We start from the raw sequence: 115343 nt of genomic DNA, 5'->3' as shown, positions 1-115343 counted from the left end.
CCATGGCGTTGCTCACGAATCCGATCGGTAATTCGCATCATAAAGCGACGTGTTAGGGTCATGAGGTAAGCTTCGGGTGCTTTTTCCTTAATTTCTTCCTGAATTTCCGTAAAGGGAACTTCAATAAACTGGATATTACCGCCGAACTTTGTCAGTTTACGTGTCAAATCATGAGCTTTTTTAAGGGCGCCCGGACTGGTGTAAGGAGGACTGGCAAAATGAACCGCTTCAATATCTACTCCTCGCTTGAGAGACAAATAACCCGCTACAGGTGAATCAATACCACCTGAGAGCATGAGCATTCCCTTACCAGCTGTGCCAACTGGCAGACCCCCAGCTCCCTTGATTTCTTCGTGAGAGATATAAGCCGCTTCATCACGGATTTCTACCTTGAGGGTAATATCAGGCTTTTTCATCTGGGCCTCTATAGCAGGGAGGACATCAAAGACAGCTCCACCAAGATCTTGATTGAGCTCACGACTGTCCAAGGCAAACTTGTGATCACTGCGTTTGCTGGCAACCTTGAAGGTCAGGCCCTCATGGTAGAGGTCAGTCATAATATCTTGAACAGCCTTCCGCAGGGTTGGCATATCCTTTTCTAACTTATAAACTGGCGAAAAAGCCTGGATCCCAAAAATTTGCCTGAGACTTTCTGCAACGGGATAGTAGTCAGTCCCATTGAGGAAAACGTGACCACGGTCGCGGTCAGCTGTTACCTTGACATCAGGATAGATCGCAAGGACATCCTCAATATTGCGCTTGAGTTTATTGATGAAACGCATGCGATTTTTCCCTTTAGTCGAAAGCTCACCGTAGCGAATCATAATTTCAGAATACTGCATATAATCTTTCAAAAGTCCGACGATCAACTGCCGGACACCCTTTCTTCTTACTAATCCTTAACGGACTTTTTTTGTTTTTGCATAAACCTGTTTGAAAATGGTTAGGAATTGCTCGACCTGACTCATATCATTATCATCATCTAGACTGACGCGAACGGCTGTCTGAGCTTCTTTACTTGGTACTCCCATCGAAATCAGTGTACCAGCAGGTTTACCAGCCTTAGAGGAACAAGCGCTGGTCGTGGAGATATAAATTTGACGCTCTTCAAAGGCATGCACCACTACTTCTCCCCTTACCCCCTTGATACCAAAGGTTAAAATATTGGGCACAAAATCATCACTGATATCCGAGAAAACAGTAATATCGTCATAATTTGTTAATTCATCATAGATGATCTTCTTCATTTTGGCAAGACGAGAAAGCGCCTCCGCCTCTTTATCTAAAGTCAGGCGCAAGGCCTTAGCCATAGCTGCAATGCCAGCTAAGTTTTCAGTAGTTGATCGTAGGTCTTTTTCTTGACCGCCGCCCGTCAAAAGAGGATTGATACGCTTGCCAATCTTCTTATAGAGAAAGCCGACACCACGGACGGCATGAAACTTGTGTCCTGAAAAGGAAGCAAAGTCAACTCGGTCAGTCAGATAGCTGGCAATTGGTATCTTTCCAATAGCCTGAACAGCATCCACATGGAAAGAGACGGTCGGCCGATCAGCTAAAATGTCTGAAATAGCATGGATAGGTTGAATCGATCCGATTTCGTTATTAACGGCCATGACTGAGACCAAGATGGTATCCGGTCGCAGGAGGCCAGCCAACTGTTCTACATCTACAAAGCCGCGGCTATCAACAGGGGCATAAGAAACCTCAAATCCTTGGGTAGACAACCACTTAGCCGACTCCTTGACAGCAGGGTGCTCGATATCTGAAACAATAATATGCTTACCATAAGGAGCTTTTTCAAAAGCCAATCCTTTGAGCGCCCAGTTATCGCTCTCAGTCCCGCCAGAGGTGAAAAAAATTTCCTCAGCTGACTTGCCTAATAGTTGAGCAATCTGCTTGCGAGAAGCCTCAAGCAAGCGGGTCGCCTGCTCACCAAGGCCATGAAGGCTGGAAGGATTACCGAAAATCTTAGTGGCCACCTCTTGATAACTGCGAAGAACTTCGGGATAGGGCAGGGTTGTTGCTGAATTATCAAAATAAATCATAGTCGTTCCTTTAATCGTCAATTAGCATTATTATAGCATAATTTAGTAAGCAAGAGGCAGGCAGAAAACCGATTCGAGGCTCAGACAGAAAGAGGAAAGCATGTACTACTTTATATAAGAAATTTTCTCCAGATTTTGGTAAACTAATAGCTAGAAAACTTTTTAAGGAGAAAATTCGCCATGTCTCAATATTCACGTTCACAACGCAGCAAGAAAGAAAATACAGAACTTAGCCACACTCCAATCCGCCGAGAAGCCAAAAAATCTATCCCTAAGGCGAGAGCCACTAAGAAAATTGCCCGAGGTGCCAAGAAAGGACTCTCTGCTCTCCAAAAGCTCATTGCGACTGTTGCAGCCATCTTATCAATCATTGTCGCTTCGTTTACAATTTATGCTTTGACGCATAAGAATCAAAGCAAAAATAACAGCGACAACACCCCTTCAAGCTCTGCTGTTAAAAGTAGCGACAACATTAGTCAATCTAGCTCTGATAATCAAGATGATTCCAGTACTGACGTTAACAATGATCAAACACCAGATGGTCAGCAAACAGGGGACCAAAGTCAAGGACAGGATCAAAACGGAGGGACAGCAGAATCTGCAAGCGACCAAGGACAAACTGGTGGAGACGCTGGTAACACGGCTGACCAAGGGCAAACTGGCGGAGATGCTGGCCAAACACCTCAACAATAACACCAATGCTAACCTATCAAGAAACCTTACAGGCTATCCACAGCCACAAGGCTTATGGACGCCGGCCTGATATCAGGCGATTAAGTTGGATATTAGATAAACTGGGAAGGCCCCAAACAGGCTTTCCCAGTCTTCATATTGTCGGAACTAATGGCAAGGGCTCAACTACTGCCCTACTCCAAGCTGTCTTTAGCCAGGCAGGCTACAAGACGGGAACCTTTACCTCGCCCTTTATCACTCGCTTTAATGAAAGAATAGCTGTTGACGGTCAGCCTATCGGCGACCAGGATCTAGTAAAAACTTTTGATTTAGTCCGCCCCTGGTTAGAGAAACTTACTGAGACAGAACTGGGAACTTTGACAGAATTTGAATTAGTCACTGTTCTTGCTTTTCTGTATTTTGAGCGTATACAGCCAGTTGATATGGCCATCCTCGAAGCCGGTGTCGGCGGGCGTTTTGATTCAACTAATATCATCACCCCTTTAGCAACCATCTGCACTTCTATTGGCTATGATCATTTGGATACTTTGGGCAATTGTCTGGAAGACATCGCCTGGCATAAGGCAGGAGCCATCAAATCTGGACGGCCGATAATTCTTGGACCAGTCCCTCAGCAAGCTCAGATCGTTTTTGAAAATGAAGCCAAGCAGTTACAAGCTCCCTTCCATCAAGCTGGTCGGGACTTTCTGATTGAAGATACCAGCAATGGCTTTGATTTCAAAGGTCCGTTGGGCAGTTTGCAACATTTAAGCCTGAGTCTTCTCGGGTCTCACCAGCAAAATAATGCAGCCTTGGCCATTGAGGCCAGTCTCCTTCTTCAAAAAAATTTCCCTAAGATTGATGAGGATGCAATCAGGACTGGTTTACGTTCTGCTTTCTGGCCCGGTCGCGGCGAACTAATCAAACCTAACATTCTGCTGGACGGAGCCCATAATCCTCAAGGAATTGCTGCCCTGATTAACCTTTTAAAAACAGATTTTTCAAGCTACTCTAAACAGCTGCTTTTTGCAGGTTTGAAGCGAAAAAATCTTTCTGAAATGTTAGCGCTGCTGGAGGGTCTGGAGCTCAGTGTCACTACTTTTGCTTTCCCAGAGGCAGCTGATTTAGCAGACTATCCTGAAACCTACTCAAAGGTTGCTGATTTTCGCGAATGGCTGGATAGAGCCAAGGATTCAGATGATCTTTTTGTCGTGACAGGCTCCCTCTATTTTATTTCAGAAGTCCGCCGTTATCTCTTGGATTAAAAGAACTAGCTAAAATCCCAAATCATGAATTGATCTGGGATTTTTCGTCTTTTATCTTTGGGCTATTTAGTGCAGATTTCTTAGCTTTACCGCATGGTCACAAATTCTTCCGCACCTGTCGGGTGGATGGCAACTGTACTATCAAGATCAGCTTTGGTAGCTCCCATCTTGATCGCAACCGCGAAGCCTTGAATCATTTCGTCAACACCGTAGCCGATACCGTGGAGGCCGACAACCTTTTCATCTTCACCTTGAACAACTAATTTCATGCGAGCCACTTGGCGATTGTCAGCCAAGGCTGTATACATAGAAGTAAAGGATGAGGTATAGACTTTGATTTGATCTTTCCCATACTGCTTAATGGCTTGTTCTTCCGTCAAGCCGACCTTGCCCATAGCTGGATGACTAAAGACCACTGTCGGGACATTAGTGTAGTCCATCTTAGCTACCTTTTGACCATTGAAAAGGCGCTCTGACAGTTGGCGGCCAGCCTTGATAGCAACCGGCGTCAGCTCGATCTTACCATTGACATCACCGATGGCATAGACACCTGAAACATTGGTGTTTTCATACTCATCAGCTTGAATAAATCCTTTGTCATTGAGAAGCACGCCTGTATTTTCAAGGCCGTAGCCTTTAGTGTTTGCAACGCGGCCAATAGCCCAAATAATGATGTCAGTCGTATGCTCCTCACCATTTTCAAAGCTGAGCGTTAAAGAGCCATCTTCATTTTTCACTACTGCCTTTGGCACGCTGTGCTTATGAAGAGTAGGCCCGTCTTTCTCCATCTCTTCCATGAGGGCATCAGTCAGATAGTTGTCCCAATTGCGAAGCGGCCGATCCTTGCGAACAAAAAGATGGGCATCACTGCCTAGGATATGAAGGATACCAGCAATCTCAACACCGATATAGCCAGCTCCTACAATAGCCACGCGCTTAGGGACTTCATCCAACTCAAAAAAGCCATCGGAAGTAATACCATACTCAGCTCCTGGAATTTCAGGAATAAGGGCATGACCGCCAGTTGCAATGAGGACATGTGGTGCTGTATAGGTTTCACCATTAGCTTCCAGCGTGTGGGCATCGATAAAGGTAGCATAGGCATTAAGAACCTCAACGCCATTGGCGGCAAAGCCGCGCTCATAAGAGCCGTGAATCCGATCGATATAGGCTTCTCGATTATTTTTAAGGGTCATGAAGTCAAAGTCAACATTTCCAACAGTAAAGCCATACTCACCAGCATATTTGTGGATACTCTCAGCTACCTGCGCCCCGTACCACATGACTTTTTTGGGCACACAGCCGCGGTTGACACAGGTTCCGCCAGTTTCCGCAGCTTCGATTAAAAGAACCTTAGCGCCGCGAATGGCTGCGCGGTTTGCTGAGGCGATTCCACCAGAACCGCCGCCGAGGACAATATAATCATATTCTTTTACCATAAGAATCCCTCTCTATCGTTTCAGTAGACTTAGAGTATCATAAATAGAAAGACCAGGCAATTTTCTGATACGGTATTAAAGGTACAGATAATAATGATTAGCGAAATGTTCTGAGCTGGTTAACAAACGAAGCTAGGACAAAGCCTAACTTCCTTGTTAGTGGTTATTGTTCAACCTTATACCCTTCTCCTTCTAAAACTTGCATCGCTTTGCCAAAGTCGACAGTCTTAGTCAGGATATAGTCCGTATTGTAGGTAGAGACGGCGAAGATGCCGATTTGACTATCAGCTAGGATGGCTGAGAGTTTTGAGAGAATGCCGATGAGAGAAAAATCTAGCACGCCTTCAATGCGAAAGGCTGACCAGCCATTATCTACCTCAATAGCATTGTCAGGGACATCCTGACAAGGGCAAACCAAAGAGTTTTCCTGATCAGTCCTACTCAAGAAGATATAGGGACTATCCCAGTTGACCTGAGAATAATCTCTTACTTGACAGATAGAAAAACTTTGTTTCAGTGGCTTGAGAGTCAGCATATAACATCCTTTCTATTTCTTAGTAACTGCTTCTTTGACCAGTGTTTCCTTAACTGCCTCTGCCACATTCCTCGGTATGCCACAGTTGACGATGTCATCGATATCTGCTTCTTGAATCTTAGTCAGGCTCTTGTAATGTTTGAGCAGGAGCTGCTTGCGTTTCGGTCCAAGACCAGAAATGCCGTCCAATTTTGAGCTGAAGCTGTTCTTGCTGCGAACCTGACGGTGAAAGGTGATGGCAAAGCGGTGGACCTCATCTTGCACGCGCTGAAGGAGAAAGAATTCCTCAGAGTTCCGTGGCAGATCAACAACTTCCAGAGGCTCACCGAAGAGCAATTCATGGGTCTGGTGCTTGTCGTTCTTTTGCAGACCAGCAATGGGAATATCCAGCCCCAAACGGCTCTGGATGACCTCTTTAGCGATATTAACCTGTCCCTGTCCCCCATCAATAACAATCAAATCTGGCGGCGTTAGACCGTCGCGCATGACCCGACTGTAACGGCGATAGATGACTTCACGCATGCTGGCATAATCATCGGGCCCGACAACGGTCTTGATTTTGAACTTACGGTAGTCCTTCTTGCTAGGTTTGCCATCGACAAAGACAACCATGGCAGCAACTGGGCTGGTTCCTTGGATATTGGAATTATCAAAAGCTTCAATACGGCGGGGAGCTGGAATATTGAGCAGTTCGCCAAGGTTTTCAATAGCCCCCTTGGTCTTTTTGATATCTTTTTCAAGTAAGTCAAACTTTTGCTGGAGGCTGACACGCGCATTCTTAGTCGCTAGATTAACCAGCTGCTTCTTCTCGCCGCGCTGGGGCTTAGCGACCTTAGTTCCTACGACTGCCTTAACCAAGTCAGCATCAATATCCTGCGGAATAAAAACTTCCTTAGGTAAAAAGTGCTTGCTCTCACTGTAGAATTGTCCCACATAGGTGAGGAAATCTTCTTCAGGCTCATTGTAGTAGGGAAACATATTGACATCGCGCTGGATGAGCTTGCCTTGACGGACGAAAAAGACCTGTACACACATCCAGCCTTTGTCAACGTAGTAACCAAAAATATCACGGTCAATCATATCTTGATTCATAATCCGCTGCTTCGTGCGTAAGGTACTGATCGCTTCCAAAAGATCACGGTACTCAGCAGCTCGCTCAAACTCCATCAGCTCTGAAGCTTTGAGCATTTTATCGCGGATTTGATCGACAATCTTATTATCCTTGCCGTTGAGAAAATGTTTGACATCCTCTTTGAGCCCATCCCAGTAAGCCTGATCAGTGTGGCAAATGGTATGAGCATTGCACTGTCCTAAATGATAGTAAAAGCAAACCTTATTCGCTGGATTGGTACATTTCTTGAAGGGAAAAATCCGATCCAGCAGGCGTTTGATCTCGGTCGCCGCTCCCGAATCAGGATAGGGACCGAAATATATCCCATCATTCTTGCGAACCTGACGCGTGATCATAAGACGTGGATAGAGCTCATTGGTAATCTTAATGTAGGGATAAGATTTGTCATCCTTGAGGCGAATATTATATTTGGGCATATTCTTTTGGATAAGGTTAATTTCCAAGAGTAAGGCTTCTGTGTTAGAACCTGTCACGATATACTCAAAATCTGCAATTTCAGATACCAGCATCTCAGTTTTAGTATCGTGGCTACCACGAAAATAGGAACGCACCCGGTTCTTGAGATTTTTTGCCTTCCCAACATAGATAATCGTGCCGTTTTTATCCTTGTGAATATAACAGCCCGGACTGTCCGGCAACAGTTCCAGTTTATGTTTTATCAGTTCATTCATAGGTTTATTATAACAAAAACTAGAAGCGATTTTTGCATTTGAACAATTATGGCCCCTACCTGGCAAATTGCTAGGAGAAACCAAGCAAAGTATATCCTCTTGTCTAGCTTATTTGCTGCTTCTCCTAGTGACTAAGCCGCTAGAGATAGCATCATTACAGTTATTCCTTGACACTTCCTTATCTTTTTATGAAATAACCAAAAAGAAGCTGAATTTAAACTCAGCTTCTTTTTAAATTGAAGGCTAAGACGCTGTCTAGATACTCGGCCTATTTATTGGCAACGGATGATTATAAATCCATCCCAGTTACCACTTATTTTTCAACCCTTGGCCTCAAATCCAATTCATTAGTTGTTTGGCACAAAAACCAGATGTTCATTAACAAAGGCGTCAAAACCAAGCTCACTGAGTTCACGACCATAGCCAGAATTCTTAATACCACCGAATGGCAGCTCTGGATGGGAGGTCCAACCAGAATTGATAAAGCTCATGCCAGTCTCAATTTGAGCAGCAACGGCTTTGGCATGGTCAAGATTTTTACTAAAGACAGTGCCACCTAGACCGTAGCTAGAATCATTAGCCAACGCTATAGCTTCTTCCTCTGAATCAACCTTGTAAATAGAAGCGACAGGTCCGAAGATTTCCTGATTATAAATAGGGTTGTCCTTGGTAATATCAGTTAACACAGTTGGCTGGACAAAGTATCCAGGATGATCAATCTCTTCATTACCGTAAGCGACAGTTGCCCCGTTGTCAACGGCTAATTTTATCTGTCCGAGTACCTCTTCTTTAGCTCCAGCAGAAGACAAAGGTGCCAGAGTAGTCTCTGGATCCATTGGATCGCCCCATTTGGCAGATTTGAAGGCTTCAACTACCATATCCACAAATTTGTCATAATGATCCCCAACAACAATAAACCGTTTGGATGAGGTGCAGACTTGTCCTGCATTGTAGAGACGAGCAAAGAAAATGGTTTCTTTCAGAAGATCAAAATCAGCATCTTCCAGAATGATAAAGGCATCATTACCACCTAGCTCCATTGAAGATTTCTTCAAATTTGCTCCCGCTTCACTTGCAATAGAAGCACCGCCACGTTCAGAACCTGTCAGACAGACGCCGACAATACGTGGATCAGCAATAGCTTTGGAGACTTGATCATAACTTAGGAACAGATTCTTAAAAGAACCTGCTGGTGCACCCGCTTCAGCTACTAAATCTTCAAAGGCTTGAGCAGAGGCTGGGCAAATAGAAGCATGCTTAAGGATCATGGGGTTTCCTACCATAAAATTAGGAGCAAACACCCTCATCACCTGATAGAAAGGAAAATTCCAAGGTTCTACTGCCAACAAGACACCCGTGGCTTGCTTAATATAGTAGCCTTCGCCATTGATCTTTTCAAGAGGCTTAGGCTGTAAGAAAGCTTCAGCTTTATCTGCAAAATAATCAGCGATTTCTGCGCAGAGCTCTACTTCTCCTTGCGCCTCAGTAAAAAGCTTTCCCATATCTTTTGTCATGACTTCAGCATATTTGTCACGATCGCGACGCAATAACTCAGCCACTTTGTGCAGCTGTTCCTTGCGTTCTTGCAAATCAGCTTTTGCCCGCCATTCCTTGTAAAGCGCATGCCCATTGGCTAGAGCTTGTTCTAAATCTGCATCAGTTGCATTATCAAAAGAGTTCAGCACCTCATTCGTGTAAGGATAAGTTGTCTTATAAGCCATAATTATTCCTCCTTATATTTAAGACACGGCAGAGACTTCTTGTCTAAGCGCTCGCTCTTGATAACAAACGAGATTGAGAGACAAAAAGACCTGTTTAAGGAAATTAAGCCTGCACTCAACGACTAAGAATCAAGAGGACCTGCGTAAGTACCACCTGCGCCTACAGGTTTATTATAGCACTACAGAAAACGTTTTCAAGCATTTGAATTCCCTTCCTTAATTTTTTAAATCCACCCTATGATGCCTGATCCCTGAGCAAGGCAGATTCCATAAAAAATAAAATTTTTGTTGATATCAGTGGATTAACTGCGGTCTTTTTTGTTCTTCCCGGCACTGTCGTCAGTCTATGGCGAATAATAAAGGGAAGTAAGGCTGGCCCTAGATTTTTATCAGGAACAGAGGGGGCCTTTTTCATACTAGAGAAACTGAATCCTTGTAGCTAATTGGCTTGGGACTGCTCCTGCATGTAATAAGGAAAACATAGCTTCTGAACAGATTTATCCTCAATACTCATAAACTCTTGGATTTTTGTCTTCTCAGTGATTAATGCAATCAAGATCCACTGACCAGATAATGATAATTCCTTCTAATATTTTCTGAAAAGCAGAAAATGTATGGTGGAAGGTTTCTGCCTATTCTTACATGACATTTGTCATTGCAAGAGATGACTAGCGTGAGTTGTAAAGCGCTTACATTAAAAATATAATTTGTTTATAAAATTTAAAAATGAGGTGATGTGTTATGAAGAAAGTCTATTCGCAAGAGACGAAACCCCAGCATTGGTACATGCATAAGCGTGGTAAACAATGGGTTTACGGCTGTGCTTTAGTAACCATTATAGGCGGTTTAGCTCTCTGCACTCCAGTCTTAGCTGATCAGGCAGTATCAGGGGATAGTGCTGTAAATCTAGTGTCTAATGAATCCATAAAGGATGGCACAAGCTTGGAACAACCGACAACAGAAGAAACAGTCACTCCTGCTGATTCACAAACTGTTGTTGAAGCTCCACAAGCAGCCTCTTCTTTCGCTCACTCTGAGGCATCGGTCAATAGTCAGCAAGAAGGAGACAAGGCGACAGCAGAAGATACAAAAGGTGATAGCAAAAGCCAAGTTACAAACCCAGCTGAAGCTGCCGTAGAAAAGCCAGCATCTACTCCTGCCATTCAAGATACTGGTTATCATACAAATTTGACCAATTTCACGGCAGCTAATGGTACTTGGGAAGAGCGCGACGAAGGGCTCTATAGCAATGCACTTGATCAAGGAGACAGCTGGTATTTATCTGACGTTAAAGCCAGTGACTTTGTCTACTCGACAGATGTTAGGTTTTTAAAAGACCAAGGTGCTGCAACCTTAATCTTTAGGAGTGTGGATCCTAACAATGTTCAAAATAGTTATGCCTTAAATATCGACGGCGGCAATAAAAAGAGTAAGTTCTGGCGTTGGGACAAGGGGCAGGATCAGCAATTAATTGACGAGCGCTCTGTTGAACCTACTGCAGATGCTACTTACCATTTAACAGTTGTGTCTATTAACAATTGGATTTCCTGCTATATTAATGGCCATCTAGTCGCTTCTACTGGCGATTATACTATTCAAAAAGAGGACAAGGGTCAAAATACTGTTATTAAAGAGGGTTATTTGGGTCTGCTTAACTGGAATGGCGAGATGATCTTCCAAAACACTTACTACAGTCCTATTTCTGAGAGCTTCACACCTGAGATTAACGATATTAGCGTGACCTCAGACAAGGGTCAGGTAGAAGCTAAAGGACAATTTTTACCCAATGCACCGATTCATATTCAATATGTTGATAACGCTGCTGCAACTGTCAAATTAGCCATTAGCCCTAAGAGCGATAAGTCTCAAATCACGATTACAGATAGCTCAGGTAAAGAGTACCAAGTCAGCGATGATATCCCTGTCGCTGTGGGGGCCAATTATTTGACTGTGACAAGTACTGTTACTGATAAGGCTGGCAATCAGGCAACCTTAACCTACCGTATCAATGTTCACCGGCGTCAAGCTAAGGAAGTTTATTACAATGAACTCTTTCGAGATCAGTACCACTACTCTGTCAAGGACGGTTGGGGCAACGATCCGAACGGTTTGGTTTACTATAAGGGGAAATACCACCTTTTCTACCAGTTTTATGATGATCAAGTTTGGGGACCGATGCATTGGGCTCATGCAACCAGCACTGACCTAATTCATTGGGAAGAACAACCGATGGCTCTCTATCCTGATGCCAATGGAACCATGTTTTCTGGCTGTATCGTTGTTGATGAACACAATACCTCTGGATTCTTTAAGGAGGGACAAGGAGGATTAGTTGCCTTAGTAACAGCTGATGGTAATGGCCAACGTATCAAATTAGCTTATAGTTCTGATGAAGGACGAACTTGGACTAAGGTTGATCAAGTCGCTGCTGATTGGTCCAATGATCCGCTGCAAACGAAAGACTTCCGCGATCCCAAAGTCTTCCATTGGAACAACAAATGGTTTATGGTACTAGCTGGCGGTCCGCTTCGCATCTACTCTTCAGATAACTTAAGAGATTGGAGAGTTGAGTCTACTTATCCTGATCTCCACACTGAGTGTCCTGATCTCTACCCTATCCAAACAGATGACGGAACTGTAAAATGGGTATTATCCCGCGGTGGCCGTTATTATAAAGTTGGTGATTTCAAGCCTGTTGACGGTAAATGGACTTTTGTCGCTGATGAAGCCTATAAAAATTCCGATGGCATCATGAATTTTGGGAAAGATTCCTATGCTGCTATGACTTATTATGTTCAGGACTTTGGAACTGATGACCACCCAACGATTCCCAAACTGACTGAGCTAAACTGGATGAATACTTGGGATTACTGCAATCTAATCGCTAAGACTGTAGACCAGGATTTCAATGGTACCTATAATCTAAACCTTCAACTTGGACTGACAAAGGAAAACGGAACCTACTACCTGACGCAAACACCAATTGAAGCTTATGAAAGCCTGCGTGATACGGACAAGGCGATTATCTACAAGGATGTTGCAGTAACATCCCAAAACGATCTGCTCAAAAATGTGCAGTCGGATACTTATGAAATCGTATCGACCTTTAGGCCTAGCGCTGCGACTACAAAACTTGGCTTTAAACTTCGTCAATCGCAGGATGAAGAGACTGTTGTTACTTATGACTTGACCACTCAGGAACTTTCTATTGATCGGACAAAATCTGGTGTTATTATCAATGATAAGTTTGCTGATATCAATAAGCAAACAGTCACAACCAATGCAGATGGTAGTATTTCCCTACATATTTTTGTTGATCGAGCAAGTGTTGAAGTTTTTACCAAGGGAGATACAGTCACTGGAGCTAATCAAATTTTCCCATCTCCTAATAGCTTAGGTGCAAGTGTCTTTGCAGAAGGCGGCGATACCAAAGCCGATATTGCCTTTTACCCACTCAAATCCATCTGGAATGATAAAGTTCAAACAGATGCTCCATTTAAATTATCAGGTATTGGTCAAGCAGAAACACGTTTAAATGTCGGTCAAGTGACTACATTTAACGCTCTACTGGCACCGGGAACTGCTCGGCAAGAAGTCACTTGGACAGTGGATCATCCAGAAGTACTCAATATCGCACAAGACGGTTCTAAATTAACTGCCAGAGCGATTAAGGCTGGAACAGCAACGGTTACAGCGACGGCGAAAGAAAATCCGAGTCTGACTAAATCCTTTACTATTTCTGTTTTTGAAGATAACTTCAAAACAAACCTCAACAATCTTAAAGCTATTTCAGGTCAATGGGTGATTGATGATAAGGAATTACTGGATAGTAATTCTAGCGCCAATGATGCCTTTATGACAGCGGAGCAGGTACCTTATTCTGAATACACCTTAGAAGCCGATGTTAAATATCAAAAAGGACTGGTAAATATTTTCTTCGCTTCTCCTGCGGCCGACCCTGCTAATGCCTACGCCTTCCAACTCGGTGAGGGGGCTAGTGTTAGACTCTATTATTTCCAAGGAGATACGATAGCTGAGGCACCTCTGACCAAGACCCTAAATGACAATCAATATCATCACCTTCTTATTTCTAAAACCCAAAATGCCGTCTCACTGAGCATTGACGGTCAAGTGGTCATGACGCATCAATTTGACGATGCCAAGGAGTACTTCAATAAAGCTCACGTAGGAGTTGGGCTCTGGGACGGTGCCGTGGCCTTCCAAAATCTTTACCTTAAACCTCTCACTCAAGAAGGGCCACAAGCGGGCTGGTTTGAAACTGATAATCATTGGTTTTACAGAAAAGCTGATGGAGAGCTGGCAAGGGGCTTAACGCAAATTGACGGCTACACCCACTACTTTAACGCTGACGGTTCCCAAGTCAAAGGAGACTTCGCATCACCTGACGGCGGACAAACTTGGTACTATCTCGATAAAGACAGTGGGCGTGTCTTGACTGGTGAGCAAATCATCAGTGGCAAGCGCTACACTTTTGATGAAACTGGTAAGCAAATTAAGGGGCGCTTTGTTACTCCTGATGCTGGTAAAACTTGGTATTATCTCGATAAAGATAATGGTTTACGAGTTACCGGCCTTCAAACCATTGATGGCAAAACCTATCTTTTCGACAACGATGGCCGACAAATAAAAGGGGAAACTTGGATTATTGATCCTAATACTGGAGAAATAAGAAAGTAGTATTTCCAATCTGACACCATTTTTCTTCATTAGAGTAGGCCAAGCTACACAAAACAGCTGCGTCTAGTAAGGCGCAGCTGTTTTCGTATGGATTAAACTGACACTCTATCCTTTAGCTTCTCAACAAAGAGATAAGCCGCTGGGCAAAAGAGAGTATTTTTGATAGTCAAGTGATTGATTTGATAAATCTTTTTACGATCAGTATGGGGAAAGGCGGCACAGGCCTTGGGGCGCACATCGTAGATGGAACAGAGATTATCCTCACCTAAGAAGGGGCAAGGCATACTCTGAAAGACCTTATCGCCGTCTTCATCCGTATGTAGGTACATCTCCTCAAAAGCCGGTAACTTCATGCGAAAATGCTTAGCAATCCGCTGGATATCAGCTTCAGTAAAGTCTGGCCCCAATGTACGGCAGCAATTCGCACAAGCCAGACAATCAATTTCCTTAAAAACTTCGGTATGCACTTCCTGCACAATTTTATCTAGATTTTTCGGGGTCTTTTTCTTTAGGCTCAACAAAAATTTACGATGTTCCTTTTGCTTCTGCAAGGCTAGCTCACGGTACCTTTCAATATCAACGCTGTTTTTAGACATAGCAGCACCCTCTAATAGCTTTTTACTTATTATAGCATAGAAAAAGGTAGATTATTACGAAAAAAGGACAGCACATACATGATAGTGACGTTACCATGTGTGCTATCCCAGCCTCATTCATAAAAAGGCAAACAGAGTTCGACCTTTTTGTAAAAAATTCTGAGACTGAAAAAGGCCACACTACTAATAACCTAAATCGGCTCTATAGCTTCTGGTGGGATTCTACCCACTACAGCTGACAAAAGAGCCCCTAAATCCTTACAGCAGTGTGACACCCTCTTGATTCTAAGCCCCAGAATGTCCTGATTCCCATTTAAGCTGAGGCAGCCACTTCAATATTCTTTTTAATTACTTTTGGTTACCATAAGAAGCATCGATACCGGAGAAATATTTCTTAGATAGCCTAGCGATGGTCCCATCTTTTTCAAGGTCGGCTAGGGCAGCGTTAACCTTCTTGCGCAAATCCTTATTTTTTCCTTTGGCAAAGGTCAAGGCAATATTTTCTTGACCAAGATCACCATCAAGCACCTTTAAGTCAAGATTTTTCTGCTGGATAACAGCTGATAAAATCGTTTGAGCATTGGCATAGCCATCAACTTGTCCTTTCAGCAGCCCTTGTAAGACTGCCTCCCGATCATCAAAGGTTTGAATAGTAACGTCATCCTTGAAATGTTCCTTAACAACATTGATTTGATTTGAACCGACAGTTGCACCGATTGTTTTTCCCTGAAGTTCCTCAACATTGGTATAAGCAGCATCTTTTTGAACAGCAATGCCATATTTAAAAGTTGCATATGGTGTTGAAAAATCGTAAGTTTGTTTACGTTCATTTGTTATGGCCACACTTGATGCGATGGCATCCACCTTATCACTAGTTAAAAGACCGAACAAACCATCAAAGCTAGTCGTTGTAAATTTAACTTTATAACCTATTTTTTTACCGACTGCTCGAGCAACCTCGACATCAAATCCTGTTAATTTTGAACCGTCCTTATAAGAACCTGGGAAACTGACACCAGTTGTCGCAATTCTCAGAGTTTTATCATCTCCCGAATGCGCGGTGTGTTGTTTAGTGTAAGATTGATAACCAACAATAGCGATAACGACTAGGATAATGAGACTAGCTAGTGTTAAAAATGTTTTTTTCTTCATAAATACCTCTTTCTTTACTCTGCCAATTGGGCAAGGAGCTTATCTATCTTGGCTAGGCTCTCCCCAATATTATTCTCAGGAGTAACCCAGCTGAGAAGTTCTTCTCGAGTGACGTGTTTTTGAACCTCAGGGAGCTGATAAAGTAAGGAAATAAAATCTTGATGAGTCTCAATGGAAGTCATGGCAGCTTCATAAACCAAGTGATGGGCAGTTTGCTTGCCCAGTATCTTTCCTAGCTCAAACATGATACGCTCAGCGTAAGGCAGGGCTCCCTGCTTATTTAAATTATCTGTCATGGCTTGAGAATTGACGTCAAGTTCTGACAGAATATAAGTAGCATTGACAATCTGAGCATCAAGATAATTAGTGATTTCCGGCAGGGCAACCCACTCATTGCGCCAGTGGATAGCATCCCTCTCCCCATCTATCAATAAGGACTGCAGCAGTAAGTCAAAATCTTTAAATACTGGCTGGGTCAGGCTGGCCAGTCCTTCAATCAGGGCAGGATTACGCTTTTGAGGCATCGTCGAAGAACCCACCTCTCCTGCGATGAAAGGTTCATGAACCTCGTTAATTTCAGTCTTCATCATGGTAAACAGCTCACGCCCTATTTTTCCAAGTAAGCCAGAGTAGATCGCTAATACAGATCCAAATTCTGAAAAACGATCACGCGCTGGCTGCCAAGAGATATTGGGCACAGCTAATTCTAACTTAGACAGTGTCAGTTCTTCAACAGCTTGACCTTGGCCAGAGAAGGAGGCGTAGGTACCAACTGCTCCACTGATACTGCCAACAAAGACTTCATTCTCAGATAATTGAAGCAAACGCCGCTTACTGCGCAACAACTCATCTAGCCAGATAGCCAACTTAAAACCAAATGTAATGGGGATAGCATGAATACCATGAGTTCGGCCAATCATCAAGGTCGCACGATACTTTCTAGTCAAATTAGCCAAGGCAGTAATAAGCTCTTGCGTATGCTGGAGTATTATCGCATAAGCTTCTTTGACCTGCAGCATAGTCCCCGAATCAACAATATCCTGAGTTGTTACGCCATAGTGGACGAATTCGCCAGCCTGTCCTCCTACCTTTTCTTGTAATCCCTGAATAAGAGCAATCAAAGAATGGCGCTTTTCAGCACTTTTTTTCTGAAGCTTGACTAAGTCAAAATTTTCAACATGTGCTTTCTCTGCTATCAATTGAGCTGCCTCTTGAGGAATAATATCCAGCTCGCCCTCAGCTTGGGCTAAAGCAGATTCAACCATCAGCTGCTTAGCTATTTTATTAGTATCACTCCATACCTCACGCATTTCAGGCGTTGAGAAATTGCCTTGCAGCAATACTGAATCTAGTACACTTACCATAACTCTCCCCTTCCTATAACTCAGCACTTTCCATTGATCCATGATAAAGTGAATTGACAAATGAACGGACACGATCATGGGTACTGTCTGTTGACAAGAGTAACTTTGCAGGGCCCTGAGTTAAAACTTTTCCATCTTCAAGAAATACCACCTGATCCGAAATTTTACGGGCAAAGTTCATTTCGTGGGTGACTAGAATCATGGAAATGTCTTCCTTGGCCAAATCCGCAATGACGTCTAAAACCCCTTCAACCATCTCAGGATCCAATGATGATGTTGGTTCATCAAATAAAATAATTTGGGGTTTAAAGGCAATGGCACGTGCGATAGCAACCCGCTGCTGCTGTCCTCCGGATAAAGTAGCTGGGTACTGTTTAATAAATTGTGACAGACCAACCCTTTCTAATGATTTTTGAGCGATAGCTTCAGCTTCTTTACGATTAGCCTTATTAGAAAGAATCAAGGGTTTTGCAACATTATCTAAGACGTTATAGTTTTTGAATAGGTTAAAATGCTGAAATACCATTGTAGAATACTGCCTAATACTATGAATTTCCCGCTTACCAATACTACCAGCCTTTACTCTAGTATCACCAACTGTCAGCTGTCCTTGAGATGGTTCCTGCAGCAGATTCAAAATTCTAAGCAAGGTAGTTTTCCCAGAACCAGAAGGGCCTACCAGGGTTGTTACTTTGCCTGCTTCTATCGACAGGTTGATATCTTCGAGAACAGGTCTGCCTCCCAAAGTAACAGCTAGATTCTCTAATTCAATGAATGCCATCGGTAGTCCTCCTATACGGTTTTTCCAGTTCTTCTTCGATTTGGTTTTGCAAAGCACTATAAAGTACTATCACCAACCAGTAAAGCAGACCAGCTGCTAGATAAGTTTCAAAGTATTTAAAAGACTCTCCTGCAACCATCTTAGCATTGCCAAACAATTCTGTAATTCCTAGTGTAAAAGCTAATGAGGTCTCCTTTATAAGACTAGCAAAGGTATTTCCAGTAGCTGGTAGAGCATTTAAGGCCGACTGAGGTAGGATAACATGAAGGAATAACTTCCAAGGGGAGATAGTCAACGTTTGACCAGCTTCAATCTGCCCCTTATCCACCGAGCTAACAGCCGCTCTAAAAATCTCTGACAAATAAGCTGACTGCTTGAGTCCTAAACCGACAATAGCTGCCGTCAAAGCAGTCATCCCTTGAAAGACAGGAAAGAGCTGGGGAAGTCCATAAAAAATAAGGAAAAGTTCAACCAGGGTCGGCATTCCCCGAAAAAGAGAAATATAAAATTTTGCAAAATAGCGTAAAAGAGCCCAGCGGCTTAACTGCAACCACGTCATGACCGCCCCAACGAGGATAGCCAAAACCATAGCAATAATGGCTAAAAACAAAGTAATGGGCAGGTAGGCGGTTAGCCTTGCAAATAGGCTGAAAAAATACTCCCAATCAAAATTCATACTAACTTCCTTTCTGTTAACAATAGCTTTAGCGCGTCATCTTTTACTTGGTTTAGGGCTCTTTTATCTAAAATCTTGATCAGGTAGACTGTTTTATGATCAGAAAACAGTTGTTTCTCATCTAGGTAAGTGAAACCCATACGTTCATAGGCTTCTATCAACCACGGATGTTCTTTAGCCGTACCTAAGGTAACAGCTGGTGCTCTAAATTGTCGGGAAAGATAGTGGTCAATGACATCCATGACTAATGATTTGGCCAGTCCCTGATTCTGATAAGCAGGGAGAGTCGCTATCCAGCCCAAGTGTGGTAAACAATAGGGCCCAGGATTTTTAGACCATGGAAATCGGACAGCCGTTGACGCTATAATTCTACCCAACGGCTCCGTTTTTACAAAGATAGGCGTAGAGTACAGATGGTCTTGCAGGTCATCTTCATTAATTGTAGCAGCTGCGAAATGAATCCCCCGCGCTTCATTATCTGCATAGGCTTTTTGAAAAAGATTTTTTAGTTCGACGACCTCTGCCAGACCTGCTTGTACTAAAACTTCTGACATAACCTGTTTTCCTTTCCAATTAATTGAAAATATCTTCTAATGTAACCTCCCTGTACTGTAAAGTCTGCCACAGAGATGGAGCCTTCTCCCCTAAGATCGCTTGCCACTTCACCATCAATTCATCTAAACTATAAGGATTGTTAGGAGAGCCTTTAGGAAATTGAACTTTGGCAGTCACCTTTGAGCCAGTCGATAGCGTAAGAGTGACTTCTGCTGGACGTTCATCAGTCTGAGCCAAGGGGAGAGGATGACGACGCTTAATTTTGGGTAAAAAGTCTTTAAAAGTTTGCAACACAGGCTTAGCGCTAAAATCATTTTCGGTGGCTTCGCCCTTGGTCAGCCCTAGCCAAACAATGTATTCTGCAGAAAACTTGCCTTCTAACCCTGTCTTAGGACTTGTCTTTGTCAGAGCCAAATCGCCCTTTTCCGGGAAACCAATCTCAACGGCTGTAATATCTGACGGAGAAATTTTTTTGGTATATAGTTCAAGAGAAGCATCGTATGCTGAATTTGCAGCCGAACAAAATGAGGTTCGCTTAAACCAAAGTCCAGGCTTAAGTATCTGAGGTGGCGAAAACCAGTGTTGATTAACCAGTGAGAAGTCTAGCTGGCCACCAATAATTTGCGGCCACCCTTTGGGACTATCAAAGATATCAACATTAGCTGTGAGGCCTGAACTGGCCAAATGATAGGCATTGACCGCACGTTGAGCAGCCCAGCCAGCGTTTAAAGGCTTACCATCAGTACCTTCCTGAAGGAGATAGCCACTAGTTTGATTTATGGCCAGGGACATAAGCATCGCAGCCTCATCACCACTTATGCGTTTTAATTTAACAATAGCTAGTGCTGCTGCTAAAGTTCCAATTGTCGCTGTCGAATGCCAGCCCATCTCTGCATGCTGCGGTTGAAGTTGCTGTCCCACTAGACCCGCAGCTTCAACTCCTGTAAGGTAGGCTAGCAAAAAATCTTCAAGGTCACTCTGGGCATCAGCGACAGCAAACAAGGCAGAAAAGATAACACTGGAGGGATGTCCTCGATAGTTGGCTTGGACATCATCTAAATCATCATAGTGGGCAGCCATACCTAAGAGCAAGGAAGCGCTCTCTCTTGCAGCCTTATTCTCACTTGCTGCCCATAAATTTTTAAGAGAAAAATCTTCCTGCTGATAAAAGCGGTGCAGGACGCTCACATGTGGGTGTCTGCTCCCCTTGTAGTAACAGGCGAGATAATCCATCAAGGCTAGGCGCGCTTGATGCAGGCTAGACGCCAACTCATCTGAAGCCAGAGGCTTCTCTAAACAATCAATCAGCTGATAAATGTGAGGTCGTAAATCTTTCATAGACTTGCAGCACCCTTTCCAAACCTTCTAAAATTGTTTGACTATCAGTCACTAGGCTGATACGAACGTATCCCCTTCCCGATGGACCAAAAACACTGCCAGGGATAAGGGCAACATACTCTTGTTCCAGAAGTTCTCGTACAAATTCCTGATCGTCTACCCCTTGGGGTAATTTGAGCCAAAGAAAAAAGGTTCCATCAGATTCATATACAGGCAATTGGTGCTGCTTTAAGAAATCCACAGCCAATCTCTGCCTCTTCCGATAGAGAGCCCTTAAGCTGGCCCGCTGATTTTGTGTATGGTTCAAAGCATACTCGGCTGCATCCTGAACTGCTCCAAAAGTCCCACCAACAGAGTTTTTTATATAATCGGCTAGTAGAGCAATTATAGTTTTGTTCCCCACAGCGTAGCCTATCCTCCAGCCGGCCATATTAAAAGTCTTGGAGAGTGATGCCACTTCTACACCAATTTCTTTAGCGCCCTTGGCCTGTAAAAAACTAGGAGCGGGTTCTGTGAAATTAATATCGCCGTAAGCAAAATCATGTGCAACAAGAATATTATGCTGTTTGGCAAAAGCAACTGTCTCCTCAAAAAAAGAAAGAGGGGCTCCGGCACCAGTGGGATTGTTTGGATAATTTAAAAACATCAATTTGCTTCGTTTTAAAACATCTTCAGGAATATCGCCATATTTGGGCAAGAATTTATTATCTTCTAGCAAGGGCAAGGGGTAGACATCAGCCCCGGCCATTTTAATACCTGTGTCATAGGCAAAAAATGCGGGATCTGGTGTCAAAGCAAAATCCTGAGGATCCATTAAAGCCATCGGCAAAGCTGTCAGACTGGCTAGAGAACCGCTAAAAACAGTCACTTCGTCGCTAGTCAAGGAAACGTGATATTCTCGTTTATAATAATCAATAATAGCTTCCTTTAAACTTAATTTCCCACCATAAGGAGGGTAACCTTGATTTTCTGGCTTTTGAACAGCTTTCTGCATGTATTTTACAATTTCAGGAAAGGTAGCTTGGTCTGGATTGCCTCGACCCAGATTGATCACTTTTTTCCCATCGCCCTTCAACTTTCGGATAATCTCCTGCTGTTGCGAGGTATAGTGAGCCTGTTTACTGGCCATTCGTTGAGAAGCACTAATTTTAATAGCCATAGCTGCCCTCCTTTAATTGCTGAATGACACTGGCAATCTCCCCTATTGTTGCATCAGGAAAAATTGTTCGAAAGCGATAATCCTCAGGCCTAGCCAGATAAGGTACCAATGCTTCGATAGCAGCCTCATCTGTCAAACCTAAATCGGCCAAGGACAAGGGCAAACCGAGTTGGCGATAATAGGTGATAATTTCTCGAGTTAATTCCTGATTGCCTTCCAGTAAAACCTGAAAAAGATTCCCCAAGGCTACAATTTCACCATGTGTACTACGATCGGTCGGTTTAACTTTGACATACGCATTGTGAAAAGCGTGGGCAGCAACACTCATACCATCTTTATCAGCAATACCATCTACTGAGGCAGCTACTAGAAAAATTGTGTCGATAAAATTGATGAGAGCTTTTCCAGTCAATGACTGGTAGTCTGTCACGCTCAACATCTCACGCCGGCACAGCTCAATATAAAAACGCCCAATCTCTATTGATAACAGATCTGCCTTATCATTTGTCAACCGTCGCCGAATCTCATAAAATTTTGCTAGAGTATCACCAATCCCTGACAGTACATAGGAACGTGGTGAACGCACCAACAATTCAGGATCCAGTAAGACGACATCGACACTTTTATTATGCCTCACGTTATCAATTTTTTCGTGGGTTTGTGAATAGATGATACTCTTTGTGGTCAAGGCAGCACAATTTGATGGCACTGTCTGAGAAGCTATGATTGGAATTTTCAGGTGATCTGAAACCATTTTGGCTGTATCCATTAACTGTCCACCGCCAAAAGCAAGAATAGCATCATGCTCTTGAAAAATTTCCACAAGGCGGTCAATTTCTTCAAAAGTACAATTTCCCTCAAAGTAAGTCAGAGGATAGATTTCCAGAAACCTATCTGGTAGATAGTCTTTTATAACTTGGTAAACAGTTGTGTCCGTTAAGATCCGAGGATTTTTTAAACTATATCTATCAATAATCTCAGGCAACTGCGCCAAAGCCCCTGGCTCATTGATATACTCCGAAGGGCTGAATCGGATTATTCTATTTACCATAATTAGCCTCCAAAATACTCTAACAAATACAGAGCATTTTCTACGTAGTAATTTACCGCGATAGGAAGGGCCTCATCCTTGACCAAGAAATCATCATGATGCCAATCAGGAGCTCCATCTGTCCCATTAGAGCCAATAAAAGCGAAGACACCTGGAACTTTTTCCTGATAAGCAGCAAAATCTTCACCTCCCGTAGAAGGTAGAACGCCGAGAACCTCCGCAAATTTCTTGGAATTCTCAAAGATCAGCGGTGTTAAAGTTTCATCGTTATAGGTTACTCTTGGTGAATTTCCCCACTTAATCTCCGCTCGGGCACCGAATTGCGCTGCTGTTTGCTCTACAATGGCGGTAAAGCGCGCGAGCACCTTTTCTCGAATTTCGGGACTAAAAGTGCGAATGGTCCCTTCAAAGAAACCAGTATCTGGTAGAACATTCCAAGTTGTTCCAGCATCTATATGCGTAACCGAAAGAACCGCCGAGTCAAAAGGAGATACGGTACGAGAGATGATGGACTGCAAATTGTTTACGATACTTGTAATCGTTAAAATTGTGTCAACCCCTAAATCTGGGCGGGCAGCATGACCACTAATGCCTGTAATGCTCACCTCAAATTGTTCTACTCCTGCCATAATAGCCTGAGAGCGCAGCCCAATTTGTCCTGGTTTTAGGTGGGGATTATTATGGTAACCAATAATAGCGGCTACATCATCCAGACCACCGGCAGCTATCACTTGATGTGCACCTTGAAAATTTTCCTCGGCAGGTTGAAAAATGAGGCGCAGAGTCCCTTTGAGCTCTTTTTCCCTAGCTTTTAGTAATTCGGCTGCTCCTAGGAGACTGGTTTGGTGCAAGTCATGCCCACAAGCATGCATGGCACCGTCACTCTTACTAGCATAATCCAATCCTGTTCGTTCGTGGATGGGAAGAGCATCTATATCAGCTCGCAGAGCAATGATAGGATGACCGAACCCAATTTCAGCAATTAAACCTGTTTTTAATCCACTGTCAATTACCCTAACGTCCAGTTCTTCTAATTTCCTTTTTAGATAGGCTGTTGTCTCAAATTCATGCTCCGAAATCTCTGGATGCTCGTGAATATAACGGCGGATCTTCTGAAGTTTGTTATAAAATTCATCTACCATCACAACTCCCCCTTACCAATTAAAAAAATTTATTCCCATCATATCGAAATTCCTTTTTCTTGCCTAATCTATATTTATTATCACTGAGTATAAGTTTTCTTTATATCCAAAACTTTTATGCTAAAATAAGAGCACTCACAAGAAGATTGTTTTCTTTTAATCATTTAATGACTTAGTATCTTAGGAGGAGGTCGTGTATGAACCTTTTGCAACTGCGCTACATGGTCGCGGTAGCTGAGCATGGATCCTTAAACAAGGCTGCTATCGCCCTTTATATGACGCAACCCAATCTATCAGGTGCTATTCGCAATCTTGAAAAAGAACTGGACATTCATCTTTTTGAGCGGACTAATAGCGGTATGGTTCTAACTGAAGAAGGACAGGATTTTCTCAAGTATGCCAAACGTATTCTAGGTGAAGTCAAACTTCTGGAAGAACGCTACCAGAAAGATTATCTCAAAAGTTTTACCGTCTCTAGTCACCACTATGACTTTCTGTCCGAACCATTGGCCTATGTTTCGGAAGTTTATGAAGATGATTATCAGGATTTTCAATTAATTGAGACAACCACTCGTCAAATTTTAGAAAGTGTTGCTTCCTACGAAAGTGATTTAGGCATTATCTACCTCAATGATGAAAATCGACGTTTTCTCACACGCCATATAGCCGATTTGGGATTGGAGTTCACATCCCTAGGAGATTTCAAAACACGCATCTTTTTAGGTAAGGATCATCCGCTGGCCGAGCAAGAGGTCATCAGCGAGGAAGATTTGACGACCTACCCGCAGATTCGTTTTCAGCAAGAAAAAACTGGTATGCATTTTGACGAGGATCCTTTAGAAATCAACCACTATCAAAAAATTATCTATTCCAATGACCGCGGAACTGTCATGAATCTGCTACGGGCTTCTGAGGCTTACGCTTCTGGTCTTGGTATTGTTAATAGCTTTATGCGTGAACAGATTGTGCTTATTCCTTTAAAAGACAGCCCCTTACATACACTGGGCTACGTCCGGCCAAAAAAAGCTAAAAATGCTGCTATTATCGATACCTTCATCACTCAAGTCCAAAGGAGCTTGGCTGAATTTAGGGATCACGAAGAAAACAATTAAGAGAAAAAGTCGGTATTAAAGTAATATTCTAAGTTCCACAAAAGTAGATGTCTATGGATAAGACAAGCAAAAACAGACTTCTCCTAGTTCTTTTCAGAAGAAGTCTGTTTTTAAAGTTCGTTTCGCTTTTAGCATCACAAAAAGCTGAGCATTGGTGTTGTTCTATCCTCCAAAATGAGATTCTTGCTCTAACTTGGGGAATACAATCCATATGCTCAGCTTTTTACTACATAGATAACTTACTTGCTCTTAGAGGGGGACGATCGTTCCATTGCCATCCGCATCAAAATGGTAGGTTACTCCGCTAATAGTTAGGGTCATATTGCGGACACGTTCACCAGTGTCAGGTGCATAGTAGCGAGTTACACCATTTTCTTTAACGAGCTCTCCCTTGACTTGCCGGCCATCATGGCGGAAATAAACAGATAAGCCGTCAATGGTCTGCTCGCCTGTCAAGGCATAGCCCTCTGTACCGAAATAATAAGTGTTGCCATTCTTTTCAACATAGCGGTTTTTCCAAGCTATTCCTGTTTCTGGATCCATATAATAAATATGGCTGCTGCCCGGAATCGGATCGTTATAGTCAAGAGCGTAGGCTAGATCGCCTTTCACTTGAGCTCCACTGTGGTACTTTCTGGTTGGTGAACCAAAGTAATAAATATTACCATCAATAATCTGAAGATCTGTTACTCTTTGTCCCTTCTCATTAACATAGTAACGATAACCTTCCCGCGTTTGGATAAACCTCGGAGTTCCTGCCACATCCGTTACTTGCGCACCAGTATCAGCATCATAATACTGGCCGGTATCGCCGTAACCAGAGAATTCTCCTTTAGCTTGCCGACCATCCGCAAAGAAGTAGACCTTAACACCGTCAATCGTCTGTGCTCCGGTTAGCTTATCTCCCTTTTCATCTACGTAATACCAGTTTCCATCATTCTCTACATAACGCTTAGTCAGCATAGCCCCGCTGTTTTTATCATAATAGTGACCATCGACTGCAAAATCACCCTTGATTTGCTCACCTTGATCGTTAAAGTAAAGCTTTGCCTGATTAACAATTTGAGCACCCGTGACACGTGCACCATTACTGCCATAATATACCCAAACATTATTGCCAGCTTGGCGGAAACGATTGGCCCATTTTTGACCATTATCTTCATCAAAATAGTAGAGGCTACCATCAAGTTCTACTTCTTTGCCTTTAGCTTGGACACCTTTATCATCAAAATAATAAGTGTGACCATCTATAACTTGAAGGCCAGTAAGATTATTGCCTTTTTCATCTACATAGTACCAGTTCCCTTGGTCATCACCGTGAAAACCTTGATGGAGGGGCTCACTAGTGGCTGTCAAAGGAGAGGCATCTCTTTCGGTAGTTGCTTTAGTATTAGCATCAGTTGCTATTTGACTACTGGTATCGGTTTTAGCTACAACTACTCCCTGCTGTTCTGCCGTTTCACTAGTAGACGCAGAAGAGGTATCGCTGGCAACTTCACTAGAACTGGCTTTCTCGGCCGCTTCTCTATCACCGGAATTTTCGCTGGATATTGTCTGGGTTACAGGCTGGGAGGTCTGAGCCACTGCAGGATCTGCGCTGGAAGCTTCCGTTTGAGGTTGAGTTGTCGGTACCTTTTCGCTAAGAGCTGCTTCTTTAAGATTGGCAACTGTTTCAGTCCCTTTATCGGTATCCGATGACAGGGTATCCGCAGAAGCAGGATCTGCAGCAAAGGTTGCGGCAGCCGCTAGGGCTGTTACGCATGATAACTCAACTAGGTGTTTTTTGGCAAATTGCCAAGATAATAATGTAACATTCTTCATAATTTAATCCCTTTCTTTAGAGACATTATAAAGAAAGATTTAACAATTGCAAGCACTTTCTGAAATATTGGAATTTTTTGTCTTTTCCTATTTAATGAGTAGGTCTCAACGGTCAAAATTACGGTTCAAAAATTTAAGTCCCTGACTAGGCAATTTTAGACACTGCTTTCATTTATTTCGAGATCAATTCCTGACAAAGGATAATAGTGAATTGCCCCCCATCTAGTAGATCTTTTGTCTAACTTTTGGAAGGCCATTCAGCTCAATACAAAACTTGCTTCTTGGCATAAATTAACTGTCCAACTTTTTGGGGGTCAGTCCATAGTGGGAAAACTTTTATTTTTTCAATTGTGAACCATAACGGATAAAGTCGGCCAATTCTTCCTTTTGATGTTCATGCAGACCTTTAACGATTTTTGTTCCAACAATAACACCATCTGATACCTGATTAAAGCGAACAATATCATCTTTACTAGATACACCAAAACCAGTTAAAACAGGAATCTGAGCCGTTTGGTGGAGACGGGCCAGATGACTGTCTAAATCATTGCGGTAGGAACCAGATTTTCCAGTCACCCCATTGATTGCTACAGCATAGATAAAACCTTCTGCATCATCAATCAAGAGATCTTGGCGCTCTGGGCCTGTAGTCAGACTGACCAAGGGAACTAAAGCAATATCTGTTCCTTTTAGATAAGGCTTGAGCAGATTTTCATTTTCGTGAGGCAAATCCGGAATAATCAGCCCTTTAACAGATGTATCCGCCAGCGCTTGAATAAAGGCTTTTATCCCATATTGGTAGACAGGGTTAAGGTAGGTCATGATGATGAGAGGAACTGTAGTGGCTTCTTCCTGCAGTTTGTTAATAACTGCTGTCAGGGTTGTTCCCTTAGCCAAACTACGCTGACCTGCTAACTCTATGACTGGACCATCCGCAACCGGATCGGACCAAGGAATCCCAACTTCAATAGCCGAGGCCCCATTGGCTTTTAAAAAATCCAGTGTTTCAAACAAACCATCTAGCCCCTTATCATGATCGCCGGCCATGATATAAGGAACAAAGATACCCTTACCTTGATCCTTAACAGTTTGTAACGTCTTGGTTAATGTTTTACTCATCTTCTGTCCCCTTCTTTCTGCGCCTCCAAACGCTCTTTAACCTGTACGACATCTTTGTCACCTCTCCCCGATAGACACACGATAATAGATTGGTCTGAATCCATATCTTTAGCAATCTTTTGTGTCAAAGCAATAGCATGGCTGGACTCCAATGCGGGAATAATTCCTTCCAAACGCGATAAGAGCTGGAAAGCTTCTAATGCTTCTTGATCTGTGATAGCGTAGTAGCTAGCACGGCCTAGCTCTTTGAAATGCGAATGCTCTGGTCCAATACCGGGATAGTCTAAACCAGCAGAGATCGAAAAGGCCTCCATAATTTGACCGTGAGCATCTTGAAGAACATCGATAAGCGCTCCGTGTAAAATACCAGGGCGACCTTTTGCGAAGGTGGCCGCATGCTTTTGCGTATCTAATCCCAGACCGGCCGCTTCTGCTCCATACATAGCTACTTCTTGGTCATTGACAAAAGGATGAAAAAGTCCAATAGCATTTGACCCACCACCAATACAGGCTAGAACCGCATCTGGCAAATGGCCATTAGAGATAGCAGCGTACTGACGCTTGGCTTCCCGACCAATCACCGACTGAAAATCACGGACAATCTCTGGAAATGGAGCTGGCCCTAATGCCGAACCCATAACATAGTGGGTATCATCAATGTTAGCAACCCAAGCTCGAAGGGCTGCATTTACGGCATCTTTCAGGACACGCGAACCGTCAGTAACAGCGTGCACCTTGGCTCCTAAAAGTTCCATTCGAAAGACATTCAAAGCCTGACGCTTAACATCTTCTTCTCCCATATAGATGGTACATTCCATATCAAAGAGGGCTGCAGCCGTTGCTGTAGCGACTCCGTGCTGACCTGCACCTGTTTCGGCAATAATTTTTTGCTTGCCCATACGTTTTGCCAGCAGCACTTGTCCTAAGGCATTGTTAATCTTATGAGCTCCTGTATGATTTAAATCCTCACGTTTAAGGTAAATCTTCGCGCCACCAATGTGTTTAGTCAGGCGCTCAGCATAATAAAGAGGAGTCTCACGACCTACATAATCTTTCAAAAGGGCATCCAATTCTTCTTGGAAAGCTGGATCTTTTTGGGCAGCTCGATAAGCTTCCTCTAACTCAATAATCGCTGTCATCAGGGTTTCCGGAACAAACTGACCGCCATAAGTTCCGAAAAATCCCTTGGTATCTGGTTCTTGATATGTCATGCTTTCACTCTTTCTATAAACTGTCTAATTTTTGCTAAATCCTTAATGCCATTTGTTTCAACACCTGATGAAACATCAACAGCATAAGGCTGGAAAATCGCTATGGCATCCTTCACATTCGCACTTGTCAATCCTCCAGCAATAAAGTAGGGAAGCTCTATGCCATAGATATCCAACTGCTGCCAATCAAAAGTCTTCCCTGATCCAGAAACTGGAGCATCAAAGAGAAGGAAGTCCGCATTTATTTGATAATCGTCAATTGACGCAGGATGCATCCTGTCCCCACACTTATCTTTAGTTTTTCCTGCACTACCTTTTTCTGCCGAAACCGGCAGCGCCCTAATAATAGGAAGAGAAACTTGATTCACAATTGCCTCATCTAACTGTCCATGGATCTGTACCATATCCAGAGGTACTGTCGCAATAGCCTTTTCTAATTCTGTCAAGCTGGGACTGACAAATACTCCTACTTTACACACCCTATCTGGAATTACTTGAGCTAGTTGTTTGGCTCTGTCCAGACTAATCTGACGCCTGCTTGAGGCAAAAACAAAACCAATAAAATCCGCACCTGCTCCCACAGCTGTCTCCACAGCCTCTACGGTAGACAGTCCGCATATTTTAACCTTTGTCAACTTGCAACTCCTTTACTTTTGCTGATAAATTATTTGAGGTCATCAAGGCTGTACCAACAAGAACAGCATTGACATAAGGAGCTACCTGCTCAACATCCTGACCAGTGAAGAAACCTGACTCGGACACATAAACAGGAGCTGTTTTAAAATGGTCAGCCAAAACTTGTGTTGTCTCCAAACTGACTTTAAAGCTAACCAAATCTCGGTTGTTAACCCCGATAATTTTAGCCCCTAGACGGTGAGCAATCGCTAACTCCTTGGCATTATGGGTTTCCACCAGCACTTCAAGTCCCAGTTTATTAGCAAAAGCATAAAGCTCTTTCAAGCGTTCCTCTGCTAAGGCTGCCACGATAAGCAAAATGACAGTAGCACCAGCGTTGCGACTGCGAATAATCTGTTTTTCATCAATAATGAAATCCTTGGCCAAGGTCGGAATACCGACAGTCTTAGAAATCTGACGCAGATAGTTAATATCTCCCTTAAAAAATTGAGGATCAGTCAGAACTGATATCATGCTGGCTCCTGCTGTTTCGTAAGACTTAGCCTGAGCCAGAACATCTACATCAGGATTGATATCTCCGAGGCTAGGACTGGCTTTTTTTACTTCAGCAATGATCTGTACCCTGTCCTGATGAGTTTGTAAGAACTCATAAAACGAATAAGTCTGGCGCAAAGGCTTTATATCTTCTAGCGCTAACTGGGCAACCTCTTGCTCTTTTTCCTTTAAAATGCGGGGCAAAAATGTCTGATTCATACCTGTACCTCTTGTAATTGACGTAATTTAACCAAGGCTGACCCATCAGCCAAAAGCTGGCGTGCTAAGGCTATACCCTTTTGAATAGTAGCAACTTTGCCATTGGCGTAGAAACCTAGGCCTGCATTGAGAACTGTTGTTTCTAAATAAGGACTGGCTTCATTCTTAAGGACACTCAACAAAATTTCAGCATTTTCTCTGGCATCACCCCCGCGAATATCTGCTAATTCAACTTTTGGCATTCCTAAATCTCGATAAGAGAACTGACCCTGACTAATCTGGCCATTCTCCAATAAAGTATAGGTATTTTGTCCGTAGAGAGCTGCTTCATCCATGTGATCAGGCCCCGTTATAACCATGGCACGCTTACGCCCTAGCTTTTGCATAACTTGAACAGCCATTTCCTGTAATTCTTCACGATAGATCCCCATCAATTGTGTCTCCAAGTCAAGTGGGTTAGCCAAGGGACCGACAAGATTCATCACTGTTGGGATTCCTAAGACTTTTCTAGCCGGACCTATGAAGCGCATGGCAGGGTGCATACTTTGCGCAAAGATAAAAGCGAGCCCTACCTGATCCAGGGCCTTTGCCAAAGTCTCTGGACTAGCGGCAATATTGATACCTAAGGCTTCCAGCACATCGGCTGAACCTGATTTCGATGAGATCGAACGATTTCCAGCCTTAGCAACCCTAATGCCGCCTGCCGCTAAAACGAATGAGACCGTCGTTGAGATATTAAAGCTATAAGATTGATCGCCCCCTGTCCCACAATTGCACATGGCATCTGTGAACACCTCAGGCAGTACAAGGGCATGTGCTTTAAGCGCCTGAACAATCCCTGTAATCTCATCTGCCGTCTCTCCTTTAACCGCCAATCCTAGTAGAAAAGCGGCAATCTGACTTTCAGTCAGTTGATCCTGCAGAATAGCATCAAAGAGGCCTTTTACTTCCTCTTGTGTTAAATCTTCCTGTCTGCTTAATTCTTGATATATCTGCTTTAATGATTCCATTGCTGTCTCCTTATTTATCTTAGCTGACTAAGCGGATAAAATTTTCAATCATCCGCAAACCGTCTGGTGTCCCAATACTTTCTGGGTGAAATTGAAGTCCGTAAATTGGCCACTTTTTATGCTGTATGGCCATAATCTCATCGTCATCTCTAGTCTTAGCTGTTACGACAAAATCTCTGGGTAGATCTTCAATAACAATTGAGTGGTAACGCATGATGGGAACAGTTTGGTTCAAACCTGTAAAAAGAGGTGAGTCCTCAATAAGATCCATATCGCTTTGCTTACCGTGCATGACCTGTTTGGCAAGACCCAAGCTTCCGCCAAAGGCCTCTGCTAGGGCCTGATGCCCCAAGCAGATCCCCAACATGGGCTTAGATCCAGCAAAACGCTTAATTATACCTTCCATCTCACCTGCTTCTACTGGCCAGCCAGGGCCAGGAGAAAAAACCAAGGCTTGAGCCTGCTCTGCTTTTTCTAGCAGCCTATCAGCATCATTTCGCACGACTTCTATATCTGCAAATGCACCTAGATACTGTGCTAAATTATAGGTAAAGGAATCATAGTTATCAATTAATAGAATCATAGTTGATCTCCTATTTTGGTCATAGCCTTTGCTTTATTGATGGTTTCGTAAAATTCATTTTCCGGTTGACTGTCATAGACAATCCCTGCCCCAGCTTGAACGTAAGCTTTATGTTCTTTAAGAATCATTGTCCTGATAGCGATGGCAAAATCCATATCACCCGTTGCTGATAGATAGCCAATAGCTCCAGCGTAAATGCCGCGCTTTTCTTCTTCCAGCTCGTAAATCCGCTTCATGGCCCGGATCTTAGGGGCTCCTGAAACGGTACCAGCTGGTAGGGTAGATTTTAGTGCTTCCATAGCTGTCAAATTAGGCAGAAGCTTCCCCTTGACAACACTAGTTAGGTGCATGACATAGCGGAAATACTCTACCTCCATCAGTTTGGTAATACAGACACTGCCTACCTGAGCTATTTTGCCAATATCATTGCGTCCCAGATCAACTAACATACGGTGCTCAGATGTTTCCTTAGCGTCACTAGACAAGTCCTGAGCCAGACAGATATCCTCTTGTTCGTTTTTCCCTCGTGGCCTAGTTCCAGCGATCGGATTAGTTGTAACCACGCCATTTCTAACAGAAACCAGACTTTCCGGACTGGCTCCAATCACCTGATACTGACCAAAGTCATAAAAGTAAAGATAGTTAGAAGGACTAGTCACCCTTAAATGGCGATAGTAATCAAGCGGATCACCACTAAAATCAGCTGAAAAACGCTGGCTAAGCACACATTGGAACATATCACCTTGGCGAATCAAATCTTTGGCTTGAGCCACCATTGTTTCAAAATGCTCCTTTTGAATATGGTTCTTAAAATTTAAAGCCTGCAAATCTTGAGGGGAAAACTCATTTGGTGCTGCTGTCTGTAAGTCATCAATAACCTTAGTCAGGGCTAAACGCTGTTCATTAAGCGAGCGTTTACTATAGTTGTTATCCTCAACGACGTAAACCTTTTCTTTTTTATGGTCGAAAATCAGGTAAGATTCATAGACAAAAAATTGCATATCTGGTGTTCCAATAGTATCTTGAGGAAGCTTCCCAATATTTTCATAGAGACTAATCATATCATAGCCGACAAATCCAATTGCACCGCCAGCAAAAGGAAGATCACTACTTTGCCCTGTCACTGTTAGCTCGTGAAGGTAGTCAAAGGGGTCTTGAGCAATCGGCTGATCATTGCAGGTTAGCTGACCATGATTGTAGATAACATTATAGACCGGATTGTAAGCAATAATTGAAAAACGAGCATTCTCCTGTTCACGCGGAATGGACTCCAAAATCACCTTATGCTCACCTTGCACGCGCATGTAAGCAAGAATTGGGGTTAAAATATCAGCATTTAATACCTTTTTCATGATTAATCTCACTTTCTATTCATCTCATTGGTGTTGCTATTAACTGGCAACTTTAAAGCAGTAAAGGCTTCAATCATAACTTTCCAGACGGCAAGCGCAATATCTGCTGATAGTCCTAATTCTTCTGACTCCTGCTGCCTGCTTAGAAGGGCTTGCTTCACTCGCTCAGAGGCAGTGACAGCTCTTTTGCTTCCGACAGGTTTTAGCCGCCCAATTCTCTCGACTATCTGCTGACGCTGTGCTAAAAGGATTAATAAGTGATGAGCTAATTGAACAATCTGATTTCTGAGTTCCTGGATATTTGTCATAACGATCACCTATATCTGAAAAATTAAATGAGCCATGGAGAAGGAGATGAACTATGGTTTCGGTTAGTACCCCAGACTCTTAAACGAACTAAAGCACGTAATACAAAACGCCCTCACGCAGACAAAAAATATCCTGCATGAGGGCGTTATAGCAATAACACGGTGCCACCTCAATTGGCAGAAAGTCTTTAAACTTTTTCTGCCATCTCTATCTCCTCCAACAAGGAGCTGCACGATAAGGAGTGCCTGCCTGAAGACTATGCTTTATCTTCACCTGCTAAAATGGTAATAAAAAACCTCACACAGAAAAAAAAACATCTGTGTGAGGGCATTATATCAATAACGCGGTGCCACCTCAATTGGCAGAAAATTTCTAAACTTCTTCTGCCATCTCTATCTCCTCCAACAAGGAGCTGCACGATAAGGAGTGCCTACCTGAAAATTATTGTTTATTTCCATTCTAGATAATCAGCCCAATTTCGCTCCTATTAGCTACCTGTTCACAACCACCACAGGCTCTCTGAAAACTGCCAAGAGGTACTTTTCTGATTTGTAAATTATTTTACACCAATCTGAGCAGAAGTCAAGTATTTTTTAACTCTTAGCTCAGTAATTTATCAAAAATTAATACATTTCGTTGACACTACGGCATTTAGCTTTAATCTTTTTAGTTTAACCATTCTGTCTATTTTTTCTTGAAATAAACTTATGTAGTAAGACCGCCAGAATATAAACTAGGGCAAAAAGAAAACCAATTTTTTCGCCCCACAATCCAAAAACCATTCCTACTGCGAACCCTGCTAAAGATGTTATCATTACTGAAGTCTGAGTAAATTGCTTCATAACTCGCTCCTCTCACTATTAAGGGCCTCGTTGTCCATCATTTCAAACTGTTCAAATATTTTTATTATAGATAAATTGTAAAATAAAGTGCAACAAAAAAACTCATAGAGCCTCAATCGTGTAAACTATAAGTAACCACACTAAACAGTACACGAGAGGAATCTATGAGCTACCACCATATTACCATAACTGAACGTATTAACATCATTAGCAAATATTATGAAAGATAGTACTAGGAAACCTAAGCCAAAGGCTGTAGAAGTTATTTTTTTTTGCCTTGATTAATTTTGAGCCAAGACCGAACAAGAAGAATAATCGTTAGAAGAAGAAGGAAAAAGATAAAACCTGTCAAGGTAACTCACCCCACCTTCCTCTTGTAAAATCTAAAGTAAATTTTGGAAACAAAATAAAACTATTAAACAGCATCACGATTAAAACTATAGCATTAACAGCAACTATCATCTTTTTCCCTATTTTCATTGCTTCGCCTTTCTTTATTCATTTACCCTAACCCTTATCGGCCATAATTTCTTTGCATTTCTCGGTACTTATTAGTATACCCAAAATTTTGGTTTGTGCACGTTTATGTCGTGAACGGTCGTCTTTTCACCCTGAATGGTAATTTTTTTCGAAAAATCGGATTTTTTACCATTCGCGACAAAATAGGAACCACTCACGACATGGATAAGCAGACTCCTAGTCATTATGACATAATAGGATGTTGACATGATAAAAATCAGACAAAACTATCAGATGGTGCGGGACTATCTGGCGGGCAAAAACAGCGCATTGCCTTGGCACGAGCGCTCCTGACTAAATCACCTGTTTTAGTACTAGACGAAGCAACTAGCGGTCTTGATGTTCTGACCGAAAAGAAAGTCATCGATAACCTAATAGCTATGAAAGAAAAAACAATCATCTTTGTTGCCCACCGTCTCAGTATTTCCGAAAGGACAGATAGGATTATTGTTTTAGATCAGGGACGCATTATCGAAACCGGCAACCATGAAGAACTTTTAAAGCAAAAGGGCTTCTATTACCAACTCTTTCATAAATAAGGAGGTAAAGATGGATTCTAAATTATTCAGCAGTTCAGAATTTTACAGACGGCGCTATCAAAATTTTGCTACCCTCACAATCATTCCTACAGCCTTGCTTTTTGCCCTCATTACGCTATTTTCGCTCTTTGCCACTAAGGAAATCGTCGTAACTACAACTGGGCAGGTTACTCCGACTAGTGAGGTGATTAGTTTGCAATCCGTCAGTGACAACACTATTGCTAGGAATAACTTGGTAAATAACAAGAGCGTAAAGAAGGGGGAGGTCCTCTTAAGATACACCAGTCCCTCTCCAAGCGAGCAAATGCCTATATTGGATGCTAATGGGCAAAGCTCCCTCCAACCAGCCAATACACAAATCCAGCTAACAGCTCCCAGCGATGGGATCCTGCACCTAGAAAAAGATTTCACTGGCCAATCAAACATTGCAGTTGGGACTACTGTCGGCAGCATCTATCCAGATATCAAAAAGGCTAAAAAAGCTGCTATCACCTACTATGTCGATTCAAACTACATTTCCAGTATTAAAAAGCCAGCACGCTCGACTAACCCTGACTAATGTCGAACACAAAAATCTCATGTTAACTGGCGAGGTCATGAGCATTGACACTACTGCTACCGTTGCTAAAAGCGCAAACCTCTTTAAAGTTACTGCTACAGTCAAGCTATCAGATAAAGAGCGCTCGCAAATAAAATATGGCCTTCAAGGAAGGGTCACGAGCATTATTGGCAAAAAGACCTATTTTAACTACTACAAAGACAAGCTTCTTGCTTCCTTTGGCTAACTGCCTGCTCATATTAAAAACACCAAGATGAGAATTATTAGTCTTATTTCTGTATTTTTACATTTCTACCAAAAAGACTTATTTCACTTTCATCAAGAAAAACCTGTGTTATACTTAGACTAATAAAATGTAAAGGAGTATACTTATGTCTCACAAAACTACATTATCATCTTTAGATCGTTTTACCGAACTCACACCTGCCGAAAGCGCAGCCATCACTGGCGGCGGTAATTGGTTTACAAACTGGTTTAAAAGTTATCGACCCCAAAAAGCCACAGTCACTGTATTTAAAATGAAAGATTAATAAAATGAGACCCCTAGCTGGGTCTCATTTTATTATAACCTACCTATATCGTATCGCCAATTTCAATAATCTGCTGGAAACTGCCATCCCGCGCACTGGTCTTTAAGCTAGCATGAGGATGGGCAGCTAAAAGCTCCCTGACATTAGCGAGACCCCAGCCGCGTGTCTCTCCTTTAGAGGAAACTCCACGTTGATAAAGCTGGTCTAGGCTATCTGGTTGATCTGACAAACTGTTTTCGATAATCAAAACAGTCTTACCCTTGTCATAAAAATAAGAAAGACTTAGCCACTTATTTTCAGACTCGGCAGCAGCCTCTATCGCGTTATCCAATAAAATTGTCAGCACACGGATAAAATCAAGCATTGGAAAATTGGGCTCACCAATTTCTTTAATAACCTCAACGTTTACGCTAATCCCCTTATTATCAGCCTGATGCAGCTTAGAAATCAAAACGCTCTTAATAGCGTCGCTGTCGATTAAAGAGAGCTCTGCTACGGCAAACTGATCTGACTGAAGAAAATTTCCTGAATCCGCTAATACACTGTTAAAAGTCTTGCGAACACTGACCATGTCATTACGATCAATGCCTTGCTGCAGACTGATTAGGATATTCATATAGTCGTGCCGAAAAGCTCTGATATCACGATAAAGATGTTCAATCTGATGATTGTAATCCGTCAAGCGCTCCAGTTCATCCTTCTGCTGCCTAGCCAGCCTTCCTTCCAGATAAACCGTTATCCGCTGATTGAGAACGGCGATAAAAACGAGAACAGAGACCATAAAAATGAGACTGAGGTACTTCCTGATGGTCACTGTTGTATCATTAGAAACCAAGTGCGCGGCTGTTAAATTATAAGAAAACCACTGGATAGCATAGTAAACACTCAAGATAAAAACCGTCGGCTTAATAATAGGGACTAAAACAGTCTGATCTTCTACCTCAGTCATACGTCTAAAATCCATTTTCAACAGCCTGATGAGGATTTCATTCAACATAATTGTGCCCAGACACTGCAAACCAGTCACAAATATGATGAGCAAAGGGCTCGAAGATTCAAGTTCAACAACATTTGGATAAACTATCGAAAAAATATTGAGAACTAAAAACCGCGAAATAATCTCAAACATTACCTTGGGATAGAGAGCCACAAATAACTTTAGCCAAATACTGGATCCAAACTTTCCAAATTTATTGGCCAGGAAATAGAGAAGAGCGACATGGAAGAGGTAATCTGAAAAAAGTAGTAGCCTAGTTGGAAGATAGCCAATAGTCCCTATTATCAGAAATAACCCCTTATAGATAAAAGGCACCTTAATTCCGGAGGTTCTCTCAAATATAATCAGGCAGGTTAACAGAGTGACCACAACATTAAAGCACATCAGCATTGCAGCAACCATGAGCTCACCCCTTCCCCTTATGCAGTTTGCTCAGCTGGCGTTCCAGCTCCTTCATCTTGGTTCTGGAGACGAGACAGCTCCCCTTATTGGGAAAATAGGCCATTCGCTGCTGCTTGTCAAGCCTAACAACATTAGCAGGATTAATGGCAAAAGAGCGATGAACCCTCAAAAAGCGCTTATCCCTTTCAATTTCATCCAAGGTTCCGTAAAATTCCATATAGTCATGCTTACCGTGAAGAATTAACTTATGAGAAATGCTGGAAACCTCAATATAGTGGATATCATTGAAAGGCAGCTGCACACGGGAATATCTATTTTCAAAGAAGAAAGCATCATCTGCAACGGTACTCGTTAAACTTTTTTGAGCGTAGTCCAGCACAGCCCCAACTTTCTCTACAAATAGAGCTTCTTTAAGATTTTTATCAATAAAGTCCAAGGCCAATACTTGATACTTAAAGGTCAACGGCATCAGTTCTGAATGCGTTGTGATAAAAGCAATGATGGCATTAGAATCTCGCTCACGGATAGCTCGTGCGACTTCCAGTCCTTTCATCTTTTCTTTTTTAATCTCAATATCAAGAAAGAAAACTTGATGGCTACCCTTTCCTTTAATACTTTCCAACAGCTGCTCAGGCTTGCCAGAAAGCATAAATTCATGCTCAAAGCCATGCTTTTGCACATAGTCATCGACTACTTTTTCCATATGTGCCTGTTGTTGAAAATCATCCTCCAAGACATAGATGTACAGCATTAGCTCCTATCCTTCCTCAACCTGTTTTACCTGATGCTTACCCATTCGGTCGTAAGATAGACTATCTCCCATTACTGACATCTTACCTTTTTCCTGAGAGTTTTTCCAGTCAGACTACTTAAAAAATGAGTAAAAGAAGTCAGTGACATCGCTCTTTGACTCCCTCTACTCACTCCTACTTTTTTCGAAGCTGGCATATAGTATAGCTTCATTGAGACTGGATAAAAATTAACCCAGTCCTCCTGTTTTTAAACGGACGTTTAAACCGACCAATGGTTGGTAAGTAAGCCAGCTTTGCTCACTGACATTACCAATCGACCTATCATCCTACCAGTTTCCTATTGTTCTGTAATACCTATTAAAAATCTCTGCAGGAACAATCTTTCTGTTGGTATAGTCGATGACATCACCAATTTGAGCCGTCTCATACATTCCGTAACCATAGTAATGGCTCTCACTAGCCCATTCAGGGTTCAAGGCTGGAATTAACACCCGTACTCTTTTGCTATCTCTCCAGGTCAATAATTGCTTTTTAAAGGCTTCAGCGACCCAGCTCGGATAAGGGCGCTGCTGACTAACCCGCCAGACCTCTACTAACTTTCCTTTATAACTTGCTTTCATCCTATCTCCTTATATTAAGATACCAAGCCGTTAAGCACTCCAAAGGAATTTAGGAAAATTGACGCAGGTGACAAAACACCTAGGAAATTTTATCTAATTCCACAGGAGTGTAGGCGTGTTCAATTATCAAGATACCAATCCCACTAACTCCGTTTGGCTAGTAAAATCGACTAACCAAACAGAGTGTCACCAAGGGCCGGTTCGCTTTAGCGAAAATTCCCGCTAGAAAAATGGACGGTTGGTCGGAAATCCTGATTCCCCAAACAAGCTGTTTTTTCAAGGGGATTGGTCCCGTGTTCAGTTAAATAAGATACAGCAGAGGCGCGTTATCTAAGGGCTCCGAACTTGATAACAAAGGCCAATCACTATAGTGAATTGGGTGCCCCTCCCACTAACTTCATTTGGTTAGTAAGATGACTAACCAAAACTTGGTGTCGTAAAGCCACTCTAATTATCCAGGGAATAATTTAGAGATTGGAATTGAGCTTGCCAAGCAAGCATCAAACGACTCAAAGAAATTAGGAAGCCTGACGAAGAGGTCAAAATTTCTGACTCCTGTCTCACTAATTGTTGCTTTTTAGGCAACAAGCTTCAGCAGTCTCTCCTTAGACTGCTGAACTTCGTAGAGTCGTAGGCGCTTATCAAGATACTAGATTTCCTTCCCTTTAACAATCCAGTAAGCTAAAGAAGTTGCCTATAAAACTTGCGAAACCAATCATTTCAAGCTACTGGATTTTTAAAAAAACTAGCAGTCTTATTCCTTTCCTTGACACTTTTATTTTAATTCACATTTAATCTTTAGTATGACATCTCTTTCATTTAATAAAAGAAACATCATCTTATATTACTCTACCATCATCTCATAACATAAAAATTACTTCTTTTTGTTATTTCGGTTAAATAAACTTGGATGCTTTTAAATAATCATGGGGTAGATAGCATTCGATCATACGTAATAGGGTAGAAATCAAATAGACTAGATTCCTAAAAGAAAACACACTTGAAAACTTATTCTTTCAAATGTGCTACTTAATTTAATCTAAAAAAAGCTCAATAACTCCTGATGAGGATTTTCCCCACTCCACTAAAAAGAAACCGTAGAAGGGCCACTAAGCTATTAAGCCAGTAATACGAAACTACCGCAAATCAACCCTAAGATGTACCCAACGAGGACATCTTTAGGATAGTGGACTCCACCTAAAACACGGCAGACAGCTAAAAGAGCCGCTAGAAAAAGGCAGACTCCACTCAAATAAGGTGATAATTGGCAGACGCATAGACTAACAATACTAGCTGAAAAAACATGACGGCTAGGCATCGAATTTCCCTTGCTCTCTTTATGGATAAGAGGTTCTATAGTCCACGTTTCATAGGGTCTGGGATGATTGAGCCAATGACGCAGTAGACTAACCACGATAAAAGATGCGGCAGGAATCAGAAATGTGGCCAAAGCCTGCCTAAACTGGCGTGCCCAAATTAAATAGACTAGCAAGCAAGGGTAAAGAACATACATCAACCTCGTTAGGGATTGGTTGAGTAAGGCAAGCAGTTTCAAGGCCCGGGAATCTTGGCGTAAATGCCTTGTCAGCTGACTGTAAAATTTAGCGTAATCTCTCATCCTACTCCTTTTATAAGATATTTAAGCCATTTCTGAAACTTTGAAAGTAACAATAAGGTCTGCGAAATAAACCACCTCAGGTCACTAGAATTCCAAAAAGCAACATCATCTGCCTATAGGCAGGCTACTGAACGTAAATCTCAAACTTTTACCAATAGGCGAAGCAACTTGTCCAGCAAACAGCACTCTAAAGATAAACTGGCCTAAGCTAAGTCTAAGTAACTTTTAAGACCAGACATGGATGCCCTAGTATCGGTCAATCCCAGCTGGTAAATTGTCTCAAATTTATCGGGATCTGTCTCCAAACGTCCAATATCTAAGTCCTGTTCAGGCCGCAGAACATAAAGCTCCCCTGATGCTTCTAGATCTAGGACATGTTCGACAGCTCTGTTGTAATTTTTCCAGCGCTGACTGGCTGCCTTGATAAGTTCTGGATAAGAACGGTAAAAAAGCTTATAAATACGACCGCTCGATGGTTTCTTGCGATAATTAAGCGGCCGCGTCAAAACAACAATCAATTTATCAAACCCCAGTCCTCGGGCAAAATCAACTGGTATAGAATCCGACAGACCGCCATCTAAGTACTTTTCTCCCTGCCAATCCACTATTTTAGAAGCCAGAGGCAGAGCCGAGCTGGCTCGTAAGATTTCCATTTCATGGAAAACATCCGATACCTTGAGGTAGGCTGGTTTCCCGGTTTCGATGTTTGTTGCTACCGCATAAAAGTCTGCTCCGGATGCTTCAAAGGCCTCTTGGTCAAAAACATCTAACTCTAGAGGAACCTTATAGTAGGCAAAATCCTTGTTGACAAAATTTCCCGTTCGCAGCCAAGACCAGATACTCATGTAGTCCTTACGTCCGATATATTTTTTGTTATAACGCAAACCGCGTCCACGCTGCTTGGATAGAAGATTAACACCGAATAAAGCACCAGCTGAGACAGCAACAACACCGTCGACCCGAATCTCCTCATCCAAAAAAGCATCCAGAACCCCTGCTGTATAGAGCCCTCTCATACCCCCGCCTTCTAAAACCAGTCCCACTCGCATCTTATCTTTACCCTCCTCTTTAATCTTTCTTTCATTATAGCAAATTTTTTAAAAAGCCTGTTCATGACTGACCAGCACAAAAAAGCAAAGGCCCAGCTACAGAATCATAGTCATCCAAGCAGAAAAAAGCATGAGTCTAGCAATCTTTTCTCAGATTATCGCTTTTAAGTCGGATCTAAAACTGGCCTGCCCACTTTAAATATAAGGCTTCAAGGCTTGAGCTAGAACCTGATATCCTTTTTGAGTTAAATGTAGACCTTCTTGGGTATAAGGTTCTGCTAACTGACCTTGCTCATCCAGCAAAGTCTTATAAAGATCAATAAACTCAACGGCTGGTAAGCCTTGTAAGTGCTTATTCAGCGTTTGAATAGTCTGGTTTCGTCGAATTTTAACCTTGGTTTGATAGTTCTCCGCTTCATTAACTGGCAGAACAGATAAAATCGAGGTAGGACAGCCAACAACTTCCATCTGTAAATTGTGAATCAATTCTTCGATTTTTTCAGCAATAACAGCGACATCGTAGCCCATACCGATATCATTGGTACCAACCAGCAAAAAAATTTTATCGGGCCGTTGATTACCCAAGACTTCTGGGACATGATTTGCCAGCCAATGGGCTGAAATACCAGCAATGCCGTGGTTAACAAGATTGAGGTGGTAGCCTAGATATTTTTTCAAAGGGAAAAATTCAACGATAGAATCCCCTATAAATAGAAGACTGGACTCCTTGGCCTTCTCAGTCTGGAACTGATGGCAACGTTCGTTTTGATGGTTCGTCAGTTTAGAATTATTTCTTGGTTCAAGCATCATAAATTTAGTCTAGCAGAAAAATCAGTAATTGACTAGCATAATGAACAAGGAGAGAGGTTGGAAGGCTAAAAGCAGTTAACTAATAATCATCCGTCAAACAAATAGTTCGTACAGCAATAGGAACAAAAAAGAAGGCCAAAGCCTTCTGTGCACTTTATCTTCTATACACTCAAGATGCTATTTATAGTCTAGTCATTGCTAATACCAGCTCCCGAACCATATTTACTATTCATTTTATAAGTCTTACCATCATCTTGGAGTACAAAATCGAGACTTACATAATCTGCATGAGAATCATCAGTATCAAAATCGATATAGTAGACTGTCAAACCTTTATTGGTATCACCATCACCATAATTTGAGAAAGTATAATAAGCTTCTGATGGCTTATCGTGCTTGCCTTTAATTTCTGACCACGATGTACCACCCTCGCCAGTACTATAATCCCCCTCTTTTAAGGCATCAAAATCGGATTTAGTCCAGTCCGACTTGTAGCTATCACCACTCACATCGATATCATTTGCTTCAAGACTAGCATCAACATACCGCACAACCCAAGTGCCATCGTGTTCCTTTACAAACGAGATGGCAACAGACTGCTTACTATCTTCATCAGAAGAATCTTCATAACGAAGTACCAAGGATTTATCCGAAATCTTAGCGGCGGAAGCTTTTCCATATTCGCTTACAACATCGGCAACCGTATCATCGTCGACTTTGATATCTTCGACTTCATCCTTTTTCCACTCGAATTTATAATTTTTATCAACATAATCATCGGCATCATCACTGTCATCTTCAACCTTAGCCCCAGATTTTTCACCTTGCTCTGTTGAGGCTGGAGTGCTTTCTGACGAATGACGGCTAATATTGACGATAACACCACCAATACTGATAAGGACAGCAAAAGCAGCAACACCAGCAGCAATGATGGACAAGAGCTTTTTCTGACTTTTTAGATTAATGACCAACAAGACAATGGCAAAAATCAATCCTAAAAAGGCAAGACCAAGGAAAACAGGAGCAGCTCCTGTGAACGACAAACCAGCAAAAATAACTGACAATACCAAGGATACAATTGGTAGAATAAGATTCAAGACCATGCCAGAGCCTGTTGGTTTTGTAGGAACTTGACCGGGCATCTGCATATTTGCTGGTTGGAAAGCAGGGTGTTGAAAGTTTTGAACTTGTGGCTGCTGGGGCATTTGCCCCGATCCAGTAAATGGAATTTGTTGCTGAGTCATATTCGGCTGAATCGCCTGCCCAGCTTCTGGTGTTTGACTTGGATTAGCAAGCCCCGCAATAGCTGTCACCTGAGCCAAATCAAAATTTGTTTCCTTGGCCTGCATATACTCATCGGGGGTTGGTTTGCGACCAGTCAGTGCCTCAAATTGGCTGACCCATTTTCCTTGAAGGGTCTTAACATCTTCTTGATCTGCTTGCGCGGACTGAGGAATAGCGCTTTGAACCGACTGAGGAGAGCTTTCTGCAACATTTTCCACAGCTTCTTGGCTTCCTAAAGCCCCTGGGACCTGCCCAGTTTCCGATGTTTGGCTTGGATTAACAAGCCCTGCAATAGCGGCAATCTGGCTTAAATCAAAATTCGTTTCTTTTGCCTGTACATACTCAGCTGCTGTTGGCTTACGGCCAGTCAAAGCTTCAAATTGATTTACCCACTCTTCTCTATTATTCATCGCGGTCTCCTTTTCTTTGAGATATTATGAATCGCATCTCACTCTACAATTCGACTAACTTAACTAAATACTGTTATATTTTAGCATCTTTTAAGTCATTTGCAAAGTTATCTTCTTAGCATTCTTGCAGCAAAAAGAGGCTGGGATAGTATGATATTAGAACAAAACCATAGGACAACTTAGTTGGCGCTTGCAAAGTGACACTTTCTAGATGATCTGTGACGGTACCCTCATTCTTGAAACTTATATGGCGATAACGGTGTGCTACAAGGTTGGATTTCAAAAGACTCATCAACCAAGTTGGTAGCTAGGAGATAAGATTTTGGTCTTTTCCGCCAGCTGGTTAAGTTTTAAAGCTAGAGAGGCAAGAAGCTTTCCTTATTTCACCTTTTCCTCTTGATAATCACAATTGTCGTTGCTGCAGACTACCTGCTTACCGCCGCCACGGACCTTTTTCTCTACAAGGTAGTGATCACATTTAGGACAGTTGCGGCCAACCGGCAGATTCCAAGATGTGAAGTCACAGTCTGGATAGCGATCACAGCCATAAAAGATACGGTTGCGTTTGGTTTTGCGCTCTATGACTTGTCCCTGACCACAGGTCGGACAGGTTACACCGATTTCCTTGGTAATGGCCTTAGTATTGTGGCAATCTGGGAAATTACTGCAGGCGTAGAACTTACCATAACGTCCTAATTTAATTACCATGGGATGACCGCAGATATCGCAGTCAAAGCCGGCGGGTTCATCCTTGATTTGAATTTTTTCAATGCCATCTTCCGCTTTTTCTAACTCTTTTTCAAATGGCTTGTAAAAGTCGTCAATAACAGTTTGCCATTTTTGTTTGCCGACTTCGACCCCATCCAGTTTATCTTCCATTTCAGCAGTAAAGGCAACATCAACAATATCGGGGAAAAATTCAACAATAAGGTTATTGACGATTTCTCCCAGCTCTGTTGGTTCAAAACGCTTAGCAGATAGGCGTACATAGTAGCGCTTCTGAATGGTTTCTAGAGTTGGAGCATAGGTAGATGGGCGACCGACACCATTTTCCTCCAGAGTCTTGATCAGAGTCGCTTCCGAGTAGCGGGCGGGGGGCTGAGTAAAATGCTGTTCCGGAGCGGTAGAAATCTTTTTGACCTGATCACCTTCTGCCATCTCCGGTAGCATTTTATTTTTATCGGAATCATTATACACGGCTAGATACCCGTCAAATTTCACCTGACTGCCATTAGCTGTGAAAGTGACCCCATTTTGCCCCAAGGTTACCTTCATAGTATCAAAAACAGCTGCTGTCATTTGACTGGCGACAAAGCGATTCCAAATCAAGGTGTAAAGTTTTAGCTGATCTTTATTTAGATACTTGGCAATGGATTCTGGTGTATGGAAAACACTGGATGGACGAATAGCTTCATGGGCGTCTTGTGCTCCCGAAGCATTACGTACTCGGCTACCATGTTTGGAATATTTCTCGCCAAAGTGCTCAGTAATAAAACCAGCGGCGTCATTTTGAGCAAGCGGACTGATACGCGTCGAGTCTGTACGCATGTAGGTAATCAAGCCTTGTTGCCCACCGCGGCCTAGACTGATTCCCTCGTAAAGCTGTTGGGCGATCATCATGGTTTTACGCGTACGAAAATTAATTTTATTAGCAGCATCCTGCTGCAAGGACGATGTTGTATAAGGCAGGGGAGCATTGCGACGACGCTCCTTCTTTTCAACTTTATCTACATGGAAATCATCGCTCGTTAGTTTAGCTAAAACCGCCTGCACATCATCTTGAGTGCTCAGTTTGGTTTTCTTACCATTAATTCCGTAGAAACTAGCTTGAAATTTCTTGTTTCCCTTCTTGAAGGCACCGTCAATAGTCCAATATTCTTCTGGCTTAAAAGCCTTGATTTCATTTTCACGATCAATAATCAGCTTGAGGGCTACTGATTGTACTCGCCCTGCCGACAAGCCTTTTTTGACCTTTTTCCACAGAAGCGGAGAAATAGAGTAACCCACAATCCGATCAAGGACCCGCCTAGCCTGCTGGGCATCAACGAGGTCCATATCAATTGTCCGCGGTTCAACGAAAGCATTCTTGACAGCATCCTTCGTGATCTCATTGAAAACAACGCGATTCTTATCATTTTTGTCCAGATCAAGGATATGTGACAAGTGCCATGAAATCGCTTCTCCCTCTCGATCCGGGTCACTTGCCAAGAAGACTTGCTTCGCTTTTTTGGCTTCTTTTTTTAGGTCATTGATTAAGGGGCCCTTACCACGAATATTGATATATTGCGGTTCATAGTTGTTATCAAAATCAATGGACATAGAAGATTTTTTTAAATCTCTGATATGTCCGACTGACGCTACAACTTTATAATTGCGCCCTAAATACTTTTCAATGGTCTTGGCCTTGGCTGGTGACTCCACAATGACCAAATTTTTCTTCGGTGCTGCCCGTTTCTTTTTACTAGCTGGCTTTTTAGCAGCTGGTTTCTTTGCTGGTTTAGATACTGTAGCTACTGCCATCGTCATCACTCTCCCTGTTTCTTTATTCAAACTCCTAGCATGATAACTTACTTTTTTAGGGCTGTCAATAAAAAAAGTTTTTCTATAGGAAAAAGCCATTTTCTAAATCACATAAAATATTTCTAAACCCCTGTATAACAAGCGATCAGCACTTCAAAATCAAAAACACCAAGTTCAAACATTCTTGGTGTTCTTCTACATCTATCTGTTGAGATTGTCTTTGAGTCTGTTAAATGCGACTTAACCTCTACCATATTCGGATAAGATGTCTAAGCCTGTCATGACGCATTTTCCTCCTTCTTGAATAAGGCGATGGCAACCATCAGATCGGCCATCGATAATATTACCCGGAACAGCATAAACATCACGCCCTTCTTCCATGGCACGCTCACAGGTAATCAGGCTGCCTGAACGCTGCTTGGCCTCAACGACCAAAGTCCCTCGTGACAGACCAGCAATGATGCGATTGCGCTCGGGAAAGTGATATTTGAGCGGTGGCTGCCCCGGCTCATACTCACTGATAATAAGATGGTATTTGGCTAGATAATCCTGCAACTCACGATTTTCTTTTGGGTAAGGAAGGTCTAGGCCTGACCCCACCACTGCTATAGTCTTACCACCATTTTTTAAGCTGGCTAAATGAGCAGCTGTATCAATACCTCTAGCTAATCCACTGACAATAACAAAATGATTGCCTAGCTCCTTAATAATTTTTTGAACAGCCGAGACCCCCATCTGAGAGCAATTTCTTGAGCCGACTACAGATAGCTTATTTTCAGAAAGTAAGCTCAGATTCCCTTGATAAAACAAGAGAACAGGTGGATTATAGATTTCGGCTAAGTCCATAGGGTATTCCTTATCTAAAATAGAGAGGGAGGGAAATTGTTTAAAGGTTTGGCGTAAGCATTTTAGATCCAAACGTTTATAGTTTTCCATAAACAAAATAGGATTTTGGCATTTAGAAACAACTGCTATATCACGCAGGGAGAGGGACTTGCCTACCTGATTTTGGTAATCTAAAACATAATTAACCTGCAGATTAGTTAGACCAGCTTGTTTGAGTTTAAAGAGTTCAAAATTATTCATGTCATTCACCCCCTACTTATTAGTACGAAAAAGCAGAGCAAATCGTCTTTCTCCCTTTCTGTAATACTCTTTGAAAATCTCATGGTACATTCTTGGACTTGTGATGTCAGTCTGCTGATCTTATTTCCAACTCAAAAGGACTTCTATACCTTTTGGGATCCTACTTCAGTGATACAAGCTAGGCTTCCTTACTCTCGCGGTTCAAGTAATGGATGGGGGCAATAAATAATAACTAAACAAGCAGCAACATAAAAGGGCTTAAGCAACTCTCAAAATAGTCACTTAAACCCATTTTCATATGACTACAGGCCGCTGCACCTCACATGGTTGTAGACTATTAGCTAGCCTTTCCCATACCTTCTACCTGCTTTACTTTGAAATTGATATAAGCACCAATAAGATTGGCCCTATTATAATTAGCTGATGCCTTAATATCCAGCATATCAAAATGCTTGAAAGCCAGAACACTATTGAATAATTTTCTGTACTGCCGATTGATCTCTTGTATCAACAAGGGCTGCGCGCTAATACCACCACCGATAGCTAATTTTTCAATCTTCACAAAAGTTTGTAGGTTCAAAATCAAATAGGCGATATCACGACAGTAATTTTCAAATAGTTGCTCTAGATCATCATGCCCGCCTTCTTCTAAAGCATAAAAGACTTGCAGACCATTTGCTTCTTCCAAACCTAACAGCCGACTGGCTTCATTGACAAATTTAACTGCTGATCCTGAATTAGCAAAGAGAGTCTCAATCCCGATGCGATTAAGCTCCAAATTTTGTCCAATCTGTCGCCAGACAGAAGTTTCACTGGTCCTGTTTTTAGCATCTGTCCGTAAATCACGCGACGGAAAACCGACCAATTGGTTATTAGCCACAATTCCTAAACCAACCCCCGTTCCTAAAACAAGCGTAGCCCCACAATTGCTATCTTTTAAAATACCTTCGGTGGTTTCTGCCAAGGCAGCTGCAGAACCATCATTGAGCACAGAAACCGGTAAGGAAAACTGCTCAGACAAACGTTTTCCCAGAGGGAAATTTTTCAAATAAGGAATTAGGCCACCGCGATAAATTCGACCATGCTTGCTAATCTCACCCGGACATGCAATCGCAATCCCCCTGATTCCATCACGGTATTGCCCTACTAAATCTATCAAGGTTTGCCAAAAATCTTCTAACGTCGCAGGGGTAGGAACTTTGCCCAGCTCAGCCATCTCTAAACGATCATCGATCAAGCCATACTTGATAAAACTACCGCCAATATCAATCGTAAGGTAACTGTGAGCTGTCAGATGCTTGATAATTTGAGCTGGATTGCCAGCAATAGCAACATTATCTCCAAATGATTGTGTCACAACAGAACCATCACCCACGATAACATTATTGCCCAGCGTAACTCCAGGCAGAACCATCACACCTTCACCACACCGGACATTGTCCCCAATAGTGATAGGCTTCCCGTGCTCCTTCCCGACAATTCCTTCTTCGCTATTCAAAGGATGAAAGGCAGTTAAAAGCTGGCAATTGGAACCAAATTGGGCATTATCCCCAATGTGAATTTCGCAGACATCAAGGAAGGTACAGTTAGGCTTCGCATAAAAATTTTCACCAACATAGATATTGCCACCATAATCACAGCTAAAGTTAGGGGCAATAGTGATATTCTGACCGGTCTTGCCAAAGAAAGTCTTAATCAGAGCCTGTGCCTGCTCCTCATCTTCCTCAGCGTTAAACATGCGAGTGATAACCCGAGCCTGTTGTCTCAAATCTGCCAATTCAGGATCGGCCGCATCATAGAGACGCCCCGCTAACATTTTTTCGCGTTCTGTTACCATATTTCTTCCTTTTACTATGTTAAGATCGCGGATCAAGCAAAAATAAAAGATTCAACGAAGACACTTGCGCCTAAGAAGAAACTATCTTTTTGCACAAGCCGCAGCCCGTGGTTTAATTATTAAGATACAAAGAAGCGGTTCGCTTAGCGAAAATCTCTGACCGAAAAATAGGCGACAGACGCCGTGTCCTTGGACACAAGGAAGCCGATCTTTTTTCCGAAGAGATTAGCTTCGTGTTCAGTTAATTAAGATACGGCAGAGGTTTGTTATCTAAGCACTTCGCACTTGATAACAACGACCAATCACTATAGTGAATTGGCTACCTCTCCCACTAATTTCGTTTGGTTAGTAAAATCGACTAACCAAATGTCGTGTTGCAAAGCCGTTAAGCGTTCCAAAGGAATTTAGCGAGCTTGACGAAGAAATCAAAATTTCTGCCTCATCTATTGTTGCTTTTTAGTTTTTAGGCAACAAGCTTCAGCAGTTTCTCCCCAGACTGCTGAACTCCACAGGAACGTAGGCGTGTTCAATTGCACTTCTGATTCTACCAGTTTGAAACTGATACCGAATTAGTTTTTCAGGTCGACTTCCTTGATAATGCGCGCCGGAATACCCCCGACAATTGTGTTGGCCGGAACATCACGATTCACTACGGCTCCTGCTGCGATAATAGCGCCATCGCCAATATTCACACCTTGTGTAATTGTCACATTAGCACCTACCCAGACATTCTTGCCAAGAGTGATAGGAGCTAGATGCAGATTACCACGGTGCCTAGGATTTTGATCGTGATTAAGTGTCGCCAATACTACATTGTGACCGATGAGACAATGATCTCCAATGGTAATCCCACCTTGATCCTGAAAACAACAACCAGAATTGATAAAAACATCTTCGCCAAATTGTGTATTGATACCACAATCTGTAGAAAAAGGCGGAAAAATTCGCAGGCTATCTGGTATAGGACGCCCAGAAAGTTCACGCAGTAAGTCGATAATTTCTGCAGGCGTGTGGTAGCTACCATTTATTTGACTAGTAATTTTTAGTGCTCTTTGGCTGAAGTTGTGAAATTCCTGTCCTAAGTCCGAACCTGCCTCCACCAGTGATGTCTGGTTGAGTCGGTTGCGAAAAGTGGTAATATCCATAACCTAATCTCCTCTACTATCTTCAATTGCGATTTAATGACGGGACACAAGCGATTTAATAGGTTCAAAAGTCCTGCGGTGAATCGAAGTAACCCCCAGCTTATCCAAACCAGCCAGATGCCCTTTGGTCCCATAACCCGCATTCTTGGCAAAACCATAACCAGGAAATTGCTTATCATAATTCGCCATTAGGCGATCACGTGTTACCTTAGCAACAATGGAGGCTGCCGCGATCGAGAGACTGTTGGCGTCACCCTTGATAATAGCAGTCTGTTCAATCCCAGTATCCAATGTCATAGCATCAATCAGCAGGTGTTGAGGCTGAAGCCCAAGTTCAGTAACGGCATCCGCCATAGCCAACTTCGTAGCTTCATAAATGTTAATACGGTCAATGACTTCATTATTTTGTAGTCCAATACCAACAGCTAAAGCCTGCTTTACTACCTGCCTGTAAAGTATTTCATGTTGGGACTTGGGGATTTTCTTACTGTCATTAAGACCCGTGATTTTACAGTTAGGGGGCAAAATAACCGCCGCAGCTACAACAGGCCCAGCCAAGGGCCCACGGCCAACCTCGTCAATACCAGCAATAAGCTCTATTCCCTTAGCATAAAGAGCACGTTCATAAGTCAGCATCTGCTCCAAGCGCTCCGCTTCCTGAATCTGCGCTTTCAACGCTTTTCGATGCTTATGGACAGCTGCCTGAACACCGGAACGCTTATCGTGAGCCAACTCGGTAAAAATAACGTCATTTAAATCATTAACAGTGGCCAGTTCAGCCTTGATTTCCTTAATCGTTGCCATTGTTATCACTAACCCTATCTAAGGTGTACCGTCCTAATTTGCCATCACGCACCTCCTTGACAAAAAAGTTGTAAAAGCGATCATAATCGTCACGAAAACCTAGTTTTTTCGTCATCTCCATGATAATATCCGGTTCATCTTCAGACAAATCAATGCCCTTAAAATGCTCCAACAAGCGTTCAGGATAATAAGTCTTAAAGTAGTTAAGTCCAAAAATTGTCACCTCATCCATAGGCAACAAATTATCCTTAATTGCCCCAGTCAGAGCCAATTTTAAACCAACTAACTGGTCTTCAAACTTAGGCCAAAGAATACCAGGTGTATCGAGAATTTCTAAATCTTTATTGGTCCTGAGCCACTGCTGCCCCTTGGTAACACCTGGTTTATTCCCAACAACTGCAATCTTTTTCCCCGCTAGACGGTTCATCAAGGTAGATTTACCAACATTAGGAATTCCAATAATCATAGTACGCAAGGTTTCCCTTTTAATACCACGTTTTTGTAAGCGTTCGATTTTTGCTGACATCAATCGTTTAGCAGCATCCGTCAACTTCTTAACCGTCGACTGCTCCTTAGCATTAATCAACAAGGTCAGAATTCCCTGCTTGCCATAGTACTCCTGCCATTCTTTAATAATAGCAGGATCAGCTAAATCTACTTTATTTAAAACCAGAAGTTTGGGCTTATCGCCGACAATTTTATTGAGCATAGGATTTTGACTGGATAGGGGTAGCCTTGCATCCACTAATATCGTTACAAAATCTACAAATTTAAGATTCTCCTGAACTTGCCGTCGAGCCTTGGACATGTGTCCAGGAAACCATTGAATAGTCGTCATCTGTTTCCTCAGTTAATTCTAATAATAGTCTTATTATACCTGAATATTCCTAAAAAATGCAGGGCAGTAATTTTAAAATCCTGTTAAAAAGATTAAAAAAAGAGCAGGAGAAGCTGCCATTTTCCGATAATCTCTTTCTTTATTTCCCTATTTGAAAGCTTTAGCTGCTGCTTTAGTTATGTTACAAACAAAAATAAATTTTCTTGGCTATTAATCTATTTACGTTTGAAGCAACTTATTTATTCAAAATCATTAAACATTTTAGTAGCTTAATACTTTTTTAAGAGATTGACTGGATAGCCATGAAGTTGCCCCAGTTGTTGAAAAGCAATGAAACCTATCGCAGCAGGAGGCAAGCTCCCTCCACCAGTTCTTATAATACTCACTAGTAGCTTCTGCACTCATGAAAAGTTAGAGCTAGACTAAGGACAGCACATTGCTATCTCGCCCCATGATACTAGATTTAATTGAGTAGATAGTCCAGCTATCAAGTCTCGCAGAGTCATAGATCATCTTTCAATAAAAGGCCAACCAAAATACCAAGAAAGAGCACACCTGATACATCTCTGCTTAATTATAGAGCCTTGCTTCTACAAGAATAGCATTGAGCTACAAGTTTCTCCTTGCTTTTCCTAATTCTGAGCAAGAAAGAACGGTATTAGCGGTTCTGCACCCTACATTTAACCTAAACTCACTTAATTGAACTGCTCCTATTGTACGTCAAAATAAATTGCGTTACAATAAGATTATAGAAAAACTGTACGGGGACAGATTATGACTAGCAAATTTGAAATGATTATCCAAACTATTCTTCAGAGAATTGAGGAAGGAATCCTGAAAAAAGGAGACAAACTTCCATCAATCCGTCAACTCAGTCAAGAATTTAACTGCAGCAAAGATACAGCCCAGCGGGCCCTTTTTGAACTTAAATTCCAAAAGCTCATCTATGCTGTTCCTAAGAGCGGCTACTATGTGCTAGAGGGATTGGGACAAGAGGATGACACTCCTCCCATAACTATTAGTTTGGAAGACTACAATAATCGTGCTTACCAAGACTTTAAAACTTGTCTGTCAGAAACCTTGGTAGGACGGGAAACGTACCTTTTTAACTACTACCACCAGCAGCAAGGACTGACTGAACTGCTAAAATCCTTGCAGCAGCATCTCTTTGAACGCGACATCTATACTAAAACCAATCAGCTGGTTGTTACTTCAGGAACTCAGCAAGCCCTCTATATCTTATCACAAATGGCCTTCCCAAATAAGAAATCCACCATTCTCCTAGAGCAGCCCACTTACCACCGCATGAATACTTTAGTTAGACAGCAAGGCTTGGATTATAAAACTATTGAAAGGCATTTTAACAGTTTGGATCTTCAGAAATTGGAAGAGCTCTTTAAACATCAAGCCATTAAATTTTTTTATACCATTCCTCGCATCTCCAACCCTCTGGGACTTTCTTACAATTCTCAAGAAAAAGAGCGACTAGTCGAATTGGCCCAGCGTTATGATGTCTACATTATTGAGGATGATTATATGGGAGATTTTACAAAAACAGGTGATTTGCCTCTACACTACTATGATACGCATGAGCGCGTTATCTACTTGAAATCCTTTTCCACGACACTTTTTCCAGCTCTACGCTTAGGGATGTCTGTTCTTCCTCAAGCTCTTATGCCTGGCTTTCTTGCTTATAAAAAACTCATGGACTATGATACCAGTTTAATTATGCAAAAAGCCTTATCACTTTACTTAGATAATGGTATGTTCGCAAAAAATCTCAATAGTCTCAAGCATTTTTTCCATACCCGCCTAGCAAATGCTCGATCACTCTGCCAAGCCTTACCAGAAGATCTGGGCTATCAGATAGGCCCTAAATTCCTTAGCATTGCTCTTCCAAGTGCAAAACTCCCTATTTTTAAACAAGCCCACATCCCTGTTATTAATCCTAATAACCAAATAGAATCAGCCCCTCTCCCCTACCTCTATCTAGCCAACGACGAAACCCTTGCTTCTAATATTGAAAAACTAATCAAACTCTATCAAAAAGCCTAAGGCAGTTTCAATTCTTCCTTAGGCTTCTTCTATTTTATTTTAACTTTTCAAAACGCAGATGCACAGCAATTTGATCGCCATAACCGTTTCGCTCTAGGTCACGCTGTAAGCGATAGGAAATATAATGTTCTGCAATATTGATATAACCCGCATCCATGAGACGATTTTCAACTTGCGACTGTACCATACTGATAGTCGGACGGTCAGCATGGGCTTCTTCCAAATCAATCACAACTTTCTTAGTCACTTCTGCTAAATCCTGACGAAGCTTGTCGTCAAGAACATAAACAGACTGAGCAGCCTTAAGCATGGCTTGATAGATTTTATCCGGATCAAATTCAACAACCTGACCGCTGCGTTTGGTAATTTGCATTAAATCGCCTCTTTTCCTTTTAATCTTAACTACATTATGCGGGTGTTAAGCCTATTTGTCAAGCTTTTTGCCCCATATCCACTTTAGTAATCTGGGCGCACTACACCTGTCACGGTCTGACGCGTTGCCTCAATGTCCTCTTCTAAAACAACCTTGATAATTCGCTTAGCTTCATCTGGAGTACAAGCAACTAAAGGCAGGCGCAAAGGACCGACCTCAAAACCAAGGTGATTGAGAACAGCCTTAACAGGTGCTGGGCTCGGCACTGAAAAGAGAGCATTGACCTTAGGAATAAATTTACGCTGGATACTTGCTGCCTTTACAATAGCGCTGTGTTCAATCGCCTGCAGCATCTCATACATCTCATCTCCGTTGGTGTGAGAGGCAACAGATATGACACCATCAGCACCAATATTCATAGCGTGGAAGGCTTCACCGTCTTCACCTGTATAAACCAAAAAATCATCAGGTTTATGCTCAATGAGATAGGCCATATTATCAAGGCTCGTACACTCTTTCACTCCGATAATATTGGGATGCTCAGCTAGGCGAAGCATAGTATCCGGCGCCATCTCGACAACAACACGGCCGGGAATATTATAGATGATAATGGGTAAATCACTAGCATCAGCAATAGCTTTGAAATGCTGATACATTCCTTCTTGTGAAGGTTTATTATAGTAAGGGACAATCGCCAAACCAGCCGCGAATCCTCCAAAAGCTGCGACTTCTTTAGCAAAATCAACAGAATCGCGGGTATCATTCGTACCAACACCGGCAATCAAAGGCACGCGCCCTTTAACAATATCTTGAACAGCCTTGAAGAGCTCCAACTCCTCATCATGGGTTAAGGTTGGACTTTCGGCTGTTGTACCCGCTAAAAGGATCCCTTCAGTATGATGGGCCAGAAGATGCTCTACAAGACCTGGCAAAGCATCAAAATTAATAGAGCCATCCGAATTAAACGGCGTAATCATAGCCGTAATCAGTTTTGCTTGTCTTAATTGTTCAATAGACATAACATTCCTATTCCTTTCCTCTTAAATCTAGGATAATACAAAATGAGGTTGAGAAAAAATTACCTAGGCAATGGTAGTAACTGTAAATCTCTACTACAAGGATATCCAGGCTAAGAAAGCTAGATAACCAAGCAAGCGCTTGAGCATACCTGATTGCCCTCCTATAGCCAAAGACCAGTCCCATTGCGAGACTGGCTTGGACAAATAATTACTTCAATTCAAATTTTAAATCTCTTGTTGGACGAACCAAGCCGCGTTCATGCAAGCTTTCTGCAATTTGCACGGAATTCCAAGCAGCTCCCTTGAGAAGATTGTCAGAAACGACCCACATATGAATGCCTTTTTCAGCATCCAAGTCTTTACGAATACGGCCGACAAAGGTATCGCGTGAACCTACCGCATTGACCGCCTGCGGGTAAATTTGGTTGGCTACATCATCTTCAAGAACAGCACCAGGGAAAGCCGCAATGGCAGCTTTAACCTCTTCGATCGGCGCTTCTTCTTTTGTTTCAATATAAACAGACTCTGAGTGAGCCATCAAAACAGGAATGCGCACACAGGTTGCAGAGACTGCAATGGCATCATCTTCCATAATTTTCTTGGTCTCATTGGTCATCTTCATTTCTTCGTAGGTATAGTCATTTTCGGTAAATACATCGATCTGCGCTAGGGCATTAAAGGCAATTGGATAGTGCTTTTTGTCACCACCAGCTGGCAGAATATGAGCCTCCACGTCCTTAGCCTTCCTACCGTCGTTTAAAACCTCACGTAATTCACGTTCTGTCTCATTGATAGCCGATTGCCCTGCACCTGAAACGGCTTGGTAAGTGGAAACAATAATACGTTCTAACCCCCATTTCTGACGGACAGGCTCTAAAGCTACCATCATCTGAATAGTCGAGCAGTTAGGGCAGGCAACAATGCCATTGTGAGCTTCCAAGGCATGGGCATTAACCTCGGGAACAACTAAAGGAACATCAGGGTTTTGACGGAAATACGAGGTATTGTCCACTACTACAGCTCCTGCCTTAACAGCATAAGGGGCAAACTTAGCCGATACAGAACCTCCAGCCGAAAATAGGGCGATATCAACTCCTTCAAAGGAGTCTTCTGTCGTCAATTCCACCGTAATATCCTGTTCTTTATATTGTAGAACTTTGCCCGCTGATCGACTGGAAGACAAGAGGCGTACCTTATCGATTGGCAAGGTAGACGCTTCTAACTGCTGAATCATACGTGTTCCCACGGCACCTGTAGCACCGACAATCGCTACTGTATATCCCATAAGTTTAGACCTTTCTGAATGAACAACGTTCATAATTTTCTAAAAATTTATAGTACCTCTTATTATACACCTTTTCCAAAGGAATGAAAAGGGGCAAAATAGATTAGTCAGAACCCAGCTCATCTACTTCAAGCTGGATAAATCGTCACTAAAGAATACGTACAAAGCATCAATGATTGGAAACGCAAAATCTTACTAACTAAGAGCTTAGAGAGGGATTCTCTGACTTCTTCCCTCTAGAAAAGTCAGTTTGAATCCATAAAAAAATCCCCTGCTAAAAAGCAGGAGATAAGGGCACTGTTTCAAGCGTGATAGAATGGTTCACACAGACTATCAAGGTCCGCTCCTTGCGTTAATGACCTCCCTAGCGTCCATGGTCTTCAGACCATATCGACTCATCGCATATGCCTATTATAACACAGCCTAAAGTTTAGAGCAAGGGGGCAATAGTCTTGACCACAGCTCCAATGGCCTTGACAGAAAACGGTAGGTCACTCAAAGTCTCAACAGTCACTTGACGGCACTGTTTTAAGGTATCTTGAAAATCACGCTCAATCTTAGGAATTTCCGACGAGTGATAGAGATAAGCCGAGCATTCAAAATGGTGGTAAAGACTGCGGTAGTCCAGATTGATAGTGCCAACTGTTGCTCTTGTATTATCAGCGACAAAGACTTTTGCATGAACAAATCCAGGATCGTATTCGAAGATTTTGACACCAGAATCCATGAGAGATTTGTAATAAGTCTTAGCTAGATAATAAGGAATAACCTTATCAGGAATCCCTGGCATAATAATCTTGACATCTACCCCCCGCTCAGCTGCGAACTTGAGTGCATGCTCCATTTCACTGTCCAAAATCAAGTAAGGAGTCATAATATGCACATAATCGCGCGCTTGGTTGAGAATATCGATGTAGACATTCTCCCCTACTTTCTCATCATCCAAAGGCGAATCACCATAAGGCATAATAAAACCATCTGTTGGAAGGTGAAGCTCGTGATCCCCCAGGTATTGCTTGACTTCGGTCGTCTTTTCAATTGCTCCCCACATCTGCAGAAAGAGGATTGTGAAAGTGTCGACAGCCTGACCCCTAATCATAATCGCTGTATCCTTCCAGTGGCCAAACCGCTCAACTTCATTGATATACTCATCCGCTAGATTAACACCGCCTGTAAAGGCCACTTCACCGTCAATCACAACAATCTTACGATGATCCCGATAATTATAATAGGTTGATAGAAATGGCGACAAAGGGGCAAAAGACTTGGCTTTGATACCTAATTTTTCTAGGCGTTTACTGTAATCGAAACTCAAAGTAGTCATTTCAATCATTCCATCATACATAACCCGTACTTCTACACCTTCGGTGACCTTCTCTTCTAGAATAGAAAGAATTTCCCCCCACATGAGGCCCTCATCAATAATGAAGTATTCCATAAAAATATAATGCTTAGCCTGACGCAGCTGCTTTTTCAGCTCAGCGAACTTAGCTTCACCTGATGGAAAGTAGGTGGCTAGACTGTTCTTATAAATGGGGTAATGATTATCGGCAAAATTGAGATAATTCGCCAAGTTGTAGGCGGTACTGTGAGATGTCCTCAGCTCCGCTAATACAGATTCATTTTGATGCAAATAGGGAATCGTCTTGTTGATGTTGCTCTTGATTTGACGCTTCATATTTGTAAATCCCCAGTCGATCTTAGTATAGAGTAAAAAGAGACTTCCTAAAATCGGCAAGGGAATAACCACCAACATCCAAGTGAGTTTAGCAGTACTGTCCATCCGACTGTTAACCAGATAAAGTACAGAAACAATTGCAATAATAGCATCAACAACTTCGATATGGATACGATAATCTGCAAACCAAACGTAAGTCGCTGCAATAACATATAATTGCAGAATAAGTAATAAAATAATAACGGTGGTGCGGCTAAAAATACCCCTCAGGAGACTCCTACGCCCCCTGTCCAACAAACGTACTGTTTTATTTGAATCGTCTATAATAATCTCCCCTTTCACAATAATAACGTGAATTTATTATACCACAAGATCGGCTTAAAAAAATGGGAGTGGGACAAAAATCGTAATTTCGCAGAAATCGATTTTGTGATCCCACCCCCGCATATCTCAAAAAGTCTAGGAGGTCTTTTAAGGTTGGAAATAAGTCGAATAAAATTCAGCTCATCCCTAGGGATAGGGATATATTGAGCAACGTCTTTGCTTTTATGGCCAACCTAAAAAATTCAGTGGACTGTTTCAGCTATCGCCTGCAGACCAAGAGATGAAAACTTAATCAGTTGCTGTATCAAGCTGCTATAACTTTAAATAACAATGTTGAAAGCTTTTACCCACTCTCATTTCCTATAGATTAAAAACATCATTTAAATTCTCTGCCATCGTTGGGTGGGTAAAAATTTGCTTTTGGAAATAAGTATAAGGAATATGGTTATCCATAGCCATGGTAATCAGATTAATCAGTTCGTGTGCTTCTTGTCCAAATAAGGTAGCACCTAAAATTTCTTGACTGTCTGCATCAACAACAACCTTATACATACCACGTAAGTCGCCATTGACATGACCGCGAGGCATTCCGGCAACTGGCAAGCTGTTAGCCTTGTAGTTCAGTCCCTTCTCCTTGGCTGTTGCCTCGTCAATACCGACACGTGCCAAAGGAGGATTGATAAAGGTAGCATTAGGAACATGATGTCGGTTGCGTCTAGAGTAACTACTGTCACCGTTTAAGTAGCCATAGACAATACGGAAATCATCCAGAGAAACATAGGTAAACTGCAAGCCGCCATTGACATCTCCTACCGCAAAAACATTGGGTACAGAAGTCTGACAAAAGTCATCCACCTCAATAGCCCCACGCTCAGTCAGGACAATATCAGTATTCTCTAAGCCAAGCTTATCTGTATTTGGCCGCCGCCCTGTTGCATGAAGAACAGCATCATATTCAAAATCACCGAGTTCTGTCGTAATAACAACAGCCTGTCCGCGGTTGGAAACGTTAGAAATGACCGTCCCCAGTTGGAATTGAACTCCCTGTTCTTCCATATATCCCTGTGCCATATGTGAAAGCTCCGCTTCCTCACGCGCAAAGATACGCTTCTGGGGATCAAAAACGGTTACCTGACTTCCCAACTGCGCATAAATATTGGCAAATTCCAGTCCAATATTACCACCGCCGATAATGCCCAAACGTTTAGGCTGCTCTTTAAGATTTTGAATACCAGTACTATCATAGACTTGTTCTGCCTCTGATAACCCTGCAATCGGAAGAAGATTGGGAACAGAGCCGGTATTAATAACAATAACCTCTGCTGTTAATAGCTTCGTTTCAGAACCGCTGGTAATTTCGATAACCTTATTGGCCACAAACTTTGCGCTGGCATTGTAAACATCAGCAGTCGGCGCCCCATCTAGCATAGCGAAATTTTTTGCCCGCAAACGTTCGACCACTGCTGTTTTCTCGGCCATAGCTTCAGTAAAATCATGTCCCATCTGCGTCGCATGAACCAAAACCTTTGTCGGAATACAACCGATATTGATACAGGTACCACCATACATGGTCGCATCTTTTTCAACCATGGCTACAGACTTTCCCTGACCAGCAAGCTTAGCTGCCAGAGTTTTACCGGCCTTCCCAAAGCCAATAACAATAACATCATAGGTTTGCATAAAAAATCCTCCATAAAATAATGGGGGTTGCTAAGTTCAGCAGAACCACAGCAGCTGGTAACCAATGCTTGCGCAATAGATACCACCTAAAGCAAGACCACAATAAAACTTGGCACGCTCCACCCCCATATAGACACACTCTCTATGAAAATCTCGAATACTCAGTTGATACAGCGCAGTTTGTATTGAGATACAGCAAGCCGATACCATCAGCGTATGGTCTGGATTATCAAGGAGCACCAATTTGTTAAAATTATTACGATCCTATTTTATCAAGCTTCATGGCTATTTGTCTCAATTCCGCTACGTAAAAAGCCACAGCCTTACGCCTGCGACTCCTTTTTATTTAGTTAACTTTCGTAACATTAGCAGCTTGAGGTCCGCGCTGACCTTGCTCGGTATCAAATGCTACTGCCTGACCCTCTTCTAGGGTCTTAAAACCATCACCTTGAATAGCTGAAAAATGTACGAAAACATCTTCACCTGATTCACTAGTAATAAAGCCAAATCCTTTATCAGAATTAAACCATTTCACAGTTCCTTGTGTCATAACCGCACTTCCTTTCCTCTTTACTCGTAATAAACCTAGAGGCCAGAGGTAAGCAACTACATGACTCAAAACTTAATACTCCATCTAGTCTAACCTTTTAATTAATAAAAGTCAAAGATTTACCTCTTTTAGCAACCGATATCGTAAAAACTATGGGGCCCAGCTCTTAAAACAATCCCAGCGGCGTACCGTCTTCTGCCACATCCATATTGAGAGCTGCAGGCTGTTTAGGCAAACCTGGCATGGTCATCACATCACCTGTCAGAGCGACGATAAAGCCAGCACCAGTCTTAGGAACAAATTCACGAATAGAAATCTCAAAATCATCCGGCGCTCCTAACAGAGCTGGATTATCAGAGAAACTATACTGCGTCTTAGCCATACAAACAGGCAGTTTATCCCAGCCCAGATCAACAAATTGCTTCAGTTGAGTTCTGGCTTTCTTTTCAAAGACGACCTTACGACCGCCGTAAATCTTGGTAACAATTGCTTTAATTTTTTCTTCTAAACGATCATCGTCACGATAGAGACTTTGGTAATCGGCCCGCTCCTGCTCAACAGTCTTAATGACAGCTCGAGCAAGTTCAAGTCCGCCATTTGCACCATTAGCCCAGACACTAGCCAACTCAACCGCTGCACCAATACTATCACAAAGCTCCTTCACAGCAGCAATCTCCGCTGATGTATCTGAGACAAATTCATTGATGGCCACAACAGCTGGCAAACCAAATTTACGTATGTTTTCCACATGACGTTTGAGGTTGGCAAAGCCCGACTTGACAGCTTCAACATTCTCTTTAGCAAGCTCTGCTTTGGTCACACCGCCGTGCATCTTGAGGGCGCGAACAGTAGCTACAATAACTACCGCATCTGGTTGCGTTGGCAAATTAGGAGTCTTAATATTTAGAAATTTCTCTGCACCGAGATCAGCCCCAAATCCGGCCTCAGTCACCGTATAATCAGCCAGTCCTAAAGCTGTCGATGTCGCTAAAACAGAATTACAGCCATGGGCAATATTGGCAAAAGGTCCTCCATGAACCAAGGCAGGAGTACCGTATATCGTTTGGACAAGGTTAGGTTTAATGGCATCCTTTAAAATTAAGGTCAGAGCACCTTCAACCTTTAAATCTCTGACATAAACGGGACTGCGGTCAAAGCGATAGCCAATTACAATGTTGGAAAGGCGTTTTTTAAGATCCTGCACATCTGTCGCTAAACACAAGATAGCCATAATCTCTGAGGCTACCGTAATATCGAAGCCATCCTCACGCGGAACTCCATTGATTGGACTTCCAAGTCCGACTGTTACATGGCGAAGGGCACGATCATTGAGGTCGACCACACGCTTCCAAATGATACGACGCTGGTCGATACCCAGCGCATTTCCCTGATGCAGGTGGTTATCAATCAAGGCCGATAGAGCATTATTAGCCGTTGTGATGGCGTGCATATCTCCTGTAAAGTGCAGATTGATGTCTTCCATGGGTAAAACTTGAGCATAGCCGCCGCCAGCAGCACCACCCTTGATTCCCATCACTGGTCCCAGTGATGGTTCACGCAGGGCAATCATAGTTTTCTTACCAATTTTATTAAGAGCATCTGCTAGCCCGATTGTGATCGTTGATTTTCCTTCACCAGCCGGGGTGGGATTAATGGCCGTCACTAAGATCAACTTCCCTGGTGAATTAGCCTTTACTGCCTGTATTTTATCAAAGGAAAGCTTGGCCTTGTACTTACCGTATAATTCTAAATCATCGGTATCAATACCGACCTGTTCAGCAATTTCAGCAATTGGTTTCAACTCTACACCCTGAGCAATTTGGATATCAGATTTCATAGTGACTCCCTTAAAGATTGTTATGACTTTATTATAGCAGAGCTAGACAAAAAACGCATTTTTCAAAAAAATTAATAAATTAATGTTCGGAAATAACTGGTATTATCTGCATCCGATAGGGAAAACTCTTACAGGATGCTCCACTTAGCGCCTAAATTTGCTAGGAGCTGTAGCGAAAGAATTATTAATTGTTTATTAGAAGGTTACACAGTTTCCTAATATTTGTAAGATATTGGTTAATATCGCAATAGAACTCAAAAATGACCTTAATTAGTTCGTAAGACGCCCCTGCTATACTAGGCACCACTAATTACTAAGGAGCGACAGCGGTATGATCAAAGAATTGCAAACTACTTTTAAACGGATTGAAACCAAGTACATGGTTAATAAAGAGCAATTAGGTGCTTTAATCAAGGACCTAAAAATTTATCTGGTAGAGGACGACTATCCAACTTCAACTATTACTAATATTTATTTTGACAACGGTAATTTTGAAATTATTAAGGACTCTATCGCCCACAGACACAATCGTGAAAAGATTCGTCTGCGCACCTATATTTCTAACCCGCAGCCAGACAGCCAGGTCTTTTTGGAAATTAAGAAAAAAGATTCCGAAGGTATCGGGCATAAATTCCGTTTGGTTTCCAATCCACTGTCTGCAATAAAACTTATTACTCAAGGAATTTCTGATGAACACATCACAGATCCCCACATTGTGGAAGAAATCCATACCCTGCGTGAACGCTATAAAAATCTTATCCCCCGTATGTTTATCTACTACGATCGTTACTCACTTAAAGAAAAGCACACCATCAAAGGCTACCCCTATACAAAGATACGCGTCACTATTGATCAGCATATTACCTACCGTGATGAACACGTCACTATGTTTGAAGGGCATCATGGCTATCCTCTTTTGGATGACAATCAGGTCATTATGGAAATCAAAGCTCCAGGTAATATGCCTGAATGGCTTCAGTCCATTCTCGACAAATACGGCATCAAGGAATGCCATTTTTCAAAATATAATACTGCCTATCATAAATCACAGGGACTTCCCATTAACCCTACTTAAACTCTAAAGGAGAACAGTATGTTAGCAACTTTATTTAATTCAGTATTCCCAACAGATAAAACCCCCTCCGTTAATGCTAGTATGCTGGTTTTAGCCATTTTAGTCAGTCTGATTTTAGGAAGCTGTCTGTCTTGGGTCTACAAATACCGTACTCTTTATACACGAGAATTTGTCGTGACACTAACCCTGCTTCCCAGCCTTATAACGCTCGTTATTTTTCTGGTCAACGGCAATCTAGGAACCAGTGTTGCCGTCGCAGGAACCTTTAGCTTGATCCGATTTCGTTCTGCGACCAGTGGCTCACGTGAACTGCTTGCGATTTTTCTATCCATGATTATCGGCCTAGCTTCGGGTATGGGATTCCTTGTGTTAGCAAGCATTTTTACCCTTTTTCTTCTGTTTATCTGGTTTGTATTAGAACGCACAAAAGCTATCTCAGACAGTCAAACACGGCGGCTCTTAACTCTGACAGTGACTCAGCAACCTGATATCGAAAGTAAACTACTGGCTGTTTTTAAAAAGCTCTGTACCACCTATGACTTGATTTCTCTCGCCAGTAGCCAGCAAGACGAGAAATTGCATTTAGTATATGAAGTCGATCTTAAGTCTGACGTACACGATTTTGAGCTTAACCAAACACTTTTAAAGAGCATCGGCGGACTTGATGTTACTATCAGCAAAAAGGCTAAAAAGAAAAAAAATCTCTAATTTTTCAATATATCAACTTGGTCAATTTGGCCAAGTTTTTATATAAAAATTTTCTTCAATTCCTTCACCTATACAATCACACCAACCTCGTACAGAACCGCGGTTCTCGCGGGCTAAATCATTTACAAATATTAGGTAATTTTGTACAATACAGCTATGAAAATTTTGATAACATCGGGAGGAACCTCTGAGGCTATTGATTCAGTTCGTAAGATTACTAATCAGTCCACAGGTTCACTTGGTAAAGTGATAGCTGAGTGCTTTTTAAAAGCGGGACACGAGGTCACTTTGGTTACCGTCAAATCTGCTATCAAACCTGCCAAACATCCTAAACTAACAATTCATGAAATTACTAACGTTTCTTCTTTAATAAATGTATTAGAACCTTTAGTTAAAAGCCAAGATGTTTTCATTCACAGTATGGCTGTATCAGATTACACACCGGTTTACATGACTGGCTTAGCAGAACTACAGTCAGTAAGCGACCCAGAACAACTCTTAAACAAACAAAATCAAGAAGCTAAAATCTCCAGCAAAGCTGATTATCAGGTACTTTTCTTGGCTAAAACCCCAAAGGTTATCAGCCTGATTAAGTCTTGGAACCCAGCTATCAGGCTCGTAGGTTTTAAACTCTTAGTAGATGCCCCCCATGAAGAACTGATTGCAGTTGCTCGTGAGAGCCTGATTAAGAATCATGCTGATTATATTCTTGCCAATGACCTTAATGATATTGGTTTTAATAAGCATGTAGGCTATTTGGTCTCTGAGACTGAGGAGTTTAGAGCAGATACCAAAGAGGCTATTGCTGCTCTAATTTTAGAAAGGGTAACACATGACTAAAACTATTTTACTAGCTATTTCGGGTTCTATTTCAGCCTACAAATCGGCTGATTTAACCAGTCAGCTAAAAAAATTAGGTTACAATGTGCAGATTATAATGTCAGAGGCAGCTACCAAGTTTATCACACCGCTGACCTTGCAAGTGCTGTCCAAAAATCCGGTCTATACCGATGTTATGGAAGAGAAGGTAGCAGACCGTATCAATCATATTGAGCTTGGTAAAGAGACTGATCTCTTTATTCTGGCTCCGGCTTCTGCTAACACTATCGCCAAGCTGGCTAACGGTTTAGCAGACAGCATGATCACCGCAACGGCCCTTGCACTCCCAAACGATCTTCCTAAATTCATAGCCCCAGCTATGAATACAAAAATGTATGACAACCCTTTAACTCAGCGTAATCTATCTATTTTAAATGAGATTGGCTATCAAGAAATTCAGCCACGGTCCAGTCTGTTAGCCTGCGGCGATATCGGTCGCGGTGCCCTAGCTGAACTGTCAGATATTATAGAAGTCATCGAGGAGGCTCTAGATGAATCAGAAAAATAAATCGCGTCAAGTTGCACAGATTTCACTGCTTTTAGCAACAATGGTTGTTATTGAATTTATCAGCCAGATGATATTTGCAGCCTTTCCACTTCCTATTAAACCAAGCATTACTTCTATCCCTGTTATTATAGCCTCTATTATTTACGGTCCTAAAATCGGCGCCACTCTCGGTGGCTTCATGGGAATAATGAGTGTTGTTCGCAACAGCATCATCATACTTCCAACCAGCTACCTCTTCTCTCCCTTTGCACCCGATGGTAACTGGCGATCCTTGATCATTGCCCTGCTTCCACGTATCCTAATCGGTATTTTTCCTTATTTTATCTATAAAGTATTATCCACTCGTACAGGACTGTTCCTTTCAGGACTATCCGGAGCTCTGACCAATACCGTTTTTGTCTTTCTAGGAATTTATCTTCTCTTCTCGGGGGTGTATTCCGGCAATATCCAAACACTTCTAGCTGCTGTTTTCACTAACAATGCTATTGCTGAAATGTTGATCGCGGCTGTAGTTACAACTGCTACAGTACCTGTACTTCAGCGCTTAAAATATTAACTATTACACTTCTTCATCGCATCAGCATTGATCAGTGCTGATGCTTTTTAATGCCCGAACATGACTTAAAACAAGGGGCAACAAAACCTTGGTTTTAAGGCACATACTCTGATGACTTTGTCATACCCACAAAATTATGTAAGTTATCAGATGATCTATAAGAAATCAGCAACTCAAAGGATTTAAATTCTCTCACTTTTCTATTTGTTGCTAAGGTAACAATCAATCACCCTGCCAAACTGCTCGTTCAAATCAACTAATAAAAGCAGACTGTCCTCCCGCTCTTGCTAAGAGAAAGAGAATGTGAAAGGCGCTTTCCCTATGATATCGCGGGGAGCAGTGAATATGACCCCACGCTTAGTGGCTTTCCCCAATCTTGAAGTCATCCTGCTGATATGATATAATGAAAGCGGTTAAAAATATAGAGGAGGCAATCATGACTTATACTGAAAACTATCAAAAATGGCTTAATTTTACGGCTCTTCCTGACTATCTCCGCGACGAACTCGTCAGCATGGATGAAAAGACCAAGGAGGACGCTTTTTATACTAACCTCGAGTTTGGAACCGCCGGTATGCGCGGCATTATTGGTGCCGGTACTAACCGTATCAACATCTACGTGGTACGTCAGGCCACCGAAGGCTTAGCCAAACTTATCGAAACAAAGGGGGATGCTACTAAACAGCGTGGTGTTGCTATTGCCTATGATTCTCGCCACTTTTCCCCAGAATTTGCTTTTGAATCGGCTCAAGTACTGGCACAGCACGGTATCAAGTCCTATGTTTTTGAAAGTCTCCGTCCTACACCTGAACTATCGTTCGCTGTCCGCCACCTTGGAGCCTTTGCTGGCATCATGGTAACTGCCAGTCACAATCCTAAACAATTCAATGGCTATAAAGTGTACGGTGAAGATGGTGGTCAGATGCCGCCAGCCGATGCTGATGCCCTGACTGATTTTATCCGTTCAATTGATAATCCTTTTGATATTCAGTTGGCTGAACTTGAAACTTCTAAGGAAGCAGGCCTTATCACAGTCATTGGTGAAGATGTTGACAAGGAATATCTTAAAGAAGTCAAAGCTGTCAATATTAACCAAAATCTTATTGATGAGTACGGCAAGGATATGAAGATTGTCTACACACCTCTGCATGGTACAGGTGAAATGTTGACTCGCCGCGCGCTAGCTCAGGCTGGTTTCGACTCTGTTCAGGTTGTCGAAGCTCAGGCGGTCGCTGACCCTGATTTTTCAACAGTTAAATCGCCAAATCCTGAAAACCAATCAGCCTTTGCTCTAGCTGAAGATTTGGGACGTCAGGCTGATGCTGATGTTTTGGTGGCTACTGACCCCGATGCAGACCGTCTCGGTGTTGAAATTCGTCAAGTTGATGGCTCTTATCTTAATCTAACAGGCAACCAAATCGGTGCCTTGATTGCTAAGTATATTTTAGAGGCTCATAAAACAGCTGGCACTCTGCCTGCTAATGCTGCTCTAGCTAAATCAATCGTATCGACCGAATTGGTCACCAAGATTGCTGAAAGTTACGGAGCTACCATGTTCAATGTCCTAACTGGCTTCAAATTCATCGCTGAAAAGATTCAGGAATTTGAGGACAAACATAATCACACTTATATGTTTGGCTTTGAAGAAAGTTTCGGCTATCTGATTAAACCGTTTGTACGCGATAAAGACGCTATTCAAGCTGTCCTCATTGTCGCTGAAATCGCGGCCTACTATCGCTCTCGGGACATGACCTTAGCAGACGGTATCGCTGAAATCTACAAAGAATATGGCTACTATGCAGAGAAAACTATCTCTGTTACCCTTTCAGGTGTTGATGGCGCATCTGAAATCAAGAAAATCATGGATAAATTTCGCAAGGATGCTCCTAAGCAATTTAACCATACCGATATTGTTAAGACAGAGGATTTCCTTGAGTTAACAGCGACCAGTCAAGAGGGTGTCGTTGAAAAATTGACCACTCCGCCTAGCAATGTCCTCAAATATAGCCTAGCAGATGACGCTTGGATTGCCGTACGCCCATCTGGTACCGAACCAAAAATTAAATTTTATATTGCTACAGTCGGTACTTCTCAAGAAGATGCTAAAACTAAAATCGCAGCAATTGAGTCTGAAATCAATGCCTTCGTTGGTTAACTTGATTAGATCAAATCTTAGACAAGAAAAGGGTCTCCTATCCGGAAACCCTTTTTAACTTACAATCTTACGATATATAGAAAAACTTATTTCTTATTTATTGCCTCGACCAGGTTCCTTACTACAGGCCTAGTTCGTTACCATAAGGGAAGAAACTTGAACTTGCTTGGTACATCATTACATCATGAAAGTGACTTTATGATTTCCACTCTGGTAATCAGACCGTTTTTCATACTATCAACCCGCAGGGCAACATCATTTAAATAGACAGCTGCGCCGATAGTAACATGCTTTTCTTCGGCCTCCAAGTGACGGACAACAAAATCCCTTAATAATTCACCCTTTTCACCAACCAAATTGACACGTGCTAAAATATTGGCAATCTTAACCTTTTGACTTCCCCGGACAATAATATTAGTAGAATCATCAAAATTAGTAAACAAATATTTACGAGTTGCAAACAAGGCTACAATAGCCAAAATACTCCACAGAGAGTTCAGGCCGCTACTTTGATCTATGACAACATGCCTAGCTATAGCAAAGAGTAAAACCTCAATGATGGTGGCAGAGGTATGCTTACTCAGCATTTTTATCAGCTCAACGCCGATAGCAATGCTCATAGCTTGATTGAGAAAATGCTGCAAATACTCTTCGATAGAGGCTTGGGAATTAAAAATTCCCATAACATTCATGGCCAAAGAGCCCGTCGAGATGACAAGAACGACCATTAAAATAAGAGAAATCAAAATTTCGACATAAAATGATAGCTCATAAAAGCTTACCTGTAAAAACTTCCGCATACGATCTCCCTTTCACCTAGCTACTAAAGAATGCAAACCTGTCTTCTTTTATTATAACTTATCTTTAAAGGAAAAGGTAGTTTGGAAAATTATCAGCATAGGAAAAACACTGCTAAAGAACTCCCTAATTCTTGCATTCTATTCTACTTTTCGGTGTCATGCTTAGTTTTTCTATTATGATTATTTAGAAGCTTGACCCCCAATGTTTAAGTAAACTTCGAGAAAATTATTATCGTATTTACGAAATAACTAAGCCTTTCTAACAAGTAAACTCCTCCTCTTGAATTTCACTTAAGATATATTGAAATGAAAACGTATCTAACAAACGAGTTGGTACCGCTCGCTTTGAAAGGTATAAAATTTTTTATAAGGAGATGTTTTATACGATGAAAACACTAGCATTTGAACAATTTGAAGCTGTAGATAATGAAACTTTAGCTACGGTTGAAGGGGGTGCTTTGAGAGACTGGAGTTATATTCTATATGGCCCTGTAGGTGGCTATCTAGTTAATGAATGGGCTTCTGGGGAGTTATTTAATGAGTGGGAGTAGGAGTGAGTATCCCCCTTCAAAGTGGGCAGGCCTTTATTTTTAGAAATTCAAAATCAGCCTCTGAATCTTGCAGAAGCTGATTTTTCTTACATTGATAATTGATTGTAAGAACGGTTAAAGGCTGAAATGATTTTAGGTGAGGCCTTACTATAGGCTGTTTCTTCTTTATAATTAGCACTGACAATAATACGGTGTGATGCTTCGGCATCGTCACAAGTAACTAAGGTTAAAGTCTTAGCACCGGGTGTATCATCAATCACAGCAACATCCGTCGGATCAACTGTTTTAACCTCTGCAATTATATAGGTATAAACGGTATTTTTATCCGTTACATAGATTTCCATACCTTCCTTGGCATTTTCTAAGGGAGAAAACAGCATTTTCGAGGCACCAGTGACACCAAAAACATGGTGACTAGCCAAAGCATAGTTATTTTCGCCCCCCATGACCTGATTTTCCTTCATCGTACCTGCTCCGTACGATAACTCAGTATTGCCAAGCCCCTTAAAGATTGGTAAGTTCAGTTCCAAATCCGGAATAGCAATACCGCCGATAACCGGCAGATTTTGGGCATCCATTTGTGAGGAAAGAACGGACTGGGCAGAGATAGATTCTACAGAATCAAAATCATAGGTTACGTCTGCTTTCTTGTTTTTATTCAAAGTCTGCTTTGATACCTTAGATACTTGATACTTATTTGTATTCCAAGCAATTATTGAGTTTCGAATGGAGCGGTTAAAAATCAGTGCCAACCCAAGCAACATAAGAAGAATAATCAGTATCGTACGCAACCAAGAACGAGACCTTTTTCCAGAAGCCCGCGACTTATCCTGTCTTTTACGGCTGTGATGTTGTGTCGTATTAGTCTTGGCCATCAGTGTCTTGTCCTTCCTTTTCTTCTTCCTCATTGTCGACAAGCGCAAAGGTTACAATCTTGGATTGGTCATCTAGACGCATCACCTTAACTCCCATTGTTGATCGGCCGGTTTGAGAGATATCAGACACGCCTGTACGAATAATAACACCTGTATCAGTCATAATCATGATATCCTCCTCACCCCTGATAGTTACCAGACCAGCCAACTGACCATTTTTAGCCGTAATATTAGCTGTCTTAATTCCTTTACCACCGCGGCCCTTAGTAGGATATTCAGACGCTTGGGTGCGTTTCCCATAACCTTTTTCTGTAATCACCAGTACTTCTTGATTCTCGGTGATGACTGAGGCACCAATAACTAAGTCCCCATCACGCAGGGTAATTCCCTTGACACCTGTAGCACTGCGTCCCATATTGCGGACAGTAGTCTCATTAAAGCGCACAGAGTAACCAAACTGCGTTCCAATAATAATGTCATCCTGACCGCTAGTCAAGAGGACATTGATCAGTTCATCACCTTCTCTAAGGTTAAGAGCCTTAAGACCATTCTGGCGAATATTGGTAAATTCAGAAACTCCTGTTCGTTTAACCAAACCTTGTTTTGTTGTAAAGAAGAAGGATTTCTCAGTTGCTGATCCCTGCTCCAAACTAATAATCGTCTGGATAGTCTCACCTTCTGCTAATTTCAAGAGATTGACAACTGGTAGTCCCTTGGCTGTTCGACCATATTCTGGAATTTCGTAGCCTTTGAGGCGATAGACTCGACCTTGATTCGTAAAGAAGAGCACCGCATCATGGGTACTGGTTGAAACTAGGTCACGAACAAAATCGTCATCATTGACACCAGTACCTTGAACACCACGGCCACCGCGTTTCTGAGCTCTAAACTCATCTTGGGCCAAGCGTTTGATATACCCCTTATTCGAGAGTGTAATCAGGACATTCTCTTCTTCAATCAAATCTTCGTCTTCCAGTGAGAGCACTTCCCCTACCATCAGCTCGGTGCGACGATCATCAGCAAATTTTCGCTTAATATCGTCCATCTCTTCTTTAATAATATTAACAACTCGCTCTGGCTTGGCCAGAATATCAGCTAAATCAGCAATCAAAGCCAAGAGGTCATTGTATTCATTTTGAATTTTATCGCGTTCCAAACCGGTTAAACGGCGCAGACGCATATCAAGAATAGCCTGACTTTGCCGCTCAGACAAATCAAAACGCGACATTAATTCGGCCTGAGCCTCTGCGTCAGTCTGGCTGCCACGGATAATAGCAATAACCTCATCCAGATGGTCCAAAGCGATTAGCAAGCCTTCTAAAATGTGGGCTCTAGCTTCAGCCTTTTCCTTGTCAAACTGAGTCCGACGAACAATAACTTCTTTTTGGTGGGCAATGTAATTCTCGATAATTTGTCGTAAAGACAAAATCTTTGGCACACCACTTTCAATCGCCAACATATTAAAACTAAAGTTGGTCTGCAAACTTGTTAGCTTAAAGAGATTATTCAGTATAACATTGGCAGAGGCATCACGTCGGACCTCAATGATAAAGCGAACACCTTCACGACTGGATTCATCACGAACAGCTGTAATGCCTTCCACGCGCTTTTCCTGAGCCAAGCGCACAATATGCTCATGCACCTTAGTCTTATTGACACCGTAAGGGAACTCTGTCACAACGATACGTTCACGACCCGATTTAGTCGTCTCAATCTCGGTTCGTGAGCGCAAAACGATAGATCCCTTGCCCGTCTCATAAGCACGGTGAATCCCTGATTTTCCCATAACAAGGGCACCTGTAGGAAAGTCTGGCCCAGGCAAGACCTCCATGATATCTCTGGTCGTAGCATCTGGTTTATCCATAACAAGCTTAACCGCATCAATAGCTTCACCTAAGTTATGTGGTGGGATATTAGTTGCCATCCCAACAGCAATCCCTGTTGCTCCATTGACGAGCAAGTTAGGAAAGCGTGACGGTAAAACCATGGGTTCACGTTCACTACCATCATAGTTTTCTTGGAAGTCAACTGTATTCTTATTAATGTCCCGGAGCATTTCCAAGGCAATCTTGCTCATACGTGCTTCAGTATAACGCTGAGCTGCCGCACCATCGCCATCCATAGATCCAAAATTTCCGTGGCCATCCACCAACATGTGCCGATAGGACCACCACTGAGCCATCCGAACCATGGCCTCATAAATTGAGGAGTCACCATGAGGATGGTACTTCCCCATAACATCCCCTGTAATACGAGCAGACTTCTTATGGGGCTTATCTGGCGTGACTCCCAGTTCATTCATACCATATAGAATACGGCGGTGAACTGGTTTGAGACCGTCTCTGACATCTGGCAATGCCCGAGCAACGATGACACTCATGGCATAGTCGATGAAACTGGTTTTCATTTCGCTAGTCAGATTAACGTCTACTAAATTTCTGTCTTGCATTAAAGCTATCTCTTTCCTGTTTAGATATACCCTGTTATTATACCATAAAAACAGTATCTTTTCAGCATTTTCAGCCCTTTTCAATTTTTAAAGCAAGCACTCTCAGCCTCTTTGTCAAAGCAATAGCTTGATTTCTTAGTGACATTTTCTGAAAAAGGTGGTAAGATAGAGTCGTATGGGTTTAAGCCTAAAAAAATTAAGGAGATGTTTAGACATGACTGCAACTAAACAACATAAAAAAGTCATCCTTGTCGGTGACGGTGCCGTAGGATCATCTTACGCATTCTCACTCGTTAACCAAGGTATCGCTCAAGAGCTTGGTATTATCGAGATTCCTCAATTATTTGAAAAAGCTGTCGGTGACGCACTTGACCTTAGCCACGCACTTGCTTTTACGTCACCTAAAAAGATTTATGCTGCGAAATATGAAGACTGTGCAGATGCTGATCTTGTCGTTATTACTGCTGGTGCTCCTCAAAAACCAGGTGAAACACGCCTAGATTTGGTTGGTAAGAACCTTGCCATCAACAAATCAATCGTTACCGAAGTTGTTAAATCCGGTTTCAATGGTATTTTCTTGGTTGCTGCGAACCCTGTTGATGTCTTGACATACTCAACATGGAAATTCTCAGGTTTCCCTAAGGAACGTGTTATTGGTTCAGGTACATCTCTTGATACTGCTCGTTTCCGTCAAGCTCTTGCTGAAAAGCTTGATGTGGATGCACGTTCTGTCCATGCCTACATTATGGGTGAACACGGTGACTCAGAATTTGCTGTTTGGTCACACGCTAACGTAGCCGGTGTTAATCTTGAAAGTTACTTGCAGGATGTCCAAAACTTCAATGCAACTGAATTAGTTGATCTGTTTGAAGGGGTTCGTGATGCTGCTTATACTATCATCAACAAAAAAGGAGCTACCTTCTATGGTATTGCTGTAGCTCTGGCTCGTATTACAAAAGCTATTCTGGATGATGAAAATGCTGTTCTGCCGCTCTCTGTCTTCCAAGACGGTCAATATGAAGGCGTTAACGATGTCTTTGTTGGTCAACCTGCTATCGTTGGTGCCCATGGTATCGTTCGCCCTGTCAACATCCCATTGAACGATGCAGAAAAACAAAAAATGCAGGCTTCTGCTCAAGAATTAAAAGCAATTATTGATGAAGCTTGGAAGAACCCTGAATTCCAAGAAGCTTCTAAAAACTAATCATAATTTCTATATGTGAAAAAGACGCTCCGATGGAGCGTCTTTTTCACGAGCTTAAAAATAAGGAAAGCGAGTCAGCTCCAGTGGAGCGTTTTTTATGAGCTTGAAAACATGAAAACAAGAAAGCAAATTCTGTTGCTCAAGATAAAAAGAGAAGAGTATCAATATCCCTCCTCTTCTTCACTAACGATTCAAATCAACTTATTTTGCATCCAAAGCAGCCATTGTAATATAGTTATAAGGCTTATTAAAATGCGGAAGGAAGAAAATATCAGTCAAAGCTAGTTGATCCACTGTGACTCCCTCTTGAATTGCCAGAGAAAACATATGAATTCCCAGAGAAATATTTTCCTTAGAAGCCATCTGGGCTCCCAATACGCGGCGATTATCCTTATCATAAATAATTTTAAGGGTCACTGGATTATTGTCATCTTCGATGAACTCAGGCTTTTGTAAATCAGTGACTTCAGTTGCAGCTGCATTAAAGCCAAGTTTTTCAGCCTTTTCCAAAGTTAAACCGGTTGATACCATATTGAAACCATAGATAGAAATGCCATTGGAACCTTGAACACCAATGCCTTCCAATTCATGCCCAGCAGCATTATGAGCTGCAACAATGCCAGTCCGCAAAGCGTTCGATGCCAGAGCGATATAGTTTGTGTCCCCCGTTGCATTATCATAAATTGTCGCACAGTCACCAATAGCATAAACATCTTTCACGCTTGTTTCTTGCTTCTTATTAACAATCCAGGCACCGTTGCGGAAGGTCTCTAATTTGCCCTGACCAAGTGAAGTATTAGGGCGGAATCCCACAGCTAGAATAACCATATCTACATCAAACTCTGCTTTATCCGTAATAATCTTTTCAACCTTATCTCGCCCGGCAATTTCCTTAACGGTCTGACCGAAAGCCAATTTTATACCGTGCTCCTCTAAATTTTGCGCCATCTTATCTGTCAAGTCTTTATCATAATAGCCTGCCATACAAGTATCAGCTACATCAATAAGCACGACTTCTTTGCCTTTACGCTGAAAGGCTTCCGCTAATTCTACGCCAATATAGCCTGCCCCGACAACTGCTACACGATTAATATTCTTATCCTTCAGTTTTTCAATAACATCTTGGGCGTTCTGATAGAGTTTAACAAATTGGAGATTTTTCAAAGTTGCTTCAAACTCTTTAGAACCTTCTTTGATAGCCGCTCCCTTGATCGGTGGCAAAATAGGCTGAGAACCTGTTGCTAAAATCAATTTATCATAAGATTCAACATGGTTATTACCATTGACTAAGGCTGTCACTTCCTTTTTGTCGTAATCGATATGAATCACCGGTGAATTCATATAGACCTTGGCACCCAGGCCTTCTAACTCTTCCTTATCGGAATAGAAAAGACCGTCTCCATTAGAGATTTGATTACCAATCCACAGAGCCATGCCACAACCCAAAAAGGATATATTTGAATTTTGATCGAAGGTCACCACCTCATGCTCATTACCATAATTATTTAAAATCGTCTTGATAGCGGCCGTACCAGCATGGTTAGTCCCGACAACAACAATTTTTGACATAAGTTTTCCAACTTTCTATTAATTTACTTTTTGAGTTTACCATGATATGAAAACGATTACAAGAATTATGCTCATAGTTTCCAGAAATCTCAAAGAAAATTTTGATGGCATTGCTGAAAAATTGAGGTATACTTTTTCTATCTATTACTTATTTGCTTTGCAAGATACATAAAAGCCAGTCTTTTGAGACTGGCTCTATTACCAATATCTAGAAAATAAGCAATAATAAGTTAGATTTAGTAGCTTACCATTCAAATATAAAAGTTGGAAAAACCATTAAGATATTAAGATAAAAGCTACTCACTTCTTCTGTGCTAAATCTCACAGTCTGCCCATAAGTCTTATCAGCAGAAACAACTCATTTTCTTAATTCCCAAATTTCCTTGGCATATTGGCTAATCGTATCGTCAGAAGTAAAGCGGTGTGACTTTGCGATATTAGTCAAGCTGATACGAGCCCAATTTTCTTTAGCGCGATAAAGACGATCAATTTTTGCCTGAGCGTCAACGTAAGCATGAAAATCCTCTAACAGAAAATATTCATCATTGTGCTGGATTAGAGCTTCATAGATTTCCACTCCCTCACTTTGAATATTCGGAATGGTTCCATTAACGAAGCTGTCAACGACCCTATGGATGATGGGGTCATTTTCATAAAGATCCCGTGAATGATAGTCATTAGACTGATAATGAGCATAGACAGCATCTTTATCCATACCAAAGATGACAATATTATCATCTCCCACTTCATCTTTAATCTCAATATTAGCGCCATCAAGTGTAGCTAGGGTAACAGCTCCTGTCATCATAAATTTCATATTAGAAGTTCCCGAGGCCTCCTTAGAAGCTAATGAAATTTGTTCCGAAACATCTGCGGCTGGAATAATAAGCTCGGCCAGACTAACATTATAATTTTCCAAGAAGAAAACTTTTAACTTTCCTTGCAGACTTTCATCATAGTTGACCAGTCGGGCCAACTCATTGATAATCTTGATAACCGATTTGGCAAAATGGTAACCGGGTGCCGCTTTGGCGCCAAAGATGAAAACACGCGGTACCATGTCTTTATCAGGATTGTCCTTCAAATCCCAGTAAAGCTTAATAATATGAAGAACGTTCAAGAGCTGACGTTTATAAGCATGGAGGCGCTTGACCTGAACATCAAAGATCGCATCCGTTGAAACCTCAATTCCTGTTGTTTCTTTAATATAGGAAGCTAAACGTTCCTTAGAATCCTTTTTAACCCGATAAAAAGTATCTAACACTTCTTGATCATCTAGGTAGGTCGCTAATCCTTCCAATTCATGGATATCCTTGCGCCAGCCAGTACCAATAACTTGATCAATTGCACCAGCTAACTCGGGAGCAGCAATCTGCGTCCAACGGCGAGGAACAATGCCGTTAGTTTTATTATTAAATTTTTCCGGATACAATTTATAAAAACTGCGCAGAGTGTCTTCTTTCAATAATTCTGTATGAAGTTTGGCAACACCATTAATAGAATGTCCACCAATAATAGCGAGATTTGCCATATGAATCTGGTCATCTCTAACTATACGGGTATTATTAACGACACTAGCATCGTACCCGGCTTTACCAAGGTTGGCGACAAAGCGGTTATCAATCTCAAGAATAATCTGATATACACGCGGAAGAACCTTCTTGAAGAGCTCTGCATCCCATTTTTCCAAGGCTTCTGATAAAATCGTATGGTTAGTATAACTCATAGTCTTAACAGTCGCCTGCCAAGCAATATCCCAAGACAGTCCATAATCGTCAACCAAAAGGCGCATAAACTCAGCTGGTGCTACTGCCGGATGCGTATCATTGATATGGACTGAAACCTTTTCATGAATAGCTTCCAGTGGATTTCCTTGTTTAAGATAATGCTTGATAATAGTTTGCAGGCCGGCACTGGTCATGAAATATTCCTGAATCAAACGCAACTGTTTGCCTTCTAAAGTTGAATCATCTGGATAGAGGATAGCTGTAATATCGTTGACAGCACGTCTAGAAGCCAAAGTCGGATAATTCACTTCTTGATCTTCTGGAATCTCGACATCCCAAAGGCGCAAATTATTGACGATATCATTTTGAAAACCAATCTGCGGAACATCATACGGCACAGCACGCAGAACCTGACTATTATGATAAGTAGGAACAAGGTGGCCGTCCTCATTTTGTTCCAAGAAAACATCACCAAATAGGCGAACATCTACGGCATCATGATCCTTCCGAACTTCCCAAACATTTCCCAGTGTACCGAACCAATCATCAGGCAATTCCATCTGATGACCATCAATAATCTTTTGTTTGAAAAGACCATAGCGATAACGCAAACCATTACCAAATCCAGGATAGCCCGTGGTAGCTAGTGAATCCATAAAAGCAGCCGCTAGCCGACCTAAACCGCCATTTCCCAGAGCCATATCGTGCTCGGCATTCTTGATATGGTCAAAATCAATACCTAATTCCGCAAACCCCTCTTTAACGATATCCAAAATTCCAAGATTTAAAAGATTCGTCTCCAACATACGGCCGGGTAAAAATTCAATAGAAAAATAGTAAGCAATTTTTTCCTTATCAGCGGTGAGTTTACGATTTCGCTCCAGCCACAAAGGTGTATAATACTTACGAATAACCTTTGCCAAGGTCGCAAATAATTCTTTGGCTGTTGCATCAGGAACTTTGATCAGTTGTTCTTCATGCAGGGTATCTTTAAAATCACGGATAAATTGCTCTTTAGTGAGTGTCATGCTTCTTCTACCTTCTTATCTAAGTGCATACTACCAACAAATAATTAATTGACCATATTTTGGTATAAATGGTCATAGGCTTGGCTGGCGGTATCCCACGAAAAGTCTTGCGACATAGCTTGGTGTTGCAAAAGTTTCCAGTCATCTGGACGATTATGATAAACGTCCAAAGCATATTTTAATGTATTGGTCATAAGATAACCTGAAAAGCCATGGAAAGAAAAACCAGTTCCTGATTGATCACGCTCATCATAAGGAATAACTGTATCTTTAAGCCCACCTACTTCATGAACAAGTGGCAGAGTACCGTAACGCATCGCCATCATCTGCGACAGACCGCACGGTTCAAAGGCTGACGGCATTAGGAATATATCGCTAGCGCCATAAATTTGTTGCGCTAACCCAAGATCAAAGGTGATATTGGCAGATAGCTTATCTGGGTATTGACTGGCAAACCAAGCAAAAGCATTCTCATAATCCGAATATCCCGTTCCTAAAACAACGACCTGCAAATCAAACTGTAAAATATGCTGCAATTCACTGACAACTAAGGAGAAGCCCTTTTGATCGGTCAAGCGCGAAACAATACCAATTAGGGGTGTATCTGCCTCAACCGGCAGCCCTAAATCTTCTTGTAACTTCGCCTTATTAACAGCTTTTCCAGATAGGTTGTCAATTGAAAACGGTGCCTTTAGATAGCTATCCGTTTCCGGATTGAAAAGATCAGTATCAATACCATTGACTACTCCAGACAGTTTACCAGATTCCATCCGCATAATCTGATCCAGTCCCTTACCAAATTCAGGAGTCATAATCTCTTGGGCGTAGGATGGAGAAACTGTAGTCACACGATCCGCATAAAGCACCGCCGCCTTCATCCAGTTTAAACTGTCATTCCACCTAAGTGTTCCATCGGCATAACGTTCACCGCCGACACCGAATAAATCCCCCAACATGCTGGCATCAAATTGGCCTTGGAACTCAATATTATGAATCGTGAAAACCGTCTTAATAGAGCGATAAGCCTCAATCCAATGATACTTTTCCTTAAGTAAGAAAGGAATCATAGCGGTATGGTAGTCATTAACATGTAGAACGTCTGGAATAAAATCAATCTTTTCCATCAACTCAAGGGCTGCTAGTTGGAAGAAAGCAAAGCGTTCACCATCATCCCAATCGCCATAAATATGACCGCGGAAGAAGTAGGATTGATTGTCTAAAAAATAAAATGTTACCCCATCTTTTACTAAACTCTTGACACCAACATACTGATGACGCCAGCCAACATTAGTGAAATAGTACATGACATTTTCTACTTCTTGACCAAACTTAGCATCAATAACATCGTAGTAGGGGAGGACGACAGCTACTTGATGTCCCTTTTTAAAAAGAGACTTGGGTAATGCGCCAATGACATCACCCAAACCACCGGCTTTTGCAAAAGGTGCCCCTTCTGCTGCTACAAACATGATTTTCATTGAATAATATCTCCAGTAATTTCTTGACCCTTACCAATCACCAAGGGATTCTCAACTGTTCCTCGCAGGGTCACACCAGCAGGGATACTAATCCCTTTGTCCACAATAACGTGATCTATAACCGCACCAGCACCAACAGAGACTTTGGGGAAAATAACAGAATCGCTGACCTGCGCTCCCTCTTCAACACGGCAAGAACGCGAGACAATTGAGTGATGTACAGTCCCTTTAATAATTGAACCAGAGGCAAACTGTGAACGCTTAACATCTGAGCCTGATGCAAAGTAAGAAGATTCCTCATTTTTCACCTTAGTATAAACCTTTTGGTTACCATAAAAGAGTGCATAAAATTTCTGCGAATCCAGCATATCCATATTAGCATCATAATAGGACTTAACCGAACAGATATTAGAGAGGTAACCCGTATGCTCAAAGGCTAAGGCGCCAGACTCTACCAAAAGATCACGTAACAAGTAGCGTATCTTTCGTGGATTTTCCTTTTTAGATTCTTCTTCAAGTCGTTCAATTAACCAAGGCGTATTGACGATGAAAATATCCGCTGACATCGGTACTGGTTCTTGCGTCGTTTTAGGATCTAATTTGCCGACAACATGGTCTGTCTCATCAATACTTAAAACTTCATTAGCCTCAGATATATGTTCTCTTGGAACTTTCTTATAAACAACCGTCATACTTTGACTATTGACATTATGCAAATGGATAACCTGCTGTAAATTGATATTACAGAGAATATCACTAGACATATAAACGGTCTGATCTGTATTAGCTCGTTTAAGATAAGTCAAAATTTGGCTGTAATAATCGGAATCTGTGATATGGGTCTGATCATCATTCTCGTAAAAGCCTAGGAAATAATGGCTTAACAGCGTATTGAGCCCCCATTCCCGCCCTGAGCGAATGTGATCAAAAACCGAACGAATATTTTGACCGCGGAAAATTCCGTATACGCTGCGAATACCAGCATTAGCTAAACTAGACAGCTGAAAGTCCAACAAGCGATATTTCCCATCAAAGGGAAGACTCGCCAAAGGACGCTTTTCTGTTAATTTCCCCATATCATGGTAGCCAACTGCGTTACCTAGAATAGCAGAATACTTATCAATCTTCATTTGAAACCCCCACCACTTCATTATAGCCTACAACTTGCACTTCGTCTGTACCATCAATTTCAACACCTTCACCGACCACAGCGCCTTCGCCAACAATAGCTCGATAGATCTTAGCTCCCTTTTTGATGGTCGCACCACTCATGATAAAGCTGTCCTTGATTTCCACGCCCTCTTCTACTTTAACACTGGTTGATAAAATAGAGTGTTCAACTTTACCAGATACAAAACAGCCATCCACAATTAGCGAATCAGAAACCTGCGCCTCATCTGTAATAAAGTTAGGTGGCGCAATCACATTTTTAGAATAAATTTTCCAATTGCGATCGCGGCTATGAAGAGCATTGTCCTCACCAATATATTCCATATTAGCTTCCCAGAGGGATTCAATCGTCCCAACATCTTTCCAATAGCCTGCAAAATTATAGGTATAGACAGGTTCCCCTTGCTCGAGATAAGCTGGGATAACATTCTTACCAAAGTCAGACATATCAATATTATTTTTCTCAGCTTCCAAAAGCATAGCTCTGAGCTTTTGCCAATCAAAGATATAGATTCCCATGGAAGCCTTAGTAGACTTAGGATTCTCTGGTTTTTCTTCAAATTCTACAATGCGATCGTTAGAATCTGTATTCATGATACCAAAACGACTGGCTTCCTTGAGTGGAACATCAATAACCGCAACTGTCAGACTAGCCATATTATCTTTATGTGTCTGAAGCATGTCATCATAGTCCATCTTATAGATATGATCTCCTGATAAAATCAGGACATATTCAGGATTCATACTATCAATATAATCAATATTTTGATAAATAGCATGGCTAGTTCCTTGGAACCAGCGGTTACCTTCTGTGGCCGAGTAAGGTTGCAAAATCGTAGCACCACTGTCAATACCATCTAATCCCCAAGCAGAACCATTTCCAATATGACTGTTTAAAGCCAAGGGTTGGTACTGAGTGATAACCCCAACGTTATTAATACCAGAGTTAGCGCAGTTGGATAAGGCAAAGTCAATAATACGGTAACGCCCTCCAAACTGCACAGCAGGTTTCGCAATACTTTGGGTTAATTTCCCCAAACGCGTTCCTTGACCTCCAGCCAAAATCAACGCTAGCATTTCATTTTTCATCTATTCTATCTCCTTCCATAAGATACCAATTCATTTTAAATAACTTAGCGAGAAATAAGGATCATAGCGAAGATGCTCAAGCAGCAAATTGAAATATTCCAGAAATACCATATCTGTAGGAGCTAAAGCACCAACACAGCCATGTCTCTTATTTCATAGAGTCGTAAATAATTCAGTTATTATGATACAATCTTTTAGACACTTCAAGGGAAAGGGAAGAAAAGTAACAATCCTAAGTAAAAAATTGAAGCATTTCCTCCCCTACTATTATCACTCCTTGATTCTTAGTTGAAAAGACAAACTTCAACAGCCTAATAAACTTTAGAAAATCAAGGACATCCTTAGCCATTAAAATGCAAAAAGCACCGCAGACAAAGCCGTATTACTGCGCTTCATTTCAGTTTCTCTATTTCAGACCAGCGCCTTTCTGGAAACGGTCACCGCCAAAAGTAAATCAAGCAACTCCCCTTAGACGTTTCCCAATGCTATTTTTTCAAACGACGCTTAACTTTCCAGATACTGGCTCCCATAGCTGGCATGGTAAAGGTCAAAGTCTGCTGATAGTCCTTCCATAAGCCTGCTTGAGTTTTAGAGTCTGGATTAGATTCCTTCCATACACCCCCAAATTCTTCAAGCTCGGTGTTTAAAACTTCCTCGTAGAGTCCTGCAACTGGCACACCAATTGTGAATTCTTTGCGTTCAATTGGAGCCATGTTAAAGACACAAACCAGAAGGTTCCCCTTTTTATCGCGTCTGACAAAAGATAAAACAGATTCAGCAGCATTATCCGCATCAATAATCTCAATGCCGTCGTAGGAATCATCAATCTGCCACAGAGGTTTGTTCTCCTTATAAAATTGATTGAGGTGTGCAGTATAATGTTGCATCTGAGTGTTAAGCTTATCCTCTAGGTTAGCCCATTCCAGTTGATAATCATACTTCCACTCCAAAAATTGGCCAAACTCAGATCCCATAAAGAGTAATTTCTTACCGGGGTGGCACATCTGATAAGCGTACAAACAACGCAGACCAGCAAACTGATTGTAGCGATCTCCCCACATCTTATGCATGAGACTCTTCTTCCCATGGACAACCTCGTCGTGCGAGAAAGGTAAAATAAAGCTTTCCGAAAAAGCATACATAAAGCTAAAAGTCAGGAGATTGAAATCGTACTGGCGATAAATAGGATCCTCTTCAAAAAATTTAAGTGTATCATTCATCCAGCCCATATTCCACTTATAGTCAAAAGACAATCCCCCAGACTCAATCGGTGCCGTGATTGGCGTTCCTGCTGTGGATTCTTCAGCTATCATCATGACATCTGGATGATGATAATGAATCACGCCATTAAGCTTTTGTAGGAAATTGAAACCTTCCAAATTACGGTTTCCCCCAAAGACATTAGGAGTCCATGGCCCATCATCATAATCACGGTAAAGCATGTTGCTGACAGCATCAACCCGTAAACCATCAATATGATATTGCTCAATCCAATAGAGAGCACTGGATACCATGAAGGACTGGACCTGATTTTTACCGAGATCAAAGTTCAATGCACCCCAGCGCCTATTGTGGGCACGGTCGCTATCTGCATATTCAAAGGTAGGTGTCCCATCATAGTAAGCCAAGGCATCATCATTCTGGGTGAAATGCCCAGGAACCCAGTCAACAATGACTCCAATGTTATTTAAGTGACACGTTTCGACAAACTCTTGGAATTCCTCAGGCTCACCATAAGTATGCTCAAAGGCAAAATATCCCATCAGCTGGTAACCCCACGACATCCCTAGAGGGTGAGCCATGAGGGGCATAAACTCTACATGTGTATAATGCATCTCAACCAGATAAGGGATTAGCTCCTTCGTTAAATCTTTAAATGTCAAGAGCTTACCGTCAGAGCCCAGTTTCCATGAGCTGGAATGAACCTCATAAATATTAACTGGACGCTCCTTGAAGCCGAATCGCTTCCGACGTCCCATCCAAAGGCCATCTTTCCATTTCCTATTTTCAAAAGTCTTGATAACCGCTCCTGTTCCAGGCCTCTCTTCTAAATAGAGAGCACAAGGATCAATTTTTTCAACGACTTGGCCACCGCGGCGTGTCACCAAATACTTATAAATTTGACCTTCCTGAGCTAGATCGGTCCTAACCTCCCAGACTCCCGCGTGATTCAAAATCATGTCCAGAGGATTGTCAAACCAACCTGTAAAATCGCCGATCACCTGAACGTGCTCAGCATGTGGAGCCCAAACCCGAAAACTATACTGTTCACCTTCCTTATGAACACCTAAATAATCTTGGACATGAAAATTTTCACCAGTCCCGAAGGTATAAAGTTCTAATTCTTTATCCATCTAACCACCACCTTTTCTTAATCTGATCAGAGAATCCCTTTTTCTAGAAAAACAAAAAGCAGCCCCTTAGGCGAGGCTGCTTAAATTGTCAATGACCCAGTCAAACATTAGAAATGTTAACGCTTTATTTATCACTATCATAATAACATATTATAAAGTGTTTGTCAGGTTATTTTTAAGCTTTTTTCACGGTTATTAAAAATTAAATTGGTTTTGTCCAAACTTATATGAACAATACCCGAATTATAATCGCTTCTCTTTATACGAATATTCGCCTTTATATCATCAAAAGTAGGCATTGAAAATTCACGTCCGTCTTTTTTCATAGCAATCAGTTTCTTAATAGCTTGCAACAAACTCTGATGTTGGGTGACTAAATTCCAATCAATAGCATTGACCGCATCTCCTGCGTTGTAACTATTGCTGGCTCTTTGTAAGTCTTCAGATGTCATCTCACCAGCTGCACCTGTCGGATGAAGCTTACTGCGCATGAACTCCTGACCTAACTGCATAAAACTGATTCCCTGCATGAGTAAGTTAAGAGCATTAGCTAAATAAACCCGTTCTTTACGATCATCTAGACTGTCATTAGGGTGAAAAATGGTCAAGAGGTCGTTAAGATTGTAGTTATCATGAACTTCCACGTAGTTCAGAACCTGCCTGGGACTGCTGTAAGGCGCAAAAGACTGACTGCCTATCAGCGCTTGAGAAACTTCCCATTCCATTGGAGCTCCAGAGACAAAACCAGCTTTAAGCTCACCGTAAACCTCTGAACCCTTGACAGCATCACGCGCATTATCATTGAAAAAGGCGATACGGGGCATCTGGTCAGCATTGATTTTGGCTGCTCTTTGTTTAGGCGCCAAGCCTTCTCCCATATCCCATCCTTCACCGTAAAACAGGATACGTGAATCAATTCCATCCAAAAGATCTCGAACCATATTCATCGTAGTGACATCGTGCAGTCCCATTAAATCAAACCGAAATCCATCGATATTGTATTCTTCAGCCCAGTATCGGACAGAGTCTAGCATATACTTGCGAAACATCTCTTTTTCGCTAGCGGTTTCATTCCCGCAGCCAGATCCATCTTGAAAAGAACCATCGGAGCGCATACGGTAATAATAATAGGGACAAGAGAGTTGAAAGGGAGAATTATAAGATGAGTAGGTGTGATTATAGACAACATCCATGATAACACCAATACCAGCGTCATGATAAGCTTGAATCATTTGTTTAAACTCCAGAATCGGAGCTCTAGGATTCTCTTGATTTGCTGCAAACTGGCGATCAGGGACATTGTAATTTTCAGGATCGTACCCCCAGTTATAATTCAGCTGCCCATCAAGATCATAACTCTTATGGTGATCAAAAACCGGCTGCAACTGGACATAGGAATATCCCATAGCCTTAATATGATCAAAAGCCGTTGCTAGACCGGAAGAGTTTCGGCTACCAGATTGACAAGCCCCCAAAAAAGTTCCTCTAAGCTCATCGGCAATACCTGATGACTCATCAATAGTAAAATCGCGCAGGTGTAGCTCACTAATAACCGCTGAACAAACATTTTCCGTCCGCCACGTCGCTTCCTTACCGTGTTTGGTCGTAAAACCTTGAGGTTGTAAATCCTCCTTCGCAACAATTAAAGAGCGCCTATTATCAAGACTCAAAGCGATGCTATAAGGGTCCCTAGTATCTTGATAAAAGTCTTTTTCATGATAAATACGATACTGGTAAGACCAATTCTTAAGATTCCCATCTACACTGATAGACCATACTCCTCTGGTATTGAGTTCATGATGGTCCGTGTTGATCTTATGTCCCCGCTCCATAGGAAGGATACGGACAGCTCCGCCATCTTCTGGATAGAGGAGAAGGTAGATATGGTCAGCCAAGGGAGACCACAGTTTAAATGTCGTTTGCTCCTCTTGGTAACGAAAACCCAACCAGCCTTGGTAAGCCCACTGATAATCAAAGTCATTAGCTCTGATTCCCATATCAAAAGCGCGGTTATCCTGACCAGTATAGAAGGGGCTGGTTAAGGCAACTTGCTTCGAATAGTACACCTGCGGATCCCCTTCAACTAACCAAATACTGTTAGGCGCATCTCCAGAAAAACGACGAACATCATAATCACAAGTCTGAAAAGACCAATCTGCTGTTTTAACAAGCAGATGGACTGGATTGGCAAAGCGCTCAAAAGGATAACTGATCCTACCGATTAAGCCAAAATCATCTTGCCCATCGAAATACGCATCCTCTCCCCAGTAGCCGTCCAGCCATTTCCACATACTATAATCACTATAATCACTATAATCTTTCCGACGACTGTGAAAATGTACAGTTAATTGATTCGCCAACATATTTTAATACTCCCAATTTTTATCAATACCTGTTCTATATTATCTCACTCACTGTTATTTTATCACAGTTAATTCTTAATAGATAGAAGAAAGACTGGAAACCTAGAGTATCCAGCCTTAGAAATAGATTTATTTGGTTTTAATATAGTTGATACCGTCTGCCTTAGGTGCTACTGCCCTACCAAAGAAGACAGCTAAAACAAGGATAGTCATAACATAAGGGGCAATTTCTAAATAAACTGACGGGATGTGCGCTAACCCTGGAATCTTGTGGCCAATAATAGCTAAAGATTGAGATAAACCAAAGAAGAGACTAGAAAGCATTGCGCCAATAGGATTCCAACGTCCAAAGATCATCGCTGCCAGAGCAATAAAGCCAGGACCTGCAATTGTCGTTACAGAAAAACTATTAGAAATAGCCTGAGAATAGACCGCACCACCGATACCACCTAAGAAACCGGATAACATGACACCTGCATAGCGCATCAGATAAACATTGACGCCTAATGTATCAGCTGCCTGCGGGTGTTCACCAACAGATCGCAAACGCAGCCCAAATCGAGTTTTAAAAATAAGAATATAAGATATAAAAGCTACCAAAATAGCTACATAACCAATTAAAGACGTATTTCTAAAGAAGATGGGGCCAATCACAGGAATATCCTGTAAGAGTGGAAAGGAGAAACGGCCAAAAGATTGACTGATAGTATCCGTTTCACCCTTTCTATATAAAACACGACATAAGAAAACGGCCAAAGCAGGGGCTATGAGGTTGAGCACCGTACCAGAGACAACGTGGTCTGCTCGGAAGTTAACTGTTGCCACAGCATGAATTAGTGAATAAACGATGCCCACTAGACCAGCGATCAGACAGGCAACCCAAGGTGTCGCTTTTCCAAGGCTGTCAGCATAGGCTAGATTAAAGACAACCCCTGAAAAAGCACCGATAACCATAATGCCTTCAAGTCCAACATTGACAATCCCACTGCGCTCTGAAAAGGTTCCCCCAATACTTGTAAAAATCAGAGGCGTTGAATATCTAAGTGTTGACGACACTAAGAGGACGATTACTGCTAAAAATCCCATTTTACTGACCTCCTTCTTTTACTTTTTTACGGGGCTTAACATAATGTCGAATAATATAGTTACTACCGACAAAAAAGATGATCAGAGCCGAAACAACGTCAATAACTTCAGAAGGCACGCCAACCATCCCTGTCTTACCAACAGACAAAGCACCAAACAGAAGCGCTGCAAAAGGAATGCCGACGGGGCTGTTAGAGGCTAATAGAGCTACTGCCATCCCATCCCAGCCAATTTGCAATGAGCTGGTCTGAACATAAACATTTTCATAAGTTCCAAGACCATCTACGGTACCACCAAGACCGGCTAAAGCACCTGAAATAATCATTGACCAAACAATAACCTGCTTAGACGACATGCCAGCATATTCAGCTGCATTTGGGTTGAGACCGACAGCTGTAATCTCATAACCAGTCCGTGTTTTCTTGAGGAGGAACCAGATGAGCGCAACTGCAATTAAAGCAAAAATAAAGCCGAGATTAAAACGCGAATGATTTGTCAGAGCAGATAAGAAACTGGTCTGATAAGAAGCCGAATCGGATACCTTAATGCTAGCAGTTGTTGTACGCATCAGATCGTTTGAGAAGACATTTAAAATCAGAGCCTTTGTAACATACAATACAATGTAGTTCATCATAATTGTTACGATGACTTCACTGGTACCTAGGTAGGCACGTAAAATCCCAGGAACAGCACCGATAATACCTCCAGCAATTAAACCAATAATAATCGTACAAACGATAGAAATAGGTTTGGGTAAATCTGGAAAAGAAAGGGCAAACCAACCGGCCATAACCCAACCAGCTAGCGCCTGTCCAGGCAGACCAACATTAAAAAATCCTGCTTTAGAAGATACAGCAAAGCCCAAACCAATCAGAATCAGCGGTCCCATAGCCCGTAAGATTTCACCAATATTTTTGATGGAGCCAAAAGCTGAATAAAATAGATCATTATAAGCCCAATAGGGATTGTAGCCAAATATTAACATGAGAACAGCACCAGCCAGCAGTCCTAATAGAACAGCAATCAGTGGTACAGCCCAGCTCTGCGTTTTCTTAGACATGTACGCCCTCCTTCGTAAATTCTCCACCTGCCATCAAAACACCCAATTCCTGTTTATCCGTCTTTTCAGGGGCTAATATTCCTTGAATTTTACCATCGTGGATAACAGCAATACGGTCAGATAAATCAAGAATTTCATCCAGCTCAAAGCTGACTACCAAGACAGCCTTTCCTTTATCACGTTCAGCTACCAGTCGCTGCCGGATATATTCGATAGCACCGACATCTAAGCCGCGTGTTGGCTGACTGACAATCAAAAGGTCCGGGTCCCGGTCAACTTCACGCGCAATAACGGCCTTCTGCTGGTTACCGCCTGACAGAGATCCTGCAGGCACCTGCTCATTTGCTGCCCTAACGTCAAACTCGTCCATCAAGCGCTTAGCATTTTTATTGATAAAGCCGTAGTCCAAAATACCGCGGTGGCTAAACGGTTCTTTATAATAGGTCTGCAGAGCCATGTTTTCAGCCAAGGTCATCTCCAAAACCATGCCATCACGGTGCCGATCTTCAGGAATATGACCGACACTCATCTCCGTGATATGTCGAGGCGACAGCTGGGTAACCTCTTGATCCTTAATTTTAATTGATCCCGATTTGACCTTCCGTAGGCCAGTAATAGCTTGAATAAGCTCAGTTTGCCCATTGCCATCAATACCAGCAATTCCTACAATTTCACCACCGCGAACATTTAGCGATAGTCCTTTAACAGCAGGAACCCCACGATTTTCATCAACAACTAAGTTTTCGATAGCTAAAACAGTATTTTGAGGATTAGAAGCAACCTTGTCAGTCTTAAAGGAAACAGCGCGGCCTACCATCATCTCAGCTAGCTGCTGACTGCTGGCTCCAGCTACAGGAACAGTCTCTATCGATTGACCTCGACGGATAACGGTTACTCGGTCAGCCACTGCCCTAATTTCATCAAGTTTATGAGTAATCAGAATAATAGATTTACCTTCTTTGACAAGATTGCGCATAATGTCTAACAACTCCGCAATTTCCGCTGGTGTCAAAACAGCTGTTGGTTCATCAAAAATCAGTATGTCTGCCCCACGATAGAGGGTTTTTAAAATTTCTACCCGCTGTTGTGCACCGACCGAAATATCGGCAACCTTGGCTTCTGGATCAACTGCCAAACCATATTTCTCAGACAGCGCTTTAATGTCTGCTGTCGCTTTCTTTAAATCAAGAAAAGGCCCCTTGGTAACTTCACTGCCGAGAATGATATTTTCAGCCACTGTAAAGGCCTCTACCAGCATAAAATGCTGGTGAACCATCCCGATTCCTAAACTAGCAGACTTAGAAGGAGAGTCCAATTTGACCGTTTTCCCTTTTAGAAGGATCTCTCCTTCTGTTGGTTCCAATAAGCCTGACAGCATATTCATTAGGGTCGACTTTCCGGCTCCATTCTCACCAAGTAAGGCGTGGATTTCACCAGTTTTGACATCTAAATTGATATGATCGTTAGCAACAAAGTCACCAAACTTTTTAGTGATATTGCGCATTTCAATGACAGTTTCCTGTGCCATAGTGTTTCCTTTCAAATAACAGATTTAGGACAGTGAAGAGAGAGGGGTAAGACTTCTTGGCCAAGCTAACAAGTCTGCTTCCAGCTACGGTGCCAAGAGTTCATTCTAAAACAGGAATAGTAGACGAGTTTTTGCTAGCCCCTTCTCCTTTATTAAGATATGAAGACTTTCAATCGGCAAAACAAAAATAGAGAATTTGACGAAAAATTACTAAAAGTTCTAGAAAAACGTATCTTTGCTTGCACAGTTTGTGATCCAAATTCCTGAGAATAGACTGCCCGAATCCCAGCAAGGTAATATTAAAAACTTCTGCAGATCGAACAGTTTAAAAGAGAAGTTTGTCCACAACAACCAACACAACATCTCAATGAAGGATTCAGAATGTCTACTCAGCTGCTGCATAACCATAGAACAGCAAACCTAGTTAAGTTTTGAAATCTCTTATCTCAGTCTCTTAAAAAGCGACCGTTAAGGTCGCCCTCTAGAAATTATTATACCATTTAGGCTGGTTTATTTCACACCATCATCAACTTTTGTTTTGCCATCAATAATATCTTTCTTGGCTTGATCGACTGCCTTCTTGATATCATCTGGTAAATTCTTGGTCACAATATCAACACCCTTATCTTTCAGACCGTAGGTTGTTGTTTTAGCTTCAAACTTCTTACCATCTAATTGATCATTGGAAATATCTTTAACAACTGTTCCCACTTCCTTGATTGTTGAAGTTAGAATGAAGTTTGATTTTTTACCATCACTAGCTGTATAGTTTCCTTCTTCGGATTGGTCACGGTCAACACCGATAGCCCAAACCTTTTCATCGCTGTTAGAATCCAAGCCTTCGTTAATTTCCTTGGCTTGTGAAAAGACTCCCTTACCAGAACCACCAGCAGCATGGTAAATCACATCAACACCACCAGAGTACATAGAAGCGGCAATCGTTTGTCCTTTAGCTGAATCATTGTAGTTACCAACATATTGGGTTTCAACTTCAATATTCTTATCAACAGAAGCAACACCTGCTTTGAAACCTGTTTCAAAGCGTGTAATGGTATCTGACTCAACACCACCAACAAATCCGACTTTTCCTGTCTTAGACTGCATAGCCGCCGCGATACCTGCTAAATAAGCTCCTTCATTGTCTGCAAAGAGGACACTGGCTACGTTATCCTGATCTTTAATAACGTCATCAATGATAACATAATTAGTATCAGAGTTAGATTCAGCCGCTTCACTAACAGCATCGTGCAAGTTATAGCCGATACCAAAGATAAGGTTATAGCCCTTACTTACAGCCGAATCCAGATTTGTCGCATACTGTGATTCATCATCTGATTGGAAATACGTATAATCTGTATCCTTCTTCAGCTTGTTTTCCTTAGCCCAAGCTTGCAAACCTTCCCAAGCAGATTGGTTAAAGGACTTGTCATCGACACCACCTGTATCGGTTACGATAGCAGCCTTAACAGAACTATCTGAGCCCGACTGGGACGAACGACTACAAGCTGCAAGTGTAAATACAGCTACAGCAGCCAAACCGAGACCAATAATTTTTTTGTTCATCTTCATAAATGAACTCCTCCTCTAAAAAGTCGCAACTAGGTTGCAAGTATATCTTAAACCCTTAGGGTCTAATCCAAAATAAGCTGGACTTAATCGAAGTCCCGAAATGAGTATGGCAATAACTCACCGACTGTCATCTCGACTGTCGCACCATCCTTAGCAACCAAGGTTACCTGACAGTCTAAATCAAAAAATTCTACCATAACCTGCCGGCAGGCACCGCAGGGCGAGATTGGCTCCTTAGTATAACCGTAAACGGCAATCTTTGCAAAATCCGAGTATCCTTCTGATATCGCCTTAAAAATGGCAGTACGCTCAGCACAATTAGTTAAACCAAAACTGGCATTTTCAATATTGCATCCTTGAAAGATCTGTCCCGATTTTGTTAAAAGGGCTGCTCCTACTGGAAAATGCGAATAAGGCGTATAGGAATACTGGCTGGCCTCCTTGGCCAACTGGACTAAATCAATAGTCATGATCAGCTACTTCTCCATTAACAATAGCTACACCTGCTGAGGCTCCAATCCGAGTTGCACCTGCATCAATAAAAGCCTGAGCATCCTCATAAGAACGAGCACCCCCGGAAGCTTTGACACCTACGGTAGATCCAACGGTTTGACGCATCAATGCTACATCAGGAACCGTAGCCCCCCCTGTCGAGAAGCCTGTTGAGGTTTTGACATAATCAGCACCGGCTGAAACAGCTAATTGACAGGCTTTAACCTTTTGTGCATCTGTCAATAAGCAAGTCTCAATGATAACCTTGACTAACTTGTCCCCACTCGCTTCAACGACAGCACGAATATCCGCTTCAACAGCAGCAGTATTCCCTGATTTTAGCTCACCAATATTAATAACCATATCCACTTCATCTGCGCCATTAGCAATAGCATCCTTAGTTTCAAAAACTTTGACCGCAGAGGTATTAGCGCCTAGAGGAAAACCAATAACGGTGCAAACCTTGACGTCGGAGTCTTTTAAAGCTGCTGCTGCATGAGCGACCCAGGTAGGATTGACACAGACACTGGCAAAATCGTACTCCTTAGCCTCTGCCAATATAGCATCAATTTGTTCTCTAGTAGCCTCAGGTTTCAATAAGGTATGATCAATATATTTATTAATAGACACAGCACTCTCCTAATCAATAATGGTTAATATCTCTTGTGTGGCAGTCTTCTCGTCACTTATTGTAACATTTTTTACAAATTCTGTAATCTTTTTTTGAGGAATTTTTCGATTGGAGTAAATTTTTGCTAACAAGTCACCAGAAAAAACCGTATCTCCAACTTTTTTCTCGAACATAATACCAGCATCATAATCTAATTGATCGGTTTTTACGGAGCGTCCAGCTCCCAGTTCCATAGCGAAATGCCCAAAGTACAGCGCTGGTAAAGCACTAATATAACCAGCCTTATCCGCTCTTACCTCATAGATGTACTCTGTTTTAACAGGACGATAAATATCAGAAACCTCTCCCCCTTGAGCGGCTACTAAATCTTCAAATTTCTGCAGAGCCGAACCATTGGTCAAGTGGTTTTTAATTTCTACTAGATCAACGTCTCTTCCTCCTAGTTTTAACATCAGCTGCGCCAACTGACAAATAAAGTTTGTAATGTCAGTCCGCCCCTGACCCTGCATGATAGCAACTGCCTCTAGCACCTCCAAACGATTGCCAATGGCCTGCCCTAAAGGCTGACTCATATCTGTTACTGCTGCTACAGTTTGGCGTCCAACTTCTCTGCCAAGCTTAACCATGGTCTCAGAAAGCGCTTGAGCATCATCTAAATTCTTCATAAAAGCACCATTCCCGACCGTAACATCTAGCAAAATAGCATCAGCCCCTGCTGCAATTTTTTTGGACATAACTGAGCTAGCAATAAGGGGCATAATATCAACCGTTGCAGTAACATCACGCAGTGCATAAAGAAGCTTATCTGCCTTTACCATATTCTCTGACTGGCCGATGACAGCAAGGCCCTTGTCTTGTACCTGTCTAATAAAATCAGCCTGCGTTACCTCAATTTGATAACCTTTAATGGATTCCAATTTATCCAAGGTACCACCCGTATGGCCCAAACCACGGCCACTCATCTTAGCCACAGGAATACCAAAACTCGCTACTAAAGGAGCTAAAATCAAGGTCACCTTGTCACCGACACCTCCGGTCGAATGTTTATCCACCTTGATACCAGCAATAGCTGATAAGTCTAGCTGATCTCCCGACTCAACCATTGCCATTGTTAAGTCGCGAGTCTCCCGCATAGTCATGCCCTTAAAATAAGTCGCCATGGCAAAAGCTGACATCTGATAATCAGGCACATCGCCTGCTACATAACCATTGATAAGCCATCTAATCTCCTGAGTGGTTAATTCGTAACCATCTCGTTTTTTCTGAATTAAATCAACTGCTCTCATCTTTTTTACTCCTTAAGATATAGTACCCTTTATCTTTTTTTAGGATAGCGACATTGCCAAAAATGTCCAACATTTTAGCCTTTGCACTTGGTGCTCCCTGTTTTTTCTGGATGACAATCGTTAGACTGCCTCCCTCATTAAGATGGTTATAAGCTCCTTCAAGGATGGCATGGACCACCTGTTTACCTGCCCTGATAGGAGGATTGCTGATAATATAATCAAAGCTTCCTTCAACCTGCTTGTAGGCCGATGACGCAAAAATAGTTGCTGAAATACCATTGCGTTCAGCATTGCGACGTGCTAAGTCAAGGGCACGATGATTAACATCCACCATAGTCACTCTAACCCCCTGCGCCTTAGCTAGGGCAATTCCCAGAGGACCGTAACCGCAGCCAACATCTAACACTGTTTTGCCAGCTTCGAAATTCAGCTGATTTAAGAGCAGTTGGCTACCATAATCAACCATCTTTTTAGCAAATACCCCTGCATCGGTGTAGAAATGCAAGTCCTCCCCTAAAAGTTGAACCCTTAAATCATGAATGTCATGATCAGCATCGGGATTAGCAGCATAATACATCTTTGCCATAATGGTTCACTTTTTCCTTTCAACACTTTTTATAGTAGACAGACTTTTGAGGCCACACCCCCTTATCAGAAGCTGGGCCTACCTGATGGGATTAATCATCGTGGCTGTTTGTCCCACCTCCATAAATTTTCAATCTTTTCATATAAACTAGCCATAATATGTAATACAGTGGTGGCTTGCCCCAGTCGATGATCCAGGCATAGGGAAATGATCTAGAGAGACTGACGAGATGTCTTTTTCAAAAATCAGAAACAAAAATGGGTCCAACGCCAAGTTTCAAATGGAAATTCGTCAGCGATTAAAAATTCTCTAGAAGACTGCTTTTTAATGTCTAACGTTTTTTCACTCTTGTCTTCTTTTTGTTTTTTTCTGCCTGCACAGCTACCTCATTTTATCATATTTTGTGCTACAATAGACCTATGTCTCATGAATTTATTAATTTTGAAGCTATCGATCGGCAAACTTGGCAGCAGTTACGTCACTCCGGGCAACCGCCATTAACTCAAAAAGAATTAGATTCTATCAAAAGTCTCAATGATAATATTGATATTCAAGATGTTATCGATGTCTACCTGCCCTTGGTCAGCCTCATTCAAATCTATAAGAATGCTCAAGAAAATCTCAGCTTTGCCAAGGGAATCTTTTTGCAAAGACACCCTAAAAAAAGACCCTTCATTATCGGGATCTCTGGCTCAGTTGCCGTCGGTAAATCAACAACTAGCCGTCTGCTTCAGCTCCTACTGGCCAGAACCTTTCGTGACAGTCAAGTCGAGATGGTGACGACAGATGGTTTTCTCTACCCCAATAAAACCTTAGTCGAGCGAAACCTGTTAGACAAAAAAGGGTTCCCCGAGAGTTACAATATGGAACTGCTGATAAACTTTTTAGACAGTATGAAAAATGGTCAGGAGATGGCTATTCCAGTCTACTCTCATGAAATCTATGATATTATTCCTGATAAAAAGCAAACCATATCAGCACCTGACTTTCTTATTGTCGAAGGGATCAATGTCTTCCAAAATCAGCAGAATCATCGCCTCTATATGAATGATTACTACGATTTTTCTATCTATATTGACGCTGAGGTTGCCCAGATTGAAACTTGGTACTTGGAACGCTTCCAAGCGCTCCTGCGTCTGGCTAAAAAAGACGAGCGCAATTACTATCACTCCTTGACCAAAGTTAGCTTTGAAGAAGCCTTAAAGGTCGCCAAAAACATTTGGAAGACTATTAATCTTCTTAATTTAAAAAATTATATTGAACCTACTCGAAACCGTGCCGAATTGATATTGCATAAATCACAAAGCCATAAGATTGACAAAATTTACCTGAAAAAATGATTAGGGCTTGTCAAACCCTTGAAATTTCTATATAATGGAATGGTTAGTAAAATTGGAGGTGAAAAACGTTGGCAAATATTAAATCAGCTATCAAGCGTGCTGAAAAAAACGTTAAACAAAACGCACAAAACTCAGCTCAAAAATCAGCTTTGCGCACTGCTGTCAAGGCATTTGAAGCAAACCCAACCGAAGAACTTTTCCGCGCTGCTTCTTCAAGCATCGATAAAGCCGCTTCAAAGGGACTGATTCACAAAAACAAAGCTAGCCGTGATAAAGCTCGTCTTGCAGCTAAACTTGGTTAATAGAATTCACCTCCTTTTGGAGGTTTTTTTGTGGACTTCTGTAATTTTGTAAGTAGTAAATCCATACCAACTGGAAGTCACAGAGCCCTTTAGAGTATGAAAAAAGTCTAGATTTAGGAGTTTCCCCCAGCTTCAAAAAAGAACTTTTACTACTTTAAATACCCCAAAAAAAGATAGAACCGATCTGGTTCTATCTTTTTAGTTACCGGCTATAATTGACAATGAATGGGACTTTATACAAAGTTCATCCTATACCACTAATTTAATCTCAAAAACAGTTCCTGTCGGGTTATTATCATTAACCGTAATGCTTCCGTTTAGGGCATCTGTAATTTGTTTAGCAAGTGACAGACCTAAGCCAAAGCCACCTGTTTGACGAGTCCTAGCTTTATCAATGCGATAGAAACGATCGAAAATCTTAATTTTATCTTCATCACTGATACCAGGACCATTGTCTGCTACTGCAATCACTAGCTTTTTATCCTTGAGCATCACTTGAATATCAATAGCACCGTCGTCGCCTGTGTATTTAACAGCATTATCAAAAAAGATGGTAATCAACTGCTTAATTAAGGTTTTATCAGACTTAATAGAAGCATCTAGCTGGTTGGAAAAGGTAAAGCCCTTATCGTTTTCATCAGCAATCATAGCATAACTCTCAAAGATAGCATCAAAAAAACTAGGAGTAATTTCTTCAAGGGTTGCTTTAAGCTTTTCATCCCGCCTTGCCAAGTTTAAAAGGTTAATCGTCAACATCCGCATGTTTCGAACTTCCTCCAAACTAGAAGCAATAGTCTCATAATTATCTAGGATAGTCTCATCTGGCTTTCTAAAGAGGGATTCCAAGCGATTCTGTAGAACAGTCAAAGGTGTCCGCAGTTCATGGCTGGCATCTTCAACAAAATTCTTTTGCTTCTCATAGCTAGCTAAGATCGGTTTACGCGACCAATAAGCCAGATATAAGCTGGCAAAAATAGAAATTAGCCAAAAGAAAATCATCACCGAAATAATGATAAAACGGTAACGTGAACTCAAGCCATCCAGCTGATTAACACTGATGGCGATAGTCACGTAAGCTACTTTAGGAAAACGCTTGTCAGACGCTGCTATGGTTTTATAACGATAGTGTTCCGTCTCGCGAAAGGTTCCATCAACACTAATTTCCTCTACCTGATTGAGATGATTCTTATCCATAGTCAGCCGATTGAGACCTGAAAAGATCTCAGAACTATTAAGGATCTTGCCCTTGCTGTCATAGAGAATAATCTCAACATTAGCACTCAATTCTACATGCGATCTTTTACTTCCTCCAATATTGCTATTACCGTCACCGAGAAAATCATCACCATCTGTGAAAACTGATAAATTGGAAGCATTGCTGCCTTCAAAAGCTGAGTAAAAGTTCGCCTTATACATATTCATATAAATATAAGATTCGACATTATCGGCAGCCTTATCGATATTATCGTCGACCGAAGAATAAATTCCGACTCGCATAATCTGCAAAATCATGACAGTCATAATTAAGAAAATGGTCGTAAAAACTGAAAAAAATCGAAAAAAAGTTGAGAAACCTTCCGAAAACAGCTGTTTCTTTAGCCTAGATAACATCCTTTAAGATATACCCCACACTGCGTAGTGTATGCAAGTGTTTTTCAAAGTCTGTACCTTTTAATTTCTTTCTAACCTTAGAAACATAGACCTCTACTACTGAGACTGTTGTATCACTGTCAAAACCCCAAATACGGTCAAAAATCTGTGCTTTGGGTAAGATAACATTCTGATTCTGCAAGAAATAAACAAGCAGATCAAATTCCTTACCTAATAGATCGACTTCCTTACCGTTGACAACAACGCTATTGGTTGAGATGTCGCAAGTCAAATCACCGTAAGTAATACTGCTATCGTTTAATTTTCCTGAACGCTTGAGTAGAGCCTGAATACGCATCTTCAGCTCTTCAAGATAAAATGGTTTCGTCAGATAATCATCCGCTCCTAGTTCAAAACCATGCCCTTTGTCGTCCAAAGCCTCCTTAGCCGTCGTAATTAAGACAGGTGTCTTAATGCCCTTTTCACGCAATTCTTTAAGGACTATAAAACCATCTTTTTCCGGCAACATCAGATCTAAAAGAATCAAGTCATAGACACCTGTTTCAGCTTCAAACAGCCCTTCTGCCCCATCAAAAACCTGAGTTACCTCTGCAAAATCATCTAGAAAATCATAAACTGAATTTGATAAACTTAAATCATCTTCAATCAGCAAAATTTTAATCAAATTGGTTTGTTTCATATGCGTCCCCTTTATACGTACATACCCAAGGAGGTCTCTCTTGCCTACATAACATTTTCTAGTCTTACAACACAGAAAAAAACGAGAAGGCCTCCTTCTATTTTACATTAAACGCCTTAGTATGTAACTACTAGCAAGCGCCCTTTTAATAAATCCTAGAATTATTGAAGGGCTGCGTAGGAGGAAAAGTTACACTGCCAAGACTTACCCCTATATCTTACCATAAATCCCCGCGCTTGTCGTAGCTAACCTCACCCAGCCTTCATATTTTTAGCTTTTTTATAGAAACTTTCATATACCTGTTTAGCAATTCTTATCCTCGATTATGCAAATGATAGTTTCAAAAAGCCAGGAGATCTTTTGAACACAATTAGTTGTGCGGAGTTGGCAATAGGGTAAAAAGATTTGACAGCATAGTATATTCAAAGAGCATAAAATCAAAAAGAGTAAGACTTCCTTAGAGGACGTACCAGCTAAGGTTAGCCTTACTCAATTTAATCAACTGCTGCTTGAATTGCAGTCTCAACAGCTGCCTTATCCTTTTGAATCAGATCAAGACGAGCTGAAATTTCTTTAATTCCCATTGTGATATTGCGTGCAATCGCCTTGTCATTTAATTGCGGTTCAAAGAAGGCCTTATATTCTGTCAGAGCTTCTGGAGTTTTAAAATTATTTGAAGGGTAAATAACAAACTTATCAAAACTCATATCTCCACCTAATGTGGCCTTTATCCAATCCCAATTATCCTTAGCCCAATTCCAGACAATCATTTGAGTGAAAGGGCGCATGAGGAAATAAGCATACCAAGTGGATAGATCTTGCGGCTTCACGACATCCTTATCCTTCCACTGAGTCAAGATATGTGTCAGAGTCGCTGAATCCTTAGTATAAGAGAGCGCATTAGCTATTTGACGTTTAAAGTTACCATCATTGCTAGCAACGTAAGCTGCCAAGTACTGCTCAACCAAGGCTGGAGTCTCAGCATATTTCATTTCATTAGTCAAGACAGAAGCACGAATGGAAGCCGGCAAGTCCTCTAATCTCTCTTTATATTCTTGGAATATAGCATGAGCATGCGCTACGGCACTGTTATTATCTGCCTTAAGCATCAGACGGATAGCCGATTGGCGGACCATTTCATCTTCATCTGCTTCGCCTGGCTTTTTATCATAACCAAGACGAACAAAATTTTGTCCTGCAACTTCCTCAATTAGCTGTTTGAAGGAATGTTCTGCTGGTGTTCCTTCGTCAATAAAACGGTCCAGCCCGGACACAATTTGCTCACCGGCTGCGGCCACCATATAAGAGGTTTCTTCAGGCAGTTTGTTCAAAAGAGGAACTAAATCTGCATAAGAAATCTCTCCGCTCTCAGCCAGAAGTCTGCGCTCTTGGAGGACCTGTAGTTTAGAAGTCTTATCTAAAGCTGCGAACTCGTCCAAGATAGCGTCCCACAATTCATCTTGATAGTGAGTGATATAGTGGGCAGTATTGCCGGTATTCAAACGCAGAGCACCCTGATTTTGAGAAGCTAAACTGGAATAGTTAGGAATTTCAATACTTTCTTGGGAAAGTGTTTCTGGCAAGCCTGACCAGTTGCTATTTAAGGGGATTTGCCAGAGGCGCTGCTGCTTTTCATGCTCCCCAATAAAGAATTGTTTTTGACTCACAATCAAAGTGTCATCAACAACTTTAACAGTCACGAGAGGATATCCAGGCTGCTCCAACCAGGCAGTCATAAAACTAGCAACATCTTTATCAGAGGCAGCTGACAAAGCATTCCAAAGATCACGCCCAACAGTATTGCCGTACTGATGCTTTTCAAAGTAAGCTTTCAAACCAGATGCAAACGCTGCATCTCCCAACCAGCGTCGCAGCATATGCATGAGGCGACTTCCCTTGGCGTAAACAATAGCCGGATCAAAAAGAGTGTTGATCTCATCAGGATGGTTGACATCAACGTGGACAGACTGGACACCATCGGTAGCGTCACGTTTGAGAGCCAAGGGTACGCCAGTTGTTTGGAAATCTTCAAAGATATTCCAATCTGGCTCGATAGCATCAACCGAAACGTATTCCATCATATTGGCAAAGGATTCATTCAACCAGAGATCATCCCACCATTTCATGGTGACCAGATTACCAAACCATTGATGAGCTAGCTCATGCGCTACGACTAAAGCGACCTGTTGGCGACTGCTGACGGTTGAATTGTCATCAACCACTAGGTAAACTTCACGGTAGGTTATCAAGCCCCAATTCTCCATAGCACCTGCTGAAAAATCAGGCAGAGCAATATGGTAAGAATGAGAAAGAGGGTAAGCTACACCGTAGTAGTCCTCATAAAAATCAATAACACGTACAGCAATATCTAGAGCAAAATCTAACGAAGAAGACTGGTGAGCTTTAGTTGCAAAAATCCCCACCTCTGTGCCATTTTTGGTGCTTGCTTTCTTACTCTGCAAGTCTCCTAGGGCAAACGCCAAGAGGTAGGAAGACATGCGCGGTGTTGTATCAAAGGTCCAAACACCCGTTTCCTGACGCAATTCAACATTTGTTTCTGGCATGTTAGACAGTACGATTTCACCGTCCGCTTGGTCAAATTTGATAGCCAAATCAAAGCTGGCCTTAGCCTCGGGTTCATCAATAGATGGAAAAGCTTCGCGGGCGAAATGGCTTTCAAACTGGGTTGCAATAATCTCTTTTTTAACCCCATCAACCGTATAATAGGATGGATAGATACCAGTCATATTGTCTGTAATTTGGCCGGAGAATTCTAACACCAGAGTCATACTGCCTGTCTCAGATAAATTGAGATGAACAGCCTCATGCTCATCATCTAAGGTAAATTCAACAGCCTGATTATCCAAAAGGACTGAGCTCACACTCAAACCCTTTTGATGAAAAGATACCTGATAATCAAGTGCTTCACCACTGATAGCTACATTACCTGAAAAAGTCTTTTCTTCACGGTTAATGTCTAAGAAAATATTATAATTTTCGGGTACAAATTTTTCAATAAAGTGCTCTACAGAATTCATAAAACTCCTTCATTCTTTTAAAGATTCTATTACATTTTGTCACTGCCATACTATGCAAGAACAGACCAAGATTAAGGGCTGGAACTCGCGTCCCAGCCCCAATTATAACATATCCATTACTAAAGTTCGACAATTTTTCCTGTTTTAAGGTAGACAACCCATTCACAGAGGTTACGAGCATAGTCCCCAATCCGTTCCAAATACATCAGAACTTGGAAATACTCCTTGGCCGCAAAAGCAGCATCTGGATTCTGGCGGATCGCTTCAACGGTTAGGTTCTGTGTTTCAACGAAAAGGTCGTCAATATGCTCATCATGTGCAGCTACTTCATAGGCTGCTGCTTCATCAGCTTTGATATAAACATTTAACGCTTCTTCTACCATATCACGAACCGCACGCCCCATCCTATTGATGGCCTCTTCAACTTCTTGGATACGCTCCTCACCCTTCATGCGGATAGTAGCCTTGGCAATAGCTGAAGCATGATCCCCCATGCGCTCAACATCGCTGGAGGCCTTGAGCACGGTAATCACTGAACGTAAATCTGTTGAGACTGGCTGCTGCAGGGCGATGATTTCCAAGGATTTTTTTTCCAGCTTGGTTTCATAATTATTGACAACATCGTCAGACTCAATGACCTCTTTCGCCAATTCACGATCGTGACTGATGAAGGCGCGAACGGTTTTACTGATTTGGGAACTGACCTCAGTCCCCATTGCATAAAACTGATTATGCAATTTATCTAATTCTTCTTCAAATTGTGTACGTAACATAAAATCGCTTTCCTATCTATTCGATAATGATTGCCTAGCCAGCCTAGCCAAATTTACCACTGATATAATCTTCAGTCTCTTCATGGGCAGGATTGAGGAACATTTCCTTGGTTGAATTGAATTCAACTAAATCACCGGCCAAGAAGAAACCTGTTCTATCAGAAATCCGCGACGCCTGCTGCATGGAGCGGGTCACAATAAGCATAGTATATTGATCTTTTAGACCATAGAGCGTTTCTTCAATCTTCCCTGAAGAAATTGGATCTAGGGCCGATGTCGGCTCATCCATTAAAATAATTTTGGGACTAGTTGCCAATACGCGGGCAATACAAACCCTCTGCTGTTGTCCGCCAGACAGACCCAAGGCTGAATCGTGAAGACGATCTTTAACCTCATCCCAGATAGAAGCTCCAATCAAGGATGTCTCTACTGCCTCGTCCAGAACGGCCTTATCCTTGACTCCTTTGATACGAAGACCATAGGTAACATTTTCGTAAATAGTCATTGGAAAAGGGTTGGGCTGCTGAAAGACCATGCCGATTTCCTTACGCAGTTCCACCGTATCAGTTCTTGGTCCGTAAATATTGTGGCCATTATACGTAATAGCTCCCGTCAAGGTCACCTCGGGATTGAGATCCCCCATACGATTGATGGCCCGCAGCAGAGTTGATTTACCTGAACCAGAGGGTCCAATCAGGGTGGTGATCTCAGTAGGCAAGAAATCCATAGTAATATTATTCAGGGCTTTCTTCTGATTATAGTAGACCGACAGGTCCTTGACCTGTAAAATAGGTTCTGTCATAAGATTCCTTTCTATCCGAAGCGGCCAGAGACATAGTCGCTGGTTGATTGACACTGCGCATTTTGGAAAATCTTAGCCGTCTTGTCATACTCAATCAAATCACCTAAGTAAAAGAAGGCTGTATAGTCGCTGACACGGGCAGCCTGTTGCATATTATGAGTAACGATAATAATCGAATAATCCTTCTTGAGTTCAGCCATTGTTTCTTCCAGCTGCATGGTAGCAATGGGATCAAGAGCTGAAGCAGGTTCATCCATTAAGAGAATATCCGGCTTAACCGAAATAGCCCGAGCGATGCAAAGACGCTGCTGCTGTCCACCAGACAAGGTGAAGGCAGATTTATGCAAATCGTCTTTGACTTGATCCCAAAGAGCTGCCTGTTTAAGCGATGTTTCAACGATCTCATCTAGGGTCTGTTTATCTTTCACACCAGCACGTTCGTGAGCAAAGGTGATATTTTTATAGATGGATTTAGCAAAGGGATTAGGACGTTGAAAAACCATACCGATATGTTTACGCATAGCATAAACATTGATTTCGGGCCGATTGATGTCAATCCCTTCATACCAAATTTCACCCGTCACCTTAGCAATATCAATAGTATCATTCATACGATTGAGACTGCGCAAGAAAGTTGATTTCCCGCAGCCGGATGGACCAATAAAGGCCGTAATTTTATTTTTTTCAAACTGCATATCAATACCCTTGATGGCCTCATTTTGGCCATAGTAAACATGCAAGTCCTTGGTCTCAAGTGCCAATTCCTTGCCTTCAAAGGTCATGATATGACGCTCATTCCAATTATATTCTGCCATATATATTCCCTTATTTCGCTGATGTCAAGCGAGCATGTAATTTCTTGCCCAGATAGCGAGCAGATAAATTAAAGATTAAAATGAAAATTAGAAGGATTGCGGCACTACCAGCTGACACCATAGTCGCATCAGGAATGGTGCCTTCACTGTTGACCTTCCAGATATGAACAGCCAGTGTTTCCGACTGCCTAAAAATGGAAATAGGACTGGTAACACTTAAAGGATTCCAGTTTCCCCAGTCTAGAGCAGGCGCTGACTGCCCCGCTGTATAGATAAGCGCTGCCGCTTCACCAAAGATACGTCCAGAAGCTAGTACAACACCTGTCACAATACTAGGAATTGCTTCGGGGATAACCACATGAAGCACCGTTTCCCAACGAGAAAGTCCCAATGCCAATCCTGCTTCACGCTGGGTATGATGGACATTTCGCAAACTATCCTCGACTGTCCGCGTCATCTGTGGTAAGTTAAAGACAGTTAGAGCCAGAGCACCGGAGATAATGGAGAAACCGTATTGAAACTGGACAACAAAAATCAGATAACCAAAGAGCCCCACAACAACCGATGGCAGTGATGACAAAATCTCAATACAGGTTCTGATAAAATCTGTCAAGCGTCCCTTCTTAGCATACTCAGCCAGATAAATTCCAGCACCTGTAGAAAGAGGAATAGAAATAATCAGCGTAATAACCAGCAAAAAGAGAGAATTATACAGCTGAATGCCGATACCGCCACCAGCTTCATATGAAGAAGACTTTCCTGTTAGGAAATGCCAGCTGACATGTGGCAGTCCTCTGAGCAGAATGTAGAGAATCAAAGCAGCCAGTATGGTAACAATGATACCAGCAATCGTATAGAGGATTGCTGTCATAATTTTATCAAATTGTTTAGCGTTCATAGTTTACCTTTTTCTCCCTAGTAATGAACCTCATCAGCATATTAAAGGCCAGACTCATAATCAGCAGAACCAAAGCCAAAGACCAGAGAACATTGTTCTGAACTGTTCCCATAACAGTATTTCCAATCCCCATGGTTAGAACTGACGTTAAGGTTGACGCTGGAGTAATCAACGAAGTTGGCATGACGGCTGAATTTCCGACAACCATCTGGATAGCTAACGCCTCACCAAAAGCGCGCGCCATTCCAAAGACAACAGCTGTGAAAATACCTGGCTTAGCAGCATGCAGGATGACACGCCAAATCGTTTGCCAGCGTGTTGCCCCCATAGCCAGACTAGCTTCGCGGTAGTGGCGGGGAACTGAACGCAGACTATCTGTTGTCATAAAGGTAACAGTGGGCAGAATCATGACGAAGAGTACAAAAACTCCCGAAAGAATCCCAAACCCCGTGCCGCCAAAAAGGGTCCGCACAGCCGGTACGACTACTTGCAAACCAATAAAACCATAGACTACTGATGGAATCCCTGTCAAAAGTTCAATAGCAGGCTGAAGTAGGCGTGCTCCCCGTTTAGGAGAGATCTCTGTCATAAAGATAGCAGCTCCAATTGCAAACGGTGTCGCGATCAAGGCTGATAAAATAGTAACGATGAAGGATCCTGTAATCATCGGTAGAGCCCCCATCATATACTGACCGTGAGCATCTTTAACTGACGGCTTCCAATTTTTTCCAAATAGGAAATCAAAGATATTGACACCATCAACAAAGAAGGTAGACAAACCTTTTTGAGCAACAAAAACTAAAATCATGGCCACAATGAAGGCAATCAGCATCAAGCAAAGAAAGGTGATAGTCTTACCAAATTTTTCCAGCCGTGAATTTTTCGATGGCGAAGTTAATTGCGTCGCCAAATCCTGTTTTTTCATGAAAACTCCTCTTATTTTGCAGTCACATTACCATCTGCATCCTTGATGACTTTCATGTCATTGATGGAAATGTAGCCCATATCCTTAACCACTCCATTTTGAACCTCATCGCTGAGAATATACTTCAAAAATTCCTTGGTTAGGCCTGTAGCTTTTCCCCTAGTATACATGTGTTCATAAGACCAGAGAGGCCAGTCGTTAGTAGTAACATTTTTGGCAGTCGGGGCATGGCCATTAAGGTTAACTGTTGCTACGCTATCATCAACATAGGCAAAAGCCAAATACGAGATAGCCCCCGGTGTTTGTGACACGATAGAACGCACCATACCGTTTGAATCCTGCTCCTGACTTTGTTTACTATCTTTATCCTTCATAATAACACTGTCAAAGGTTGAGCGTGTTCCTGAACCTGCTGCGCGATTGATAATAGTAATTTCTAAGTCCTTGCCACCTAATTGTTTCCAATTGGTATATTCACCGGTAAAGATTTTTTGCAGCTGCTCCGGTGTTAGATTTTTCATTCCTACCTCTTTATTCGCGATAACGGCAATCCCTGCGACAGCAACCTGATGGTCAACCAATTTGCTGGCGTCAATACCACTTTTTTCCTCAGCAAAGACATCGCTGTTACCGATCTGGACGGCACCGGACTGAACTTGGGACAGCCCCGTTCCAGAACCACCACCTTGAACGTTGATAATCTTACCTTGATTCTTTTCAGAAAAGCTATCAGCTGCTCCTTCTACCAAAGGCTGCAGGGCGGTTGACCCGACGGAAGTGATATTCTCCCCTCGATCAATCCAGCTAGCGCAAGCGGACAGACAAAAGAGAGCTGCCCCCATCATGGCAAGGAGAAGTAAACGTTTTTTATTCCATTTTTTCATCTTCAATTCCTGTCAATTTAGTTCTAAAATCAAGCGATTGTAATATATAATTGGAAGCATCAAACCTCCACTTCTAATGATAACACATTACTTTTATTTTGGATATACCAGTTTTCATTGTAACAAAACTGTTACATCCGCCCTTGAACTCTCAATCCTTTTGGATAAGAATTCTTCAAAGTGCTTCCGACAACTTTCGCAAATCCCAGACCATTACCACCTGCTAAAATCTGATACCAGCCATTGGTCACAGGGGTATCTAAGGTGAGAGTATTACCAGAAACATAAGTGCGGAATTGTTGATCATCGAGCGATACTGTCTGGGTCACTTGGTCACTCGTTAAAGCCACACCAAGCGCAAAGGAGGGCTCAAATCGCTTCTTTTTGAAGGTTCCAAGATGGAGGCCATTGCGGGCTATCTTTAAGCCCGACAAATCGGGTAAGCCTTTAGGAAGACAGTAGAGCTCATCACCGAAGGTCTGCAGTATACCTGTTAGCTCGATGTTTAGTAGTCGGTTCGCAAACTCCTGCCAGAGGCGCTTCTGCTCCTGGGTCAAATTGCTCCTAGGAGATTTGACTTTTAGGGGCTTCTTGAGCGCAGGCCGCCTATCGTGCAGATGAGCGATGAACTGCCCTTCACCCTTAAAACGATGAGGATACATTCGAGCGGTTTCCGGCATATCAATGCCATCAACCATCCCATTCATTTTTTCTACCGGAAGCAGGCTTAAATCAGCATATTGTTCTAAAAGCCAAGAAATAATGTCTTCATTCTCCTCAGGGGCCCAAGTACAAGTCGAATAAATGAGACGGCCAGCAGGAGCTAACATAGTTATAGCTTCCCTTAGAATCTCTTTTTGCAAGTCAGCACATTGGGCAGGATAATCCTGATGCCAATATTGGATAGCATCTGCATCCTTACGGAACATTCCTTCGCCAGAGCAGGGAGCATCAAGGACAATTAGGTCAAAATAATCCTGAAAGACCTTGGCTAAACGCTGGGGGGTCTCATTTGTCACCACGACATTGCGCGCACCAAAGCGCTCAACATTTTCTGCCAAAATCTTGCTGCGTTTTTTAGAGATATCGTTGCTAATAAGCAGACCAGTATTATCTAAATAGCTGAGCAGATGGGTCGTCTTACCACCAGGAGCAGCCGCCAAATCTAAAACCTTCATCCCCTTGGTCGGAGCGGCAACCTGCCCTACCATTTGGGCAGCGGGTTCCTGCGAATAGACCAAACCAGTAACATGCGCAATAGATTTTCCCGAGATCTTCCCATAATGGCCCCAAGGTGTATGAGGAATCGCATCAGGAAAACTCTGCTGCACTTTTTTCAAGGGATTCAATCGAAAAGCAGGAACAGCTTCATGCTGCAAACTTGCTAAGAAATCATCACTGTTATCTCCTAAAATTGCTTGATATTTTCCAATAAAGTCCTTAGGTAATGTCATAAAAATATTATATCAAAAAAGACTAGTGGTTTGCACCAATCTAGCCTTTTAAAGCATTTTTTCTGCTTATATAATCGACTTTTATCTATTAATACCAGCTATTAAAATCTATCCCAGCGGAAGAAATTACGGATACCATGGAAGCCATCGTTTCTGAAACCATAACTGTAGCGGTTTCTTTCAGAGTGACGCGGATAGCGATAAAAGTATCGGCTTAAGGAATGGCGATCTTGATAACGAGGACGCTCATATCTCTGATTACGAGATTGTTTTGACCTTTGAACTAAAACACCATTCGCATTAAAGTAAAGTCGTTGTCCATTGATTACCTGCCAACCAGTTACGGCAATACCATTTTTATCAAGATAGAACGTTTCACCATCTGAATTTTTGACGAACTCGTTAGAAACCATATTTCCATATTCTTTATCGAAATATCTTATCTTACCATTATCGTCGGTAATAAAACTGCCTTTAACTTGGAAACCGTAAGAGTCGTAGAATTGGGTGTAAGTCTTGTACTTACCTTTGACTTGAGTCAAGCCGACATCCATAATGCCATTAGTGAAATGACGCCATTTATTACCAAATTGATAGTAGCCATTTTCGTAACGCGTACCATCTCCAGTAAAGTAAGATTTTTTCCCTTGCGCATTGGTGATAAACTGATTAATAGCCATATTACCATACTGCTTATCGAAATATCTCACCTTACCATCTTTATCAGTTACCAACTCCCCTTTGACTTGGAAACCTTGAGCATCATAGTATTGGGTGTAAGTCTTAGATTTACCTTTGACTTGAGTTAGGCCTACAGCCATGACACCATTTTCAAAATGACGCCATTTATCGCCAAATGGATAGTAGCCATTTTCAAGGCGTTTTCCTTGACTGTTGAAGTAATAGCTCTTACCAGCATTATCAGTATAGATGCCATCTTTCAGAGCCTTACCATCTTTGCCAAAGTAATAAGTTGCACCGTTAATCTTTTGCATACCTGTAACCATGTATCCCTTTTGATCAAAGTAATACAGGTTATTATTTTCAGTGATAAAGCTAGATTTCGCCTGTACACCATTCTTATAGTAAACATAGCCCTTACCATCATGAGAAATACCTGAAACAGATGGCTTTGAAGGCTCGGATGGCCTTGACGGTTGTGAGGGCTGAGATGGTTGAGATGGTTGTGACGGATTTGTTGACTTGCTAAGCAGAGCCGCTGGTAAATAGAGCTTGTTGTCTGTCAGATTGAAGTAACCCTTGCTGTCACCGAGCACATATTTAGCCCCACGCCCTAAGATATTAGAACCATTGAAGTACTTAGCCGACCAATTAGTAATCTTAACCGAAGCATCGATTGGTTTTCCTGTCGAAATTTGCTTGGTCGTAAAGAGACTTGGGTAGAGCTTTTGCAGTTCATCTAAGAATTTACCGCCATACTGCTCTTGGTAATCACCATAAGTCTTGGTATTAACTACATAAGGTGTCTTGTTGATCGTCGCACCAGCTTTAGGTCTACCATATTGGTCAACCCGAGTTGCAGTTACGACTTCTTTGCCTGGCAAATTATACATCTGATCCGGTACCCAGTCAGAAAGAACCTTGATACCAGCTTGGTGCAACCCCTTAATGGCATTGGCTAAATCTTCTTTGGAGCCATACTTGTTGTTCTTACTCATGGCCAAGTCGTAGCGATCGCTAAAAGCATAACCATTTAAAACAACGGAATCCAGGAAGGTACCGTCTTCTGATGACACATACTGCGGTGCCATTTCAAATTGGGTAATGCCCCATGATTTAAAGAGGTCTGCATTCTTAGCAATCACCGCATTGGTATACTGTTCAGGTGTCTTAGCAAAAGCTTGGAAGTTGGAGAAGCCTTCATAGATCACTTGGGAATCCAAGGCATCGCTCTGAGTATAGATATCAGATGATTTGTTACGGCTAGTGCTAGGAGCAATACGAACATCCTGATTGTCAGCAGCACCGACTGGTACCCAAACCTGAATCATCCCTGAAACTTGTGCATTAGCTACACCATGGAGCTCTGAGGCATTAAAGGTCAGTCGTCCCTGACTGTCTGTGTACTTGTACTGACTGCTCTTAACATCACTGTCATTCAAATAAGTCGCAATACCTGTTGATGTTGAAAGCAAGAGGGGACGATAAGCTTGATTAGTGTGGGCAGCTCCCATATTGAGAGTCACACCACGGTAAGCTTGGAAGTTAGGCATGTTATTAATCAAAAGAGCCATACCAGATGTACGTGTCTCACTAGTTCCGCGGTCAGTAGCACTGTTGGCCCCCTTACCATAACGGACTGAGGTCAAGACTCCACCATTCCAATCCTGATTGTAAGCGGCAGTCTGACCGCCAGCAACATACTTGATACGTGCCTTGAGCATGGTTTCAATGGCATTGTAGAACGGGGTCTTTGTAGCCATGTATTGGCCGTCATCTGTGTACATATCACCGTAGTAAACACGGGTCACTGTATCTTTATTCTGCAGCATCCAAGCATAGGCCATTGGAAGGTTGTTGATATAGTACTGCTTATCCGTTGCGTACATATCTTTATTATAGATAGCGAAGGCCTTTTCCAAGTCATCTAAGGTGATATTAGTCAGACCATCGGTATTCGCTTTCCCTAAACGCTCCCGGATGATGCTGGCAATCCGTGTCTGAACTTCGGAGTCATGAGCACGGATGAAAACATAGTTAGGAATAGGATCACCGCTGTTAGTTTTGCTGCGATTTTTCAAGCCAGCTGTCGCCAAAGTGCTTAAATCGCTACGGTAGGCTGTTGCATAACCAAAAGCTCTCAACATGGCACTGCGTTGGTCATTATCAATAGACAAGGAGAAATTATCCTGATCCCTGACATAATCATTATCATTACCAGACCAAGCTTCTAAGATTGACAAGTGATCAATGGCATTCTTTTCATTTTGGTCAATGCCGTATTTTGCCTTGTAGTAATCGCGCTGAATCTGCAGGAGATCAGCATCGACATTATCTACTGCATCAACCCGAACGCCATCAAAGTTAGCTTCTTTATCACCCATAACAATTTCGCCCCAGTTCATGAGGTAATGGAAATGGTTGAGTTGTTCAGCTTGAACGATTGGGTTAGAGTTATCAACATCGTTCGCTAAAAGTAATTCATAGCCACCATAAGAAGATTTATGGTAATTAACGCGACCATTTTGCTGAGTAGGATTGCGGTTGAGCAAACGCCAATCTGAGTTAGCATGGGCCGTTGCATCGTTATTGCTAAAGAGTAAGGCTCCCCCTTGGAAGTGGTCCTGATTAGGGTAAGCTGTCGGATTTTCCGAATTGATATTCCACTGAGATTGCGATTGAACAAACTGACTCATCTTATTGCGCAACCAAGTCGTATTACCTTCGGAAGAAATTCTCTTTTCAATAGCAGCCTGAATAGTTTGGGCAGCACTATCAAGGTTACGGGAACTTTGTGTGTAGCTGCCAGAAATCAGGCCTTCCTTAGCCCAGAAATTAACATAGGCAGCCTTGGTCGCTGCATCTGGCCACCATGACATCAGGATAGGGCGAAAATCATTTTCACCACTGGCCACCCACGTTTGGCCATCTTTCAAGATAGCCTTAGGACGATACCAAGAATCAGCTGTCAGATAATTATCAACTGTTTCAAAACTGCTGGCCTGATTGCTGTAAGCCTGATTATTGACAGCGAAATCATTTGCTGACGGTGTTTGTACTAACTTAGATAAGTTCAAATTATCAATCTGAGGAGTCGTTAGCTCAGGTGTTTCAGTAACCAACTGGTTAACGTCTGTCTTGAGCGTTGTTGGCTTGGTCTGCACCAAGCGGTTAACTTGTCTAGCAGCCCTTGGTTGAGCCACAGCCGTTTGAGTGGTTTGTACCTGTCTCTCTTCAACAGGAGCTTGACTCACTTGGTTTGTGACATTGGCTTGATCAGCACCCTTGTTTGCTGAAAGATCAGCACTTTCTTCAACTTCAGATTGCGCAACATCAGCTTGAGCTGCCGGAGCAGTCTGAACTACTTGCTGCTCTGCTACAGTTTGGGGTTTCACAACTGCTGCTTGACTAGTCGCAAGAGTTTGATCCGCTGACAATGCCTCATTAGCTACTGCCGAGTCCGCATTTACAGTGCTTACTCCCAACATTGTCATTGAAATGGCTGCTGTAGCAATGGCCACAGTTACCCATCGCTTCTTAACTTTTCGCATCTTGTAATGCAATTTTGTTTCTCTCTCCATGAAAAAAACTCCTTTGTAAAAAAATATTCGATGGTTAAAACAGTAAGTTATTAAAAACTATTTCAACCTTCTAATGATTTTACCAAATTATATGAATTTTTACTAGATAGTATTAAATTTTTTACAAAAAATTTTTACTTTTAAGCTTTTGCGGATAAGAAAAAGCGAGTCAGCCACTTTTGTAGCTGACTCGTTTTTCAGATTTGAATTCCAGAAACTCAATAATGTTCTAGTCCCTGCCACTATTTCTTCTCCTTCTTTCAAGTCCGAAGAAAGTAAAGGGAATTAAAAGGAAGGCTACTCCTAGATAAGGCAAGTAATTAATAGAATCACCCGTTTTAGGTAAAGTCTCCTTTGATTTTGATGAAGAAACTTTAGCACCATTTTTATGAACTCGGGTACGATTTGGAAAGACCGTCTGATCCGACGCACTGATGAGTGGGCCCGTCGTATCCCGACGCTTCGGATTCTGATCCTGGTCATCCGAAAGTCCGTCGCCATCATCGTCCACGTCCGTCACATCCGGTTCGCCGTCGCCATCCGTATCCCGTTGCACTTGGATCGTGATCTCCTTCGTCGTCGCATTGCCGGCGCCATCGATCGCCTCGATCGTCACAGGATAAGCATGACTTTCGTCCTCATCGCTCGTCCAGATTTCTTGGTCGGCCGAGCCGCTGATCTTACCGCTTGCTGAATCGTAGCTAACACCGGCTGGCAAGCCCGTCACTGCCGTGACCCTCGCGCTCGGATCGTCATTATCGCTAACGCTGACCTCGATCTCAAATGGCGTCTTCTCCAAGACCGTCTGATCCGACGCACTGATGAGTGGGCCCGTCGTATCCCGACGCTTCGGATTCTGATCCTGGTCATCCGAAAGTCCGTCGCCATCATCGTCCACGTCCGTCACATCCGGTTCGCCGTCGC

Annotated in this window: 93 protein-coding genes, 4 pseudogenes and 1 other annotated feature (1 of these 98 running past the window's edge); of the genes and pseudogenes, 20 read left to right on the top strand and 77 right to left on the bottom strand. The window is 42.1% G+C overall.

What is annotated here, in order from left to right; all coding sequences use genetic code 11:
- Together thiI and ACVR1G_RS06195 are read right to left on the bottom strand one after the other, a co-directional pair.
- Positions 1-842, bottom strand: partial view of a tRNA uracil 4-sulfurtransferase ThiI gene (thiI, locus tag ACVR1G_RS06200; protein ID WP_447452322.1) — the 5' portion only. 373 nt of this gene lie to the left of the window's left edge; the window shows 842 of its 1215 coding nt (coding positions 1-842); its start codon is at positions 840-842; the stop codon falls past the left edge of the window.
- Positions 843-899: 57 nt separating this feature from the next.
- A complete protein-coding gene (locus ACVR1G_RS06195) occupies positions 900-2045 on the bottom strand; it encodes a cysteine desulfurase family protein (protein WP_447452321.1) in 1146 nt (381 codons plus the stop codon).
- 180 nt (positions 2046-2225) lie between these two features.
- Between ACVR1G_RS06195 and ACVR1G_RS06190 the strand changes: the two genes are divergently transcribed.
- Both ACVR1G_RS06190 and ACVR1G_RS06185 read left to right on the top strand, forming a co-directional pair.
- Entirely contained in the window at positions 2226-2738 is a 513-nt protein-coding gene (locus ACVR1G_RS06190; RefSeq protein WP_447452320.1) for a DUF6556 family protein, read from the top strand.
- 5 nt (positions 2739-2743) lie between these two features.
- The gene (locus tag ACVR1G_RS06185) at positions 2744-3982 is read left to right on the top strand and encodes a bifunctional folylpolyglutamate synthase/dihydrofolate synthase (RefSeq protein ID WP_447452319.1); all 1239 of its coding nucleotides are present in this window, start codon (positions 2744-2746) and stop codon (positions 3980-3982) included.
- Between the two features lie 86 nt (positions 3983-4068).
- Here ACVR1G_RS06185 and gorA read toward each other — a convergent pair whose 3' ends face one another.
- From gorA to ACVR1G_RS06165, 4 genes are all read right to left on the bottom strand, one after another.
- Positions 4069-5421 (bottom strand): glutathione-disulfide reductase, encoded by a 1353-nt coding sequence (gene gorA / locus ACVR1G_RS06180; protein WP_447452318.1) that lies wholly within the window; start codon positions 5419-5421, stop codon positions 4069-4071.
- Between the two features lie 163 nt (positions 5422-5584).
- Positions 5585-5953 carry an ACT domain-containing protein gene (locus tag ACVR1G_RS06175; RefSeq protein WP_447452345.1) on the bottom strand — a complete coding sequence of 123 codons (369 nt, stop codon included), beginning with the start codon at positions 5951-5953 and terminating at the stop codon, positions 5585-5587.
- 15 nt (positions 5954-5968) lie between these two features.
- Positions 5969-7759: an excinuclease ABC subunit UvrC gene (gene uvrC, locus ACVR1G_RS06170; protein ID WP_447452317.1), complete on the bottom strand. Its 1791-nt coding sequence runs from the start codon at positions 7757-7759 to the stop codon at positions 5969-5971.
- A gap of 347 nt (positions 7760-8106) precedes the next feature.
- On the bottom strand, positions 8107-9480 hold the full coding sequence (locus ACVR1G_RS06165; protein WP_447452316.1) for an NAD-dependent succinate-semialdehyde dehydrogenase: 1374 nt from the start codon (positions 9478-9480) through the stop codon (positions 8107-8109).
- Positions 9481-10221: 741 nt separating this feature from the next.
- Between ACVR1G_RS06165 and ACVR1G_RS10840 the strand changes: the two are divergent.
- Positions 10222-12504, top strand: a pseudogene (locus tag ACVR1G_RS10840) (cadherin-like beta sandwich domain-containing protein); the annotation flags it as partial.
- Positions 12481-14178: a GH32 C-terminal domain-containing protein gene (locus ACVR1G_RS10835; RefSeq protein WP_522732195.1), complete on the top strand. Its 1698-nt coding sequence runs from the start codon at positions 12481-12483 to the stop codon at positions 14176-14178. The pseudogene ACVR1G_RS10840 and the gene ACVR1G_RS10835, both read left to right, overlap by 24 nt.
- A gap of 92 nt (positions 14179-14270) precedes the next feature.
- Here the strand turns inward: ACVR1G_RS10835 and ACVR1G_RS06155 are convergent, their stop codons facing one another.
- The 10 genes from ACVR1G_RS06155 to ACVR1G_RS06110 all read right to left on the bottom strand — a co-directional run bounded on the left by ACVR1G_RS06155 (position 14271) and on the right by ACVR1G_RS06110 (position 23992).
- Positions 14271-14774 (bottom strand): YkgJ family cysteine cluster protein, encoded by a 504-nt coding sequence (locus ACVR1G_RS06155; protein ID WP_447452314.1) that lies wholly within the window; start codon positions 14772-14774, stop codon positions 14271-14273.
- A 348-nt stretch (positions 14775-15122) separates the two neighbouring features.
- Positions 15123-15926: a transporter substrate-binding domain-containing protein gene (locus tag ACVR1G_RS06150; RefSeq protein ID WP_447452313.1), complete on the bottom strand. Its 804-nt coding sequence runs from the start codon at positions 15924-15926 to the stop codon at positions 15123-15125.
- Positions 15927-15940: 14 nt separating this feature from the next.
- On the bottom strand, positions 15941-17290 hold the full coding sequence (purB, locus tag ACVR1G_RS06145; RefSeq protein WP_447452312.1) for an adenylosuccinate lyase: 1350 nt from the start codon (positions 17288-17290) through the stop codon (positions 15941-15943).
- Between the two features lie 13 nt (positions 17291-17303).
- Positions 17304-18071 carry an amino acid ABC transporter ATP-binding protein gene (locus tag ACVR1G_RS06140; RefSeq protein ID WP_447452311.1) on the bottom strand — a complete coding sequence of 256 codons (768 nt, stop codon included), beginning with the start codon at positions 18069-18071 and terminating at the stop codon, positions 17304-17306.
- Positions 18058-18747, bottom strand: coding sequence for an amino acid ABC transporter permease (locus ACVR1G_RS06135; protein ID WP_447452310.1), 690 nt, complete (start codon positions 18745-18747; stop codon positions 18058-18060). Before ACVR1G_RS06135 ends, ACVR1G_RS06140 begins: the two co-directional genes overlap by 14 nt.
- On the bottom strand, positions 18744-19301 hold the full coding sequence (locus tag ACVR1G_RS06130) for a GNAT family N-acetyltransferase (protein WP_447452309.1): 558 nt from the start codon (positions 19299-19301) through the stop codon (positions 18744-18746). The genes ACVR1G_RS06135 and ACVR1G_RS06130 overlap by 4 nt, the downstream gene beginning before the upstream one ends.
- A 19-nt stretch (positions 19302-19320) precedes the next feature.
- The gene (locus tag ACVR1G_RS06125) at positions 19321-20640 is read right to left on the bottom strand and encodes an MmgE/PrpD family protein (RefSeq protein ID WP_447452308.1); all 1320 of its coding nucleotides are present in this window, start codon (positions 20638-20640) and stop codon (positions 19321-19323) included.
- A complete protein-coding gene (locus tag ACVR1G_RS06120; protein ID WP_447452307.1) occupies positions 20603-21799 on the bottom strand; it encodes an aminotransferase class I/II-fold pyridoxal phosphate-dependent enzyme in 1197 nt (398 codons plus the stop codon). The genes ACVR1G_RS06125 and ACVR1G_RS06120 overlap by 38 nt, the downstream gene beginning before the upstream one ends.
- Positions 21789-22850, bottom strand: coding sequence for an iron-containing alcohol dehydrogenase family protein (locus ACVR1G_RS06115; RefSeq protein ID WP_447452306.1), 1062 nt, complete (start codon positions 22848-22850; stop codon positions 21789-21791). Before ACVR1G_RS06115 ends, ACVR1G_RS06120 begins: the two co-directional genes overlap by 11 nt.
- 2 nt (positions 22851-22852) lie before the next feature.
- Positions 22853-23992, bottom strand: a complete 1140-nt coding sequence (locus ACVR1G_RS06110; protein ID WP_447452305.1) for an amidohydrolase — start codon at positions 23990-23992, stop codon at positions 22853-22855.
- 197 nt (positions 23993-24189) lie between these two features.
- Between ACVR1G_RS06110 and ACVR1G_RS06105 the strand changes: the two genes are divergently transcribed.
- Positions 24190-25104, top strand: coding sequence for a LysR family transcriptional regulator (locus ACVR1G_RS06105; protein ID WP_447452304.1), 915 nt, complete (start codon positions 24190-24192; stop codon positions 25102-25104).
- Between the two features lie 249 nt (positions 25105-25353).
- Here the strand turns inward: ACVR1G_RS06105 and ACVR1G_RS06100 are convergent, their stop codons facing one another.
- From ACVR1G_RS06100 to ACVR1G_RS06055, 10 genes are all read right to left on the bottom strand, one after another.
- On the bottom strand, positions 25354-26925 hold the full coding sequence (locus ACVR1G_RS06100) for a hypothetical protein (RefSeq protein ID WP_447452303.1): 1572 nt from the start codon (positions 26923-26925) through the stop codon (positions 25354-25356).
- 336 nt (positions 26926-27261) lie between these two features.
- Positions 27262-28044 carry a tryptophan synthase subunit alpha gene (trpA, locus tag ACVR1G_RS06095; RefSeq protein WP_447452302.1) on the bottom strand — a complete coding sequence of 261 codons (783 nt, stop codon included), beginning with the start codon at positions 28042-28044 and terminating at the stop codon, positions 27262-27264.
- Complete coding sequence (gene trpB, locus ACVR1G_RS06090; RefSeq protein ID WP_447452301.1) at positions 28041-29255, bottom strand: tryptophan synthase subunit beta; 1215 nt, start codon at positions 29253-29255, stop codon at positions 28041-28043. The genes trpA and trpB overlap by 4 nt, the downstream gene beginning before the upstream one ends.
- On the bottom strand, positions 29252-29890 hold the full coding sequence (locus ACVR1G_RS06085; RefSeq protein ID WP_447452300.1) for a phosphoribosylanthranilate isomerase: 639 nt from the start codon (positions 29888-29890) through the stop codon (positions 29252-29254). Before ACVR1G_RS06085 ends, trpB begins: the two co-directional genes overlap by 4 nt.
- Complete coding sequence (trpC, locus tag ACVR1G_RS06080; RefSeq protein ID WP_447452299.1) at positions 29877-30644, bottom strand: indole-3-glycerol phosphate synthase TrpC; 768 nt, start codon at positions 30642-30644, stop codon at positions 29877-29879. The genes ACVR1G_RS06085 and trpC overlap by 14 nt, the downstream gene beginning before the upstream one ends.
- Positions 30641-31654, bottom strand: coding sequence for an anthranilate phosphoribosyltransferase (gene trpD / locus ACVR1G_RS06075; protein ID WP_447452298.1), 1014 nt, complete (start codon positions 31652-31654; stop codon positions 30641-30643). The genes trpC and trpD overlap by 4 nt, the downstream gene beginning before the upstream one ends.
- A gap of 19 nt (positions 31655-31673) precedes the next feature.
- On the bottom strand, positions 31674-32237 hold the full coding sequence (locus ACVR1G_RS06070) for an aminodeoxychorismate/anthranilate synthase component II (RefSeq protein ID WP_447452297.1): 564 nt from the start codon (positions 32235-32237) through the stop codon (positions 31674-31676).
- The gene (gene trpE, locus ACVR1G_RS06065) at positions 32234-33589 is read right to left on the bottom strand and encodes an anthranilate synthase component I (RefSeq protein ID WP_447452296.1); all 1356 of its coding nucleotides are present in this window, start codon (positions 33587-33589) and stop codon (positions 32234-32236) included. Before trpE ends, ACVR1G_RS06070 begins: the two co-directional genes overlap by 4 nt.
- Before the next feature lie 8 nt (positions 33590-33597).
- A complete protein-coding gene (locus tag ACVR1G_RS06060; protein WP_447452295.1) occupies positions 33598-33897 on the bottom strand; it encodes a chorismate mutase in 300 nt (99 codons plus the stop codon).
- 321 nt (positions 33898-34218) lie between these two features.
- Positions 34219-34460, bottom strand: a binding site (T-box leader).
- A gap of 109 nt (positions 34461-34569) precedes the next feature.
- The gene (locus ACVR1G_RS06055; protein WP_447452294.1) at positions 34570-34740 is read right to left on the bottom strand and encodes a hypothetical protein; all 171 of its coding nucleotides are present in this window, start codon (positions 34738-34740) and stop codon (positions 34570-34572) included.
- 737 nt (positions 34741-35477) lie between these two features.
- On the opposite strand from ACVR1G_RS06055, the pseudogene ACVR1G_RS06050 reads away from it, so the two are divergent.
- From ACVR1G_RS06050 to ACVR1G_RS06035, 4 genes and pseudogenes are all read left to right on the top strand, one after another.
- A pseudogene (locus ACVR1G_RS06050) lies at positions 35478-35798 on the top strand (ATP-binding cassette domain-containing protein); the annotation flags it as partial.
- 10 nt (positions 35799-35808) lie between these two features.
- The gene (locus ACVR1G_RS06045) at positions 35809-36357 is read left to right on the top strand and encodes a hypothetical protein (protein WP_447452293.1); all 549 of its coding nucleotides are present in this window, start codon (positions 35809-35811) and stop codon (positions 36355-36357) included.
- Complete coding sequence (locus ACVR1G_RS06040; RefSeq protein ID WP_447452292.1) at positions 36296-36583, top strand: hypothetical protein; 288 nt, start codon at positions 36296-36298, stop codon at positions 36581-36583. The genes ACVR1G_RS06045 and ACVR1G_RS06040 overlap by 62 nt, the downstream gene beginning before the upstream one ends.
- 145 nt (positions 36584-36728) lie before the next feature.
- A complete protein-coding gene (locus tag ACVR1G_RS06035; protein ID WP_447452291.1) occupies positions 36729-36887 on the top strand; it encodes a hypothetical protein in 159 nt (52 codons plus the stop codon).
- Between the two features lie 43 nt (positions 36888-36930).
- Here ACVR1G_RS06035 and ACVR1G_RS06030 read toward each other — a convergent pair whose 3' ends face one another.
- The 13 genes from ACVR1G_RS06030 to ylqF all read right to left on the bottom strand — a co-directional run bounded on the left by ACVR1G_RS06030 (position 36931) and on the right by ylqF (position 53059).
- Positions 36931-37851 (bottom strand): sensor histidine kinase, encoded by a 921-nt coding sequence (locus tag ACVR1G_RS06030; protein ID WP_447452290.1) that lies wholly within the window; start codon positions 37849-37851, stop codon positions 36931-36933.
- A gap of 439 nt (positions 37852-38290) precedes the next feature.
- A complete protein-coding gene (locus tag ACVR1G_RS06025) occupies positions 38291-39037 on the bottom strand; it encodes a response regulator transcription factor (RefSeq protein WP_447452289.1) in 747 nt (248 codons plus the stop codon).
- A gap of 327 nt (positions 39038-39364) precedes the next feature.
- A complete protein-coding gene (locus ACVR1G_RS06020; RefSeq protein ID WP_447452288.1) occupies positions 39365-39658 on the bottom strand; it encodes a hypothetical protein in 294 nt (97 codons plus the stop codon).
- Positions 39659-40775: 1117 nt separating this feature from the next.
- Positions 40776-41276 carry a phosphatase PAP2 family protein gene (locus ACVR1G_RS06015; RefSeq protein ID WP_447452287.1) on the bottom strand — a complete coding sequence of 167 codons (501 nt, stop codon included), beginning with the start codon at positions 41274-41276 and terminating at the stop codon, positions 40776-40778.
- Between the two features lie 203 nt (positions 41277-41479).
- Entirely contained in the window at positions 41480-42325 is an 846-nt protein-coding gene (locus ACVR1G_RS06010; RefSeq protein ID WP_447452286.1) for a patatin-like phospholipase family protein, read from the bottom strand.
- Between the two features lie 195 nt (positions 42326-42520).
- Positions 42521-43135 (bottom strand): SGNH/GDSL hydrolase family protein, encoded by a 615-nt coding sequence (locus tag ACVR1G_RS06005; RefSeq protein ID WP_447452285.1) that lies wholly within the window; start codon positions 43133-43135, stop codon positions 42521-42523.
- Between the two features lie 188 nt (positions 43136-43323).
- Positions 43324-44829, bottom strand: a complete 1506-nt coding sequence (locus ACVR1G_RS06000) for a hypothetical protein (RefSeq protein ID WP_447452284.1) — start codon at positions 44827-44829, stop codon at positions 43324-43326.
- Positions 44830-45207: 378 nt separating this feature from the next.
- Positions 45208-47349, bottom strand: a complete 2142-nt coding sequence (gene topA / locus ACVR1G_RS05995) for a type I DNA topoisomerase (protein WP_447452283.1) — start codon at positions 47347-47349, stop codon at positions 45208-45210.
- A gap of 240 nt (positions 47350-47589) precedes the next feature.
- Entirely contained in the window at positions 47590-48435 is an 846-nt protein-coding gene (gene dprA / locus ACVR1G_RS05990; protein ID WP_447452282.1) for a DNA-processing protein DprA, read from the bottom strand.
- A gap of 337 nt (positions 48436-48772) precedes the next feature.
- Positions 48773-50272: an ROK family protein gene (locus tag ACVR1G_RS05985; RefSeq protein ID WP_447452281.1), complete on the bottom strand. Its 1500-nt coding sequence runs from the start codon at positions 50270-50272 to the stop codon at positions 48773-48775.
- A 569-nt stretch (positions 50273-50841) separates the two neighbouring features.
- Complete coding sequence (locus tag ACVR1G_RS05980) at positions 50842-51417, bottom strand: DapH/DapD/GlmU-related protein (RefSeq protein ID WP_447452280.1); 576 nt, start codon at positions 51415-51417, stop codon at positions 50842-50844.
- A 33-nt stretch (positions 51418-51450) separates the two neighbouring features.
- A complete protein-coding gene (rnhB, locus tag ACVR1G_RS05975) occupies positions 51451-52221 on the bottom strand; it encodes a ribonuclease HII (RefSeq protein WP_447452279.1) in 771 nt (256 codons plus the stop codon).
- Positions 52208-53059, bottom strand: a complete 852-nt coding sequence (gene ylqF / locus ACVR1G_RS05970) for a ribosome biogenesis GTPase YlqF (protein ID WP_447452278.1) — start codon at positions 53057-53059, stop codon at positions 52208-52210. Before ylqF ends, rnhB begins: the two co-directional genes overlap by 14 nt.
- A 774-nt stretch (positions 53060-53833) precedes the next feature.
- On the opposite strand from ylqF, the gene ACVR1G_RS05965 reads away from it, so the two are divergent.
- Positions 53834-55114: an aminotransferase-like domain-containing protein gene (locus ACVR1G_RS05965; RefSeq protein WP_447452277.1), complete on the top strand. Its 1281-nt coding sequence runs from the start codon at positions 53834-53836 to the stop codon at positions 55112-55114.
- 34 nt (positions 55115-55148) lie between these two features.
- Here ACVR1G_RS05965 and ACVR1G_RS05960 read toward each other — a convergent pair whose 3' ends face one another.
- The 7 genes from ACVR1G_RS05960 to ACVR1G_RS05930 all read right to left on the bottom strand — a co-directional run bounded on the left by ACVR1G_RS05960 (position 55149) and on the right by ACVR1G_RS05930 (position 63860).
- A complete protein-coding gene (locus ACVR1G_RS05960) occupies positions 55149-55487 on the bottom strand; it encodes an ATP cone domain-containing protein (RefSeq protein ID WP_447452276.1) in 339 nt (112 codons plus the stop codon).
- Between the two features lie 83 nt (positions 55488-55570).
- Positions 55571-56506 carry a 4-hydroxy-tetrahydrodipicolinate synthase gene (gene dapA / locus ACVR1G_RS05955; RefSeq protein ID WP_447452275.1) on the bottom strand — a complete coding sequence of 312 codons (936 nt, stop codon included), beginning with the start codon at positions 56504-56506 and terminating at the stop codon, positions 55571-55573.
- Positions 56507-56714: 208 nt separating this feature from the next.
- Complete coding sequence (locus ACVR1G_RS05950) at positions 56715-57791, bottom strand: aspartate-semialdehyde dehydrogenase (protein WP_447452274.1); 1077 nt, start codon at positions 57789-57791, stop codon at positions 56715-56717.
- Positions 57792-58221: 430 nt separating this feature from the next.
- On the bottom strand, positions 58222-59739 hold the full coding sequence (gene cls, locus ACVR1G_RS05945; RefSeq protein ID WP_447452344.1) for a cardiolipin synthase: 1518 nt from the start codon (positions 59737-59739) through the stop codon (positions 58222-58224).
- 414 nt (positions 59740-60153) lie between these two features.
- Positions 60154-61473 carry an FAD-containing oxidoreductase gene (locus ACVR1G_RS05940; protein WP_447452273.1) on the bottom strand — a complete coding sequence of 440 codons (1320 nt, stop codon included), beginning with the start codon at positions 61471-61473 and terminating at the stop codon, positions 60154-60156.
- A 346-nt stretch (positions 61474-61819) separates the two neighbouring features.
- Complete coding sequence (locus ACVR1G_RS05935) at positions 61820-62023, bottom strand: cold-shock protein (RefSeq protein WP_447452272.1); 204 nt, start codon at positions 62021-62023, stop codon at positions 61820-61822.
- 166 nt (positions 62024-62189) lie between these two features.
- A complete protein-coding gene (locus ACVR1G_RS05930) occupies positions 62190-63860 on the bottom strand; it encodes a formate--tetrahydrofolate ligase (protein WP_447452271.1) in 1671 nt (556 codons plus the stop codon).
- Positions 63861-64191: 331 nt separating this feature from the next.
- Here ACVR1G_RS05930 and ACVR1G_RS05925 point away from each other — a divergent pair, with 331 nt between their 5' ends.
- From ACVR1G_RS05925 to ACVR1G_RS05900, 6 genes are all read left to right on the top strand, one after another.
- Positions 64192-64935 carry a polyphosphate polymerase domain-containing protein gene (locus tag ACVR1G_RS05925; protein ID WP_447452270.1) on the top strand — a complete coding sequence of 248 codons (744 nt, stop codon included), beginning with the start codon at positions 64192-64194 and terminating at the stop codon, positions 64933-64935.
- An 18-nt stretch (positions 64936-64953) separates the two neighbouring features.
- Entirely contained in the window at positions 64954-65643 is a 690-nt protein-coding gene (locus ACVR1G_RS05920) for a DUF4956 domain-containing protein (protein ID WP_447452269.1), read from the top strand.
- A 156-nt stretch (positions 65644-65799) separates the two neighbouring features.
- Positions 65800-66483 carry a phosphopantothenate--cysteine ligase gene (locus ACVR1G_RS05915; RefSeq protein ID WP_447452268.1) on the top strand — a complete coding sequence of 228 codons (684 nt, stop codon included), beginning with the start codon at positions 65800-65802 and terminating at the stop codon, positions 66481-66483.
- On the top strand, positions 66476-67030 hold the full coding sequence (coaC, locus tag ACVR1G_RS05910) for a phosphopantothenoylcysteine decarboxylase (protein ID WP_447452267.1): 555 nt from the start codon (positions 66476-66478) through the stop codon (positions 67028-67030). Before ACVR1G_RS05915 ends, coaC begins: the two co-directional genes overlap by 8 nt.
- Positions 67014-67586: an ECF transporter S component gene (locus ACVR1G_RS05905; protein ID WP_447452266.1), complete on the top strand. Its 573-nt coding sequence runs from the start codon at positions 67014-67016 to the stop codon at positions 67584-67586. The genes coaC and ACVR1G_RS05905 overlap by 17 nt, the downstream gene beginning before the upstream one ends.
- 436 nt (positions 67587-68022) lie before the next feature.
- Positions 68023-69741, top strand: a complete 1719-nt coding sequence (locus ACVR1G_RS05900) for a phospho-sugar mutase (RefSeq protein WP_447452265.1) — start codon at positions 68023-68025, stop codon at positions 69739-69741.
- Positions 69742-69923: 182 nt separating this feature from the next.
- Here the strand turns inward: ACVR1G_RS05900 and ACVR1G_RS05895 are convergent, their stop codons facing one another.
- Entirely contained in the window at positions 69924-70541 is a 618-nt protein-coding gene (locus tag ACVR1G_RS05895) for a hypothetical protein (protein WP_447452264.1), read from the bottom strand.
- Between the two features lie 386 nt (positions 70542-70927).
- Between ACVR1G_RS05895 and ACVR1G_RS05890 the strand changes: the two genes are divergently transcribed.
- Complete coding sequence (locus tag ACVR1G_RS05890) at positions 70928-71092, top strand: ComC/BlpC family leader-containing pheromone/bacteriocin (RefSeq protein WP_447452263.1); 165 nt, start codon at positions 70928-70930, stop codon at positions 71090-71092.
- Positions 71093-71178: 86 nt separating this feature from the next.
- Here ACVR1G_RS05890 and ACVR1G_RS05885 read toward each other — a convergent pair whose 3' ends face one another.
- Positions 71179-71967, bottom strand: coding sequence for a class A sortase (locus ACVR1G_RS05885; protein WP_447452262.1), 789 nt, complete (start codon positions 71965-71967; stop codon positions 71179-71181).
- On the bottom strand, positions 71954-74416 hold the full coding sequence (gene gyrA / locus ACVR1G_RS05880; protein WP_447452261.1) for a DNA gyrase subunit A: 2463 nt from the start codon (positions 74414-74416) through the stop codon (positions 71954-71956). The genes ACVR1G_RS05885 and gyrA overlap by 14 nt, the downstream gene beginning before the upstream one ends.
- A 214-nt stretch (positions 74417-74630) precedes the next feature.
- On the opposite strand from gyrA, the gene ACVR1G_RS05875 reads away from it, so the two are divergent.
- The gene (locus ACVR1G_RS05875; RefSeq protein WP_447452260.1) at positions 74631-75620 is read left to right on the top strand and encodes an L-lactate dehydrogenase; all 990 of its coding nucleotides are present in this window, start codon (positions 74631-74633) and stop codon (positions 75618-75620) included.
- Positions 75621-75821: 201 nt separating this feature from the next.
- Here the strand turns inward: ACVR1G_RS05875 and nox are convergent, their stop codons facing one another.
- The 15 genes from nox to ACVR1G_RS05800 all read right to left on the bottom strand — a co-directional run bounded on the left by nox (position 75822) and on the right by ACVR1G_RS05800 (position 96636).
- Positions 75822-77189 (bottom strand): H2O-forming NADH oxidase, encoded by a 1368-nt coding sequence (nox, locus tag ACVR1G_RS05870; RefSeq protein ID WP_447452259.1) that lies wholly within the window; start codon positions 77187-77189, stop codon positions 75822-75824.
- Positions 77190-77547: 358 nt separating this feature from the next.
- On the bottom strand, positions 77548-79944 hold the full coding sequence (locus tag ACVR1G_RS05865) for a glycogen/starch/alpha-glucan phosphorylase (protein ID WP_447452258.1): 2397 nt from the start codon (positions 79942-79944) through the stop codon (positions 77548-77550).
- Positions 79945-79988: 44 nt separating this feature from the next.
- Complete coding sequence (gene glgA / locus ACVR1G_RS05860) at positions 79989-81422, bottom strand: glycogen synthase GlgA (RefSeq protein ID WP_447452257.1); 1434 nt, start codon at positions 81420-81422, stop codon at positions 79989-79991.
- Positions 81419-82552 (bottom strand): glucose-1-phosphate adenylyltransferase subunit GlgD, encoded by a 1134-nt coding sequence (glgD, locus tag ACVR1G_RS05855; protein ID WP_447452256.1) that lies wholly within the window; start codon positions 82550-82552, stop codon positions 81419-81421. The genes glgA and glgD overlap by 4 nt, the downstream gene beginning before the upstream one ends.
- On the bottom strand, positions 82542-83681 hold the full coding sequence (locus ACVR1G_RS05850) for a glucose-1-phosphate adenylyltransferase (protein ID WP_447452255.1): 1140 nt from the start codon (positions 83679-83681) through the stop codon (positions 82542-82544). Before ACVR1G_RS05850 ends, glgD begins: the two co-directional genes overlap by 11 nt.
- A 485-nt stretch (positions 83682-84166) precedes the next feature.
- Positions 84167-86035, bottom strand: coding sequence for a 1,4-alpha-glucan branching protein GlgB (glgB, locus tag ACVR1G_RS05845; RefSeq protein ID WP_447452254.1), 1869 nt, complete (start codon positions 86033-86035; stop codon positions 84167-84169).
- Positions 86036-86199: 164 nt separating this feature from the next.
- Positions 86200-88398, bottom strand: a complete 2199-nt coding sequence (pulA, locus tag ACVR1G_RS05840; RefSeq protein ID WP_447452253.1) for a type I pullulanase — start codon at positions 88396-88398, stop codon at positions 86200-86202.
- Between the two features lie 129 nt (positions 88399-88527).
- A complete protein-coding gene (locus ACVR1G_RS05835) occupies positions 88528-89484 on the bottom strand; it encodes an ABC transporter permease (protein ID WP_447452252.1) in 957 nt (318 codons plus the stop codon).
- A 1-nt stretch (position 89485) separates the two neighbouring features.
- Entirely contained in the window at positions 89486-90544 is a 1059-nt protein-coding gene (locus ACVR1G_RS05830) for an ABC transporter permease (protein ID WP_447452251.1), read from the bottom strand.
- The gene (locus ACVR1G_RS05825; RefSeq protein WP_447452250.1) at positions 90537-92072 is read right to left on the bottom strand and encodes an ABC transporter ATP-binding protein; all 1536 of its coding nucleotides are present in this window, start codon (positions 92070-92072) and stop codon (positions 90537-90539) included. Before ACVR1G_RS05825 ends, ACVR1G_RS05830 begins: the two co-directional genes overlap by 8 nt.
- Positions 92073-92582: 510 nt before the next feature.
- Complete coding sequence (locus ACVR1G_RS05820) at positions 92583-93635, bottom strand: BMP family lipoprotein (protein ID WP_447452343.1); 1053 nt, start codon at positions 93633-93635, stop codon at positions 92583-92585.
- 89 nt (positions 93636-93724) lie between these two features.
- A complete protein-coding gene (locus tag ACVR1G_RS05815) occupies positions 93725-94111 on the bottom strand; it encodes a cytidine deaminase (RefSeq protein ID WP_447452249.1) in 387 nt (128 codons plus the stop codon).
- Positions 94101-94763, bottom strand: a complete 663-nt coding sequence (gene deoC / locus ACVR1G_RS05810; RefSeq protein ID WP_447452248.1) for a deoxyribose-phosphate aldolase — start codon at positions 94761-94763, stop codon at positions 94101-94103. The genes ACVR1G_RS05815 and deoC overlap by 11 nt, the downstream gene beginning before the upstream one ends.
- A gap of 9 nt (positions 94764-94772) precedes the next feature.
- Positions 94773-96050 (bottom strand): pyrimidine-nucleoside phosphorylase, encoded by a 1278-nt coding sequence (locus ACVR1G_RS05805; protein WP_447452247.1) that lies wholly within the window; start codon positions 96048-96050, stop codon positions 94773-94775.
- The gene (locus tag ACVR1G_RS05800) at positions 96037-96636 is read right to left on the bottom strand and encodes a class I SAM-dependent methyltransferase (protein ID WP_447452246.1); all 600 of its coding nucleotides are present in this window, start codon (positions 96634-96636) and stop codon (positions 96037-96039) included. Before ACVR1G_RS05800 ends, ACVR1G_RS05805 begins: the two co-directional genes overlap by 14 nt.
- Before the next feature lie 419 nt (positions 96637-97055).
- On the opposite strand from ACVR1G_RS05800, the gene coaA reads away from it, so the two are divergent.
- Complete coding sequence (gene coaA, locus ACVR1G_RS05795; protein ID WP_447452245.1) at positions 97056-97976, top strand: type I pantothenate kinase; 921 nt, start codon at positions 97056-97058, stop codon at positions 97974-97976.
- Between the two features lie 68 nt (positions 97977-98044).
- Positions 98045-98278: a 30S ribosomal protein S20 gene (gene rpsT, locus ACVR1G_RS05790; protein ID WP_447452244.1), complete on the top strand. Its 234-nt coding sequence runs from the start codon at positions 98045-98047 to the stop codon at positions 98276-98278.
- 249 nt (positions 98279-98527) lie between these two features.
- Here the strand turns inward: rpsT and ACVR1G_RS05785 are convergent, their stop codons facing one another.
- From ACVR1G_RS05785 to ACVR1G_RS05725, 13 genes and pseudogenes are all read right to left on the bottom strand, one after another.
- On the bottom strand, positions 98528-99889 hold the full coding sequence (locus tag ACVR1G_RS05785) for a sensor histidine kinase (RefSeq protein ID WP_447452243.1): 1362 nt from the start codon (positions 99887-99889) through the stop codon (positions 98528-98530).
- Positions 99879-100553, bottom strand: coding sequence for a response regulator transcription factor (locus ACVR1G_RS05780; RefSeq protein WP_447452342.1), 675 nt, complete (start codon positions 100551-100553; stop codon positions 99879-99881). Before ACVR1G_RS05780 ends, ACVR1G_RS05785 begins: the two co-directional genes overlap by 11 nt.
- 509 nt (positions 100554-101062) lie before the next feature.
- On the bottom strand, positions 101063-103606 hold the full coding sequence (locus ACVR1G_RS05775) for a M1 family metallopeptidase (protein ID WP_447452242.1): 2544 nt from the start codon (positions 103604-103606) through the stop codon (positions 101063-101065).
- Positions 103607-103725: 119 nt separating this feature from the next.
- Positions 103726-104379: a phosphate signaling complex protein PhoU gene (gene phoU / locus ACVR1G_RS05770; protein WP_447452241.1), complete on the bottom strand. Its 654-nt coding sequence runs from the start codon at positions 104377-104379 to the stop codon at positions 103726-103728.
- A 43-nt stretch (positions 104380-104422) separates the two neighbouring features.
- A complete protein-coding gene (gene pstB, locus ACVR1G_RS05765; protein ID WP_447452240.1) occupies positions 104423-105181 on the bottom strand; it encodes a phosphate ABC transporter ATP-binding protein PstB in 759 nt (252 codons plus the stop codon).
- Positions 105182-105192: 11 nt separating this feature from the next.
- Positions 105193-105996 carry a phosphate ABC transporter ATP-binding protein PstB gene (gene pstB / locus ACVR1G_RS05760; RefSeq protein ID WP_398601067.1) on the bottom strand — a complete coding sequence of 268 codons (804 nt, stop codon included), beginning with the start codon at positions 105994-105996 and terminating at the stop codon, positions 105193-105195.
- A gap of 10 nt (positions 105997-106006) precedes the next feature.
- The gene (gene pstA / locus ACVR1G_RS05755; RefSeq protein WP_447452239.1) at positions 106007-106894 is read right to left on the bottom strand and encodes a phosphate ABC transporter permease PstA; all 888 of its coding nucleotides are present in this window, start codon (positions 106892-106894) and stop codon (positions 106007-106009) included.
- Positions 106884-107819: a phosphate ABC transporter permease subunit PstC gene (gene pstC / locus ACVR1G_RS05750; RefSeq protein WP_447452238.1), complete on the bottom strand. Its 936-nt coding sequence runs from the start codon at positions 107817-107819 to the stop codon at positions 106884-106886. Before pstC ends, pstA begins: the two co-directional genes overlap by 11 nt.
- Before the next feature lie 11 nt (positions 107820-107830).
- Positions 107831-108703: a phosphate ABC transporter substrate-binding protein PstS family protein gene (locus tag ACVR1G_RS05745; protein WP_447452237.1), complete on the bottom strand. Its 873-nt coding sequence runs from the start codon at positions 108701-108703 to the stop codon at positions 107831-107833.
- 131 nt (positions 108704-108834) lie between these two features.
- Entirely contained in the window at positions 108835-110157 is a 1323-nt protein-coding gene (locus tag ACVR1G_RS05740; RefSeq protein WP_447452236.1) for an RsmF rRNA methyltransferase first C-terminal domain-containing protein, read from the bottom strand.
- Positions 110158-110258: 101 nt separating this feature from the next.
- Positions 110259-110657, bottom strand: a pseudogene (locus ACVR1G_RS05735) (hypothetical protein); the annotation flags it as partial.
- Between the two features lie 117 nt (positions 110658-110774).
- Positions 110775-114419 (bottom strand): annotated as a pseudogene (locus tag ACVR1G_RS05730) (glycoside hydrolase family 70 protein); the annotation flags it as partial.
- 229 nt (positions 114420-114648) lie between these two features.
- The coding region (locus ACVR1G_RS05725; RefSeq protein ID WP_447452235.1) for a putative Ig domain-containing protein at positions 114649-115343 on the bottom strand (695 nt) is incomplete at its 5' end.

This window comes from Streptococcus dentasini (assembly GCF_053206945.1).
The sequence above is the reverse complement of the archived record's forward strand: the minus strand, read 5'-3'. Positions and strand labels throughout refer to the sequence as shown.

Coding starts and splice junctions, on each gene's coding strand:
- ACVR1G_RS06195 (WP_447452321.1), bottom strand. CDS start 2,045: ATGATTTATTTTGATAATTCAGCAACAACCCTGCCCTATCCCGAAGTT.
- ACVR1G_RS06190 (WP_447452320.1), top strand. CDS start 2,226: ATGTCTCAATATTCACGTTCACAACGCAGCAAGAAAGAAAATACAGAA.
- ACVR1G_RS06185 (WP_447452319.1), top strand. CDS start 2,744: ATGCTAACCTATCAAGAAACCTTACAGGCTATCCACAGCCACAAGGCT.
- gorA (WP_447452318.1), bottom strand. CDS start 5,421: ATGGTAAAAGAATATGATTATATTGTCCTCGGCGGCGGTTCTGGTGGA.
- uvrC (WP_447452317.1), bottom strand. CDS start 7,759: ATGAATGAACTGATAAAACATAAACTGGAACTGTTGCCGGACAGTCCG.
- ACVR1G_RS06165 (WP_447452316.1), bottom strand. CDS start 9,480: ATGGCTTATAAGACAACTTATCCTTACACGAATGAGGTGCTGAACTCT.
- ACVR1G_RS06155 (WP_447452314.1), bottom strand. CDS start 14,774: ATGTCTAAAAACAGCGTTGATATTGAAAGGTACCGTGAGCTAGCCTTG.
- ACVR1G_RS06150 (WP_447452313.1), bottom strand. CDS start 15,926: ATGAAGAAAAAAACATTTTTAACACTAGCTAGTCTCATTATCCTAGTC.
- purB (WP_447452312.1), bottom strand. CDS start 17,290: ATGGTAAGTGTACTAGATTCAGTATTGCTGCAAGGCAATTTCTCAACG.
- ACVR1G_RS06140 (WP_447452311.1), bottom strand. CDS start 18,071: ATGGCATTCATTGAATTAGAGAATCTAGCTGTTACTTTGGGAGGCAGA.
- ACVR1G_RS06135 (WP_447452310.1), bottom strand. CDS start 18,747: ATGAATTTTGATTGGGAGTATTTTTTCAGCCTATTTGCAAGGCTAACC.
- ACVR1G_RS06130 (WP_447452309.1), bottom strand. CDS start 19,301: ATGTCAGAAGTTTTAGTACAAGCAGGTCTGGCAGAGGTCGTCGAACTA.
- ACVR1G_RS06125 (WP_447452308.1), bottom strand. CDS start 20,640: ATGAAAGATTTACGACCTCACATTTATCAGCTGATTGATTGTTTAGAG.
- ACVR1G_RS06120 (WP_447452307.1), bottom strand. CDS start 21,799: ATGGCTATTAAAATTAGTGCTTCTCAACGAATGGCCAGTAAACAGGCT.
- ACVR1G_RS06115 (WP_447452306.1), bottom strand. CDS start 22,850: ATGGTAAATAGAATAATCCGATTCAGCCCTTCGGAGTATATCAATGAG.
- ACVR1G_RS06110 (WP_447452305.1), bottom strand. CDS start 23,992: ATGGTAGATGAATTTTATAACAAACTTCAGAAGATCCGCCGTTATATT.
- ACVR1G_RS06105 (WP_447452304.1), top strand. CDS start 24,190: ATGAACCTTTTGCAACTGCGCTACATGGTCGCGGTAGCTGAGCATGGA.
- ACVR1G_RS06100 (WP_447452303.1), bottom strand. CDS start 26,925: ATGAAGAATGTTACATTATTATCTTGGCAATTTGCCAAAAAACACCTA.
- trpA (WP_447452302.1), bottom strand. CDS start 28,044: ATGAGTAAAACATTAACCAAGACGTTACAAACTGTTAAGGATCAAGGT.
- trpB (WP_447452301.1), bottom strand. CDS start 29,255: ATGACATATCAAGAACCAGATACCAAGGGATTTTTCGGAACTTATGGC.
- trpC (WP_447452299.1), bottom strand. CDS start 30,644: ATGAATCAGACATTTTTGCCCCGCATTTTAAAGGAAAAAGAGCAAGAG.
- trpD (WP_447452298.1), bottom strand. CDS start 31,654: ATGGAATCATTAAAGCAGATATATCAAGAATTAAGCAGACAGGAAGAT.
- ACVR1G_RS06070 (WP_447452297.1), bottom strand. CDS start 32,237: ATGATTCTATTAATTGATAACTATGATTCCTTTACCTATAATTTAGCA.
- trpE (WP_447452296.1), bottom strand. CDS start 33,589: ATGAAAAAGGTATTAAATGCTGATATTTTAACCCCAATTCTTGCTTAC.
- ACVR1G_RS06060 (WP_447452295.1), bottom strand. CDS start 33,897: ATGACAAATATCCAGGAACTCAGAAATCAGATTGTTCAATTAGCTCAT.
- ACVR1G_RS06055 (WP_447452294.1), bottom strand. CDS start 34,740: ATGAAGCAATTTACTCAGACTTCAGTAATGATAACATCTTTAGCAGGG.
- ACVR1G_RS06045 (WP_447452293.1), top strand. CDS start 35,809: ATGGATTCTAAATTATTCAGCAGTTCAGAATTTTACAGACGGCGCTAT.
- ACVR1G_RS06040 (WP_447452292.1), top strand. CDS start 36,296: ATGTCGATTCAAACTACATTTCCAGTATTAAAAAGCCAGCACGCTCGA.
- ACVR1G_RS06035 (WP_447452291.1), top strand. CDS start 36,729: ATGTCTCACAAAACTACATTATCATCTTTAGATCGTTTTACCGAACTC.
- ACVR1G_RS06030 (WP_447452290.1), bottom strand. CDS start 37,851: ATGGATTTTAGACGTATGACTGAGGTAGAAGATCAGACTGTTTTAGTC.
- ACVR1G_RS06025 (WP_447452289.1), bottom strand. CDS start 39,037: ATGCTGTACATCTATGTCTTGGAGGATGATTTTCAACAACAGGCACAT.
- ACVR1G_RS06020 (WP_447452288.1), bottom strand. CDS start 39,658: ATGAAAGCAAGTTATAAAGGAAAGTTAGTAGAGGTCTGGCGGGTTAGT.
- ACVR1G_RS06015 (WP_447452287.1), bottom strand. CDS start 41,276: ATGAGAGATTACGCTAAATTTTACAGTCAGCTGACAAGGCATTTACGC.
- ACVR1G_RS06010 (WP_447452286.1), bottom strand. CDS start 42,325: ATGCGAGTGGGACTGGTTTTAGAAGGCGGGGGTATGAGAGGGCTCTAT.
- ACVR1G_RS06005 (WP_447452285.1), bottom strand. CDS start 43,135: ATGATGCTTGAACCAAGAAATAATTCTAAACTGACGAACCATCAAAAC.
- ACVR1G_RS06000 (WP_447452284.1), bottom strand. CDS start 44,829: ATGAATAATAGAGAAGAGTGGGTAAATCAATTTGAAGCTTTGACTGGC.
- topA (WP_447452283.1), bottom strand. CDS start 47,349: ATGGCAGTAGCTACAGTATCTAAACCAGCAAAGAAACCAGCTGCTAAA.
- dprA (WP_447452282.1), bottom strand. CDS start 48,435: ATGAATAATTTTGAACTCTTTAAACTCAAACAAGCTGGTCTAACTAAT.
- ACVR1G_RS05985 (WP_447452281.1), bottom strand. CDS start 50,272: ATGGTAACAGAACGCGAAAAAATGTTAGCGGGGCGTCTCTATGATGCG.
- ACVR1G_RS05980 (WP_447452280.1), bottom strand. CDS start 51,417: ATGGATATTACCACTTTTCGCAACCGACTCAACCAGACATCACTGGTG.
- rnhB (WP_447452279.1), bottom strand. CDS start 52,221: ATGGCAACGATTAAGGAAATCAAGGCTGAACTGGCCACTGTTAATGAT.
- ylqF (WP_447452278.1), bottom strand. CDS start 53,059: ATGACGACTATTCAATGGTTTCCTGGACACATGTCCAAGGCTCGACGG.
- ACVR1G_RS05965 (WP_447452277.1), top strand. CDS start 53,834: ATGACTAGCAAATTTGAAATGATTATCCAAACTATTCTTCAGAGAATT.
- ACVR1G_RS05960 (WP_447452276.1), bottom strand. CDS start 55,487: ATGCAAATTACCAAACGCAGCGGTCAGGTTGTTGAATTTGATCCGGAT.
- dapA (WP_447452275.1), bottom strand. CDS start 56,506: ATGTCTATTGAACAATTAAGACAAGCAAAACTGATTACGGCTATGATT.
- ACVR1G_RS05950 (WP_447452274.1), bottom strand. CDS start 57,791: ATGGGATATACAGTAGCGATTGTCGGTGCTACAGGTGCCGTGGGAACA.
- ACVR1G_RS05940 (WP_447452273.1), bottom strand. CDS start 61,473: ATGCAAACCTATGATGTTATTGTTATTGGCTTTGGGAAGGCCGGTAAA.
- ACVR1G_RS05935 (WP_447452272.1), bottom strand. CDS start 62,023: ATGACACAAGGAACTGTGAAATGGTTTAATTCTGATAAAGGATTTGGC.
- ACVR1G_RS05930 (WP_447452271.1), bottom strand. CDS start 63,860: ATGAAATCTGATATCCAAATTGCTCAGGGTGTAGAGTTGAAACCAATT.
- ACVR1G_RS05925 (WP_447452270.1), top strand. CDS start 64,192: ATGATCAAAGAATTGCAAACTACTTTTAAACGGATTGAAACCAAGTAC.
- ACVR1G_RS05920 (WP_447452269.1), top strand. CDS start 64,954: ATGTTAGCAACTTTATTTAATTCAGTATTCCCAACAGATAAAACCCCC.
- ACVR1G_RS05915 (WP_447452268.1), top strand. CDS start 65,800: ATGAAAATTTTGATAACATCGGGAGGAACCTCTGAGGCTATTGATTCA.
- coaC (WP_447452267.1), top strand. CDS start 66,476: ATGACTAAAACTATTTTACTAGCTATTTCGGGTTCTATTTCAGCCTAC.
- ACVR1G_RS05905 (WP_447452266.1), top strand. CDS start 67,014: ATGAATCAGAAAAATAAATCGCGTCAAGTTGCACAGATTTCACTGCTT.
- ACVR1G_RS05900 (WP_447452265.1), top strand. CDS start 68,023: ATGACTTATACTGAAAACTATCAAAAATGGCTTAATTTTACGGCTCTT.
- ACVR1G_RS05895 (WP_447452264.1), bottom strand. CDS start 70,541: ATGCGGAAGTTTTTACAGGTAAGCTTTTATGAGCTATCATTTTATGTC.
- ACVR1G_RS05890 (WP_447452263.1), top strand. CDS start 70,928: ATGAAAACACTAGCATTTGAACAATTTGAAGCTGTAGATAATGAAACT.
- ACVR1G_RS05885 (WP_447452262.1), bottom strand. CDS start 71,967: ATGGCCAAGACTAATACGACACAACATCACAGCCGTAAAAGACAGGAT.
- gyrA (WP_447452261.1), bottom strand. CDS start 74,416: ATGCAAGACAGAAATTTAGTAGACGTTAATCTGACTAGCGAAATGAAA.
- ACVR1G_RS05875 (WP_447452260.1), top strand. CDS start 74,631: ATGACTGCAACTAAACAACATAAAAAAGTCATCCTTGTCGGTGACGGT.
- nox (WP_447452259.1), bottom strand. CDS start 77,189: ATGTCAAAAATTGTTGTTGTCGGGACTAACCATGCTGGTACGGCCGCT.
- ACVR1G_RS05865 (WP_447452258.1), bottom strand. CDS start 79,944: ATGACACTCACTAAAGAGCAATTTATCCGTGATTTTAAAGATACCCTG.
- glgA (WP_447452257.1), bottom strand. CDS start 81,422: ATGAAAATCATGTTTGTAGCAGCAGAAGGGGCACCTTTTGCAAAAGCC.
- glgD (WP_447452256.1), bottom strand. CDS start 82,552: ATGAAGATTGATAAGTATTCTGCTATTCTAGGTAACGCAGTTGGCTAC.
- ACVR1G_RS05850 (WP_447452255.1), bottom strand. CDS start 83,681: ATGAAAAATGAAATGCTAGCGTTGATTTTGGCTGGAGGTCAAGGAACG.
- glgB (WP_447452254.1), bottom strand. CDS start 86,035: ATGGATAAAGAATTAGAACTTTATACCTTCGGGACTGGTGAAAATTTT.
- pulA (WP_447452253.1), bottom strand. CDS start 88,398: ATGTTGGCGAATCAATTAACTGTACATTTTCACAGTCGTCGGAAAGAT.
- ACVR1G_RS05835 (WP_447452252.1), bottom strand. CDS start 89,484: ATGGGATTTTTAGCAGTAATCGTCCTCTTAGTGTCGTCAACACTTAGA.
- ACVR1G_RS05830 (WP_447452251.1), bottom strand. CDS start 90,544: ATGTCTAAGAAAACGCAGAGCTGGGCTGTACCACTGATTGCTGTTCTA.
- ACVR1G_RS05825 (WP_447452250.1), bottom strand. CDS start 92,072: ATGGCACAGGAAACTGTCATTGAAATGCGCAATATCACTAAAAAGTTT.
- ACVR1G_RS05820 (WP_447452343.1), bottom strand. CDS start 93,635: ATGAACAAAAAAATTATTGGTCTCGGTTTGGCTGCTGTAGCTGTATTT.
- ACVR1G_RS05815 (WP_447452249.1), bottom strand. CDS start 94,111: ATGACTATTGATTTAGTCCAGTTGGCCAAGGAGGCCAGCCAGTATTCC.
- ACVR1G_RS05805 (WP_447452247.1), bottom strand. CDS start 96,050: ATGAGAGCAGTTGATTTAATTCAGAAAAAACGAGATGGTTACGAATTA.
- ACVR1G_RS05800 (WP_447452246.1), bottom strand. CDS start 96,636: ATGGCAAAGATGTATTATGCTGCTAATCCCGATGCTGATCATGACATT.
- coaA (WP_447452245.1), top strand. CDS start 97,056: ATGTCTCATGAATTTATTAATTTTGAAGCTATCGATCGGCAAACTTGG.
- ACVR1G_RS05785 (WP_447452243.1), bottom strand. CDS start 99,889: ATGTTATCTAGGCTAAAGAAACAGCTGTTTTCGGAAGGTTTCTCAACT.
- ACVR1G_RS05775 (WP_447452242.1), bottom strand. CDS start 103,606: ATGAATTCTGTAGAGCACTTTATTGAAAAATTTGTACCCGAAAATTAT.
- phoU (WP_447452241.1), bottom strand. CDS start 104,379: ATGTTACGTACACAATTTGAAGAAGAATTAGATAAATTGCATAATCAG.
- pstB (WP_447452240.1), bottom strand. CDS start 105,181: ATGACAGAACCTATTTTACAGGTCAAGGACCTGTCGGTCTACTATAAT.
- pstB (WP_398601067.1), bottom strand. CDS start 105,996: ATGGCAGAATATAATTGGAATGAGCGTCATATCATGACCTTTGAAGGC.
- pstA (WP_447452239.1), bottom strand. CDS start 106,894: ATGAACGCTAAACAATTTGATAAAATTATGACAGCAATCCTCTATACG.
- pstC (WP_447452238.1), bottom strand. CDS start 107,819: ATGAAAAAACAGGATTTGGCGACGCAATTAACTTCGCCATCGAAAAAT.
- ACVR1G_RS05745 (WP_447452237.1), bottom strand. CDS start 108,703: ATGAAAAAATGGAATAAAAAACGTTTACTTCTCCTTGCCATGATGGGG.
- ACVR1G_RS05740 (WP_447452236.1), bottom strand. CDS start 110,157: ATGACATTACCTAAGGACTTTATTGGAAAATATCAAGCAATTTTAGGA.